Annotated in this window: 104 protein-coding genes and 1 pseudogene; 46 read left to right on the top strand and 59 right to left on the bottom strand. The window is 43.9% G+C overall.

Annotated elements, in window-relative coordinates; all coding sequences use genetic code 11:
• Positions 1–98 precede the first annotated feature (98 nt).
• The 3 genes from C7H79_RS02275 to C7H79_RS02265 all read right to left on the bottom strand — a co-directional run bounded on the left by C7H79_RS02275 (position 99) and on the right by C7H79_RS02265 (position 1,374).
• Positions 99–368 (bottom strand): DUF3106 domain-containing protein, encoded by a 270-nt coding sequence (locus tag C7H79_RS02275; protein WP_242447101.1) that lies wholly within the window; start codon positions 366–368, stop codon positions 99–101.
• Between the two features lie 74 nt (positions 369–442).
• Positions 443–811, bottom strand: coding sequence for a DUF3619 family protein (locus C7H79_RS02270; protein ID WP_172592325.1), 369 nt, complete (start codon positions 809–811; stop codon positions 443–445).
• Complete coding sequence (locus C7H79_RS02265; protein WP_106705687.1) at positions 808–1,374, bottom strand: RNA polymerase sigma factor; 567 nt, start codon at positions 1,372–1,374, stop codon at positions 808–810. The genes C7H79_RS02270 and C7H79_RS02265 overlap by 4 nt, the downstream gene beginning before the upstream one ends.
• Before the next feature lie 222 nt (positions 1,375–1,596).
• Here C7H79_RS02265 and C7H79_RS02260 point away from each other — a divergent pair, with 222 nt between their 5' ends.
• Entirely contained in the window at positions 1,597–1,773 is a 177-nt protein-coding gene (locus tag C7H79_RS02260) for a DNA gyrase inhibitor YacG (protein WP_106705669.1), read from the top strand.
• 11 nt (positions 1,774–1,784) lie between these two features.
• Positions 1,785–2,906 carry a diguanylate cyclase gene (locus tag C7H79_RS02255; protein ID WP_106705668.1) on the top strand — a complete coding sequence of 374 codons (1,122 nt, stop codon included), beginning with the start codon at positions 1,785–1,787 and terminating at the stop codon, positions 2,904–2,906.
• Positions 2,907–2,915: 9 nt separating this feature from the next.
• On the opposite strand, the gene C7H79_RS02250 is transcribed toward C7H79_RS02255, so the two are convergent.
• The 9 genes from C7H79_RS02250 to mutL form a co-directional block, all read right to left on the bottom strand.
• Positions 2,916–3,884 (bottom strand): Nudix family hydrolase, encoded by a 969-nt coding sequence (locus C7H79_RS02250; protein WP_106705667.1) that lies wholly within the window; start codon positions 3,882–3,884, stop codon positions 2,916–2,918.
• Entirely contained in the window at positions 3,881–4,762 is an 882-nt protein-coding gene (locus C7H79_RS02245) for an ATP-binding protein (protein ID WP_106705666.1), read from the bottom strand. Before C7H79_RS02245 ends, C7H79_RS02250 begins: the two co-directional genes overlap by 4 nt.
• An 18-nt stretch (positions 4,763–4,780) precedes the next feature.
• Positions 4,781–6,004 (bottom strand): bifunctional glutamate N-acetyltransferase/amino-acid acetyltransferase ArgJ, encoded by a 1,224-nt coding sequence (gene argJ, locus C7H79_RS02240; protein ID WP_106705665.1) that lies wholly within the window; start codon positions 6,002–6,004, stop codon positions 4,781–4,783.
• Between the two features lie 278 nt (positions 6,005–6,282).
• Positions 6,283–6,486 (bottom strand): cold-shock protein, encoded by a 204-nt coding sequence (locus C7H79_RS02230; protein WP_106705663.1) that lies wholly within the window; start codon positions 6,484–6,486, stop codon positions 6,283–6,285.
• A 685-nt stretch (positions 6,487–7,171) separates the two neighbouring features.
• Positions 7,172–7,537 carry a surface-adhesin E family protein gene (locus C7H79_RS02225; protein ID WP_242447100.1) on the bottom strand — a complete coding sequence of 122 codons (366 nt, stop codon included), beginning with the start codon at positions 7,535–7,537 and terminating at the stop codon, positions 7,172–7,174.
• A gap of 134 nt (positions 7,538–7,671) precedes the next feature.
• The gene (locus C7H79_RS02220) at positions 7,672–7,935 is read right to left on the bottom strand and encodes a hypothetical protein (protein ID WP_106705661.1); all 264 of its coding nucleotides are present in this window, start codon (positions 7,933–7,935) and stop codon (positions 7,672–7,674) included.
• A complete protein-coding gene (locus C7H79_RS02215) occupies positions 7,932–9,059 on the bottom strand; it encodes a hypothetical protein (protein ID WP_106705660.1) in 1,128 nt (375 codons plus the stop codon). Before C7H79_RS02215 ends, C7H79_RS02220 begins: the two co-directional genes overlap by 4 nt.
• A gap of 61 nt (positions 9,060–9,120) precedes the next feature.
• Complete coding sequence (locus C7H79_RS17810; RefSeq protein ID WP_172592323.1) at positions 9,121–9,261, bottom strand: hypothetical protein; 141 nt, start codon at positions 9,259–9,261, stop codon at positions 9,121–9,123.
• A gap of 456 nt (positions 9,262–9,717) precedes the next feature.
• Positions 9,718–11,502 carry a DNA mismatch repair endonuclease MutL gene (mutL, locus tag C7H79_RS02210; RefSeq protein WP_106705659.1) on the bottom strand — a complete coding sequence of 595 codons (1,785 nt, stop codon included), beginning with the start codon at positions 11,500–11,502 and terminating at the stop codon, positions 9,718–9,720.
• A gap of 514 nt (positions 11,503–12,016) precedes the next feature.
• Between mutL and C7H79_RS02205 the strand changes: the two genes are divergently transcribed.
• On the top strand, positions 12,017–12,208 hold the full coding sequence (locus tag C7H79_RS02205; protein WP_147383553.1) for a PEP-CTERM sorting domain-containing protein: 192 nt from the start codon (positions 12,017–12,019) through the stop codon (positions 12,206–12,208).
• A gap of 99 nt (positions 12,209–12,307) precedes the next feature.
• Here the strand turns inward: C7H79_RS02205 and C7H79_RS02200 are convergent, their stop codons facing one another.
• The 5 genes from C7H79_RS02200 to C7H79_RS02180 form a co-directional block, all read right to left on the bottom strand.
• Complete coding sequence (locus tag C7H79_RS02200; RefSeq protein ID WP_106705657.1) at positions 12,308–13,606, bottom strand: putative bifunctional diguanylate cyclase/phosphodiesterase; 1,299 nt, start codon at positions 13,604–13,606, stop codon at positions 12,308–12,310.
• A 30-nt stretch (positions 13,607–13,636) separates the two neighbouring features.
• Entirely contained in the window at positions 13,637–14,986 is a 1,350-nt protein-coding gene (locus tag C7H79_RS02195; RefSeq protein WP_197714575.1) for a cyclic di-GMP phosphodiesterase, read from the bottom strand.
• A gap of 141 nt (positions 14,987–15,127) precedes the next feature.
• On the bottom strand, positions 15,128–16,003 hold the full coding sequence (locus C7H79_RS02190) for a hypothetical protein (RefSeq protein WP_106705655.1): 876 nt from the start codon (positions 16,001–16,003) through the stop codon (positions 15,128–15,130).
• 10 nt (positions 16,004–16,013) lie between these two features.
• A complete protein-coding gene (locus C7H79_RS02185; protein WP_106705654.1) occupies positions 16,014–16,415 on the bottom strand; it encodes an ExbD/TolR family protein in 402 nt (133 codons plus the stop codon).
• Complete coding sequence (locus tag C7H79_RS02180) at positions 16,402–17,049, bottom strand: MotA/TolQ/ExbB proton channel family protein (protein WP_106705653.1); 648 nt, start codon at positions 17,047–17,049, stop codon at positions 16,402–16,404. Before C7H79_RS02180 ends, C7H79_RS02185 begins: the two co-directional genes overlap by 14 nt.
• Positions 17,050–17,402: 353 nt before the next feature.
• Here C7H79_RS02180 and C7H79_RS02175 point away from each other — a divergent pair, with 353 nt between their 5' ends.
• Positions 17,403–17,789 (top strand): surface-adhesin E family protein, encoded by a 387-nt coding sequence (locus C7H79_RS02175; protein WP_242447099.1) that lies wholly within the window; start codon positions 17,403–17,405, stop codon positions 17,787–17,789.
• A 174-nt stretch (positions 17,790–17,963) separates the two neighbouring features.
• Positions 17,964–18,314, top strand: coding sequence for a DUF488 domain-containing protein (locus tag C7H79_RS02170; RefSeq protein ID WP_106705651.1), 351 nt, complete (start codon positions 17,964–17,966; stop codon positions 18,312–18,314).
• Positions 18,315–18,428: 114 nt separating this feature from the next.
• Here the strand turns inward: C7H79_RS02170 and C7H79_RS02165 are convergent, their stop codons facing one another.
• The 9 genes from C7H79_RS02165 to C7H79_RS02125 all read right to left on the bottom strand — a co-directional run bounded on the left by C7H79_RS02165 (position 18,429) and on the right by C7H79_RS02125 (position 27,921).
• On the bottom strand, positions 18,429–18,965 hold the full coding sequence (locus C7H79_RS02165) for a YaeQ family protein (RefSeq protein WP_106705650.1): 537 nt from the start codon (positions 18,963–18,965) through the stop codon (positions 18,429–18,431).
• Between the two features lie 70 nt (positions 18,966–19,035).
• The gene (locus C7H79_RS02160) at positions 19,036–19,680 is read right to left on the bottom strand and encodes a DUF2959 domain-containing protein (protein ID WP_106705649.1); all 645 of its coding nucleotides are present in this window, start codon (positions 19,678–19,680) and stop codon (positions 19,036–19,038) included.
• A gap of 62 nt (positions 19,681–19,742) precedes the next feature.
• Positions 19,743–21,737 (bottom strand): diacylglycerol kinase family protein, encoded by a 1,995-nt coding sequence (locus tag C7H79_RS02155; RefSeq protein WP_106705648.1) that lies wholly within the window; start codon positions 21,735–21,737, stop codon positions 19,743–19,745.
• A 26-nt stretch (positions 21,738–21,763) separates the two neighbouring features.
• Positions 21,764–22,996, bottom strand: coding sequence for a CDP-alcohol phosphatidyltransferase family protein (locus C7H79_RS02150; protein ID WP_106705647.1), 1,233 nt, complete (start codon positions 22,994–22,996; stop codon positions 21,764–21,766).
• A gap of 259 nt (positions 22,997–23,255) precedes the next feature.
• Positions 23,256–24,314: an LPS export ABC transporter permease LptG gene (gene lptG, locus C7H79_RS02145; RefSeq protein ID WP_106705646.1), complete on the bottom strand. Its 1,059-nt coding sequence runs from the start codon at positions 24,312–24,314 to the stop codon at positions 23,256–23,258.
• Entirely contained in the window at positions 24,311–25,393 is a 1,083-nt protein-coding gene (lptF, locus tag C7H79_RS02140) for an LPS export ABC transporter permease LptF (RefSeq protein ID WP_106705645.1), read from the bottom strand. Before lptF ends, lptG begins: the two co-directional genes overlap by 4 nt.
• Entirely contained in the window at positions 25,390–26,202 is an 813-nt protein-coding gene (locus C7H79_RS02135; RefSeq protein ID WP_106705644.1) for a nucleotidyltransferase family protein, read from the bottom strand. The genes lptF and C7H79_RS02135 overlap by 4 nt, the downstream gene beginning before the upstream one ends.
• Positions 26,199–27,350, bottom strand: a complete 1,152-nt coding sequence (locus C7H79_RS02130) for an N-acetyltransferase (protein ID WP_106705643.1) — start codon at positions 27,348–27,350, stop codon at positions 26,199–26,201. The genes C7H79_RS02135 and C7H79_RS02130 overlap by 4 nt, the downstream gene beginning before the upstream one ends.
• A gap of 97 nt (positions 27,351–27,447) precedes the next feature.
• Positions 27,448–27,921, bottom strand: a complete 474-nt coding sequence (locus C7H79_RS02125) for a hypothetical protein (RefSeq protein WP_106705642.1) — start codon at positions 27,919–27,921, stop codon at positions 27,448–27,450.
• Positions 27,922–28,377: 456 nt separating this feature from the next.
• Here C7H79_RS02125 and C7H79_RS02120 point away from each other — a divergent pair, with 456 nt between their 5' ends.
• From C7H79_RS02120 to C7H79_RS19720, 5 genes are all read left to right on the top strand, one after another.
• Positions 28,378–28,632 (top strand): exodeoxyribonuclease VII small subunit, encoded by a 255-nt coding sequence (locus C7H79_RS02120; protein ID WP_106705641.1) that lies wholly within the window; start codon positions 28,378–28,380, stop codon positions 28,630–28,632.
• Positions 28,622–29,515 carry a polyprenyl synthetase family protein gene (locus C7H79_RS02115; protein ID WP_106705640.1) on the top strand — a complete coding sequence of 298 codons (894 nt, stop codon included), beginning with the start codon at positions 28,622–28,624 and terminating at the stop codon, positions 29,513–29,515. Before C7H79_RS02120 ends, C7H79_RS02115 begins: the two co-directional genes overlap by 11 nt.
• Before the next feature lie 40 nt (positions 29,516–29,555).
• The gene (dxs, locus tag C7H79_RS02110) at positions 29,556–31,400 is read left to right on the top strand and encodes a 1-deoxy-D-xylulose-5-phosphate synthase (protein WP_106705639.1); all 1,845 of its coding nucleotides are present in this window, start codon (positions 29,556–29,558) and stop codon (positions 31,398–31,400) included.
• A gap of 64 nt (positions 31,401–31,464) precedes the next feature.
• Positions 31,465–32,271 (top strand): GTP cyclohydrolase FolE2, encoded by an 807-nt coding sequence (gene folE2 / locus C7H79_RS02105; RefSeq protein ID WP_106705638.1) that lies wholly within the window; start codon positions 31,465–31,467, stop codon positions 32,269–32,271.
• A gap of 684 nt (positions 32,272–32,955) precedes the next feature.
• Entirely contained in the window at positions 32,956–33,090 is a 135-nt protein-coding gene (locus C7H79_RS19720) for a hypothetical protein (protein ID WP_508278631.1), read from the top strand.
• A gap of 50 nt (positions 33,091–33,140) precedes the next feature.
• On the opposite strand, the gene C7H79_RS02095 is transcribed toward C7H79_RS19720, so the two are convergent.
• The 4 genes from C7H79_RS02095 to C7H79_RS02080 form a co-directional block, all read right to left on the bottom strand.
• On the bottom strand, positions 33,141–34,175 hold the full coding sequence (locus tag C7H79_RS02095) for a methyltransferase (RefSeq protein WP_106705637.1): 1,035 nt from the start codon (positions 34,173–34,175) through the stop codon (positions 33,141–33,143).
• A 64-nt stretch (positions 34,176–34,239) separates the two neighbouring features.
• Entirely contained in the window at positions 34,240–34,743 is a 504-nt protein-coding gene (locus C7H79_RS02090) for an SRPBCC family protein (protein ID WP_106705636.1), read from the bottom strand.
• A 170-nt stretch (positions 34,744–34,913) separates the two neighbouring features.
• Complete coding sequence (murJ, locus tag C7H79_RS02085) at positions 34,914–36,452, bottom strand: murein biosynthesis integral membrane protein MurJ (protein ID WP_106705635.1); 1,539 nt, start codon at positions 36,450–36,452, stop codon at positions 34,914–34,916.
• A 107-nt stretch (positions 36,453–36,559) separates the two neighbouring features.
• Complete coding sequence (locus C7H79_RS02080) at positions 36,560–37,285, bottom strand: hypothetical protein (protein WP_106705634.1); 726 nt, start codon at positions 37,283–37,285, stop codon at positions 36,560–36,562.
• A gap of 165 nt (positions 37,286–37,450) precedes the next feature.
• On the opposite strand from C7H79_RS02080, the gene C7H79_RS02075 reads away from it, so the two are divergent.
• The 3 genes from C7H79_RS02075 to C7H79_RS02065 are packed head-to-tail and all read left to right on the top strand — an operon-like array spanning position 37,451 to position 39,407.
• A complete protein-coding gene (locus C7H79_RS02075; RefSeq protein ID WP_106705633.1) occupies positions 37,451–37,765 on the top strand; it encodes an HvfA family oxazolone/thioamide-modified RiPP metallophore in 315 nt (104 codons plus the stop codon).
• 27 nt (positions 37,766–37,792) lie between these two features.
• Positions 37,793–38,650, top strand: coding sequence for an HvfB family MNIO-type RiPP peptide maturase (locus C7H79_RS02070; protein ID WP_106705632.1), 858 nt, complete (start codon positions 37,793–37,795; stop codon positions 38,648–38,650).
• The gene (locus tag C7H79_RS02065; RefSeq protein WP_106705631.1) at positions 38,628–39,407 is read left to right on the top strand and encodes an HvfC family RiPP maturation protein; all 780 of its coding nucleotides are present in this window, start codon (positions 38,628–38,630) and stop codon (positions 39,405–39,407) included. Before C7H79_RS02070 ends, C7H79_RS02065 begins: the two co-directional genes overlap by 23 nt.
• Before the next feature lie 235 nt (positions 39,408–39,642).
• Here C7H79_RS02065 and C7H79_RS02060 read toward each other — a convergent pair whose 3' ends face one another.
• The 11 genes from C7H79_RS02060 to C7H79_RS02010 form a co-directional block, all read right to left on the bottom strand.
• Positions 39,643–40,245 carry a YfiR family protein gene (locus tag C7H79_RS02060; RefSeq protein WP_242447097.1) on the bottom strand — a complete coding sequence of 201 codons (603 nt, stop codon included), beginning with the start codon at positions 40,243–40,245 and terminating at the stop codon, positions 39,643–39,645.
• Entirely contained in the window at positions 40,233–42,329 is a 2,097-nt protein-coding gene (locus tag C7H79_RS02055; RefSeq protein WP_309477316.1) for a TonB-dependent receptor plug domain-containing protein, read from the bottom strand. Before C7H79_RS02055 ends, C7H79_RS02060 begins: the two co-directional genes overlap by 13 nt.
• Positions 42,330–43,038: 709 nt before the next feature.
• The gene (locus tag C7H79_RS02050; protein WP_106705630.1) at positions 43,039–44,985 is read right to left on the bottom strand and encodes a GGDEF domain-containing response regulator; all 1,947 of its coding nucleotides are present in this window, start codon (positions 44,983–44,985) and stop codon (positions 43,039–43,041) included.
• The gene (locus C7H79_RS02045; RefSeq protein WP_106705629.1) at positions 44,972–47,092 is read right to left on the bottom strand and encodes a two-component system response regulator; all 2,121 of its coding nucleotides are present in this window, start codon (positions 47,090–47,092) and stop codon (positions 44,972–44,974) included. The genes C7H79_RS02050 and C7H79_RS02045 overlap by 14 nt, the downstream gene beginning before the upstream one ends.
• Positions 47,089–49,842: a response regulator gene (locus tag C7H79_RS02040; RefSeq protein ID WP_106705628.1), complete on the bottom strand. Its 2,754-nt coding sequence runs from the start codon at positions 49,840–49,842 to the stop codon at positions 47,089–47,091. The genes C7H79_RS02045 and C7H79_RS02040 overlap by 4 nt, the downstream gene beginning before the upstream one ends.
• Positions 49,842–50,414, bottom strand: coding sequence for a YfiR family protein (locus tag C7H79_RS02035; protein ID WP_242447096.1), 573 nt, complete (start codon positions 50,412–50,414; stop codon positions 49,842–49,844). The genes C7H79_RS02040 and C7H79_RS02035 overlap by 1 nt, the downstream gene beginning before the upstream one ends.
• 76 nt (positions 50,415–50,490) lie before the next feature.
• A complete protein-coding gene (locus C7H79_RS02030) occupies positions 50,491–52,356 on the bottom strand; it encodes a TonB-dependent receptor plug domain-containing protein (protein WP_242447095.1) in 1,866 nt (621 codons plus the stop codon).
• 333 nt (positions 52,357–52,689) lie between these two features.
• On the bottom strand, positions 52,690–54,546 hold the full coding sequence (locus tag C7H79_RS02025; RefSeq protein WP_106705625.1) for an ABC transporter ATP-binding protein: 1,857 nt from the start codon (positions 54,544–54,546) through the stop codon (positions 52,690–52,692).
• Between the two features lie 8 nt (positions 54,547–54,554).
• Entirely contained in the window at positions 54,555–55,796 is a 1,242-nt protein-coding gene (locus C7H79_RS02020) for a TraB/GumN family protein (protein WP_172592322.1), read from the bottom strand.
• A gap of 276 nt (positions 55,797–56,072) precedes the next feature.
• Positions 56,073–57,449 carry a glycoside hydrolase 100 family protein gene (locus tag C7H79_RS02015; RefSeq protein WP_172592321.1) on the bottom strand — a complete coding sequence of 459 codons (1,377 nt, stop codon included), beginning with the start codon at positions 57,447–57,449 and terminating at the stop codon, positions 56,073–56,075.
• Between the two features lie 20 nt (positions 57,450–57,469).
• Complete coding sequence (locus tag C7H79_RS02010) at positions 57,470–57,736, bottom strand: hypothetical protein (protein ID WP_106705624.1); 267 nt, start codon at positions 57,734–57,736, stop codon at positions 57,470–57,472.
• A 229-nt stretch (positions 57,737–57,965) separates the two neighbouring features.
• Between C7H79_RS02010 and C7H79_RS02005 the strand changes: the two genes are divergently transcribed.
• Complete coding sequence (locus tag C7H79_RS02005; protein WP_106705623.1) at positions 57,966–58,409, top strand: hypothetical protein; 444 nt, start codon at positions 57,966–57,968, stop codon at positions 58,407–58,409.
• A 35-nt stretch (positions 58,410–58,444) separates the two neighbouring features.
• On the opposite strand, the gene C7H79_RS02000 is transcribed toward C7H79_RS02005, so the two are convergent.
• From C7H79_RS02000 to C7H79_RS01985, 4 genes are read right to left on the bottom strand one after another with little or no spacing between them, the layout of a single operon-like run.
• Positions 58,445–60,109 (bottom strand): hydrogenase maturation protein, encoded by a 1,665-nt coding sequence (locus tag C7H79_RS02000; RefSeq protein ID WP_242447094.1) that lies wholly within the window; start codon positions 60,107–60,109, stop codon positions 58,445–58,447.
• Between the two features lie 46 nt (positions 60,110–60,155).
• Complete coding sequence (gene hypE / locus C7H79_RS01995; protein ID WP_106705621.1) at positions 60,156–61,214, bottom strand: hydrogenase expression/formation protein HypE; 1,059 nt, start codon at positions 61,212–61,214, stop codon at positions 60,156–60,158.
• Positions 61,214–62,362, bottom strand: coding sequence for a hydrogenase formation protein HypD (gene hypD, locus C7H79_RS01990; RefSeq protein WP_106705620.1), 1,149 nt, complete (start codon positions 62,360–62,362; stop codon positions 61,214–61,216). Before hypD ends, hypE begins: the two co-directional genes overlap by 1 nt.
• A gap of 23 nt (positions 62,363–62,385) precedes the next feature.
• A complete protein-coding gene (locus C7H79_RS01985; RefSeq protein WP_106705619.1) occupies positions 62,386–62,616 on the bottom strand; it encodes a HypC/HybG/HupF family hydrogenase formation chaperone in 231 nt (76 codons plus the stop codon).
• Positions 62,617–62,691: 75 nt separating this feature from the next.
• On the opposite strand from C7H79_RS01985, the gene C7H79_RS01980 reads away from it, so the two are divergent.
• Both C7H79_RS01980 and C7H79_RS01975 read left to right on the top strand, forming a co-directional pair.
• Positions 62,692–63,267 (top strand): L,D-transpeptidase family protein, encoded by a 576-nt coding sequence (locus C7H79_RS01980; RefSeq protein ID WP_242447093.1) that lies wholly within the window; start codon positions 62,692–62,694, stop codon positions 63,265–63,267.
• 271 nt (positions 63,268–63,538) lie between these two features.
• Positions 63,539–63,829: an Lpp/OprI family alanine-zipper lipoprotein gene (locus C7H79_RS01975; RefSeq protein WP_106705618.1), complete on the top strand. Its 291-nt coding sequence runs from the start codon at positions 63,539–63,541 to the stop codon at positions 63,827–63,829.
• Positions 63,830–63,926: 97 nt separating this feature from the next.
• Here the strand turns inward: C7H79_RS01975 and C7H79_RS01970 are convergent, their stop codons facing one another.
• Complete coding sequence (locus C7H79_RS01970) at positions 63,927–64,913, bottom strand: L,D-transpeptidase family protein (protein WP_242447092.1); 987 nt, start codon at positions 64,911–64,913, stop codon at positions 63,927–63,929.
• A 666-nt stretch (positions 64,914–65,579) separates the two neighbouring features.
• Here C7H79_RS01970 and C7H79_RS01965 point away from each other — a divergent pair.
• The 3 genes from C7H79_RS01965 to C7H79_RS01955 all read left to right on the top strand — a co-directional run bounded on the left by C7H79_RS01965 (position 65,580) and on the right by C7H79_RS01955 (position 67,928).
• Positions 65,580–66,788, top strand: coding sequence for a porin (locus tag C7H79_RS01965; protein WP_106705616.1), 1,209 nt, complete (start codon positions 65,580–65,582; stop codon positions 66,786–66,788).
• 117 nt (positions 66,789–66,905) lie between these two features.
• Positions 66,906–67,346: a hypothetical protein gene (locus C7H79_RS01960; protein ID WP_106705615.1), complete on the top strand. Its 441-nt coding sequence runs from the start codon at positions 66,906–66,908 to the stop codon at positions 67,344–67,346.
• A gap of 87 nt (positions 67,347–67,433) precedes the next feature.
• Positions 67,434–67,928, top strand: coding sequence for a DUF2806 domain-containing protein (locus C7H79_RS01955; protein WP_106705614.1), 495 nt, complete (start codon positions 67,434–67,436; stop codon positions 67,926–67,928).
• Here C7H79_RS01955 and C7H79_RS01950 read toward each other — a convergent pair.
• Together C7H79_RS01950 and uvrA are read right to left on the bottom strand one after the other, a co-directional pair.
• On the bottom strand, positions 67,912–69,183 hold the full coding sequence (locus C7H79_RS01950) for a glycerate kinase type-2 family protein (protein ID WP_106705613.1): 1,272 nt from the start codon (positions 69,181–69,183) through the stop codon (positions 67,912–67,914). The genes C7H79_RS01955 and C7H79_RS01950 overlap by 17 nt on opposite strands.
• The gene (uvrA, locus tag C7H79_RS01945) at positions 69,180–71,999 is read right to left on the bottom strand and encodes an excinuclease ABC subunit UvrA (protein WP_106705612.1); all 2,820 of its coding nucleotides are present in this window, start codon (positions 71,997–71,999) and stop codon (positions 69,180–69,182) included. Before uvrA ends, C7H79_RS01950 begins: the two co-directional genes overlap by 4 nt.
• Positions 72,000–72,065: 66 nt before the next feature.
• On the opposite strand from uvrA, the gene C7H79_RS01940 reads away from it, so the two are divergent.
• A complete protein-coding gene (locus tag C7H79_RS01940) occupies positions 72,066–73,448 on the top strand; it encodes an MFS transporter (protein ID WP_242447091.1) in 1,383 nt (460 codons plus the stop codon).
• A complete protein-coding gene (gene ssb, locus C7H79_RS01935) occupies positions 73,449–73,901 on the top strand; it encodes a single-stranded DNA-binding protein (protein WP_106705611.1) in 453 nt (150 codons plus the stop codon). It abuts the gene before it with no gap.
• Between the two features lie 134 nt (positions 73,902–74,035).
• On the opposite strand, the gene C7H79_RS01930 is transcribed toward ssb, so the two are convergent.
• From C7H79_RS01930 to C7H79_RS01920, 3 genes are all read right to left on the bottom strand, one after another.
• Positions 74,036–74,242 (bottom strand): hypothetical protein, encoded by a 207-nt coding sequence (locus C7H79_RS01930; protein ID WP_106705610.1) that lies wholly within the window; start codon positions 74,240–74,242, stop codon positions 74,036–74,038.
• A gap of 398 nt (positions 74,243–74,640) precedes the next feature.
• Complete coding sequence (locus C7H79_RS19380; protein WP_119983656.1) at positions 74,641–74,784, bottom strand: FAD-dependent oxidoreductase; 144 nt, start codon at positions 74,782–74,784, stop codon at positions 74,641–74,643.
• Positions 74,785–75,321: 537 nt separating this feature from the next.
• Positions 75,322–75,546, bottom strand: coding sequence for a hypothetical protein (locus tag C7H79_RS01920; RefSeq protein WP_106705609.1), 225 nt, complete (start codon positions 75,544–75,546; stop codon positions 75,322–75,324).
• Between the two features lie 217 nt (positions 75,547–75,763).
• On the opposite strand from C7H79_RS01920, the gene C7H79_RS01915 reads away from it, so the two are divergent.
• From C7H79_RS01915 to C7H79_RS01895, 5 genes are all read left to right on the top strand, one after another.
• Entirely contained in the window at positions 75,764–76,276 is a 513-nt protein-coding gene (locus tag C7H79_RS01915) for a peptidoglycan-binding domain-containing protein (RefSeq protein ID WP_106705608.1), read from the top strand.
• Positions 76,277–76,649: 373 nt separating this feature from the next.
• Positions 76,650–77,768, top strand: a complete 1,119-nt coding sequence (gene hpnH / locus C7H79_RS01910; RefSeq protein ID WP_106705607.1) for an adenosyl-hopene transferase HpnH — start codon at positions 76,650–76,652, stop codon at positions 77,766–77,768.
• Positions 77,769–77,810: 42 nt separating this feature from the next.
• The gene (locus C7H79_RS01905) at positions 77,811–78,950 is read left to right on the top strand and encodes a glycosyltransferase (RefSeq protein WP_106705606.1); all 1,140 of its coding nucleotides are present in this window, start codon (positions 77,811–77,813) and stop codon (positions 78,948–78,950) included.
• Positions 78,928–79,563, top strand: coding sequence for an ABC transporter substrate-binding protein (locus C7H79_RS01900; RefSeq protein WP_242447090.1), 636 nt, complete (start codon positions 78,928–78,930; stop codon positions 79,561–79,563). The genes C7H79_RS01905 and C7H79_RS01900 overlap by 23 nt, the downstream gene beginning before the upstream one ends.
• A gap of 40 nt (positions 79,564–79,603) precedes the next feature.
• Positions 79,604–82,264 carry an MMPL family transporter gene (locus C7H79_RS01895; protein WP_106705605.1) on the top strand — a complete coding sequence of 887 codons (2,661 nt, stop codon included), beginning with the start codon at positions 79,604–79,606 and terminating at the stop codon, positions 82,262–82,264.
• Positions 82,265–82,268: 4 nt separating this feature from the next.
• On the opposite strand, the gene C7H79_RS01890 is transcribed toward C7H79_RS01895, so the two are convergent.
• From C7H79_RS01890 to purM, 4 genes are read right to left on the bottom strand one after another with little or no spacing between them, the layout of a single operon-like run.
• Positions 82,269–83,540 carry an RsmB/NOP family class I SAM-dependent RNA methyltransferase gene (locus tag C7H79_RS01890; protein ID WP_106705679.1) on the bottom strand — a complete coding sequence of 424 codons (1,272 nt, stop codon included), beginning with the start codon at positions 83,538–83,540 and terminating at the stop codon, positions 82,269–82,271.
• A gap of 37 nt (positions 83,541–83,577) precedes the next feature.
• Complete coding sequence (locus tag C7H79_RS01885) at positions 83,578–84,294, bottom strand: DUF3108 domain-containing protein (protein ID WP_106705604.1); 717 nt, start codon at positions 84,292–84,294, stop codon at positions 83,578–83,580.
• The gene (gene purN / locus C7H79_RS01880; RefSeq protein WP_106705603.1) at positions 84,291–84,929 is read right to left on the bottom strand and encodes a phosphoribosylglycinamide formyltransferase; all 639 of its coding nucleotides are present in this window, start codon (positions 84,927–84,929) and stop codon (positions 84,291–84,293) included. Before purN ends, C7H79_RS01885 begins: the two co-directional genes overlap by 4 nt.
• A 23-nt stretch (positions 84,930–84,952) precedes the next feature.
• Positions 84,953–86,011: a phosphoribosylformylglycinamidine cyclo-ligase gene (gene purM / locus C7H79_RS01875; RefSeq protein ID WP_106705602.1), complete on the bottom strand. Its 1,059-nt coding sequence runs from the start codon at positions 86,009–86,011 to the stop codon at positions 84,953–84,955.
• Positions 86,012–86,917: 906 nt separating this feature from the next.
• Between purM and C7H79_RS01870 the strand changes: the two genes are divergently transcribed.
• Positions 86,918–88,132 (top strand): succinylglutamate desuccinylase/aspartoacylase family protein, encoded by a 1,215-nt coding sequence (locus C7H79_RS01870; RefSeq protein ID WP_106705601.1) that lies wholly within the window; start codon positions 86,918–86,920, stop codon positions 88,130–88,132.
• Positions 88,133–88,493: 361 nt separating this feature from the next.
• A complete protein-coding gene (locus tag C7H79_RS01865) occupies positions 88,494–88,673 on the top strand; it encodes a hypothetical protein (RefSeq protein ID WP_106705600.1) in 180 nt (59 codons plus the stop codon).
• Here C7H79_RS01865 and C7H79_RS01860 read toward each other — a convergent pair.
• Entirely contained in the window at positions 88,659–89,579 is a 921-nt protein-coding gene (locus C7H79_RS01860) for a cation diffusion facilitator family transporter (RefSeq protein ID WP_106705678.1), read from the bottom strand. The two genes, C7H79_RS01865 and C7H79_RS01860, sit on opposite strands and share 15 nt — an antisense overlap.
• A 389-nt stretch (positions 89,580–89,968) precedes the next feature.
• Here C7H79_RS01860 and C7H79_RS01855 point away from each other — a divergent pair, with 389 nt between their 5' ends.
• The 4 genes from C7H79_RS01855 to C7H79_RS01840 are packed head-to-tail and all read left to right on the top strand — an operon-like array spanning position 89,969 to position 93,807.
• Positions 89,969–91,357: an aspartate aminotransferase family protein gene (locus C7H79_RS01855; protein ID WP_106705599.1), complete on the top strand. Its 1,389-nt coding sequence runs from the start codon at positions 89,969–89,971 to the stop codon at positions 91,355–91,357.
• 10 nt (positions 91,358–91,367) lie between these two features.
• Positions 91,368–92,432, top strand: coding sequence for an AI-2E family transporter (locus C7H79_RS01850; protein WP_106705598.1), 1,065 nt, complete (start codon positions 91,368–91,370; stop codon positions 92,430–92,432).
• 38 nt (positions 92,433–92,470) lie between these two features.
• A complete protein-coding gene (gene hda / locus C7H79_RS01845; RefSeq protein ID WP_106705597.1) occupies positions 92,471–93,148 on the top strand; it encodes a DnaA regulatory inactivator Hda in 678 nt (225 codons plus the stop codon).
• Entirely contained in the window at positions 93,145–93,807 is a 663-nt protein-coding gene (locus C7H79_RS01840; RefSeq protein ID WP_106705596.1) for a histidinol-phosphatase, read from the top strand. Before hda ends, C7H79_RS01840 begins: the two co-directional genes overlap by 4 nt.
• Positions 93,808–93,954: 147 nt before the next feature.
• Here the strand turns inward: C7H79_RS01840 and lysS are convergent, their stop codons facing one another.
• Positions 93,955–95,460: a lysine--tRNA ligase gene (gene lysS / locus C7H79_RS01835; RefSeq protein WP_106705595.1), complete on the bottom strand. Its 1,506-nt coding sequence runs from the start codon at positions 95,458–95,460 to the stop codon at positions 93,955–93,957.
• Positions 95,461–95,842: 382 nt separating this feature from the next.
• On the opposite strand from lysS, the gene C7H79_RS01830 reads away from it, so the two are divergent.
• The 8 genes from C7H79_RS01830 (at position 95,843) to C7H79_RS01795 (ending at position 108,631) form a co-directional block, all read left to right on the top strand.
• Positions 95,843–96,523, top strand: a complete 681-nt coding sequence (locus C7H79_RS01830) for a response regulator transcription factor (RefSeq protein WP_106705594.1) — start codon at positions 95,843–95,845, stop codon at positions 96,521–96,523.
• A 772-nt stretch (positions 96,524–97,295) separates the two neighbouring features.
• Positions 97,296–99,239: a multicopper oxidase family protein gene (locus tag C7H79_RS01825; RefSeq protein WP_106705592.1), complete on the top strand. Its 1,944-nt coding sequence runs from the start codon at positions 97,296–97,298 to the stop codon at positions 99,237–99,239.
• Positions 99,240–99,267: 28 nt separating this feature from the next.
• A complete protein-coding gene (locus C7H79_RS01820; RefSeq protein WP_106705677.1) occupies positions 99,268–99,987 on the top strand; it encodes an SCO family protein in 720 nt (239 codons plus the stop codon).
• Between the two features lie 94 nt (positions 99,988–100,081).
• Positions 100,082–102,580 (top strand): fibronectin type III domain-containing protein, encoded by a 2,499-nt coding sequence (locus tag C7H79_RS01815; RefSeq protein ID WP_106705593.1) that lies wholly within the window; start codon positions 100,082–100,084, stop codon positions 102,578–102,580.
• 635 nt (positions 102,581–103,215) lie between these two features.
• A complete protein-coding gene (locus tag C7H79_RS01810) occupies positions 103,216–105,159 on the top strand; it encodes a multicopper oxidase family protein (protein ID WP_106705592.1) in 1,944 nt (647 codons plus the stop codon).
• A gap of 28 nt (positions 105,160–105,187) precedes the next feature.
• Positions 105,188–105,859 carry an SCO family protein gene (locus tag C7H79_RS01805; protein ID WP_106705676.1) on the top strand — a complete coding sequence of 224 codons (672 nt, stop codon included), beginning with the start codon at positions 105,188–105,190 and terminating at the stop codon, positions 105,857–105,859.
• Between the two features lie 222 nt (positions 105,860–106,081).
• Complete coding sequence (locus C7H79_RS01800; RefSeq protein ID WP_106705591.1) at positions 106,082–107,809, top strand: hypothetical protein; 1,728 nt, start codon at positions 106,082–106,084, stop codon at positions 107,807–107,809.
• Between the two features lie 549 nt (positions 107,810–108,358).
• Positions 108,359–108,631, top strand: coding sequence for a PilZ domain-containing protein (locus C7H79_RS01795; protein ID WP_106705590.1), 273 nt, complete (start codon positions 108,359–108,361; stop codon positions 108,629–108,631).
• Between the two features lie 196 nt (positions 108,632–108,827).
• Here the strand turns inward: C7H79_RS01795 and C7H79_RS01790 are convergent, their stop codons facing one another.
• Positions 108,828–110,045: a sensor domain-containing diguanylate cyclase gene (locus tag C7H79_RS01790; RefSeq protein ID WP_106705589.1), complete on the bottom strand. Its 1,218-nt coding sequence runs from the start codon at positions 110,043–110,045 to the stop codon at positions 108,828–108,830.
• Between the two features lie 257 nt (positions 110,046–110,302).
• Between C7H79_RS01790 and C7H79_RS01785 the strand changes: the two genes are divergently transcribed.
• From C7H79_RS01785 to C7H79_RS01760, 6 genes are all read left to right on the top strand, one after another.
• On the top strand, positions 110,303–110,710 hold the full coding sequence (locus C7H79_RS01785) for a PTS sugar transporter subunit IIA (RefSeq protein ID WP_106705588.1): 408 nt from the start codon (positions 110,303–110,305) through the stop codon (positions 110,708–110,710).
• Positions 110,700–110,969 (top strand): HPr family phosphocarrier protein, encoded by a 270-nt coding sequence (locus tag C7H79_RS01780; protein ID WP_106705587.1) that lies wholly within the window; start codon positions 110,700–110,702, stop codon positions 110,967–110,969. The genes C7H79_RS01785 and C7H79_RS01780 overlap by 11 nt, the downstream gene beginning before the upstream one ends.
• Positions 110,966–112,693, top strand: a complete 1,728-nt coding sequence (ptsP, locus tag C7H79_RS01775) for a phosphoenolpyruvate--protein phosphotransferase (protein WP_106705586.1) — start codon at positions 110,966–110,968, stop codon at positions 112,691–112,693. Before C7H79_RS01780 ends, ptsP begins: the two co-directional genes overlap by 4 nt.
• Before the next feature lie 74 nt (positions 112,694–112,767).
• Complete coding sequence (metX, locus tag C7H79_RS01770) at positions 112,768–113,895, top strand: homoserine O-succinyltransferase MetX (RefSeq protein WP_106705585.1); 1,128 nt, start codon at positions 112,768–112,770, stop codon at positions 113,893–113,895.
• A 25-nt stretch (positions 113,896–113,920) separates the two neighbouring features.
• Positions 113,921–114,538 carry a methionine biosynthesis protein MetW gene (metW, locus tag C7H79_RS01765; protein ID WP_106705584.1) on the top strand — a complete coding sequence of 206 codons (618 nt, stop codon included), beginning with the start codon at positions 113,921–113,923 and terminating at the stop codon, positions 114,536–114,538.
• Between the two features lie 5 nt (positions 114,539–114,543).
• Positions 114,544–115,122, top strand: a complete 579-nt coding sequence (locus tag C7H79_RS01760) for a plasmid pRiA4b ORF-3 family protein (protein WP_106705583.1) — start codon at positions 114,544–114,546, stop codon at positions 115,120–115,122.
• 27 nt (positions 115,123–115,149) lie between these two features.
• On the opposite strand, the pseudogene C7H79_RS01755 reads toward C7H79_RS01760, so the two are convergent.
• Positions 115,150–115,343, bottom strand: a pseudogene (locus C7H79_RS01755) (ferritin-like domain-containing protein); the annotation flags it as partial.

The raw sequence follows: 115,343 nt of genomic DNA, 5'->3' as shown, positions 1-115,343 counted from the left end.
TGCTTTTTACGCTCACTACAAATAAAGATGAGCAAATTTTATGCAACAATACAAGCTACTAATGGCAAATTAATAGAACTTTTAGATTTTTCGGATAACTATTCGTTATTATACCAGCGCTGTTTGATTTCTTGCCTTTTCTGGGCTGGCAATTGTTCCATTTTTTTATATACTTCGCGCGCTTGTTGCCTCTGCTTTGAAGTCAATGCATGCCAGCTTCGCATTTGTGATTGTATGCGTTGCTGTTCATGCGTGGTCATTTTTGGGTAGCGTTTTGCAACACCCAGCCATTTTTTCTTTTTGGGAAGCTTCATGACATTCCACTCGTCTGCTAAAGGTCCAAGAATCTCCTGTTGTTGATTCGTCAAGCTTTTCCATTCAAGTCTATTGGATTCACCAAGGGCTTCGAAAGTGAAGAAAAAAAATAACACGCATATAGTAATTAGTCGATATCCAACCATTTTTCAAACTCATTATCAATGTAAGCATCAAGCGGCAAATCATCAGCTAGTATCAAGGTATCAATAGCTGCTTTATTTTCATGCTCAAAAAGCTGAGTGAGCGTGATATTCATCAGAATATATATTACAGTCAAAAGTAACAATAGCTTTCCAACAGTTAAATATCTACCGTGTTTGCCATAAGCTGAAATGTTGCGGCCTGAATTAATGAGCTTCACTGATGATTCGCACTGCTCCAAAGCAGCTTGACGAGCCAATTGCAGTCGATACAAAGTGCTTTGCTTGATAGTCTCGTCCGTACTCTGATCCAACAACTGGGCAATGCTTTTTCCAAATTTTTGTTCGTTCACAATTTCACTCCTTTTGCTTTGAGTATTGTAGCTAATGTATGAGTTGCCCGCGAGCAATGCGTTTTTACACTACCTTCCGAACAATTCATAATGACAGCTGTCTCTGCTAAACTCATTTCTTCCCAATAACGCAGTATGAACGCTTCACGTTGACGTAAAGGGAGAATTTCTATCGCTTCTTCAATTAGCTTAATCAACTGTACTTTCTCAAGTTGAGCATCAGGCTCGTTGGATACTTGCTTGATCGGTAAAGTTTCGAGAATGTCGAAGTCTTCATGATCCTTATTCTGATCATTAGAAGTAAACGATGAAAACAAAGAGGTCCACATTGATCGGATCTTTTGTCGGCGGTAGTAATCTCGAATTGTATTTTGCAATATGCGCTGAAATAAAAGCGGCAGCTCTTCGATGGGTTTAGATGCGTACTTTGCTGTAAGCTTCATCATAGAATCTTGGACGATGTCTAACGCTACATGCACATCCTGGACCGCAAACAAAGCTTGTTTATATGCGCGCCTCTCGATTTCAATCAAAAAATCTGAGAGTTCTTGTCGAGTAGCCAGGATTGTCAACCTTTAGATAAGAAATTAAGTGTAAGTTAGAAAAGTTTAATCTAAATTATGTAAAATTTTTGTAGAATATGCAGTTAAATATTACTTTGGCAGTTTTTGCCTTACAATCCAATGCCATAATAAAAATAGCTTAATTGAAAATAGTTTAAGTTTTCTTTGCCAAAACAAGGTGATTGTCTTATTGTCTGTGATAGGTATGGAGGATCTTCTTTGATGCAACAGTGCACTGTTGATTGCCCACAATGTGGATGTAAAGTTATTTGGGAAGTTACTAACCGTTTCCGGCCATTCTGTTCCGAGCGGTGTAAAACAGCGGATTTGTCGCAGTGGGCTCAAGAAACATATCGAATTCCAGAACCTATGATCAATCAGGAAGAAGAAAATAACTGAGCCTATAGAGAATGAATGATTCGGTTTATGATAAGAATCGTGAGCTGCAGCGTAAGCTGGATCATTTCATTAAGCAGGCCAGGGCCAATGAAAAAAAACAGGAGTTATACGAAACTTTTGGTTTTGAAATCATTGGCGCCAGCACTCCCAAAGAGTTACGCGATTTGTTGTTATTCCAAAGTATTGCACGTTTCCAGCTTCTAGACATGGTACTGTGTCTTGTGGACCATCACAAAGACGCCGATCGGTTATTTTTTGAACGTGATGAAGAAGCGCGTTTAAGCTTTGCAAATAAATTATTGATTCTAGATCCTATAAAAGATACTGAAATCATTCAATCTCTGGCTACCAATCCGACGCTGGGAACAGAAGCATTAAAGAAATATCGATGGATGCTCAAAGGGTTAAAATCCAGAGATCAAATTAAAAGTGCGGCTTTCTTACCGCTTCTCCGTAGTAATCAGGTAATTGGATCACTGATGTTATTAAGCCAGGATCCTCATCGTTACCAAAAGAACATTGGGACTTTTTTTCTGCGGAAACTATCCGCAATGACTGCCGTTGCAATAGAAAACTGCCTCAATCAGCAAAGAATCAAGGAGATCAGTTATCAAGATGTATTGACACAGGCCTACAATCGTCGTTATTTTGACTTGCGTTTCAAAGATGAGATTGCACGCTGTGTTCGTTGGGATGATGATTTGATTTGCATGTTTCTCGATGTCGACCATTTCAAAAAAATAAATGATAACCATGGTCATCAAACAGGTGATTTGGTACTAAGACACATGGTGAATCTAATCAAGGAACAGGTAAGATCTTGCGACATCGTAGCTCGTTATGGCGGCGAAGAGTTTGTTGTGGCGCTGCCTTCAACGACCTTGCAAGCCGCACATGAAATTGCTGAACGTCTGCGCAAGGCAATCTGCTCCTCAGCGATTATTCTTTATGACAGGCAGCTTAATATTTCGGTGTCCATTGGTATGGCCAGTCTGCGGAGCTTATTGATATCACCGCAACATGACGCTAATTTTATCTGTACAACTTTGCTGGATAGAGCGGATAAAGCTTTATATGAAGCTAAACAAGGTGGAAGAAATCAGGTGGCGGTTTATATTAATCCCATTCTATAGAAAATTTGATTATGCGATGCCGCGCATCGTGGCAATACCCTGTGCACCCATTTCCTGCGCGATGACCAGATCTCTCGAGCTCATCCCGCCCAAAGCATAAACCGGCAATGAATAGCCGCGAATCAACGAAGCAAACTTTCGCCAACCCAATGGCGGTAATCCCGGATGACTTAATGTAGATTGAACCGGCCCCAATACAACAAAATCAAGTCCCAATTGTTCGGCTGTATAGAGCTCTTCGGCATTATGACAGGATGCGCTACCTAAACCATACCCCAGATCAGTTTGGCGTGATATCGACATCAGTTGCGATGAAGTGAAATGTACACCATCAGCGCGTGTCTCGCGTGCCAGTTCTATGTCACTATTTATCAGGACTTTTGCTTGATAGGGTCGCGCAAACGCAAGTACCCTTTCCACAAACTCACGCAGCTTATCTCTCTCCATCTGCTTCTCGCGTATTTGCAGTAAACGCAAACCATTTTGCAAAGCGTGTTCAATTTGCTGTAATGCCAATTCGATCCCTATTTCGCTTGCATGAGTGATGGCATAAAGCGGTGGTAGCAACAGTGCCTGCAGAATCGGTCCATTCGCTGGCAAAATTGGAGAAACTTCAATCTGGTTCGGTATCTGCCAGCACACAGCTTGCATTTCCCTTGGCGTTAAATTACCTTCCCAATCCACCACGCGGAAAAAATGCAGTCGCACAGTGGCATGAGCATACGTGAAAACTCGAGATATCCAAGGATGAGCATAGCGAATATGAATGCCTAATTCCTCCCATAGCTCACGTTCCAGCGCGTACAATAATGATTCGCCAGTCTCAACTTTACCGCCGGGAAATTCCCAATAGCCCGAATAAAGCTTACCCTTGGGTCTCTGCGTCAGTAAAAACTGACCGTCCGGCTGTAGAATGACCGCAGCGACGACTTCAACGATGGGTGTTAATTCAATATTGGGAACTACTTCGTGACTCATAGACTCTGATTGCCGCCAACCAATTTTCTTCTGCCGGCCAAATCCCTTGCAAACTGCCAGGCCACACGCCCACTCCGCGAACCGCGCTCCAGTGCCCATTGCAAAGCCTCGGTACGTATCAGTGTGGTCATATTATCGATACCAAAATAAATCAACCAATAACGTACAATTTCCAGATACTGTTCTTGATCGAACGGATAAAAAGACACCCATAAGCCAAAGCGCTCCGACAATGAGATTTTCTCTTCGATTGCTTCACTCGGATGTACTTCTTCGCCGATATGCCGCGTATCAAGATTGTCACGCATAAACTCCGGTACCATATGGCGCCGATTCGATGTCGCATAGATCAGCACATTATCGGAAACTGTGGCAATCGAACCATCCAGCACCACTTTAAGTGCTTTATAACCCGGTTCGTCGGTTTCAAACGATAAATCATCGCAAAACAAAATAAAACGTTCCGGACGCTGATAAATCTTTTCCACGATATCATGCAAATCAATCAGATGATGTTTTTCCACCTCAATCAAACGCAACCCATCCTGTGCGTACTTAGTTAACAATGCCTTAATCAGCGACGATTTTCCCGTACCCCGCGCACCTGTGAGTAATACATTATTTGCTGAGAATCCTTGTACAAACTGTCGCGTATTCTTTTCAAGACGCTGTTTCTGGTCGTTAATCCCGCATAATGCATCAAGTGTAATCCGATGCGGATGAATCACCGGCTGAATAAATCCGCCATTCCCCTGCTTGCGCCAGCGGAAAGCCACCGCTGCCTGCCAATCCGGCTCTGGTTGGATCACAGGCAATAGTTGCTCCAATCGATCCAGCAGCTTGTTCGTTCGTTTATATAGCTTGTTCAGATTACTCATGATCGTTTCAACACACTATCAACTACGATAACTCGCATTAATCTTGACATAGTCGTATGAAAAATCACAGGTCCATACCGTCGTGGAAACCGAACCGCGATTTAGTATGACGCGGATGGTGATCTCAGATTGGTTCATCACGCGTTGACCATCTTCTTCGTGATAATTTGATGCCCGGCCGCCTTTATCCGCCACCATCACATCATCCAGATAGAGCTGAATGCCAGCGACCTCCAAATCATCGATTCCGGCATAACCAATTGCCGCTAAAATACGCCCTAAATTCGGATCAGACGCGAAAAATGCGGTTTTAACCAGTGGCGAATGCGCAATCGCGTAAGCTACTTTGGTGCACTCATCGAGGTTCTTGCCATCTTCAACTTTAACGGTAATGAATTTGGTTGCGCCTTCGCCGTCACGCACGATCATTTTCGCCAATTTCACAGCAACGGCAGTGATTGCGTCTTGTAATTGACAGAATTCCTCGGTGTCTGGATTAACAATTTCCTTGTGCCCCGCTTTTGCGGTCGCTATGACGATGAATGCATCGTTGGTCGAGGTATCGCCATCCACTGTAATGCGATTAAACGAATGATCCGCCGCATGCTGCACCAGTTTTTGCAGCATTGTCTGGCTGATTGCCGCATCGGTTGCGATATATCCGAGCATCGTCGCCATATTCGGACGGATCATGCCAGAGCCTTTGGCAATACCGGTCACCGTCACGGTTTTTCCTCCGATTTGCACCTGCTTTGATATCGCCTTTGGCACGATATCTGTCGTCATGATCGCGTGTGCCGCATCGAACCAATTATCCGACTTGCAGTTGGCCACTGCAGCAGGCAATCCTTGCACAATCCGATCCACCGGCAGCGGCTCCATAATTACCCCGGTTGAAAACGGCAACACCTGTTGCGGTGCAAAGTCCAATAACCTGGCTAATTCCGTGCACGTCTTCTGAGCATGAAAAATCCCCGTATCACCCGTTCCAGCATTGGCATTTCCGGTGTTGATCACCAACGCGCGAACCGCTTGCGCCAAATGCTGTTTCGCCACAAACACCGGTGCAGCACAAAATCGGTTCTGGGTAAAAATCCCCGCGACTTTCGTGCCTGCATCCAGTATTATCACCAGCAAATCCTTGCGGTTAGCTTTTTTGATGCCGGCTTGGGCAACACCAAGCGTTACGCCCGCAACGGGCAAAAGTTGTTCAGGAGTTAGTTGTGGAATATTGACGGGCATGATAGATACTCGATTCATTTAGCAAATGACGCTATGCTACCGTATCTTCAACTGGATTTCCCGGAAATTCTGAAACCGGTCTTGATGATTCTTACGATACTGCACTTTTTAAAAGTGCGACTTAGACTTAGAGAAAAACTGTTGAGCTTATTGATCAGAAAATCTGAAAATTCTGCAAAGCAAAACACTGTTTAAAGTTTATTATCACCTCAAGCAGTCAATTTATTAACAAAAAAACCCGGTAGTCCGGGTTTTTTTGTTAATGCTTTAATCTACATTTACTGCGGTACGATATTGGATGCCTGCTTACCTTTAGGGCCAGTTGTGATGTCGAAGGTAACACGCTGAGCTTCTCGTAGTGATTTATAACCACCGCTGGTGATTGCAGAGAAATGAGCAAATATATCTTCGCCACCGTCATCTGGGGTGATAAAACCAAAACCTTTAGAATCATTAAACCATTTCACTGTACCTGTTGCCATATCTATTTCCTTAATAATTAGTAATTTATGTTACAACTATGAGAACTCATAGTAGTCATCGAATATCAAGGAAAAAAGCTCAAGCAATAGCATCACATTTCACAACTTGAATCCAAAAGACCCGTATAAGATACACGGTTGCTGGTAAAGTTCAAGCCTTTATTATTTTGATTCCCATTGGGAACATGCAACCTTTACCACGTAAATTCATAATACCTTGATTATTTTTAATTAAAGTGGTTTGCGGCTTTGATTTGGATGGAAAAATATCGTTGCGGGGCAACAACAATTGGGGAAATATTTGCTTGGATTCGTTGTCTATTTAATTTTTAATACACTCAAAATTGCCGATAACAGTCGGATCATATGACTTTGTTTATTGCAGAATATATGCGATATCTCGACAGATTGGCGCATTTCGAACGCAATGTGATCTCGAAACCGCGCATGCAGGTGAAAAGACTTATCTTTTTTGTGCTTTACCGCGATTGCTGAGGTGAGAGTGGTGTTGCTGACGCATTGGAAATTCCGTACTGGATAACACAGTGTAGGGTGTGAAGTTCGGCCCATAAAAAAGAATTCAAACTTGCCAGTTATCTGTTCCGGAATATGAAAAAATTGCTGTCAGCAATCCACTCGCAGCATAAATTGCATGGATTCCATTTGACAACCTGCCGCACTGCAGTCAGTCCTTACAAGCCACCTTAAATTCCGCTTCATCAATGCTGTCTGGCTTTATTGGCACCCATTGTTGCGGTTGGGTGTAAGAACGAATCAGTTCGCCACCTTCCATGTTCCAGCTGAAAAACTTATAAGACAGTTTGCGCATTTGCTTTTGTTTGCAGTCATATTCGCGCCGGATTTGTGCCGACAGATATTCAACGCCGGAGGTTTTTTGTTTGGTCTGGTAATCAAACAAAGCCAACATCTTAGCCCGGTCGCCGAACTTGCTGATTGAAGCCAGATCAGCGTAGGCCGTAAAGCCACCTTTTAGATCGCTTTCGCCTACTTTGGTCCATTCCGCCATCGCGCTGGTACTGAGGAGGGTCATTGCTAATGCTATTAGTTTTATCATGTGCTATTTAATTTTGTTTGTTATCAAGATGATTGTATAAAGCGCAGTAGGCTTAATAATACCGCTTATTTAATAACAATCATAGCGATGCTTCAGTATTAATTGTAAGCTTAATCTTCTGCCGTGAGAGTGACATTTTTATTAACAATCGCCTGTGCGCGTTCAATCTTTACTGTGTCTTTTTTCAATCTTTCTTCCACTTTCTCATTGACTTGAACTGTATACTTGATACTGATACTGTGCTTCCCGACAGGAACGTTTCCAAGGAGATAGAATCCCTTTTCATCGGTAATCGAACGAATTTGCGGTGATTCGGATAACAATACTTCAACTTTCTGCGCCGGCCGCTCGAAGCTTTCATTTTTATCACTCAATGTAATGACTCCGGCAATGGCGCCATATTCCGGTCTGGAACCGGGGTGATTTTGTTGGTAATTGAGCGCACCATCAGCAGGATCGTTTCTGATGCGAATCCGGCGGTGAATGCTAAAGCGACCGCATTGGTGGTATTGCTAGGTTCGATCAGGTAATACGCAAGAATTGCCAGAAATGGTGCCGAGATGAATTGCACAATCTGAAAGATCAAGTGCTCGCGGAATTCGTATTGTGTGAGTTTGGATTGTCTTGCGGTTGCGCTATATTCCGCCCCCGCCTGTTTTTGCAGTTCTGGCAGTCGTCTGGTAAGGCTGATACTGCCTCCCATTAACGCAAGAATAACGAAATAGAGAGGAACCAGCAGACCTCCACTGACCTCACAAGTCATTCCATAGTTATCAATATTATTGCTCGAGCACTTTTGGACGTAACCGCCGATGTTGATAACCCATGCGCCTACCGGTGATTGATGATTGGCGATTGTGTCATTGTTTTGCTTATTTTCTAATGATTCACTAGAATCCGAAGATGCTAAATGGCTGGTAGATTCTTGAACATCAGCAGACTCCGATGCCGATTTGAAACAACTCAAGTTGCTTAATCTATTATCCAGAGAGCAACCCACAAAAACTGAAATCGGCCGGTGAATATTGGGCTTATCAAACGATGTGATGAAGGGATAAAATGTTATCAACAGTGACAGCAACATAAAACTGTAAGCGAAGATCATCCATTTATCTCGTTGCTGGGATCTTCTTTTTTCTAATTCCCGTTTCTGCTCCTGATTGAGTCCTTCCATTATGGGTGATTCGATTCGGTGAGAAAAAATCTGTACGAAAATAATGCATGTAAAAATAACTCCCGGTAATATCGGAATCGTCAATGAAGAATTGCCGAGACTGTCGCGTATCATTGCTGCGACGAAATAGATCAGATTGAAACTATAAGCAAGAATCCAAAACCAGTTGTTTTTAATCTGCGCTGGAATGCAGGCTATCAAGCGATCAAGAGAAGTGGATGCAGCAGATTGGGATTTTTTTTGTTCTCCAGTGTGTACGTTACCGGGTTGTTCAGGTTGAAGGATTGTATTCTGAGTGTAATCAGGCGTTTTATCCGTATTCATTGTATTCACCCCGAGTATTGAGAACTTGATAGTTGTTCAGTTGGTTATAGCTTAACGTTAATTAAGCTGCATCACAAACCTTGGTTGCATCATTTCCTGTTGTAGGAATATGAGTCATACAGTCTGAGGCGAGTGCGAGAAATTGGAGATTGTCATTCTGCTCTTGGATGGCGTACTCTAATTTTCTTTTTAATTCATCCATAAAAATAATGCGGACAATCAATCAAATCGTTGATGGTGGTGTTGTAAATTTGTAGATAGAGGGAGCTTTTGGCAAAATAAAAAATGCGTTGGAAGTATCTTTTGCGCCCAATTTCTTCAGGGTATAAACGGTTTCTCTCGATTCACTCAAGGCATTTGGACAGTGATGAGTCATATATTGGCCAGCGGTCAGGTTGGACGAAAGCTCAAGGAAATGATTTTTGTGGCAATCTAGTCTTTAAAAACAGGCTACTATTGTGAAGCTGCGCACCACGCATTTTGTTTGAACATTGACGTGTGCAAGGAACAACTTGAAAGCTTGATTAAACATTATCAAATTGAACCGGGTGACCCGTGGAAAAATCCGCAATTGATTTTGCGGTTAGATCGATCAAGGATTCTCATGCTTCCAGCAAGCAGGGTTTACCAAAACACTCTCGGATCGTTAGCTGTTTATTTACTTCCCGCGCATGAATAACTTGTCCAAATCAGCCAAACTGGTTTCAAACCAGGTGGGTCTGCCATGATTGCATTGATCGGCACGTTCGGTCATTTCCATTTCGCGTAGCAAAGCGTTCATTTCCTCAAGTGTCAGCTTGCGGTTGGCACGTATTGCTCCGTGGCAAGCCATAGTTGCCAGTATTTCATTACGTTTGGCGGTTAGAATCTGACTTGCGCCATACTCACGGATTTCACGCAGGATATTGCGAGCAAGCTGTGCAATATCGGCATGCTGCAGAGCAGTAGGGACTGCGCGCACTGCGATTGTAGTAGGTGAAAGCACTGCAATCTCAAATCCCAATTGATCCAGGATCGTCTGGTTTTCTTCGACCATAGCGACTTCCAGATGATCCGCATAAAAAGTGACCGGGATTAACAACGGTTGCATAGGCATTTCATGTTGATCAAGTGTTTGCTTGAGTTTTTCGTACATAATCCGTTCATGAGCGGCATGCATATCTATGACTACTAATCCTCTGGCGTTTTGCGCCAGAATATAGATGCCGTGCAGTTGTCCCAACGCAAAACCGAGCGGATGATTATCCTGACTATCATTCACCGTGCTGAGTTGATGGGGTCTTGCTGCGGGCGCGACAGGGTTTATGCTGGCCGGAGTCGTTGTGGTTGAACGTGCTTCCGTGCCAAACAAGGTGCCGTAAAAACTGGAAGGTTGCGATACCTTGCCAGCCTGAGTTTGGCCAATTTTCGGATAAGATCGCATGACTGAATCCGATTGTTCGGACTGTGTTGTTCTATGCGGTGAAGCCAGGGCTTTGTTGATCGCATGAAAAATAAACTGGTGCAGTGCGCGCGGTTCACGGAAACGAACTTCTGTTTTGGTCGGATGTACATTGACATCAACGCTTTCAGGATTGATGTCAAGGAACAAAACGAAAGCCGGATGCCGGTCCAGATGCAGAATATCCCGGTAGGCTTCGCGCAGCGCATGGGAAATCAGTTTGTCGTTGACGAAACGATTATTGACAAAGAAATATTGCCTGTCGCGCGATGAGCGTGCATAAGCCGGCAATGCAACCATGCCGTGCAAACGCATCTCGGCTGATTGTTCGTCAGTCCAAGTGGCGGCTTGCTGGAACTCTTCTCCTAACACCGATGCAATTCTTTGTGCTGAATTGGCTGCGCGTAAGTGCCGCCGTACTTTGCCATTATGCTGCAGAACGAATTCAATGCCGGATTGCGATAAGGCAATGCGCTTAAAGGCCTCGTCGCAGTGTGCAAATTCAGTGGCTTCCGACTTCAGAAATTTGCGTCTGGCGGGGATGTTGAAGTACAAATCATTGATATCCAGCGTAGTGCCTTGTGTCAATGACGAAGGCGTGGGCTGCGAGATTGATTTACCTTCTACCAGAATTTGCCAGGCATGACCTTGTTCCGCTTGACGACTGGTTAAGGTCAGCCGAGAAACTGCTGCAATACTGGCTAACGCTTCCCCGCGAAAGCCCAAGCTAGTGATTTGATACAAATCTTCCAACGTGCTGATTTTGCTGGTACTGTGGCGTGTCAAGGCTAATTGCAATTCGTCTTTGGCGATGCCAATGCCGTCATCTGCAACACGAATTTGTTTTACGCCGCCTTGTTGAAGCTGTACGTTGATTTTCCTGGCGCCAGCATCGATGCTGTTTTCCAGAATTTCCTTCAGCGCTGAAGCTGGGCGTTCAACCACTTCGCCAGCAGCGATCTGATTGATTAACAATTCTGGAAGCAGTTTAATCGTTGTCATATTCAGCGGGTGTTTTGAAAATTGTGATTATGTTGCGTAACTAAATACATTCATTGTACTTTGGCAGAGCCATTAACTGCATAAAATTTGGGAGGGGATGATGTTATCGATAGATCGATTAAATATCCATGTTGCGGATGCCGTGCATAATCACACTCCTGATTGTGCATAAAAATTATGTATCAATATGCTCTTACGCGTGGCGCACTTTCTCGCATAATATGCGCATGAATGAGCAGAGTTTAATGTGCGGCTGGAGAATCAGGCCACAAAAGGCGATATGGCTTTAGGATAGTTATGGTTGGTAAGCAACTGAACAGGCGATTGAGTTGCATATTTTGTAAGAGTGTTATTTTTGAGGCTTTAATCAAATAATTTAGAGATGACAATGATAATGCATTAAAAATGTCCTTTGTTCCAACCAATTTCATTGGCACGGACTCTGGAAATGGTGTCCGGGGTTATACGAACCCCGAAGATTTAGCATTGCTACAAGTTTTCAATGGCGTTTCTTTTGATTCCGCGATCTTCTCTTAACCGATTCTTTTTTAATCCGTTCGCGGGTGGTGGAGATGCTTTTACTGATTTAATAGAAATTGTGAATAATATTTCACTCGTTGCAGAACCTGGTATCTATACAATGTTGTTAGTTGACTTAGGTTTAATCGGATTCATGGCGCGACGCAGAAAAGATACAGTTGAGTGATTTAAATAGAGATTGAGTCTGTAACGGGAGCTTGGGCTCCCATTTTAATTCCTAATCCTTCTGAAAACCTGGTAATCCAAGCGCAACCAGAGATCTTGCTCATGCAGTTAGTTGCGATGTTGTCTGCAAGCGGTGAGTAGGGAATTGATCACTGACAGTATTGATGAGTTCCGGCAACGGCATGGCCTTGCCAATAAGATAACCTTGAATAATGTCACATCCCAAGACGCGCAGGCGTTCATAAGTTGCAACATCTTCCACTCCTTCGGCAACTACGGATAGATTCAGTCGATGAGCCAGACTGATCATGGAGTCCACGATCCGCTCATGTTTATGATGTTTTGTCATATGTTTGACAAATATCATGTCGATCTTAACTTCGTCAAGAGGTAAGTCCAGCATGCGTGCCATTGATGAATAACCGGTTCCAAAGTCATCCATGGCCAGTTTCAATCCCATATCCTTGAGCTGGCATAAGGTATTCAGCGTCCCTGCATGATTGTCCATCACAGCTGTTTCGGTCAACTCAATGGTAATATCTCCCGGCGGCACGTTCCATAGAGCTAGTCCTTGAGACACGATCTCAGTAAGTTCAGGGTCGCGCAGATCATCAGCAGAAAAATTGATCGAAACTCCAGCATTTAATCCTGCTCTGCGGTATTCGGAACATTCCCTTAATGCGGTATGAAAAACCCATAGCGTGAGTTTGGGCATGAGCGCGGTACCTTCAGCAACCCGGATTAATTTATCGGTTGGGATCATCCCATGAAGTGGATGGTGCCAACGTAGCAAAGCTTCCGTGGATTTAATCCTACCACTGGCAATATCGATCTGGGGTTGATAACCTAAGTATAGTCCGCCATTTTCGATGGCGTTGTCTAAATCTGACCAGAGATCGATTTGGAACAGCAGAGGGTCTTGCATTTCGGCGTAAAAGAGCTTGATCGGATTTTGTTCCAGTTTTGCTTGTCGTACAGCCGTACTTGCGTTACACATCAATTGATCCAACGTATGATCGCTTTCACTGTTTAGTGCCACACCTAGCCGCGGAGCCAGTATGATATTTTTCCTGTCAAGTACAAATGGAGGCGCCATGATTCGCAGGATTTTATGTGCGGCCAGCATGGCATGCGCATCGGTAAGCAAATCGACCAGTAAGCAGGCTATTTGATAACGTCCGGTGATGCCGACCAGATCACCTGGATTCAGAGCATCTCCCAACTGTTGGGCTATTTGCTGCAAAATATTATCCACAACGGTAAATCCAAGGACGCCATCCAATTCTGTCAGACGTTCAAAGTTGATGATCAGTACGGCGTTTCGACGGCCCAACTGGTTCTCATCATGCAACGTCTGCGCAGCTTGTTGTAGAAAGTGTTGATATGCGAAGGGGTTCATAGCTTTATGGTAATAATAGAGTTTGAGTATTTATAAATAATATTTTTTTGGATCAATTGCGTAAGCACCTTGGGGGAGATCATTGGCAATGGCGTATTCAACCCCCCCTGGATTCTTGCCAGCGGTTCTTAGATCTAAGGTTACAGGATGCTCATAGGGTCTCTTATGGGCGTCGCAGATGATCATGATCTGAGGAAGAGATCGTTGCGTGCGATTATGGGTGAGAACAATAGCAATTTCGCCAGTATTTAGTTCAACCAAGCTACCTACCGGAAACATACCGATGCACTGTGAGAATTGTTCCACCAGAATATAATTCAGGCCGTTTTGCGCATTATCCTTGAGCTCTTTAAGCGCGTGGAAAGGTTTCATGCCTGGTATGCGTGATTCTCCCCAGATAAGTTCTTCATAGCAGTCTACAATGGCGGCCATGCGTGCATAGGGATGCAATTGGTTGGCGTACAATCCAACAGGATAGCCGTTACCATTTTCACGCTCATGATGCTGGATAACAATCTTGATGACTCCTTCCGGCGCTTCATTTAGCTGAGTGACAATTTCTTCTCCATACGTGATGTGTTGTTTCATCAATTTACGTTCATTTGAAGTGAGCGACATATTTCTTTTGTTCTGGATTTCTTTGGGCAGGCGTTGTTTGCCGATATCCATCAGCAATCCCCCCAGACCCAAAATTGTCAGTTCCTTTTGGGGCAAGCCGAGATGTCGACCGAAGGCAAGCAAATGGACTGAAGTTTTAATGGCATTGTCGTAGAGCTCTTTCCCCGTAGTTTTAAGCTGCGCCAGCAGTAATGCCGCATCGGGATTACGGATAACGCTTTCACGTAACGAATCGACCACTTCGTGTGCCACCTGCATATCAATCCGGATATCGTTTTCGAGATTGAAATTGATATCTCTAAATAGCGTGGCAGCGATGTTATACGCTTTGGTGGCTGCCGGGATTTCTTGTTCCGCCGTGCAGATGTCAGCGTAGGTTTTGACGCGTTGTAGCCGCTTGTCTAGCGATTGAGTTTCTTGCAATGCTGGCGATTTACACCGATTTGAAATTGTGGAGGAGGCATGGCAAGAGATCTTTGGTTCATAGGATGCAGGTGACTTGCGCGGATTTGAAACAGCCAGAGAGGCATGTGAAGATGCGCTTGATAAGTATCGTTGCACAACGATTGGCTCGCTTCTGTCGACATCCACGTAAACGTGCTTGCAATAGCGCTGAAGCTCGTTGATATCATCCTTTGATTGGATCAGGATGCCTTGAATTAGATAAGGTGTTTCAAGCCAAGGACGATCGAGGTCACTGACGAACATGCCGGGCTGCAAGTCATTGACAGAAACCTCAATAGTGCTATCGTTTATCTTCACAGAAAAATTGGTCAAAATAATACAATAAGTTAGTCGATATTCGTAATCAAAATGCAGAGAAAAGAAACTATTCTCTGTGTTTAATAGTTACGACTTTTTTAAATTGTTTCTTGAGGTATTTTTGAAAAAATTGAGCAAGATTTAACGGGCGGGATTGATAAAAAATTCGCGCATTAAGAAATCTTCCAATCCTGCAGTATCTTTCTCGCGTGCAGATAGCACGACCACACGATGTAAACGATGTGATTCCCAGTTAAAATCTTCTTTGTAGTATTCCCGAATCAATTGGATCATGCGGCGAATAATGGCACGCTCAATATCGCCATCGGTTCCGGCTTCGACTTGAATCCGCTGTAACCGTGGATTGATTTGCCCAGTAGTCCAGGCGCGGAATGTAAATTCCGCTGTACGTGGACCAATGCGAAGAATCTGAAATATACCGCTGGTACCAGGATTTTGCAGATTGCGCCGGACATTGGCCATGCGTATTTCCTCCGCTGAAGGTTGTGCTGAGGTGCTGCTGGATGCAGAGCTTTCCTGGGAATCAAAGAGTCCTTCCGCGCGGCGGCGCGCTTTTGCCTGGTTAATATACTCAGACAGATCCGTGGGGGCATCCGCAGGAGGTTCTGGCGGTGCTTTGATTTTTGCGACTTCCTGCGCCGGGATTGGCGCTTTGGGTGTGCTCGGTTTCTCAGCTGCTTTAGGCTTGGCTGGCGGTCTTGATGGTGGTGGCTGGGCAGGTGCCGGTGGTAATTTAGGCGCAGTTTGTGCTTCAGCTACTTTAGGCTTTTCGGGTTGTGGAGCAGGTGCACTGGGTTGGGAGGCGGGTAGCGAATTATCAGCATCCTCGGATTCATTTAAGTCGATAAAGCTGGCGGCGATGGGGGGGGGCGTTTCAATTTCCACTTCTGGTAGCGACAGAAAAAATCCCAGTCCCCAGATGATCAGCACCCATACGAGTGTAGCCAATGGCATCGGCCACCAGAGGCGAATTTCTCTAGATCGGGAACTTGCCATTCTTAACGTGCTATTTATGTTTGACCGCAATCAAAAAATGCTGGGCTCCGGCGGACCGAGCGCGCAGCATGGCCTGTACGACGACACCTTGCGGTGCTTCGTTATCAGCAGATACGATCAATTTTTGCTTTGAGTCCGCGAGTAGCGGCTTGAGCGTATTTGCCAATGTGTCAAGCGTGACTGCGGTTTGATTGATATAGATTTTGCTGTCTTTGGTTAACGTCAAGGTGACCGGTTTTTCGGCGCTGAGTTTTTCTGTCTGTCCTTCGGGTAAATCGACCTGCAGTGAATCCAAATTTTGCATCGATAAAGAAGCCAGCATGAATGTTGCCAGCAAGAAGAACATCACATCGATCATCGGAATGATCTCTATTTTACCTTTCTTAATGATGCGGGATTTACGCAGTTTCATTGGAATTAACCTGTTGATCCCGACGGATATTGTCGATCAATCGCGTACCCAAACGTTCCATTTCATCCATCGTTAGTGATTGCAAGCGGGAAAAATAATTGAACCCAAATAATGCTATCAGTGCAATTGCCAGCCCCACTACGGTAGCAATCAGCGCTTCAGCAACCCCGCCGGTGACCGCTGCTGGATTAACCAACCCTTCGCTGCCGATCACCTGGAAAGCACGCATCATACCGATCACGGTTCCCACTAGCCCAAGCAGCGGTGCGGCTGTAACAATGGTTTCCAATGCCCATAATCGACGTGCCAGCGATTCCTCAATGATTTGTGCTTCATCGGCAGCACGAGATTCTGTCCACCAGGCTGGTTGGTGTCGATTGGAAATTACCACTTCAAAGAAACGCTTGTAGTAATGCCGGCTGTCCAGTCCAGAAAGTATTTTTTCCAGATCATTCCATTTGAAGCCATAGGTTTCCACCAGATTGAGCAAATCACTGGAAAGGCGAGCATAACGCCAATAGATAAACGCCTTTTCAAGCATAATTGCCATCGCAATGACACCCAGTAAAACCAGCGGTATGATTATAATGCCGCCAAGCTTTAACATGATCCAGGCTTGATTCAATTCTTCCATTATATTTAACTCCAGATAAGGCTATTCATAAAACTATCGCTGCTTGTATTCATTGGATGATTGTTTTAGCGCAAGAAATTACTGCAGCGTTTACACGATGCAAAATGTCATGACAAAATACAGACTCATCTCAATGCTCAGTAAATCTGCAACCGACGTATTATCGTATGATTTCTCAAAAATCTGCGGATAAAATGCCCGGTAGCACAGGGCGTATGGATGCTAAGAATAGTTGAAAACATCTGTAGTTGGAACTATTTAATGGCAAAATGACTTACATTTGTAGTTTTGTTGCAGAAAGGCTAATCCTGTCCGAATTACCTAATAGCCAGACATTCTGTAGAATGAAAACAATGATGAAAAAATACTTATCGATACTATTCCTGATGCTTGTTGTCATACCTGCGCAAGCCAAGTGGATTAAACTGGATATAAATACTAGGCAAGGTGAGATCCATCATTTTGATCCTGAAACGATGCAAAAAAACGGTCAATTCAGAAAAATCTGGATATTATCCAGCTACAATGAAAAGCAAAAAGGGGAGCATCATGCGGTTAAAACATTGTATGAGTTTGATTGCACCCATCACAAAGCTCGCTCTATCACAATGCTGTTGTATCCAGATAAAGAAGCCAAAGGTATGGTGATTGGCGCGCACCATGAAGAATCCCGGGATTGGTTTAGTTTTTCAGCTAATTCGATGTTTCGGCATATTACGGAAACGGTTTGTATCGATTGAGTCAGCTTATGTTTAGCTGATGAGGTTGTAAAGCAAGAGTCTTCTGTGTATGTTCGATACAAAAAGAAGTAACAATTTTTTTTTACATGTTTTTTATGTTCTAGTCAAAACAAATGCTAGTCCACCCAAATCAATTATTTTTCTGTTATCAATTAATTAGCTTAGCAAACGTTGATGACTATCTTACTTAAACGAGCGTACGAGCCGCCCGCGTCAAGTGACGGATTTCGAGTCCTTGTGGATCGGCTTTGGCCGAGAGGAGTATCCAAGCACCTGGCACATATTGATTTATGGCTCAAGGATATTGCGCCAAGCACACCGCTTCGCAAGTGGTTCGGTCATGACCCATTAAAATGGATCGAATTTAAGGATCGCTACTTCCTGGAACTTTATCATAACCCGGAGGTTGTTGACCGACTCGCTGAGCACGTGCGCCATGGCACCGTTACGCTGGTTTATGGCGCGAAGGATGAAGATCATAATAATGCTGTGGTAATCAAAGAGCATCTTGAGAAAATAAAATAAAATTTTCAGGTTGTATCACTGCAGCCAGCTTAGTTCAGATGCCGGAGGTTATAGAATATTTGTTTTCAAAGCCTGAGTCGCTAATAAAGTGTCAATATTTCTGCCTTATGTGCATCAGTTAATACTCAATAACACCCAATCTATCTCACACTCCCCCGATTTCGTCGCCACATATGCAGATTCCTCGGAAATTGTGACAGAGATGTCCATCGTTCGTTGTGTCAGTTTTGCCAGAGCTTGGATGTTGTCCCATTGAAACTGGAAAATGGCTGCAGTTAGTGAATTAAATTTTGCTTGTTCTTGTATCCACCAGACGTTCGATTTGGAGTTGAAACTATACACTTTGACAGTCTGGGCGAGCCGCGTTGCTTTCTTGATTCGATCTGGAGCAGGTTCACCGACATCGATCCATAATGCAATCCGACCATCCGGGGTGTGTGCCCATAAGTCAGGTTCTTCTGCGGTACTTAGTCCTTTGGTGAGTGACAGCGATTCCTGGGCATTAATGCAAAATGCGAGCATGCGCACCATCATTCGTTCAAGCGTTTCTGACGGATGCTGTGCAATGGTCAGGTTGAGTGTGTCGTAGTGATTGCGATTAAGATCGGTTAGTGCAATTTTGAATTTATAGATGGTTGGTTTTAAAGCCACTGGTGTTTCCTGATTTTTAGAAACCTCGGACTAGCATTTGATGAGCTATCCTGAGGTTTCTTGAGATGATTTATTTTTCCATTGTGTTGATAAACGCATTGGCCTCATTGATTGATTGTTCCATCGAAACAATGAGTGCGGATACATCGGATTTGATTGTACCCAGTTCATTCTTGAGAGAAGCAATTGCGCGCGCATTCAGGTTGTGCTTGAGGAACATGACTTGATCCTGGAAAACGCGCAGGATTGGCTCAATCTTGGCTTCGGCTTGTTTCATTGAGGCAATCAATTGGTGATAGTGTGCTTGTGTGGTGTCGAGTTTCTTCTGGCTGCTTTGTTTCATTGATATATTGCTGTATTGAGTGATTTCTTGTTTCCATTCGGTAAATAATGCTTCAGAAACGCTTTCAATATCGGCAATGCGACTGTTCACTTCCTCGGCTTTGCTCACGCTGTCTTCATAGGCATCATTCAGCTTGTTATAAGTGGCTTCGAGATCGCCACCTTGAAAGTTGGTGGCGGCGGTGAATTGTTCTAAGGCGGATTTGAATTGCTCTTTGGTTTCTTCTTGCGTGTCGCGCGCTTTCTCAACCCGATAGACCATGACGTCCCGTTTGGGAATGCCGACTTTTTCCAAGCCTTCGAGATACATCGTGGTGCAAGCAGCCAGCAGCAAGAGAACCGGAAGTAAGAATAAGCGACTTAAATGATTCATAAATATCTCCCTAAGAAAGTCCAGTTTGTGAGTATATACAGCGCAGCGGGTGATTAATCTTTCTAGCGTACCACGCCGCGTCTTAATAACTGCCATGCTACCTTTAAGCCCCACAGAATAGGATAACGGCGTAATTTTGGCGTGACTTCCACTCGCACGCCGGTATGCCGTTCGATTTTCCATGCGGCGTAATCTACGCTATTGCTGAATGTTAGTGTGGCTTTGGATAAGCGTAGGACAGACAGGATTCTTCCCTGCCAGCGACGTAAACGCCAACGCCATAACGCCCGTCGTTGCATTTCTGGCGTAGTCAGGCAGAGATATTTCCCATTCTCTTGTTTTTCCAATATTTCTTCCAGCATAGGATTCGCTACATCGGTCAGACGGGTAAATGCATCCAGATTGGTTCTGGCCAGATGGCGTGCGCGTGTCTCCCGTTCAGCACGTAATTCAGCAGCATAGGTGAGCATCAGGCAGCGAGTCCATATTTCTTCAACATTAATGATGCCAGCATCGATCGTTACGACACCTGATTTCAGGAAATTAATCACAGAGTGGGCTTGTGCTACATAGAGGTGTTCCCGTACGGCATCATCACGAAAATACAGCATTCTCGACGGCTGTGCGAAGCGTGCCCAGATATATGAGTGAAACCAGAATTGTGCACCCCGTTCAAAATCTTTGGTTGAAATGACTGCATATTTTGCGCGTAACGTGCGTTCTTGATACGGTACTTCGAGATAAAAAACATTGGGTGTCAGCCAGGCATTTAAATTGGCTAAATATCGTTCGGGATAAGCTTTGTGGTAGCTATTAACGATGACATACAGATCGACAATTCCTTCGTCCAGGCTGACAGCGGAATGCAGGCAGGATCCATAAAGCATCACGGCATCCAGTGATTCACCGAAGCGCATTCTGAGAGAATCTACCAAAGGTACGAGATCGGGGGATGTTTCCTTATTGCTTTCCCAAGCAACTTCGCTAAGCAAGCGAATGGGTAGTTGTTGGGTGGATAGTGGTATGGAAGAATTCATGGTAATGGCAGTGTCCTTGAGTACTAAAAACGTTACGGGGTTGGTTGCGGTAATTTGTAGGGGGTGTTGTATATTGGCAGATTGATACAATTCACCGTCCACAATGTATTCATCATTTATGTGCAGTGTCAAAGCAGGAGCGTTATGGCTATAGTAGCCGTCTTTTTCCTGTAGCACCTCACCCTTGCCAGAAAGAAGCGGCCACAGTGAACGCCACAAGTGCTTGCACTGTTGATCAACCCATGTTACGTGGAGGGGTTCTGGCTCCTTGCCCCAATATGGGCGGATGTTGAGTAACATGCAATCCAGTGTGCTGACGAGCGCAAATAAATAGGTGCCTTGATGAACTCGACCGTTAGCTTCTGTTATTGACATTTTGACCGGCATCCACTCCTTTTGATGACGGCCAAGTATCATACCGGTAATTATGCTGACAAGGGACCGCAGCATAATCAGGGAGGTAAAAATGCCACCGGTGATTCCGATTTGCTTTACCCGACTGCGCGAAAATTTGACGCCGCGTGCGACGAGTCCAACGGCAAAGAACATGCCATAAATCGGTTTTGTTCCCGTCTGTTCGATACATAGCACTGAACGTTGTGCTAGCTTGGGTGCGGTTGGCTTGAACAGATAGGCATGCAATTGTCGAATGATTCTAATCGGTTGACCGCGCATGCCTAGATCCAGCACCGTCATGTTGGTGGTTCCGCCAGGGACAATCAGGATGAGTGGCCATTGCTCGGTTTTCAGTGATGTGAATAAATGTCCGAGAATTGCATGGGTGGTGCCGTCTCCTGCAACGATGACCAGCAAGTCGATATTTGCCTGGATGAGCTGATCAATCGCGGTTCTAAAACTATGGGCATCACTCGCCTCGCGTATGAAAATGCCTGGGATTTCCTGTAATGCCTGCCGAATGACCGATTTGTGTTTACGCACTTGACCACCCATTGGGTTAAGCAGGCAACCGACCTTGGCAGTTCCGGCTGTTATGCGATCAATCCGCGATTGTAAAGTCATTAGTTGCTGTTGTGAGCGATTAAATTTTAAGATAATGGAAACGGTTTCCTGAGATCAATCGGAGGCCGCGTAAAAACTCTGACAGCTAGTATTTCTCGGTCACGTGCTGGGTCGATATCCTGCAACCAGGATTTCAGTGCTCCTTGTGCATGCTTGGTGCGCCAGGCCACTAACACTCGCCATGCGAGAAATGAAGTCGAAACCAAATGCCAGAACACAACCAAATACAATCCGATATCCGGACGATCAACCAACCAACCATAGCTAAGGAATAGTAAATTGGGGTTGCGCCGGGCTGTAATCAATCGGTTAAATGAATCCAATTTTTGCCAGATAAACATATCAAATGGCGCTAACCATAGCTGAAATGTGCCTTCGCACAATCGTCCGCCGACGTAACCTAGAAACATCAATCCCATGAGAATCTCCAGTCCAGGAATTGCCGTTTGCGTCTCGGCTAACCCCATTCCCCATGCCAGATACCATAACGGTGGGTGGACAATATCCAAACCATGATCCATGACGTCTCCGATACGACTTGAAGTGACTGTGACACGTGCCAGTTTTCCATCCACCGTATCAAGGAAAGTCATAAACCATCCCATCAGCAATCCAATGCCGAAGAATCCGGACCAGAATGCCAATCCAGTCAGAATGGCAAGCACGATGCTGAGATACGTAACATGATTGGGTTGCCAGCCTTGGTGCACGCAATAATGCGTAGCCCAGTATGCCGGTAATGGCCAGACCCATTTAGTAACAAGATCGGTAACACCTTTATATGATCCGGAAAATAGTTCCTTTTCCAGTAGTGAACGATTTTCCTCGCTGACGGGCAGAATGTATGGTGGGTCTTTCTTTTTCAGATTTTGTTGAAAATCTATTTTCAAATCTTTTAAGCTGATTCGCGGAAGGGTCAATAAAGCGAATTTATAATTCTGGCTTTTGTTATTGTTAAGATTTCGAAGTAACCGCGGTGCATAATTACCATCAGCACGTATCGCAGCAGGACAGCCCTCTTCATTGTATAAAGCAATTCTCTGATCCAATCGGAGCAAAGCTGCTAGCACGCGTGCATCAAATAAAAAATTGGCATTCAGGAATAATGCATTAGCACTCGCGGGTATTTTCTCGACATCATCGACAAGGGTAATATGTTCGTGTGTTTTCAGCATGCGTTGCAAACGTTCTTGCCCGGTTAATCCCCAAATGGTTATTTTGCTGTCACCGAAAATATGAATATAGGTTGAAGTGGACATATGTGATAAGCGTTTGGTCTTTTTATATAAATGATTGCCCGATCTTAGCAGAGCTTAAACTGGATAAAGCAAGGCTATACGATTTTAGATGTTTTATGACAACAATCATAGACTGTTGCATACTGAGAATCACCAATGAAATCCTGAAAAAGGGTACACATGAGTAAGTTATTGTGTGAAAGCGTGTTTGAGAGCTATATAAGTTTTATTTACTCCGGGTAGCTTGTGTTTTTTCTTTTTACGGCTTTTTTGTGAGCACCTATTGAGTTCGGTTTAACCATACATGAGCCAGAATGATCATAGTAAAACCGGGTACCAATGCGACCAATGCAGGATTTAATTGCAAAATCAAACCAGTATTTGCAATAATTTGATCGAGTAAATAAACCGCAATACCGATCAGCGAAGCCAAAACAAGTTTGTTGCTTAAACCACTGCGAATCGATCCAAAAACAAAAGGAATTGATAATAGCAGCATTGCGATGGTCATCAGTGCACTGCCGATTTTTCGCCATAACGCCAGTGCGAAAGAATCTGCATCCTGGCCGGTACTGCGCAGAAATTCAACATGTCGGAACAATTCAAGTGGCGACAGACTTTCTGGCGGTTTAGTCAGTGTGGCGATGTCATCGGGGCTGACAAAAGAAGACCAGCTTAAAGTGTTATGTCGAACCGCCAGGATTTGGTTATCTTTAAAAGTTCGGACAATAACATTGCTGAGTTCCCAGGTTTCACCATCAACAATTTCCGCGAATTGAGCCAGAACATGTGCGGCTAAAAAGTCTTCTTGATCCAGTTGCAAGATTTCAATATCGGCCGCTTTTGTATTGTGAATGATTCGACCGATGCGTAGAATATTGTTTTCATTGCGCGTCCAGATACCAAGATTCCCGCCGAGTTCAGCGCTTTGTTCCAGAGCAATAGCTCGATAGGTAATTGCTTTTTGTTGCAATTGCGGCGCAACAAATTGCTCTAAGATAGCAACGCCCAGTAAGAGTAAAATCCCGACACTTAAAGGTGCAATGCTGATGCGCCAGGGAGAAAGTCCGGCAACACGCATGGCAATCAATTCTGAATGTATCGCCAATTTTCCAAGTGCCGTGACAGTACCTATCAAAGCTACGAAAGGGGCAATTTGGATAAATCTGCGTGGCAACAGCATGGTGGTATATAGAAATGCATCGGAAACACGATAAGTGCCTCTTCCAACATCCTCTAATTGATCCAGCAAGTCAAAGAAACTGAAAAGCGGCAACAATACAGCGATTGCAATCAAGAAGCCGATAAATACTTGACGAGAGATATAGCGATAAATCATCTTTTCTGGCGCGAGAATTGTTTTTGTCTGGCAATGAGTGCATAAATGACGAGCCCAAGTAGCATGAGTAGCTCCAGCCACCAAACGCCAGGTATGCTACCAATAATCTCTTGTTCCACCCAGGTTCTTGCTAATCCGCTCAGATTATAGTAGGCGGCGAAAATCAAGGCGGCGATGAGATAGGTTCTTTCAGTTTTATCTTGCCGTGGAGCGGTCTGGGTAAAGGTTAAAGCAACCAAGGCCAGAAGTATGGTAGCTAGCGGACGTGAGATACGCCATTGTAACTCGGCTATATCCCGCGGCAGATCGGACTCCCACAGTGTTCTGGTCGTAGCTGCTTTGCGCCGGTAATTCATAACAAAATCATTATCGATAAAATAAATCATGTTTTTGAATTGAACCATATCATCAATGCTGGCTGAGCTAGTCAATCGATAAATGATGCCCTCTGATAGTTGAATATGCGGTCGATCATCTTTTGCTGTTGGTTGAACCTGTCGAGCTTGTTTGGCAATGAGGATTTCACTACTGTCAGGTTTCTGGATATAGTGAAAAATATTTTGCATTTGTTTGTCGGTTTCATCTTTATTACCCATATAAATCACTCGGCCACTTTTTTCGCTACCATAAAAACGTCCGGCCTGGAACCGATTAGTATTGAGCTCTGCCTCCGCCTGCGCGTCAAGAATATAGCTTACTCCATAAGCCCAAGGACGAACATACGATGACAACATGCCACTGACGATACCGACCGGTATTGCGACTGTCAGCACCATGAGTACGATGCGGCTGCCGCTGATACCCATGGAACGGATAACATTCAGTTCTTGATCTTTATTGAGTCTGCCTAAGCCAATGATGACCGAAATATAGAGAGCAATAGGAATCAACACTTCCAATGCGATCAGAGTTCTTAACAAAACCAGTTGAAGCAGGCCTGAGATTCCCAGTGTTTCTGTGACTGCTCCAGCTAAAAGTCTTGCGCTGCTAAAACTGGCGAATAATCCGATCAGAATGAGAATGACTACCGTGAAAGGCAGCATTATTTCCCGTGCAATATAGCGGTCGATTAATTTCATGTATCCGCTTTAAGTATCGATTCAGCCAGTACCAAATCTTCGATTTTATCCACGTCGATCCCTGCGCGAGGATCATCCAGCATAATCGCTTGTATGGTTACCCCTGATTTATCCGATAGAGCTGCTAAAGCTTGGTGCATAGTTAAAGATCCCAGCAAATAAGATAATACCGTTCTGAAGCCTAACACTTGCGCAATTAAACGCCATGGGCGTTTACGCAAATCTTCAGCTTTTCTCCAGAATTCAACCACTGAACGTCCCTGCGGTTTAAAACAAAAAAGGTTGCAGCCACAAAATCCACCGTCTCGTAAGCGAATGATGGTGCGCTTGGAGTTTGGGAATTCAGCTGCAATAATGCTTTGATTGATTGCGCCGGCTGTGGCATTGCTCTCAGTTGCTAGTGATCGTTGCAAAAAGTTCTGCACAATGCTGGGTGTGAGTAAAGCATGATCGGCAGTAGTTAATAATACCGGTGTATTACTTGGTATGTGACTGAGGCCGTTCTCAGCACTGCGGCTGGGAGAATCTAGGTTGGGTATCCAGCTTACTTGTCCCGAAGCGATACGCTGTCTTAATTCCGGGCAATGAACGTGTAGAGATTCTGGAGGACCGCATAAAATGATGGTGGAGATTTGATCGCAGGCCATCAACGTGTCCAGAACACGGATAATCATTGGAATGCCGGCGACAGGTGCAAAAGCTTTGCAAGCTGCGCCGGTATTTTGCGTGATAGGGTCTTTGTTCGTGCGGTCAGCGGCGAGAACCAGTGCGACAAATTGTTGTGATGCCGGATTCAGTCCATTACTCATAGTATTTTTTGATAGATACGATAGCGCTTATATTGTTCACTGCCAATATGGTCGAGAATGCTGCGCATTGCTATGTTATCTTCGAGTATCCATGACATCTCCACTTCCTGAATGCCGCGAGCGAGTCCAGCTTGCCGAGGTGCATCGATGACCAGGCAGGCTAAAGCCAACCCAATGGGTGTATTGTGAAACTGTTTGCGTACACCCATCAACGGTATACGACCTGTGCGTATTTCATGGTTTCTAATGCTTTTGATGAGCTTGAACCATCCGAATGGAAACAGGCTTCCGTTTAATCTCACTAAAATTTCGTTAAGATTGGGCAACCCCACCATAAATGCTGCAGGTCTGCCATCGAACTCCGCAATTTGGATAAATTCGTCCGGCAGTAGCAGTCGCAAACTACTACCCAACTCGGCAAATTCTTCTTGTGTAAATGGAATAAATCCCCAGTTTTCAGACCAAGCATCATTAAAGATATCACGCAGCACTTCCATTTCTTCATCAAATTTATTACGTTGTATTGTACGTATTGTAATTTGCGAGGAAAATCGGTTGATCAGCATCTGCATGACGCGTGGTATTTCAAAATCAACCTTGACTCGGTAGGCCAATAAATCTTTTGCTGGATGATATTCCTGCTCTGCCAGTAAACGACCATACCAGCGAGCAGAGTGTGGCATCATGATGACAGGCGGAGTATCAAATCCATCCACCAGTATGCCGCATTCCTGATTTATCGAAAGATTAAACGGACCGCTGATGCGGCGAATTTGCCGGGAAGCTAGCCATGCTTCCGCGTGAAGTATCAGCGCTGCGAACACTTCCGAATTGTCAATACATTCCATTAAGCCGAAGTGGCCACTGCCCTCACCGTAGCGCTGCTGATGCAATGAATCGATTTGTGCACTGATGCGTCCAACAGGTTGGTCGTCTTGAAATGCAACCCAGGCTTGCCATTCTCCATGTTTAAAAAAAGGATTGTAGCGGGAAAAGTGAAAGCGCCGTTCCAGACGTAATGGCGGCACCCACATCGGGTCATTAGCGTATATGTACCAAGGTACATCGATAAACTTGCCCATATCACGATACGTTATCACCGGTCGTACCGTCACTCTGGATTTGGCCGGCTTATCGTATTTAGTCATATCGCATGGATGTTTCTGTTTTAATTATAAAAAGGCAAATAAAGTACGAATCAATTTTCTGTTAGCTTGTATTAGCCCAGTATCCACCGAGAAATTTTTATATATGAGTATGTTTAAGTAAATTTGATAATAATTGATGAAATTCTATTTTTGGATCGAGTTCCGTGCTTACAGATTGTTTTGTCGTGGTTGAGCTTTGTTCAGCTGCGGCAATCTTTTCGTCAGTAAGATTGCGACAGAAATCACGAAACTTGTTCCAGTCCGTGTTGTAACTCAGCAAACGATCTTGTGGAATGAATACTCGTAGCACCTCAAAATTATGATACATTTCCGGCAAACGGGATGTGAGGTATTGGTTAATATTTTTTGGCCAGCATTTATGCACCGGGTACATATCGGCTAACTCTTTTTCAATGGTGTAACGGAAGTTATCGATGGCCAAAGCGCGGCGCTTACGGTTAATAATATCTACCATAATAGCAACCACCCCTAATAAGCCAAATAAAACAAATGGCCATAGTGGCACGGTTTCGAAGTAGCCAACAATTTGATTAATATTTTCGTCGTTCAATGTCGTCTCAATTTAAATGCATTTGAAAATACAGAATGAGCTTTAGTATTGAAAATCTCAGCCCTGGCGTTTTACTGAAAAAAACGGTCATGATTGTGAATCAATTGAATTCACATGGCGCATTGAATCTCTTCTGGAGCACAAACAATCAAGATTCTAGCGATAATGACCGAGTTCTGTATCTTGCCATAGTAAGATCTATGTATCAATATTGTCGGTAAGTACAGTAAAATTGGAAACTAAGTAAGATAACTCGAAGTGATTTTTCAAAAGCACTCAGGCTGTTTGTGTGTGGAGTTTTGCGGCGGATTGTCATTCAATTTTTGGAATGTGGAGGTCTCTCTCACTAAATTTGCATTGACCTAATATTGCTTATTGCGTTATTTTTATCTGTTTTTTTGTAATAAAGCTATCTATTATTTATATCAGTATCTTATTATCTGACTAAAGTTTTTTATGAACAAATCTTCTAAGCGAGGTGCTACAACTCAACCCGAGAGTTATGAGGCAGCATCCGCAGAACTTGAGAAAATAGTGTCAACCATGGAAGCAGGGCAAATGTCATTGGAAGCATCGCTCGCAGCCTATCAGCGCGGCGCAGAGTTATTGCAATATTGTCAGGATAAATTGCAAGGCGCTCAGCAGCAGGTGCGCGTACTAGAGGCCGGGATGTTAAAAAACTTTACTCGATCTGATAACAATGAGTCTTGATTTCCAAAGTTGGGCGAGTAGTTGTCAGACTCGTATCGAAACATTTCTGGAAGCGAGGTTACCGGCGGTTGATTGTGTTCCTGAGCGATTGCATAAAGCAATGCGCTATTCTGTGCTGGGTGGTGGAAAGCGCGTGCGTCCATTATTGTCATTTGCGGCGGGCGAGCTTGCCGGTGCCGATTCTGAGCGTATAACGATTGTTGCGGCTGCAGTGGAGCTGATTCACGCCTATTCTTTGGTGCATGATGATTTACCCTGCATGGATGACGATATTCTACGGCGGGGGAAACCTACCTGCCATATCGAATATGATGAAGCCACTGCGTTGCTGACGGGAGATAGTCTGCAGACGCTTGCATTTGAATTGCTGGCGGAGAGACCTTTGGCGGATGCGCCTGAGGCGCAACTGGAAATGATCGCACAGTTGGCATTGGCATCGGGTTCTCGTGGTATGGCAGGAGGACAGGCGTTTGATCTGGATAGTGTCGGTAAGATGCTTAGTTTGCCAGAGCTGGAGTTTATGCATATCCATAAAACGGGTGCATTGATTCGCGCTGCCGTGATGCTGGGAGCACGCTGCAGCAGTTGTTTGAGTAATGAACAATTGGCTAAGTTGGATCATTTTGCTAAATGTGTCGGCTTGGCATTCCAAGTAGTTGATGATCTGCTGGATACTGAGGCAACAACGGCGACATTGGGCAAAACGGCTGGAAAAGATGCTGAGCATAATAAACCAACGTATGTCAGTATTCTGGGTATCAGTCAGGCGCGTGAATTGGCTGCAAAACTGCAGCATGATGCTCATCAAGCTTTGGATGGTTTTAATGAAGCTGCGTTAAGGTTGCGTCAGGTAACTGATTTTATAATTAAACGTAAATTCTAATTCTAAGAATTTTTTTACATCTTTTATTTTTAGGCATTGAATGTATCCATTGTTAGATACCATTAACTTACCCTTCCAATTACGAGAGTTGGATCAAAAGAAGTTGCCACAGTTTGCAAAGGAATTACGAAGCTTCTTGATTGATTCAGTCGCAAAAACCGGTGGACATTTATCTTCCAATTTAGGCACGGTTGAATTAACCATTGCCTTGCATTACGTGTTTAATACACCTCACGATCAATTGGTTTGGGATGTAGGGCATCAGACTTATGCGCACAAAATTTTGACAGGTCGTCGTAATGGCATGAATAAATTACGCATGCAAGATGGTTTGGCTGGATTCCCACGCCGAGATGAAAGTGAATATGATGCATTTGGTACTGCGCACTCGAGTACTTCAATCAGCGCAGCGTTGGGGATGGCGGTTGCTGCGCAATTGAACCGGAGTGATCGCAGAGCTATCGCGATTATCGGCGATGGCGCCATGAGTGCGGGCATGGCATTTGAGGCATTGAATAACGCTGGCGTGATGGATGCTAATTTGCTGGTTATTCTGAATGACAATGACATGTCGATATCCCGTCCAGTTGGTGCTCTCAATAACTATCTGGCCAAGCTGATGTCAGGCCGATTTTATGCTACAGCGCGACGTGCAGGTGAGAAGGTGTTAGGTGTTGTTCCCACCGTCTTGGAATTGGCTAAACGTGCTGAAGAACACGTCAAAGGAATGGTAACGCCAAGTACTTTATTTGAAGAATTCGGGTTTAATTATATTGGTCCGATTGATGGTCATGATTTGGATGTGTTGATTACTACCTTGAATAATATCAAGCAGTTGGATGGTCCGCAGTTCCTGCATGTAGTAACTCGTAAAGGTGCGGGCTACAAGGTAGCGGAAGAAGATCCAATTTTGTATCACGGTGTGGGTAAGTTTGATCCGAAAAAGGGAATTATTTCTAAATCTAATGGGAAACCGACCTATACACAAATTTTTGGCGATTGGTTATGTGATATGGCGGCGCAGGATTCCCGTTTGATTGGCGTGACGCCAGCGATGCGCGAAGGCTCAGGATTGGTTCGGTTTTCTCAAGAATATCCTGAGCGTTATTTTGACGTTGGTATAGCCGAGCAACATGCTGTCACATTCGCGGCGGGTGCAGCGTGCGACGGTTTAAAGCCAGTTGTCGCGATTTATTCAACCTTTTTGCAGCGCGCTTATGATCAATTGATTCATGATGTGGCCATTCAGAGTTTACCTGTGGTATTTGCCATCGATCGGGCCGGTTTGGTCGGGGCAGATGGGCCAACACATGCGGGTAGTTTTGATTTAACTTATTTGCGCTGCATTCCAAATATGACCGTAATGGCACCTGCCGATGAAAATGAATGCAGGCAAATGTTGTATACTGCTTTTAAATTGGATACGCCAACCGCAGTTCGTTATCCTAGGGGAACCGGACCGGGAATCCAGGTTCAAAAAAACATGCAGGCACTACCTATTGGACGGGGGGAAATTCGACGTCAAGGAGAAAAAGTTGCATTGCTGGCTTTTGGCAGCATGTTGACGCCATGCTTAGGAGCAGGAGATGAGTTGAATGCTACAGTGGTTAATATGCGTTTTATCAAGCCGTTGGATGATGAGCTTGTTGCATTGCTAGTTGCCAGTCATGATTTGCTGGTTACTGTGGAAGAAAATACCGTGATGGGGGGGGCTGGCAGTGCTGTAATAGAATCGCTAAACAGCCAGAGAATACAAGTCAGAGTGTTGCAGCTTGGATTGCCGGATATTTTTATTGAACAGGGCGATCATGCACAGATGCTTGCGGACTGCGGATTGAACAGCAGTGGTATTATCAAATCAGTACGAGCAGCATTGTCTGAATAATGATTAATAATCTCAATTGCTTGATTTGCTGTTAGCAAGAACGCTTAGTCGTACAGGAGAGAATATGAATAAACAGATAGATATGCCGATTGCTGATGTGCAAAGCTCACTGGATACCCGGCGTATTGCAATAGATCGGGTAGGGATTAAGGCGATTCGCCATCCCGTTGTTGTAGCTGATAAAGATGATGGCGTACAGCATACTGTGGCGGTTTTTAATATGTATGTCAATTTGCCACATAATTTTAAGGGCACGCACATGTCTCGCTTTGTTGAAATCCTCAATAGCCATGAGCGTGAAATCTCTGTAGAGTCATTTCAAGCCATCTTGCAGGAAATGATTGCGAGACTGGAGACGGATTCAGGTCATATTGAGATGACTTTTCCTTATTTCATCAATAAGTCAGCACCTGTTTCGCAAGTAAAAAGCTTGTTGGATTACGAAGTGACATTCATTGGTGAGATTAAAAATAATGAATATCTCTTTACCATGAAAGTCATAGTTCCGGTTACCAGTTTATGTCCCTGCTCGAAAAAAATATCTAATTACGGTGCGCATAATCAGCGTTCGCATGTGACTATTTCCGTACGCACCAACAGTTTTGTTTGGATCGAAGATATCATCCAAATTGCTGAGAAAAATGCCTCATGTGAACTGTACGGTCTGCTGAAACGCCCTGATGAAAAGTATGTAACTGAGAGAGCATACGATAATCCCAAGTTTGTTGAGGATATTGTAAGAGATATTGCGGAAGTGCTGAATCATGATGCGCGGATTGATGCCTATATTGTGGAATCCGAGAATTTTGAATCTATTCATAACCATTCCGCGTATGCGCTGATTGAAAAAGATAAGAAGCAAAGCAAGTAATTATTATCGCGGTGGTTAGCATTGCATCTATTCGGGAGAATAAGGTGGACTGTTATTGTGCGTTTGTCGTTTTGTTTGTTAGCTGATATTTTTCGATTGATGTCATTAATTTCCTAGCGCTATCAAATTTCTTGACTTAGCTTTTGTAAAGGAGATTAGTCTGATGCCAGACAAGATCATCCAAGAGCGTACCGCCGGTGCCATTATGGGTTCTTTTTTCGGAGATGCGTTAGCGCTAGGTCCTCACTGGTATTACGATCTTGCCGAACTTCGGTGTGATTACGGGGAGTGATCACCACTTATACTGATCCCAAACCTGGACGCTATCATAGCGGCCGTAAGGCTGGTCAGCTTTCCCAGGCGGGCATTATTTTTACATTCATGCTCCGTTCTTTGGTTGAACATGGCGAATATAATGAAGAGGATTTCTGCCGTCGCATTGATGGAGAGCTCTTTCCCTTCCTTGAAATACGTCTTATATGTGACTGAGGCTGTGGCGGATGCGGAGATTTCCATAGGGCCGGCCTGGAAGGTTTCCATTGTTTACGATATGCCTTGCGCCATTTATCACCAACTTCCTGCAGTTTATTATCTTGCAGCTCGATTCCAGGACGATTTTGAGTCTGCTGTGCTGTCAGCGGTGGCGAACAGAATCAGGCGCGTACTATTCTTACTGGTGCTCTTGTGGGTGCTCAGGTCGGTCTTTCGGGTATTCCGCAACGATTCCTTGATAAACTCGAAGATGTCAACATGCTCATGAGTTTTGCTAAGAATCTCGTTGCTCAGATAAACAACTCCGTTAATGCCGTAGATGATTAAACCATTTTAATAACCGAATGACATGAGAGATTGAGTGAAATCGGCGCAATCTAAGGCTTGCGCCCCGTTACTATACTATAGTATCCAAAAGCTCGATGGACTTCAACTTCCTTAAATCCAATTTCCGTTAACATCGTAGTCAATTCCTGGCCGGAATATTGTCTTCCTTCGGTCCAGCCCATCATCATCATACTAAATGCTGCCGGGGCAAAAGGGCCTGCTTTTTGATCATCATAGAGCATTTCATGGATTACGATTCGTCCACCGGTTTCAAGACTATTGAAACTCTTTGCTGTTAGAAAATGGCATTTTTCTGGAGGCCAATCGTGATAAATGTTTGAGAAAAAGTGCAAATCAGCTGAAGGCCAATGATCACTCCAAATGTTGGTTTCTTGTGTCTTGATACGTTCCTGTAAGCCATACTGATTAATATTTTCTTGAGCAATCTCGCATACCTGAGAAAAATCCAGAAAGATTACTTTCAAGTTGGGTAACTTTAATGCCGCGCCAATAGAATGAGCCGCAGAACCTCCTGCAATGTCAAGCATCAGACGGTGTTGAGAAAAATCAAGAACTTTGGGCCAAACAAAGGCTGACGATATGCTGATACTATGCATGCCGCGAGTGAAGCGGCGAAGCAATTCTATCTGCTCTTCATGAGTCTTGAAAATATCACCACCTCCATAAGCCTGCGGAGAATCTGTAAGAACTGCTTTCTCCAAACTTGCAAAGGAGGAAACCTGATAATTGTCAATCATCAGATCCCAGAAAAAACCGAAATAATTGGGACTCGTCTCTAGCAGGTATTCCTCTGATACTGCGGTCAGAAAATAGCGCCCTTCCTGTAAAGATAAGAAACCCAAAGCAGTAGCGGCCGTCAAAATTGCTTCTGCCGGACGTTGCTTGATATTCAGCGCGTTACAAATATCGGTTACGGTACGCGGACTCTCCGCCAGTAAAGGGAATATTTTTAGTCGATGTGCTAGCAGTAATGCAGGATAACCATAAACTGCAAAGACTACATCCCATAATGGACGATCATCAACTCGGGGTATCTGGTTGTTGGAACAAGCATTTTGTATCATCAATCCTCCTTTTATTCGTTAGATGCTTTGGATTGCCATACTGCATGATTCAGAATAACTCTAATTAAGAGCCTTGCTTGGATTTCTCCGCTTCGAGCAAGCGCTTGATATTTTGTACCGTGCGTTCCGCGCCATCTCTAATCGCAGCGCGAACCAATCCTTCAAAAGGCCGCATAATTGGCAGAATTTCAAGCAGTTCAAAAGTGAATGTCAGTTTGGTAGAGTGCTCAGGATTGATGGCTTGTAATTCATAGGTGCAGCGGAATGGTTCAGATACCCCGAGAAGTGTCAGGCGCACACCGGGTTCGTATGAGGATATCTTGAATCTGGATTCTGTGCGGCGTCCTTGATCAATACGTACTTGTCGACCTTCCGTGCCTAACTGTATCGGACCAGGGGTCATTTTCTCAAGCTCTTTAACTTCCGGAGACCATCGAGGATAATTCTCAAAAAGACCATCCGCAAGATACTGGAAAATTGCTGTGGCAGAACATTCCACCAAGGTCTGGGCTCTGCCCACGACTGGTTCGGTAGAGCCCAAATTGAGCATGGAACCTAAATTAAACATATCACTTGCCCTTACTGACTGGTAAAGATTCATTCAAGCTACTGATCAACAATTTGCTTATACGTTAAACAAATAAGGCATCGATTTCAAGCACAATATCAGTTTGACGATAAATAGATGGATTTTGTTTTCAGTTGGGTTCGCATGATTTCATGAAGAAAGTGATGCAACTATTCGATTTGTTGTTTGGTAAAGTCTTTTATGCGGAAGCCCAATAACCATAAAGTGGCAAAATAACTTGATGCGCCCATGATTATTATCCAGCTTAACCGGCCGACACGGATCATTGTGGAATCAATTAACCAGGAAGCATCACTACCGGCGGTAAACCATAAAACAACCCCCATACTCGTTAAGGCTATCAGTATTTTTACAAAGAAAATTAGCCATCCAGGTTGTGGTTGATAAATTCTGTGGCTGCGTAACTTATAATATAACAGTCCGGCATTGATGCAAGCGCCTAGTCCGATAGACAATGCGAGTCCGGCATGTTTGAATGGAATGATAAACGTTAAATTCATAAGTTGTGTGGCAATAAGCGTGATGATAGCGATTTTTACCGGTGTTCTGATGTTCTGTCGGGCATAAAATCCCGGTGCGAGGACCTTGACCAGGATTAAGCCGAGTAATCCAATGCTGTAAGCAATTAATGCTTCACGCGTCATCCATACATCGTGCTCTGTAAAAGCACCATGATAAAAAAGTGTTGTGATTAGGGGAGTTGCTAATAATGCTAGCGCCAGCGATGCGGGTAAAGTCAGTAACATCGTCATTCTGAGACCCCAATCCAGCAATCGGGAATACTCTTCAGTACTGTTATTATTGTAATGGCGTGCTAAGGACGGTAGAAGTATGGTGCCTAATGCGACGCCAAGTAGGCCTGCCGGGAATTCCATTAAGCGATCTGCATAGTAGAGCCAGGATACGCTGCCAGTAATCAATAGTGAAGCAAATATCGTGTTGATCAGTAAACTGATTTGGCTGACCGATACACCAAAAATTGCTGGGCCCATAAGTTTGATTACACGCCAGGCACCTGTATCTCGATTTCGGAAATGAATGCGCGGCAATAATTTGAGACGCAGTAGGAAGGGTATCTGAAATATGAGTTGTAGTACGCCACCGATAAAAACCGCCCAGGCTAGTGCAAGAATCGGTGGGTCCATAAGGGGGGTGAGCCATAATGCACATCCGATAAATGATAAATTTAATAACGCAGGTGTGACCGCAGGTACATTAAACCTGCCATAGGTATTGAGTATGCCACCTGCTAACGCGACCAGGGAAATGAATAAAATGTAAGGAAATGTGATCTGAAGTAGTTCAACAGTCAGATTAAACTTGTACGGATCAGTAGAAAAACCTGGGGCGCTGACATAAATAATAAGGGGTGCTGCCAAGATCCCTATAAGCGTGACAACAAACAACGTGATGCTCAAAAGCATGGTGATGTGATCAATCAACTCGCGAGTTTCTTCGGGTGTTCGAGTATTTTTATATTCTGCAAGAATGGGAACGAATGCTTGGGAAAAGGCGCCTTCGGCAAATAATCGCCGTAATAGGTTGGGAATCCGGAAGGCGACAAAAAAAGCATCCGTTGCCATTCCAGCCCCAAAAATGCGAGCAATCATGATATCGCGAACAAATCCAAGTATGCGCGATACTAAAGTCATGCTGCTGACCGCGGCGAGAGCTTTAAGTAGATTCAATGTGTTATTTAGTTCTTGTTCTGGCGATGGGAAGGAGATTGAACAGCGACATTAAATTTGTATCATCTAGACTCTATTAGCCAGTATGTTTGCTAACAAGTGAATATTTATTTAAAAAGACTGCTTAATTTTTTTAATAGGCCTGGTTCGGACCAATTCCATTGCAAGCAGTATTCCACGCCTAATTTCGGGTTTTTAACGGTCGTTTCAATTTTTGTGCTCCCAGTTACAACCGGAGGCAATAATGCTTCTTCTTTACCATCATGCTTACAGAAAAAACGAGCAGTAGAAATTGCGCGGCCTTCAGGCAGTTGTACTGTCATATGCAGATGTTGCGTGTCATCGTCAATGACATGCGACAATGTGCCCTGGTTTTGTGTAAAAGCGTCTTGATATTCATAGGTCAGCATCAAATCGGAGCCATCAATTAATTTCAATTCAGGAGGAATTCTCATGCAAACATGATAGTTTCCGTTTTCTTTTCGTTGATCATCCGGTTGTTCATTGTTGATTTTGAAATTACTGATACTGCCAATGGCGCGGATATTTTTAAACCAGTATTCTGAATTATCGACATGACATGCAGTTGTCATCTGAGTTTGTGTCATAGTCGCTTTATTGCCGCCGTCATCATGAATAGTTAATATTTTTCTTAAATCTGATATGGTAAAAGCAGATTTGTTCTGTCTGAATTGATCAAGAATCAGCAGTGCTGCGCAAATCGCAAAAATTAATCCCACAACGAAAAATGGAGTAAACAGTGCCACCAGTGCACCAAAGGCAATGATCAATACATTGATGTAAAAAATCAGCTGATTGGGTTTGTTAAACATTCAAAGCTCCTTAGATTATCAAGCATTTTTTATAGTATTTTTTGAAGCGCTGAGTTTAACAGAGAGCTGCAAGCAAAAAAAGCAACAAAGAATTCAGCAATTGCCTAGCAATTTACGGTTATTATTGTGGTCCAATCTTATTCATCTTTTTATGGAGAGAAAATAATGTCGAAGAAAATTACTAAACCTGTTTCAATTGCTTTAGGCACAGCATTAGTTACCAGCTTAGCTACAACCAGCTTGACTGCTGAGACGCTCACCAATCCGTTTGCAATGAGCGAGCTTTCCAGTGGTTATATGCTGGCATATGGAGACAGTGCAAAGAAAGCTGGCCAAGAAGGAAAGGCTGACAGCAAGAGTGAAATGAAAAAGGATATGGAAGGCAAGTGTGGCGAAGGTAAATGTGGCAGCAAGAAAGAAATGAAGCAAGATATGGAAGGTAAAGACGACGGTAAGAAAGCTGAGCAAGAAAGTAAATAATGTTGTGAAAAGTAATCTATTAATTCCATGAGCAGAACTCTTTATCCTGTTTATGGCGTAGGTCTTGGTCTGCGGCGAACAATGATAGATTCGCTAGCAGATCAAACTGCGCAGCAGGTGAATTTTTGGGAGATTGCGCCAGAAAATTGGATTGGTGTCGGCGGACGCTATGGGAAAAGGTTACGTGAACTGACTGAGAAATTTCCTTTTATATGCCATGGATTGTCACTTTCGATCGGTGGGCCATCGCCATTAGATCAGGCTTTTCTGCATCGTTTGAAACGATTTTTTAACGAGCATCGCATTTGCTATTACAGCGAACATCTTAGTTATTGTAGTGATGACGGGCATCTGTACGATTTAATGCCAATACCTTTTACTGAGGAAGCAGTGCATTACGTGGCGAACCGCATTCGCTATGTGCAAGCCATCTTAGAGCGGCGTATCGCAGTTGAAAATGTTTCCTACTATGCAGCACCCGGTAAACAAATGGAAGAAGTTGATTTCTTGAAGGCTGTGCTGCAGGAGGCGGATTGCGACCTATTGCTCGATGTGAATAATATTTATGTCAATAGTATTAATCATCGCTATGATGCCGACACATTTCTTCGGTCGTTACCCGCCGAGCGCATTCGCTACATTCATGTGGCCGGTCATTATCAGGAAGCAGATGATCTGATTGTCGATACGCATGGCTCGGATGTCATAGATCCCGTTTGGCGGTTACTCGAGAAAGTCTATCAGTATTTTGGTGTTATACCAACATTACTGGAGCGTGATTTTAATTTACCCCCGCTGGTAGAATTGCTGCAGGAAGTGGATATTATTCATTCGTTACAGTCCAAATATTTGGGGCAACCCAGTGACTACCTACAACACGGCTGATCACTCCGATTTTGTCCGGCAACTATACGCTTTTGCGGCGCATATCCGTGATCCAAAAAAAAATCCGTGCCCTGAAGCCTTGGAAGAACGGCGCATGAAAATTTATCGTGAACTATTCTATAACAACGTAGAGAGTTTTATCTCCAGCAGTTTTCCGGTATTACGTCAAATCATGATGCATGAACGCTGGCACGGAATGATTCGGGATTATTTCGCCAATCACTTGTCGCATACTCCATTGTTTCCGGAAATACCGCGTGAGTTTCTAAAATATTTGGACCATGAGCGCATAGCCCAACCAGATGATCCGCCATTTATTCTGGAACTGGCCCATTATGAGTGGGTCGAATTGGCGCTTTCTATATCAGATGAGAAAGTAGAGATAGCAACAATTAATCCGAAAGGCGACTTGCTTGATGGTATTCCGGTGATTTCCCCGTTTGCCTGGTCATTGAGCTATCGTTTTCCGGTACACAAAATCAGTCCGGATTTTCAGCCAAGAGCGCCCGAAGCTACGCAAACAAATTTAATCGTTTATCGAGATGCCGATTTTGCAGTGCATTTTATTGAAATTAATGCAGTGACCGCACGGTTATTGCAGTTGATTAGTAGCAATGATCACAAATCTGCACGGACGTTGCTGCAGCAGATATCAGTTGAGCTGAACCATGTGCAAGCCGATGTCGTTGTGCGCGGCGGAATGGAAATATTGAGTGATCTGCGGAAGCGTCAGGTGATTTTAGGGGTCCGAGTCTAACAGAATTGTTGAAAAGCTATCCTGGGAGCTACTTTTAACTATTTACTTTGCAAAATGGCTGCTCTGTTTGACCCAGGGATCTCCAGTCAATTTGATATTAAGCCAACTATAGGGGCAAATGTACTATTTCGTTGAAACTTAAAAATAATGAGAAATAATTCTTCATCTAATATGTTGAATTTAAGGCTGGATTTAGCTGACAAAAAGGAAGTATTCTATGAATGGAAGAGAGTATCTATTGATACACTTTGGCAGCTAGCTGGAGTAGTTTGGAGCTGAAATCCAATCCGGATTTTCGTGCAATCGCTAAATTAATTTCGAACACAATTTTCTGATTCATCAAGCTCATATTAATTGCAATACCCTTTGATGCAGCATTTGGAGTGTCTGCCAGTGTCAATATAGGTTCGTTGGGTAAGCTGTTCAAAATACTTGCTAAGTTGTTACTGACAGATTTAGAGAAAAAAATGGCCTGACACTGTTTTAATTGATCAGGATCACTGATACGCACGACATTGATATGCCGCTTATCAATAGATCTATTTTGTAACTTATCGATTTCATTGCCGAAGTGGTCTTCTCCAAAAACACAGAGAAGGATAACTTGATTCGTATTATCGGGCCAATGTGTGAATGCAATAAAGTTGTAGATAAAAGCTGCTTTGACTTGATATTCCAAAGGACTGTCGGCTTTCGCGACTGAGTGAGAAATAGACAGAGAAAAGCCTAACCATAAAGCTGCAATCGTGTAGCAGACACATCGATTGACGAATGTGGCTGGAAGCTTGATGAGTAGATTAAAGAATTGTATTTCCACGTTTATAGCTAAAAGCGCCATTGCGCTCCTGCGTATATCCCACGTGGAATAAGCACGGGCACTATAGGGATAAAGTCAGACACGGATTCTCTATGGTTTTGACTAAAGAGATTCTGACCGACGACGAATAGTTCAATATTTCTTGTTGGCCTGTATATCAGCTTTGCATCCATCGTAACGTAGCTGGGGATATTGTAAAACGAGATAGCACTGGTATAACGTAACCAAAGATTGAGTTGCAAATTTTCAGATAGATCGTAATTTGAGCGCACTGACAATTGATGTTGCGGGTTGGCCTTTTCTGAACCTCCTGTGGTTGGGTTAGTGTTTTTAAAAAAATTATTAGAAGAAAAGTCTATGTTGAGAAAACTGTAGTTACCTTGCAGGCGCCAGTTATCTCTTGGTTTCCAATCAATCGATGTTTCATAGCCATAAGTCAACGCAGATCCCAGATTATTAATCATAACAGGCTGTAAGAATTGTATTGGAAATCCTGTTCTGAGTGATAATGCGCCAAAGGTTAGGTCTCGTAACTGACTGTAGTCATTGATAAATGCTGTCATATCGATGGAGGCTTGTGGAGAGAATTGATGTCGGTATCCCAGTTCATATGCGATCAGTTTTTCTGAATTGAAGTGTTTATTGCCATTTAATGTCGCTGCGATAGGAAACGGCAAGTTAGTTAAGGTTAAACCAGTAGCCGATAGAGATGGTGTTATATCAATCTTGCCATCGACTTCACCACGTGAAGGTGTTCGCACTGCACGAGATATTGCCAACCAGATTGAGTTTTCAGTATCAGGAGTCCACATTAACCTTGCATTAGGTTGTATTTCCATTCCGGTGAAATCGTTATGTTCGAATCTGCTGCCTATTGTGAACAGCAAGCGATCCGGTATTAGCGTAATGTCATCTCGGATGAAAGTGCTGGCCAAATGATTGGTGCGCTCATGAGGCGAAAATGCCACTAAATTGGTATCGAAGAGTTTGTTGTGATACAACCGGTAATTGGCTCCCCAAGTCAGATAATGCCGATCAAATAGTGGAAAACGGTACTGCAGGTCGACGTCAAAGCTTTCGGCATCAAATTTGCCTACTGGCTGTAAGATGGCCAGATTGCGATCGTAATAAACCTGCAGCATAAATGATGAATGCTCAGAAATATCTCGGTCCCAGCGAAAGCGAATATTTCCACCCTCAGAATGTCCACGCATCTGACCCGTCGAGTTGGTCGATAGGCTAAGGGCGTTTTTATCGAGAGTACTTCCATTGAAATTGGAGAAATAATCACCTTGCAAAGTAAATTGATCGATGCCACGAGTATGGTCAAAGCGGAATCCTCCTCTGGCCGAGTGCCAGTGATCATTAGCATTTTCCCCGGATAACGATTGGGTTTGGCCTCTGGTAAACCCTTTGGCGTAGACACGGAAAGGTGTGTCTTCATTAATCATTCCGCCGTAGCGTGCGCCCACAAAACCATGTTCAAAACTTCCTCCGCCAGCAGTGAAGAGTGTGCCCAGAGTATCGGCGGCTTTTTTTGTGATAATGTTGATAACGCCATTGACTGCATTGGATCCCCAAGAGGTTGTGGCAGGACCACGGATCACTTCGATACGTTCGATGTCTTCCATGAGCGTATCTTGTTGTTCCCAAATCACACCGGAGAAGATCGGAGAATAAACGCTACGTCCGTCCATCAATACTTGCAATTTGTTAGCATAGAGACCATTAAAACCACGGATACTGATCGCCCATTTGTCGGTTCCGACGCGTTCCACTTGCACTCCAGGTGCCATCCTTAAAGCATCGGGAATACTTGTTGCGCCAGAACGGCGTATATCATCCTGGGTAATTACAAAAATAGCGGATGCCACTTGGGAAAGTTTCTGCGGCGTTCTGGAAACTGTAGTGACCTTAACATTCATTAGTTCATCGATACTCAGGTTCAAGAATCGATTATCAACAGAATGACTTCCTGCGATCGTGAATTTTGCAAAACATCCAAGAACGACGAGAGTTGAAAATTTCAGAACCAGGCTCTTTGACGGATTTCGATTCATCAAATGAGTCGACTGCAGTTGATTGGGTTCGCGCGATATTCTCATATGAGTACTTTCAGCTAAATCTACTATCTTGAGAGGAGAGAATATTCTTACACGTTATATATTTGACCTAGAATTAGAAATGACTGGTAAAAAGCCTATATTTCTAGGAGCTGCATGAATCTCTACAAAGAATTAAAGCGCCTTGCAAAACTGATATTCGCATCTGTAGAGAAGTAAATGAAATCTTGTCATGCCACTCTCCCCATATATTCATAAGTTCTGATGCCGAGTGCGGTCAAGACATTGGTTTAAGAGCATTGTGTCCGAGTAAATTTCTGGCTAATGTTGTTTGTTTGTAGAGCAACAAAAGCATGTTGTGGCGGATATTTGTATTTTGTCACATTGACTGAATGGGCCCGTCTGATCATGTAAGGGTTTTCTGTGATGGCTTGCTATATGAGAGTTGCAGTGAAATTCTGGGTTTTGCCTGGAGAAGTGGTCGCACACAACACTCGGAAAGCGTCAATCAGTGCTCTCAAAATTAGCAAAACAGCACGAAAGTGAGAAGCCTGATAACTTCAGAGCTTACTATATTGTTAAATTGGATATTGATACCGCAAACCGTTCATTCTGTAGGAATGCTAGATTTGTTTTTATGAGTATGATTTATGGATTTTTTATACCAGTAATTTTTACTAAATAAATTAACCCGTAAGAGCTTTAAAATCTCGATTGCAATTGTTTCGGATATTCTTGTCAAAGTCGAGAGTCACTGCGCTTTGTCAGGTGGGCTATTGCTTTCCGAGGGCGCAGCTATAAGTCTATTTTTTAGTGATAGATAGACTCGATTTCTGCCTGCATTCTTCGCTGCATACAGTGCCTTATCGGCCGCATTGATGAGATGCTCTTCGTTTTTCATACTGGCTTCCTTTAAGGCAACGCCAATACTTATCGTGATTTGAACATGAATCTCGCTAATTTTGATTTGTTGCTGGCTTATTTGATGGCGAAGTCTTTCTGCAAAAAATATGAACGACTTTAAATCGGTATTTCCTAACTGACATACGATAAGAAACTCTTCTCCCCCCATGCGGCAGAAAGTATCACCTTTGCGTGCTGTTTTGCGAATAATCGAAGATACTTCTTTAAGCACTTTATCGCCAATTGAGTGCCCATAGTTGTCATTGATTGTTTTAAAATGATCAATGTCAATGAGCATGACTGCCATCAATTGTCCGGATCGGTTAGCGACACTCCATGTTTCCGATAATGAATCCATACCGGAGCGCCGGTTGGGTAATTCTGTCAGCATATCGGTTAAAGCAAAGTATTCTAATTTGCGATTGGTAACCGCTAATTCCGCAGCAAAGCGCTTGAGTTGCTCGCGGTCCTGTTCCCACGATTCCTGTAACTGCCGGTAGTGCCAGGCTGCTCTTAATCTGGCTCGGAAAGCCCGGATATTGATGGGCTTGGTCACATAATCATCGACACCCGCATTAAATGCCTTAATAACTTCATCTTCATCTTCGACACTGGTGAGCATGATGACGTATAAGTTCTGTCCCCATTCAGTTGCCCGTAATGACTTGGTTAATTCAAGACCATTCATGATCGGCATCATCCAGTCAGTGATGACAATGTGCGGTAATACTTCCATAGCCAGTGCTAATGCTTGTTGACCATCGTTGGCGGTAAATACGGTGTGACCCAAAATATTGGTGAGTATTTCTTTGGAGAGAATGAGATTGGTTGGATCGTCTTCAACTAAGAGAATACGTACTGAGGCCGCGTTGGTTGCATTTTCCGGCCGTGGTGCAGCTGGGCTCAACAGTTTATGAAAAGACGGAAGTTGATCCTTAGTTGTTATTTTGAGTATTTTTGCCCATGTATGCCATTCCTGCATGATTCGGTCGATAAAGTTGCTAAATGTTTCGGTATCCAGACCGATTTTTCCACCCAGTAATAAGAGTCCTGCAATGCGCTGATTGCGTTCGGATTCTTTAGTTAATGCAAAATCAGCAATCTGTTTTGCCAAATACAGTAGATGTAAAATTTGATAAGGACGAGAACCTTCAAAGAATCCAGATTCGTCGGGCGTTTCATGATAGTAAATCGACTCCACAAAAATGGTTGGGAAGCCAAAATTAATTAACATTGCAGCAGTTAATTCATTATGGTCCGTTTGAAGATACTGCTGTTCCAACTGGCTTAAAGGGATGTCTGGTGATTGTTTCTGTATGAGTTCGGAATATTGGTCGGGGTAGATTGAGGCGAGTGCCAGACAACCTATGCGCATCATTAATCCGCAGGAAAATAAATCATCGGGCGAAGAAACTCGGGTTGTTTTACTCAATTCTTGCATGGCAATTGCCATCAACAGCGAATGAGACCAGAATTCCTGATAGTCAAAACTTTTGTTTGGGCCTTTCGAATATTGATCAATGAGAGAAAAGCCCATGGCCAATTGTTTGACGGAATTTAGACCGACACGTGAAATGGCTTCTGCTATGGATGAGATCGAGCGTGTGGTTTGTTTGGTTGCGTTGGCACGCTGAATCACACGGCCTGAGAGTGCGGGATCGGTCTGGATGAGTTTGGCAATTTCGTTGATGGATACATCTTCCTGACGGCAAGCTTCCAGTAGTGCCAATGCCACGCCTTTAGGACTGGGCAGTAATGTACTGATTTTTAGTTGGTTAATGTCAGCTATTTTCATGATCGATTGCGTTGGGGCTGGATGCTTGAATTGACCACTTCTGATTGAGGAGACAATGAATTTTTTCTGCGCTGATTGGTTTGCTAAAGTAGTAACCTTGCAGAGCATTACAACCAAAATATTTCAAGACCTGAGCTTGCCTCAATGTTTCTATGCCTTCGGCCGTTACAGAAAAACCGAGATTCATCGATAACGAAATCATCGCCCGGACGATCGCAAGATTGTCTTTATTATCTAATAAATCACGAACGAAGCTTTGGTCTACCTTAATATAATTTATGGGTAAGCGCCTTAAGTAATTCATCGAAGAATAACCAGTGCCGAAATCATCTAGGGCAATTTTAATCTGATGATTCCGTAGCGTATGCAGCGTAGTCAAAGTATTTTCATTATGCTCCATCAAGGCGCCTTCAGTAATTTCCAGAACCAGTTGGTTGGGAGGAAAGCCTGTTTCGGTGAGAATGCCGAGTACTTTGTTTACCAGTTCAGAATCCTTGATTTGCATAGGGGAGAGATTGACAGCGACATCCAGACATTGACCATTGTTATGCCATTGAACAGCTTCAGCACATGCAGTGCGCAATACCCACTCTCCGATTGGAATGATTAAACCATTTTCTTCTGCTAGCGGGATGAAATCAAGTGGAGAAATAATTCCTTGTTCAGGGTGTTGCCAGCGTATCAATGCTTCTACTGATTGGAAGTTTCCTTCTGTAATATCCAACTGTGGCTGGTAAACAAGATAAAATTCATTTTGCTGTAATGCATTGCGTAGATCGTTTTCCAGGTGCATGCGCTTTTCTGCCTGAAGCGTCAAATCAGCATTGTAGAATTGACAATTATCCCGGCCTTCATTTTTGGCATAGTACATTGCTGTATCTGCATGCTTCAACAAAGTCTCGGCATTGTCACCATCATTGGGGTAAAGAGCAATGCCAATACTTGTAGTGAGCACGACATCACGGCTTTCCAGGTGAAAAGGACGACGCATGGTTTTACGAATTCGATGCGCTAAAATAAGCGCATCTTCCGCACGCGATAGATTAGGAATAATAACGGTAAATTCATCCCCTCCGAGACGGGCGAGGTTAATCTCTGAATGATTTTTATGGGTACGAGATACGAAATCAGAGTGGCGTGTGCTGTTATGCAAGCGATCGGCAGCGCACTTAAGTATAGTATCTCCAGCATTATGTCCCATCGTATCGTTAATGCTTTTGAAACCATCCAGGTCCAAAAACAGGATTGCCAATTTGTTATCGGCATAATGGGCACGTTTAATTTCACTCTTTAAACGTTCCATAAATGATTGACGATTCGGCAGTCCGGTCAGATTGTCAAAATACGCGAGATGGAAAATTTTACTTTCGGAGTCTTTGCGGTCAGTGATATCGCGAACCAGGCAAAGCGTTTCCTCAGAATCAATCACAGCAATACGGTTTTCATAGTATCTGGATTTATCATTACTCGGTTTGAGCGGGTACTCGAAAAGCTCGACTGTACCGTTACGGCGAGCTTGTCCTGCGGCATCCAAATATAAGCTGGCTATATCTTCAGGCAAGCTTAGCTTCAATGGATCTGCCGAATCTTGAATCAGCCAGGACGCAGTATCTGCATGACTGCAAATATCCATGATGATGCCTCGATCATTAATTATGAACATTGTGTCGGGAATGGCACTTAAAATTGCTGCGCTTCGCGCATTAGCAACTTTAAGTGCAAGCAGGTTCAAGTAAGCGCGCTTTAAATACAATAAGCGATAACTAAGCAGATTCCAGTTGATCGGTTTAGCGATGAAATCTGTTGCGCCAACTTCAAAGGCACGATTAATAGATTGGACATCATCCATTCCAGTGACCATGATAATGGGTAGTTCGTTGCCAATTTTTTTTCTTATGTAAGAGCAGACCGAATAACCATCCATGTCGGGCATTTCGACATCAAGCATAATCATATTAGCGGGTGTTTCTTCAAACAAACGAATGGCTTCTGTGCCATTGCAAGCCAGCATAACCTCAAAACCGGCATTCTCAAGTGCAGCTTGCGCGAGGATTCTAACCGTTGCATCGTCATCGGCCAGCAAAATTTTAAAATTCTTTGTTGTCACGTTGGAGTAAGTATTTTTCTTATCTCGGTGATAACGTTTTGATAATGCGCATGCATAATTTCTTGTAATGCTTTTGCACGAGTTAGTTCGCCGGCATGTCCATCAATTTCCAATTGCTTGAAAATAGCGGATAAGCTTTCAGCGCCTATATTTCCAGTGCTGGATTTCAAAGCATGTGCCGCTTGTCGCAGACTTTCAGAGTCATTGTTCAGAATTGCCTGTTCAAGCTGCTGTAGGCCGTTATCAGCAGATTCGAGAAAGGCCTGTAGGATCTTTTGCAGCAGGCTGCTGCCTCCCGTAGGATCAAGTTCTCGAATCTCGTTAAGTCTAGCCGGGTTGAGCGCAGGTGTAATGTTGTTCGCCGACTTTATTGCAACAGGTTCTGATTCTTCAGTATTCATAGGATTGTCTTTTTCTTTGGGAAACCATTGCAGGATTTTTTGCTGTAATTGATTGAGCGAATAAGGTTTAGATAAGAAATCATCCATTCCCGCGTTTAAACACAGAGTTCGATCGTTTTCGGTAGCATTGGCTGTCAGTGCAATGATTGGAGTTTTGCAGGGCTGCTGCCGAATCTGTGTGGTTGCTTCAAAACCATCCATCACCGGCATTTGACAATCCATTAAAATAATATCGTAGTGATTGTTACGGATCAAATCAACAGCTTGCTTGCCATCTTGTGCGATAGTAGTATCCAGACCCAATCGACTTAACATCGCTTTAGCTACTTCTTGATTGACTGGGTTATCCTCAGCCAGTAAAACTGAGCCGTGAAAGGAATGGGTCAGAGTGGGAGTTGGATTTTGTTTGGGTGTAACAGGTTTATTAAGATTGCGTCCCATAACATCCAAGATAATATCAATTAATTCTTTCTGACGGATTGGCTTGTTGACGTAGCGTAAAATCCCGACATTTTCTCTTTCTAGCTGAGTGGCATCGCTATGGGTTGAGGTCAACATCATCAGGCGGGTTTTACTCAAAACAGGATCGGCCTGAATTTTCCTGGCCAGCTGTAACCCATTCATTCTGGGCATATGCATGTCCAGAATGGCTAGATGGTATGGTTCGTTGCGATCAAGAGCTTCTGTCATGGCAGTTAGAGCTTGTTCGGGACCGTCGGTGCATACCGCATGAATTTGCCAGTTTTGTAGCTGGAGTTTAAGAATCTCCCGGTTAGTCTGATTGTCATCCACAACCAATACATTGATGCCGACTAAACTAGATATTTTGGGCTGGCATGCGCGTTCCAGTGTGGATCTTTCCAGTTGTAGATTAATCCAGAATCTGGAGCCTTGATCCGGCTTGCTTTCTACATAAATGTTTCCTCCCATCAGATCCAGTAATCTTTTGCAAATCGTGAGTCCAAGCCCGGTCCCTCCGAATTGCCGTGTAGTGGAGCCATCCGCCTGAGAAAAGTGCTGAAAAATCTTTTTATGATATTCCGGAGGAATGCCAATGCCGGTATCTTCAACACAAATATCGATATTCACTAAGGGATCGGTTAGTTCATTCAACTGAGTGCGAATCACAACCTCTCCCTGGGAGGTGAATTTAATCGCATTATTGATCAGATTCGCGACGATTTGTCGTAGTCTGAACGAATCTCCCCGTACTGCAAAAGGCATATTGGGAGGTATAAATTGTGCAGCTAATTCCAAACCTTTTTTGTCAGCAGGTTGTGCAAACATTGTCAGCGTATCTTCAATCAGCTGAACTAGATCAAAATCAAGGCTCTCTAGTTCCATATGATCCGATTCAATTTTTGAGAAATCAAGAATGTCATTGATAATTCCTAATAGATGCTGGCCTGAGCTTTGCACTGTTTCTGCAAATCGGTGTTGACTCTGATCCAGTCGGCTGCCTAGCAGTAATTCAGTCATTCCTAAAATTCCATTCATCGGAGTGCGGATTTCGTGACTCATGGTCGCCAAAAATTCACTCTTGGCTTTGCTAGCAGCTTCAGCCGATTCCTTCGCAAGCATTAATTCTGCCGTTCTTTTTGTAACTTCCTCTTCAAGATGATCCAAGTGATTTGCAAGCCTTGCATCACGTATTTGAATCATTTCCAGCATATTATTGAATCCTTTGGATAGTGTATTCAATTCAACAATAGTGCTGGATTCGGTTCGTGTTGTGTAATCCGCCTGATTGGTAACATGATCGATGATAGTCGAAAGATTATTGAGCGGGTCCAGTACGGATCGGTTCAATCGGTGCAGCAACAGATTGGCGATCAGTAAGGCAAGCGCGGCTGCTGTGATGGTAATGATAATGTGCCAGAATATTTGCCAGTAAAGTGGCGCCAAAGCAACTTCCAAGTACAGACCGCCCAAAAGCTGATTATTGAAGCGGATGGGTTGGGTAATTGTTAAGAACTGTAGATTTGTTTTAAAATTCTCTTCCAGCGATGGTAAAGTTTGAGGAAGCAGTTTACTGGTGAGAGAATATTCAACAAATTGTGTTTTTTCCTCACTGTAAATGGCTGCAGCTTGAATTTCCCGGGTATTCTTCAGAGAATGCAATAGCGTTTGAGCTGTACTTGTATCCTGAAACATTAGAGTAGCTACTGCATTCTCAGCCAATAACTTAGCGGTTGATTTGCTGGTTTCTGATAATGAATAGAAACTGATGAAGAAACTGCTGCAAATGACAAGTGATGCAACCAGCAGCATGGCAGTGCTCTGTGTAGCAAAACTGATTTGTTGCAATTTTGTACGCAAAGTGACGGCTTTCGGTAATGAATTCCTCATTATTGATAGACCTCACTGGCAAAACGTAGTAATTGGGAGCTGAGTTTTAAACCGCTCTTCTTTGCTCTAGCGATATTGGCTTCAAATGTAATTTTTCCCTCTTTCACTGTCATGTTAAGCACAGTGCCTTTCTGGGCAGCGCCTGGGGTGTCAGAAACGGTAAGGATTGACTTTCCATTCAATAGATTAATGATGTCATCGAGATTGCCGATGGCCGATTGGGTGATGAAGATCATTTGGCAATTGATGAGATCATCGATATTTCTCGTATGTCTGATTATTATTTCGAGATGGTTAACTTTCTTCTGCTGTAAGTGTTGTAAATGCTCTCTGAATGGATCTTCATCATAAATACATAAATTCAAATTATGATCAGGCCAATCAGGCCATTCAGTATAGGCAGCAAAATTGTATAAAAAAGCTACTTTCATCCGGTATTCCGTTGGTTGTTCTGCGTATGTCAATGGTGAATAACTTAATATCAAGAACCAGGATAACGGCATCAGTGTAAGAGAAATTAAGCCTGATTCTTTCTTGATCAGATACTTGCTGTATAGAGTTACATATTCCATTTTTAAGAATATCCAAATCTCTCTGTATGAGCATTGGATTAACTGTACCTCCAGCTTTTTAGAAAGCAATGCCATATCAGAAGTGATAATCCAATCTGAGACGCACAGTGCGGCCTGGCTGCAAAAAAGCGTTTTGCCAGTTGGTATCAGCGGCCGGGTGCAGATAGTTTTCATTAAACAGGTTATAGAAACTGAGCGATGCTTCTAATCCTTTTATGCGAGGGACATCGGTCACTAAATTAAGGTTGGAAAGCACATAGCTGTCAGTATTAGAGCCGTCAAGCGTTTTACGTTTGCTATAGTATTGCAACTCATAGCCGGCTCGCAGACCAGCGATCAACGGTATCGGGGTCGAGATATTGATTTTGCCCAGATGATAGGGCGAGTTAGGAAGGTGCGAATCTTGTTGTTCGGCGCTCTGGAAACCATAACTACCGCGAAAACGTGCTCCCCAATACCAGGTTTTATCGAGCGAGAACTCAGCCCCTCTGGCTAAAACTTTTTTCGACGTGGATTGATATTGTGAGAATCCGCTAAACGGATCGATTCCTAACGTAATCAGATTGTACATATCCCAAGCATATACGGTAGCACGCAGATTCAAGTCGGACAGCGGGCGATAATCAGTGACCAATTCGGCCGTATCAATGGATTCACTGTGTAAACCCGGATTAGCCACCTGAGATACGCCATCGTGGTAATCACGCTCAAACGAGTTCGGTGAGCGATGAGCACGGCCGTACAGAGCTTTAAGAGTGGTTTTTGGGGTTGCCTGCCAAATTATTGCTCCTCTTGGACTTAGCCGGCTACCAATCCAATCGTTGTGATCGTAACGTAATCCTGCAGTAACCGATAAGCTATCAGTAATGCTCCATTCATCTTGAGCATATACACCGACTCGTACAACTGAGCTCTTAATTGCGACATTCTCGTCTGGGTTATCAAAATTCTGAAAAGCTTGCTTGATATGGGTGTTATTTTGATATTCGACACCGAGCATTAGCTTGTGATTGGTGATCGCAGTCGACAGAAGACGCAGCTCTAGCCCATGCCAGTCGCTAGGGCCAGTAGTTAAAGTTTTCTCACCACCGTAAAAAAGAGGATTTTCATAGCGATATTGACCGAGAAACAATCGTCCGAGTACATTTAGAGTGTCATTGGAAAAATTGTTGTTGTACTGAATTTGGGTATTGAGACGGCGATCGCGCTGAAATTGGCCGGCTACCAGCGGATCTGAAAAAGATATGCCTGTGGGATCTTCTTTGCGTCGATTGCCATAAATAAAATCAAATGAAATCGGGCCATGCGAAGCACGTGCAAACATTTGTTTGACGTTTTCTCCATCCAGACGATGTGCCACTCCAGAAATTCCAGTATCACCAAATTCGAAGAAGTGGTCTGCTCCCCGAGATTGCAAACCGGAAAATGAGATTAACGCATCTGTGCCATTGTCGAATTGCTTGCCTAAAGTGACGCGTTCCTGAGGCATGATTTCAGCTGTTTGATATGAAGTTGAAATTTCTGCACCTTTGATATCAGCACCTTTTCGAGTGATGATATTAACTACTCCAAGCATGGCATTCTGACCGTAAACAGCGCTGCCCGGTCCGGGTATAAATTCAATTCGTTCGATCAGGTCAATATCGAGGGGAAAGTCACGTCCCGTGGGCCCCTGATCATAGGTCGCATCATTGATGCGGTTGCCATTGATTGTTACTAGTACGCGAGTATTGAAATCTCCGGGTAGGCCAAGACCGCGTGTGCCCAGATATTCATATTGATAATCATATGTGGTATGAATGCCGGGAAGGCTGGCCAGTGCTTCGCCTAACGTGCGCCAGCCATAGATTCTAATATCCTTACGAGTAATGACGCTGACAGCGGCGGCGACTTGCTGTTGTTTTTGCTCATACTTTGAAGCGCCTACGATATTGATATTCATCAACTGTTCCAGGCTCAATTGCTCTAAGTTTGCTGTAGCAAAGACCGGAAGTATTTGTATGGAAGACAGCCCGAATAGCAATCCCGCTTTTGCAAAACAATGGAGGATAAGCGAGTGGAGTTTTTGTGGAATGGGCACGATGAGTAGCTTGGTTTAAAAATGCTATATTTAAGCATGCCAAGCGACTTCTCAAAATTCGAGAAACAGGAGTTATATTGCCTTAAATCATTAAAGGATACGGATAGTGTCTGTTTTGCTTAAAATAACCAAGATTCATATAAAATAACATTATTACAGTGTGTTATATGGATTGTGTTTTATATATCGAGTTAACTAAGACGGATTATTTTCCAGTAACCCAAGAAATCCACCTGATTGATGATTCCATAATTGTGCATAAAGCTGGTTATTGGCAATAAGTTTGGCATGACTGCCTTGCTCAACGATGCGGCCTTTATCAAATACAATAAGCCGGTCCATGGCGGCGATCGTTGAGAGTCGGTGCGCGATGGCGATCACCGTTTTCCCTTCCATAAGCTGATAGAGGCTTTGCTGGATACTGGCTTCGACTTCAGAATCCAAAGCCGAAGTAGCTTCGTCGAGTACTAGGATGGGTGCATTTTTTAACAGCACGCGAGCAATGGCAATGCGTTGTCGCTGACCACCCGATAGCGTGACACCACGCTCACCGACATGAGCGTCATAGCCTGTGCGATTCTTGATATCTCTCAGCGATTGAATAAATTCGTGCGCCTGGGCTTTTTTGGCGGCTGCAATCATCTGATCCTCGGTCGCATCCGGTTTTCCAAACAGGATGTTGTCGCGCACCGATCGGTGCAGCAACGAGGTATCCTGCGTCACCATGGCAATATTAGCACGCAGGCTATCCTGCGTTACCGTGCGAATATCCTGTTTGTCGATGGTGATGCTGCCTTGCTGGATATCGTAGAATCGTAATAGCAGATTGACGAAAGTCGATTTGCCAGAACCTGATCGACCTACAATGCCTACTTTCTCACCAGCTGCAATATGCAGGTTCAGATCATCAAAAATGTTGAGATATTCGCGATGTTCCGAGTGGTAGGAAAAGGAGACATGATTGAACTGAATGGTTCCTTGATGTACTTGTAATTCGCGGGCATCCGGTGCATCGGTGACAAGTTGTGACTTGGAAATCGTATTGATGCCATCTTGTACTGTACCCATGTTCTCAAACAGCGTATTAACTTCCCACATGATCCAATGTGACATGCCAGTCAGCCGGATAGCAAGACTCATGACGATTGCTATGGCACCCGGTCCGATGTCGCCTTGTAGCCAGATCATGAGGCCCAATGCACCCGTTGCGAATACCATCATCATATTGATGATCCAGACACAAAAATTCAGGCCAGTAGATAAACGCATTTGTGGGTGCACGGTTGCCATGAATTCTTCCATTCCTGCCTGAGCGTATGCCGATTCACGTTGACTGCGTGAGAACAGTTTCAAGGTCAGGATGTTGGTGTAACTGTCAACAATTCGACCTGTCATGAGTGCGCGTGCGTCGGCTTGTAAGGTTGATATGCGTTTTAAACGTGGGACAAAATATGACAGGATGGCAATATATAAAGCAAGCCAGACCAGCAAGGGTAAGCATAAAATTGGATCTGCATTGATGACCAGGAATAAGGTGGTGGTCAAGTAAACCGATACAAACAGCATGACATCAATCAGTTTGAGTACTGTTTCCCGGACGGATATTGCAGTTTGCATGACTTTGGTCGCGATACGGCCACTGAATTCGTGCTGAAAGAATGCATAGCTCTGGTTAAGCAGATAGCGGTGTGACATCCAGCGTACACGCATGGGAAAGTTGCCCATCAGGGTTTGGTGGATAACTAATGAGTGCATTAATACTAGTAACGGTATTATTATCAGAATAAAAATTGACATGCCCAGTAAAGTTAGCCATTCTTCTTCTAGAAAGCGCTCGGTTTTCCTTTCCGCCAGCCAGTCGACCATTTGTCCAAGAACGCTGTAGAGCATGGCTTCACTGACTGCGAGGCAGGTAGTCAGTATCGCCAGTAACATAAGATAAAGTTCGATCCCCTGCGTGTAGTGGCGGCAAAACTGATATAACCCCTTGGGTGGTTCAATGGGGTGTTCGGGAGGATAAGGGTTGATCAGGCGTTCAAAGAAGCCGAGCATAACCGTCTTTAGCTTGAGCTAAGCTGCTCGAAAATTCTGAATCCAGCGACATACGTGCCAATCGCGGAACCCAATGTTGATAAGATAAAAATCAGCAAGATGCGAGTTACTCGATTGCCCCACCAGCCTTTCAATGTGGTCGTGTCAGTTCTGAGCCGGTTAAAATCACCTACTTCTGGTTTGCGCAAATAGGTTTCAACGGCAGCCACTACCATACCTGCGCCAATGGTTGGATTGAGTGAGGTTAGCGGAGCTGCTAGAAAAGCGGTCAGAATCGAGAGCGGATGCGCAAAAGCTATCGCGGCACCCAGTGCCGAAAGGCCGCCATTGATCACGATCCAGCTAACAACCATAGCTGTGCCCAGCTCAGGACTGCGCGTAAAACCAATAACAAATCCAGTGAGAATGAGCGCAACAATCAGCCATGGGATAAATTTAAGCCATGGCGAGGAAGGAGGAATAGCATCCAATTGCATAATTCGTTCATTCGGATGAGTGATGCTTTGTGTTTCAAGTTGCTGCGCCATGCCACTTAAGTGGCCGGCGCCAATTACCGCCAGAATATGCCGATAGTTGTTTTCTTTGCTTTCTTTGAGAAGACGCGCGGACATGTATTCATCTCGCTCACTGATGAGGGGACGAAATAAATCTTTTTCATTCTCGGCGAACTGTGAAAAGGAGCTTTCCAAAACATCACCTTCTTTGAGCTTTTCAATTTCCTCGGCGCTGAATTTTTCTTTGCTGATCACACTGCCTATCAAACCGGCAAAAAGATTCATGCGTTTCCACCAGGGAACATTATGATAAATCCGCTTCAGAGTTGTGCCGATTTCTCGATCTATCAATAAAACCGGTAACTTTGCAGCCTGTGCATCTTTGATGGCGACACGCATTTCAGCCCCTGGCTCAATACCGAACTGTTCTGCCATGCGTTGCTGGAAAGCGCCTAGTGCGAGACTGGCAGCCACCATGCTGGCTTGACCTTTTTTGATTACTTGGAAAAGATCCATTTTAGCCATAGCATCAGGGTTGACGATAACTTTATGTCGACTTGGGCACAATTCAACCGCTACTGCATCATATTTTCCTGTGGCAATTAATTCCTGTACCTTATCCGCGCTTGCTTTCGAGACATGCGCAGTTCCCAGCAATGTGATGCTGCAGTTATTCAGTTTGACAGTTTTGATCGGCTCGACGTGAATGCTAGATATGCCGAATGTTTCAACAGTTTGTTCTTCAATATTGACCATGGGTTATTGGATAAAATAAATCATAAAGGAAATGGCTGATGATACCAGTATTGCATAACTGTAGTTATCAAGACGATAGCCAGAGTAAATAAAATTAGGTGAGGATGTATGGCTGAGCATAAGCGTTGTAGATATAGCCGGTTTTAGTACTCATTGTTGCCAGTTATAGCGCGCCTGTACTGCTTGAACTAATAGTTGGTATGGTATTTCAAACAAAACTATCGCTGAAAACTCTCTGAGCGCTGGATTCATCGCTTGTTTTTATGTTTTTGTTTGTCAGTCGCAAGCCCTAACAGTGGTCTGAGATTCAAATTTAAGAAGATCCAGGTGTTCTGGTTGTTCAAGTATTTGATAAGCTGCCAGAAATCCAGCTATTGACCAAGTCTGGAAGCGGCGGGCTTCCTTTCCAACCAACTGACCATAGTGCCCATCAAAGTATTCGGGCCAATGTTCGCTGGCAAGTCTTTTGGCGGCGGAATTCAGTGCACGTATGGCTAATGCTGGGTGGCCGGATTTTTGCGCAGCTGCCGCTAACAACCAGAGTAAGGAAGGCCAATTACCACCATTGTGGTATGACCAGGCAGAATTTTTCGGATCGGCTCCTGTTACGATTTCCCAATCATAACCTTCCAATGCGGGATAGCAGATTTTAACAGGCATCTGACCAATCAGGTCATGCCAGCGTTGCTCGATCAATGTCATGATTTTGTGTGACTGATCCTGTGTTGCCAGTGACGAAACGATTGCCAACAGGTTGCCTTGAGCAAAATAGCGGAAGTCCATGCGGCCTGGGTCAACGTTACCGGCAAAATAGCCTCCTTCTGCGGGTAGCCAGTCTATCAGCGCTGGTTTGATCGTGCTTGGCTGGATATTGAAAGTATTCAAGATCTGGCTACCATATCCATCAACTTTGTAACGATAAATCATGTTGAGCCTGTCAAAATCAAGCCAGTAATAATGATGCAGGTGATCACATAGATGCGTTAACCGTTCTGTAATTGAACGATGGTAGTAATCGTCTGCGACGAGAAGTTCTCGGGCAGCGGATAAAGCGGCAAAGAGTAAAGACTGAAGATCAAAAGGGTAGCCATAAACACCCATGCGGCGATCGATCATGTAAGCGCCATCAGAGACAAGTAATGTCGGGCGCATGTCAAAGCGTGATTCCAGAAAAAGCTCTAAAGTCAATGTTATGGCCTGCTGAAATGCAGGCTGTTTAACAAGCGTAGTATCTCCGCTGGCGCGAACGTATGCGCGCAGGATTATCAACCACCAAAGTCCTGAATCTACTGGCGACACGCGTGCAATTGATTTTTCGCCAAAATCAGCTTCAAGTTGTGGAATACCATCTGATTTGACAATCTTGAAACTGGCGGGCATCAAGCCTTTGCCAGCCATGAAACAATTCATATATTTTACTTTTCCCTGCGGTTCGACCATGATAGTCAGGAAGTTACGTACTATCTTGGTTTCCCCGTGCATCAAAAAGGCCAATGCGGAAACCGCGAAATCCCTCACGAAGCATTGATCATAATTAAGAGTATCGCTAGCCGGGTCGCGCGCCGCTATGGTTCCAACGGGTTGACCTTTATACTCAATGACTGAATTATTTAGTTCGCACCATGCGTTTTCGATCAGTTTTATATCAATCATGTTTATTGGTTTTCCATTTTCTAGTCACCCAAAGGTGATTTTTCTGCGTTACTAATGAAGCCAGCATCTGTTCCATCCTGTCCTAAGCTTTCGCTTCTGACTATACACACATCAAAAAGGGCGGCGTCTTTCGATTGCAGCGACAACATTGGCAGTTCCGAAACGCGAAATATCGCACGATGGTTTTTATTGGCGCAGATAATCCGTAACAATTCAAACCACGATACTTCTGTCCATGCTTGCTTAGCGATCCCAATCGAAGCTGGAAACTGTTTCGACAATAACATTCGCGGCTGATATTTGCGTTGACAAAACGCTATCGCGGTATGAATGGCTCATAAGCCGATATAAACAACGCCATCATTCCGGACACCGCGCGCAGCCATGCCTGTTGTTCAATTGACTGGCGAGCCGGTATATTTTTTGCCTGCAGATATCGGTGTACAATTCATAAAAGTAAATGTTATTGTAATAGTTATTTGCTAGCATAATAAATTCGAGAGGAAAGTAACTGTTATGAAAAAGCTTTTTGCTAATGTATTTTTTACTGTAGCTATAATGCTGTTTGGTTGTGCCTCTTCATCAGAAAAACATCATGCGCCTTATGTATCACCCGCACAATTCCAAACTTATAGTTGCAATGAATTATTGGTTGAGATTGAGCGAATTCAAACCAGAGTCAGTCAGTTAACAGGTAAATCAAATGATAGCGCTCCGACCAAAGATAAATGGATGCTGGGTGCGGATTTATCGCTTTCCTGGGAAGCATTATTTGCGCTGGCGGAAACTAAAGAACAAGAAACTGAATATGCGCAACTTAAAAGTGAATATGATGCGATACAGCAATGGGCAAGTATTAAGCAGTGCCTGAGTGTGATTCCTCCTGCTGAAAGACCTCCTGAGTTTGATCCGGATCTAGTGGATAAATTTATATTAAACCCTGTCGCCAGTCAAAGATAGTTGTGCTGAGGCAGTAAGTTACTGAATGGATTTTTTTAAAGGCGGCGATGCTGCGCAAGATAGCGTGGTGTCCAGGCGTGCGGAATTTTGTACACGAAATGATAACGGGCAACATGATAGCTGGGGTCAAAACCATAGAAATTGAGTTGCATATGCTCAAGCTCATGATTACGGTAGCTTTCTAACGGTTTCTGTTGTTCGTCCGATTGGCGCCGCTGTATTTTTTGCTGTATGAGCGAAGGAAAATTTTGGCTGGCTGCGAGTGTCTCTGCAATATTCATTATTTTTTTTCTGAAATCTTCCAGATTTAAAGTAAAGCTGCCATCAATCAATCCGATATGGCTGGCTTCCAAGGATCCGACAGGAAGTCTGTTATGTATCAATGACTTTGCATTGGATGCGTTGACTCTTCTGGGTAACAAATAGGTCCAGTACTCCGAACCATAAAGATTGCCCATGCTTTTATAATGTGGATTCAGGATGATACTTGCGCGAGCAAAAATATAGTCAGCAGCCAGTGATAAAAAAACTCCACCGGCACCGGCATTGCCTTGTAGTGCTGCAATTATGAGCTGTCGATTGCTAGTGATGATGGCTTGTACCAAATTGTTCATAGCATTGATATTGCGCCAGGATTCATCGGCAGGGCTGGAGGCATTTTCGATATGATTAAGATGAATGCCGTTACTCCAGTAATCAGATCCACCCATCAGCACGATAACACGAACATTGCGTTTAGTCGCTGCCAAGTATGCATCTCGCAGGCGCTCACATTGTGAAGTGTCCATGGCGCCGTTATAGAATGCAAAATGCAGGTAACCGACCTCATTTTTCTGCTCAAACCAGATATCTCGATAAGTTTCATGCAGCTTTAGTGCAAGTGGATCGGAGGGTATTTCCGGCACATTATCAAGGTGGCTTTTCAAGGCGCTGGTGGCAGACAACTTAACCGTTTGTTCAACCTCATTTTTATGTTTTAAATGACCAATCCACACTGCACCATCGATAGTGGCGCGACAAATCGCATTATTACGCTTAGCTATTATGGTTCCAGGCTCTCCGATCATATTTTCTTCATTGCAGGCATCAAACAAATAATAAGATTCACCAAACAGTTTATCAAGTACTCCGGGAAATCCGTCGGCAGCATGAATTTTTCTTATAACAGTGGATGTCGCGTCCCGTTGCCAGTCGATGCTGCGATCAATTTGCCGCATCGAGGCATTTAAGCGCCCGCGCACTTCAGAATGTGAATAATCCAGTGGAACAGGTCGATATGAGCCTGATAGAAAACGTTTTACTGCTGTCAGAACCGCGATGGTTGCCGCTTCAACGACTTCATGCCTGTATACGCTGCTTTTTCTGGCAAAGCGCATCGGAAAGACTTCTGTCGCCCAGATATCGCCGGCATCCATTTCAGCGTTGGCTTGTAATACCGTCACTCCCCATTCTGACCGGCCTTGCATGATTGCCCAATCAAGTGCGGATGGGCCGCGATCTCCGACAACTCCTGGATGCACTATAAAACAGGTAAGTTTGCGCCAAATGGTTTCAGGAATGGCGCGTTTAAGAAAGGGTGCAATAATCAGATCAGGCTGAAACAGATCGACAGCCTCGCAGGTGACAGCATCGTTGATATCAAATTCAATCGACAGATCGTGTCCGAGTTGTGCTAATTCAACAAATAAACGTTGTGTCAAACAGTTAAAGCTGTGTGTTAGAAACAGGATTTTCAATTTTAAAGGCTTAACAGATGCGTGGTAATTGCTCGCCATTTAACCAGTCAACAACGCGTTTGCCACCAAAACGGGTTTGCATTTGCACAAAGCAATGCGTATCTTCGATAACTTCGCCAATTATGGCGGCATTATTGCCAAGTGGATGAGCTTGCATCGCGTTCAGCAAATTCTCGGCATCCTCTGCGGCGCAGATTGCAATGAGTTTTCCTTCATTGGCGATATACAATGGATCAAAACCGAGAAATTCGCAGGCAGCCTGAACTTGCTCAAGAATAGGCAATTTATTTTCGTATAGCATCATTCCTACTGATGATTGCTGCGCGATTTCGTTCAGTGCTGAAGCCACTCCGCCGCGCGTGGGGTCACGCAGAACATGGATGTTTGATGTCGTACTAATCATCTTGGCTACCAGATCATGCAAAGGGGCGGTATCGGATTCAATGTTGGTTTGAAAAGACAAATTTTCGCGCCAAGCCATGATGGCAATTCCGTGATCTCCCAAAGTTCCGGATACTAAAATTTTGTCACCAGGTCGTGCATTTTCGCAGGAGATATATATACCCTCCGGCACCATGCCGATTCCGGTTGTGGTAATGAACACACCATCGCCGCTGTTCTTTTCCACTACCTTGGTATCGCCGGTAACAATGGGTACTCTAGCTGCTTTTGTTGCTTGCGCCATGGAATCGACAATGCGCTTCAAATCAGCTAGCGGAAACCCTTCTTCCAGAATAAAACTGGCAGCCAGATAGCAAGGTTTGGCGCCGGACATGACGATGTCATTGATAGTGCCATGAATCGATAAGCTGCCAATATCTCCGCCAGGAAAAAATAAAGGCGTTACGACATGGCTATCTGTAGACATTACCATGCGTCCACCAAAAACTGGAAAGCAGGCTTGATCATTCATTAATCTTAAGAATTCGTTATCGAACGCGGCGACAAACATCTGTTGAATCAATTGTGCCATTGAGCGTCCGCCGTTACCATGAACCATCTCGACACACCCGTGTTTCAGGTCGAGAGTACGCTTGTAACCAGGTTTTACTTTTCCGTTATTGGGCATTAATTATCCTGTGTTACAGAATGATTTTTTTCTCGAAAACGACCATAACTGTAATGAGCAGCGCAAGCACCCTCCGAGGATACCATGCAGGAACCGATCGGATTCTCGGGGGTGCAGACTGTACCAAAAATCTTACAATCCTGTGGCCGTTTGACACCGCGTAAAATGGCACCGCACTCGCAAGCTTTGTTATCGGCGATCGATAGCGCAGGAATTTGAAAACGACATTCAGCATCAAAATCAGCATAGTTTGCTTTGATTCTTAGCGCGCTATATGGTACTAATCCCAGTCCACGCCATTCGAATATCCGCCGCAATTCAAACACTTCGGCTACGATCGATTGTGCTTTGATATTTCCTGTCGGTAAAACCGCGCGAGTAAACTCATTTTCAACCTCTGCGCGACCTGAATTGATTTGTCGTATGAGCATTAGTATGGCTTGCATTACATCGAGTGGTTCAAAGCCTGCAATAACAACGGGTTTCTGGAATTCTTCGGCAAAATATTCGTAAGGTTGACTACCAATTACAACGGAAACATGTGCCGGTCCGATAAAGCCATCCAACGACACCACACCAAACTCACGGATTTCAGGTGACTGCAAAATATGTGAGATCGCTGAAGGTGTCAGGACGTGATTGCAAAATACCGTGAAGTTATTCAGGCCAAGCTCTTGAGCCTGTTTGATAGCAATAGCTGTGGGCGGTGTGGTAGTTTCAAATCCAATCGCAAAAAATACTACTTGATGTTGTGGATTCTCTTGTGCAATTTTTATTGCATCAGTACTGGAGTATATGATACGTACATCTGCACCCCGTGCTTTTGCTTTTTGTAAATTCATGCCGTTTGCAGCAGGTATGCGCAACATATCTCCGTAGCTGCATAATATCAGCTCGGCTGTCTGAGCTAATTGAATTGCATTTTCCACGCGCCCTATAGGTAAAACGCACACTGGGCAGCCCGGACCATGAATCATATGCACATTGTCTGGCAATAAATCGACTAGGCCGAAACGTGAAATGGCGTGTGTATGACCGCCACAAAATTCCATAAAATGGTAATGACGTCGAGGATCTGCTTCAGCTGCGATACTGGTAGCGATGTTGTGTGCTAAGGCACCTTCTCGAAATTCGCTGATGTACTTCATGCCGGATTGTTCGCTTTATCAAATTAGAGATTTCGGTTGAGGGAGGACATTTCAGCAAACATTGCCAGAGTCAGTTCTGCCTCTTTCTGATCCAGTTTTTGTAGTGCAAAACCTGCATGTAAGATAACATAATCTCCGGGAATAACATCTTCCACGAGTGCTAGCGAAATTTCTTTGCGTATGCCGCTTATATTCACGAACGCATGATTATTCGCTGTTAATTGCTCAACGCAAGCAGGAATAGCGAGACACATAGACACTTAATGTGAGTTTCTAGAAGCTGAAATTATGACATAATTAATCATCTAAACTAACTGATAGACTTGAAAGTGATTCGGCTAAAAACTTTTAAATATTATTTTGAAATTTTGATAATTGGATTGCTTGGCTTTTCAGTTATGCAAAATACTGTTCGAGCTGATAATGGAGTATGGATTGATGTGGATACGACTGAGCAGACATTGTCAGTGATGCAAGGTAATATTGTTCAAGCAGTTTTTGAAAATGTCGCCATTGGTCGTTATGGTACTACTTGGTCCAAGGTGACAAAAGATGACAAAACACCTTTGGGTAGGTTCAAAGTCGGCTGGGTTAATGAAAAAAGCCGCTATTATCGTTTTTTTGGTCTGAATTATCCCAATTTTGATACGGCAAAACGCGCACTGGAAGAAAACAGGATTGATGAAGAAACTTGGTTGTCAATCGTGGAAGCAAAAAGTAGAGGCAGAACACCCCCTCAAAATACGCCGCTTGGTGGATATATCGGAATACATGGTATTGGGAGAGGTGATCAAGAAATTCATCATAAATACAACTGGACGAATGGTTGTGTTGCACTGACAAATGAACAAATAGACCTGCTTGGTAAATGGATTAAACCTGGTATGTGGGTGAACATCCGTTAGCAGTAACGCTCAAAACCCATATGGCTTACATGATTTTGTTGTTAATTACTTGAATTTAAGTCTATTGGTAAATGTGCAATTTTATTATGTACTTAATGTATCACTTGTTATGCTTGTAGCTAAACTGCTGAGAAGTTTGTCATAAAATCCATTTATTTTGCGAAAGAAATCGGATAAGATTCCAACGCGTTGCTGGTATTTAGTATCAGTGGCTGGTAAAGTTGAAAATGTTTGTGCGTATTGAAAAGAATAAACAACTGAGGAGATCGGAATGAAAGGAAAAATTCAGCATCCAGTACGTATGTTAACGCTGGCAGTAGCGGCAGGTGCTTTTATTGGATTGACGGGTTGCGCGACGACTGGTCAATTAGAAGAATTGCAAAATAAGCATAATGCTGATGTTGCTTCAGCAAAGGCTGATGCAGCTGCAGCTAAACAAGCTGCGGATGCTGCCAATGCAAAAGCAAATGATGCGTTACGTGTTGCAGACGAAGCAAACAGACGTTCAATGGATACAGAATCAAAAATAGATCGTATGTTTAAGAAGGCTATGCATAAATAGGCGATCAATAGTATTTATGCAAAAAACCCCTCTTCAGAGGGGTTTTTTATGTGCCTGTAATTATTGAGTTGTTACTTTATACAGTTGGCGTAAAATATCAATGACTGAAGTTTTGTGTATGAAGTTGAGTTTGAGAGCGTGAAATTAAAACGGGTATACCACTTTTTTCAATAATTGCTCTTTTTAGGATTTTCTGATCAATTTTAAAATCTATCGAAATATTTCTTTTGCTACTTTCTAATAAGAGAAATTCATTAATTGCATTGATTACTATTTGTTGGTAGTTGGTATATTTTGATTCATCTTCTTCTAGTGCTGGATGAAGTTCAATGAAAAGCGAATCTAATAACCACCCAAGTTTAATGGGTTGATTGACCACTTGTACTTGTGTGCCAACCGGAACTTTGTCAAATAGTGCTTCAATATCCTCCGGATACATGCGAACACATCCAGCAGAAACGCGCATTCCCACGCCAAATGGCTTGATAGTGCCATGTATTAGATAACTGCCACTACCTATACTTAATCGCATAGCATGTCGTCCCAGTGGATTGGTTGGGCCTGGCGGTACTATACTAGGGTAGGGCTGCTCACCATTTGCAATTCTGTCCATTTGAATAGATTTTGGGGGTATCCAGGTAGGGTCTTTCTTTTTTTCAATTATTCTAGAAATACCCAGAGGCGTTACCCAATCCATTCTGCCTATTCCAACGGGGTGGGTAATGACAGTTGGTTTTTCCCCTTTTTTAGGTTCGGGAAAATAATAAATTCTCATTTCTGGCAAATTTAAAACTAAGCCCTTGCGCTCGGCCTGAGGAATAATGTAGCGGCTAGGTAGGATAACAGTGGCATTATCTTCAGGTAGCCAGCGATCAACATTAGGATTGGCCAACAAAATCTCTATTTGACCAATATCGTATTGTCGAGCTATATCGAGCAATGTTTCTGAACTGCTTGCATGCATGGTTCTTATTTGACCGAAAATATCAATGTCGGGTGGCGGAAGAGTCCATGTTTCAGCTCGAACAATGGTGATCGTAAAAAGAAAGGTTATGGCAGGGAAAAATAGATGAATTTTGTTCATGATCATGTCATAACAACATCATTAGAGTTAGTGTGGAAACTGAAATAATAACCGAAACTTTCTTTTTAGTAATATGAATAACGTGCATAATTAGATGACATTTGTGAAATTTGGCAAAAAATGCAAATATTCAAGCTGTTCTCCTAATTGCCGATATTATTTGATTTGATATGCAATATGAAGTTTCTAGCTTAACTATGTTTTTTGAAGGGTAATTTTGGCGTTCCGCGAACAAATTTATCGGAAATTTACAGATTCAAACTGAAAGTTTTGAGCTTTTCAGCTTGAATTGCAAATATTCTTTGCAATTTGTTTCGCATCATAGGTGTGAGATCCGCATTAAGTGATGTGTGGCGTGTAAGTGTATATTTTATATGTTATAATTAAATCTAATGCTATAGTGAAAAGATGGAATTAAGAGAGAAAAGAATATTCAGGATAATATTATAGTCAGAAAAACAACAGGAGTGTTGTTTGAGTGCAACAAGATGGTGGTTAAATTTCTAAAATATACTCGTTTTTCTTGCAGAATACTGATGTGTTCGGCACAATCAAATCAAACCCTCCGAGTCGGGGGGTCCGGACAAGCGGGGTGCATTCCACTGGAGTGTAGTAGGGCAAAAAAGGACGGCCCCAATCGTTTTAACATTAAAGGAGAACTTCCGTATGAAGAAGAAACTTATATCGCTGGCAGTAGCTGGCGCACTTGCAACCCCGATGGTTGTGTTCGCACAAGGAACGAATGTAACACTTTTCGGTAGTGTGCAAGCTGAGTACGCTACAGTCAACAAAGATGGTCAAAGTAGTCAAGCCCTCATCGGTGATGATACAGGTCGTTCAAGGATGGGGATGCATGTCACTGAAAATTTGGGCGGTGGCTTGAAAGCAAAAGCGCATGTTGAATATGGTTTTAGTACCGGTAGTGGTGCATTAGGTATTGCACGGGAACGTTGGGTAGCGTTAGCGAACGATAGTTGGGGTGAGGTGAAGTTCGGTCGTGTGCAATCACCCTTTAAAGATTTTGCCGGCGGTATGACGATTGATCCTTTTGCATACACGACTCTCCAGGCTTCTGGTAGTGGTGGTACCATGACCGCTTCAGCCAATGGCTTGGGTTCTGGTGCGCAAAGTTTTGTAAACAGTGCTGTTCGTTATGATTCACCAAAAGTTGAAGGTTTTAGCTTTTCAGGTTTGTTAATGCCTGGTGACGCGAACCGACTAGATCCGGCAAATGTTATTTCTCCATCAAGTACTTTCCAAGGAAGCCAGTCCAATTCAGGTGGTGAAGATGGTGAATGGGACTTCCAGGTTGCAGGGAAATATGAAGCGCAAGTTGCTGGTCATAATCTAGGTGTATTTGGTGGCTACTCTCGCGATAATGTTAGTACGCGGCAAAGAACTGGTAATGTAGGTTATCCAGCGGTAAACAAAAATGAACACGTTTGGCGTGGTGGCGCAATGTGGAGCTTTCAAAACTTTAAGCTAAGCGGCCAGTATGAAAGGATTACCAATGCAATTGGTGCTGCTTCTTGTTCCAATGCAGCTGCCTTAGGTAATCCAGCAACAGGTGCGCCAGATACGCGTGGACAATGTAACTCAGCAATGAATTTGGGTGGCGATGGTGATATTTGGTTTGCAGGTGGTCAGTATGACTGGGGCAATACCAGCATTATCGCTCAAGGTGGTATGGCACGCGCCGACGCAACAGGCCTTCAAGCAAAGCGTGATGTAGATAGCTTTACTGTTGGTATGATCCACAATCTCAGCAGACGGTCGAGCTTGTTTGGGGGTTATCAGCGCGCAATGGTTGATGATAAGAATGCTATATTCAAAGATAGCAACACCTATTCGGTAGGTATGCGCCATAACTTCTAAACCAAGTTAAACTTGTAAAAAAGGCACCGATGGTGCCTTTTTTATTGTCAGAAAGAAATATAATCAATCTTTATTATTTACTAAATATCGATTGATGGTTATAGGAGATTTTCAAGTATGAGTATGAAAAAATGGACTGATGAAGAACTTATTTCTACACGCGATAATCTTGAATCCTGGAACAAACGAAGCAATAATTCCGGTTCAAAAATGTGGCTATTTACGGCCATTTTAGGAGCATTTGCGGTTTCAACGGGAGTTGTATTTATCTTTTTCGATGGTATCGACGTATTGAGTATCCTGTTAATAATTATGGGTACCATTACTTGTATTTCTTGGTATAAAAGTGAAAAGCAACGCAAAGATAATATTGCATTTCTAGGTGAAATTAATAGAGAAATTAAATCTCGAAAAATCAAAGTGGAACCAAAATCAAAGTATAAAACAAATGATCAAGCAAATGAAGTTGAGCGCGCAGAATCAACCGAGATGAATATTACAAAATCAGCAACAGAAGCAATGAATTCAGAGAAGATTAAAGAAAAATCGGATAAATAGATTATTATTGAGAATCATTATGTTAATTTTAAATTAAGTCGATTATTCATTTGTGAAAGAGACCCTGAAAACAAAAAATCGTTACTGATGGATAATGCAAATGTACCATCGAACTTAACTCAGAAAGATAAATATATTTTTTCGGTGTTATGTCAATTTTCATGGATTCAAGGTGAACCATTGCCACTTATTTTTGACTTTGAAGATGAGGTTTACTCAAGGCAAGGAATCACTTTGCCGACATTAAGGCATCTTGAGAATGTTGGCTTAATTGCATTCGAAAGTGGAGGATTTGTGAAAAAAGGCTTGGGTAAACATACGCGACTCTTCTATTGTGGAAAGCCAACGAAAATAGGTTTCCAAAACGCTGAGAATAACTTCTTGGATTTGGGGCATGTGTTATTAACTGCGCGTGGCAAGGAGTTAGCCTTAACTGTTCCAGTAATCAGAAATCAGCAGTTTTATGAATATGTCATACGCCGATGGTTTGAGCAAGGATTGGTATTGTCATCTATACAAATTGGCCGTAATCGCAAATCAAATTTCGTTGACAGCGTATGTGCAATTAAAGAGCCAGAATAGCACGATAATCATTAACATTCGTATATGTGGGACCGGTAATAACCAGATCGTTTAATTGCTGGAAGAATGTATAGGCATCGTTATTGGATAGAAATGATACGGGGTCCAAGCCAAGCTTATTTGCGCGCATTAGAGAGTCCGGTGAGATGAGCGCTCCAGCATTATTTTCAGTGCCATCCAATCCATCTGTATCGCATGCCAATGCATAAACTTTTTCAAGAGCGGAGAGCTCGATTAATAGTGACAATAAGAACTCAGAGTTGCGACCTCCTCGACCACTGCCTTTCAGGGTTACAGTAGTTTCTCCACCCGATAATAGAGCCAACGGCGGCTTCAGCGTTTGCGGATATCGCTTTATTTCTCTGATTAAGGCGGCATAACTTTTGGCAATCTCTCGGGATTCTCCAGTTACCGTATCGCCAAGTATTAAAGTATTTATCCCGTGCTTTTGGTAATAATATGCTGCTGCGGATAGGGATTGATGCGCATTTGCAATGATTCTGTTTTCGACCTGATTGAAGATGGGAGAACCGGGCTTGGGAGTCTCAGAGATAACACGTTTTTTGCCCGCCAATAGTATTTGTCGCACAGTTTTCGGTACATCCAAATGATAACGATCCAGTACATCGAGCGCATCGGAAAATGTGGATGGGTCGGGAGAACAAGGACCGGATGCGATATGAGTTGCTTCATCCCCAGTAACATCGGAAATAATTAAAGCCAGTATCGGAGCTTTGCAAGCGGCAGCAAGCCTCCCACCCTGGATTGCTGATAAATGTTTGCGGACAATATTAATTTCCTGAATACTTGCTCCGCATCGCAACAACTGTTGGGTGGCTGCCTGGAGGTCATGCAGTGAAATGCCTTCGATTGGCAAAGATAACAGACTGGATCCGCCGCCGCTGAACAAACAAAGTAATAAATCCTCGGATCTTAAAGTTTGAACTGTTGCGAGAATTTCTTGCGCCGCTTGTTTACCTTTCTCATCCGGGATTGGGTGCCCGGCTTCAACGACTTTGATTTTATGCGTGGGTAATGTGTGTCCATATCGAGTGATAACCAGGCCATCGAGTTGAGCGACCGCAGGCCAAGTATTCTCAACCACCGACGCCATTGCGGCAGATGCTTTGCCAGCGCCAACAACAAATGTGCGACCCAGAGGCGGAGGAGGAAGATGCGATGACACGATATGAGTGGGATCAGCTGCTTTAACAGCTACTGCAAAGCTTTCCAGCAAATAGCTGCGCGGGTTCATTTTGCCAGCATGGATTGCAGATAATGACCGGTAAAACTATTCTTGTTGGTTGCTATTGCTTCTGGCGTGCCTTCTGCAATAATACATCCGCCACCATCTCCACCTTCCGGGCCTAAGTCAATAATCCAGTCGGCTGTTTTAATGACATCCAGATTATGTTCAATGACAACCACAGTATTACCGTGATCGCGCAGTCTATGTAATACTTTCAGCAGCAGATCAATATCCTGGAAATGCAGGCCAGTTGTGGGTTCATCCAGAATATATAAAGTTCGACCGGTGTCGCGTTTGGAAAGCTCCAGTGATAACTTTACCCGTTGTGCTTCACCTCCGGATAGTGTAGTGGCGGATTGTCCCAAGGTGATATAGCCGAGGCCAACGTCCAATAATGTATGTAACTTGCGCGCAACCACTGGCACTGCATTGAAAAACTCAAAGGCATTTTCCACAGTCATTTGAAGGATTTCAGTGATATTTTTTCCTTTATACTGAATCTCCAGGGTTTCACGGTTATACCGATGGCCGTGGCATACATCGCAGGTAACATAGATATCTGGAAGAAAGTGCATTTCCACTTTAATTACGCCATCACCCTGACAGGCTTCGCACCGCCCGCCTTTGACATTGAAGGAAAACCGGCCTGGCGCATAGCCACGTTCGCGTGCCTGAGGCACGCCAGCAAATAATTCACGGATCGGAGTGAACAATCCGGTATAAGTTGCAGGATTAGAACGAGGCGTACGTCCAATGGGGCTTTGATCCATATTGATAACCTTATCAAAAAAAGCCAGACCTTCAATATGCTGATAGGGCGCCGGTTCGGCATTGCTGCCATAAAGATGACGAGCTACCGCTCGGTGTAATGTTTCATTAATGAGTGTGGATTTGCCGGATCCAGAAACTCCGGTAACGCAAACAAAGAGACCTAAAGGTAGAGTCAGCGTGACATTTTTAAGATTATTTCCAGTTGCCCCATCAATTCGAAGTATTCGTTCATCATTTGGAGAATGACGCTTTTCCGGTATCCTGATTGATAATTTACCAGATAAAAATTTGCCCGTAAGAGATTCATTATTTTCCTGGATAGATTGCGGTGTGCCTTGAGCGACAATGAATCCGCCGTGTTCGCCGGCACCCGGCCCCATATCCACAACATAGTCTGCAATCTGTATGGCATCCTGATCATGCTCAACCACGATGACACTATTGCCTAGATCACGTAGTTTTTTAAGTGTATCGAGCAGACGACCATTGTCACGTTGATGCAAACCAATGGAAGGTTCATCTAATACGTACATCACGCCCGTTAAGCCGGAGCCAATTTGACTGGCCAAGCGGATACGCTGAGATTCCCCACCTGATAACGTTTCTGCGGAGCGATCCAAAGATAGATAATCTAGTCCGACGTTGTTAAGAAATTGTAAACGATTGGAAATCTCCTTGATGATACGCTCCGCAATCGCTTGCTTGTGACCCGAAAGTTCGACGTGATCAAAAAATTGCTTGGTCTTTTTGAGTGGGAAAGCACTGATCTGATAAATCGCCTGTCCTGCAACATGCACATGACGCGCCGCCTGACACAGCCGCGTACCTTGGCAGTCCGGGCAGGTTTGTGCATTGAGATACTTAGCCAGTTCTTCTCGCACGGTTTGTGATTCAGTTTCTTTATAACGACGGGTCAGGTTGGGAATGATTCCTTCAAAAGGATGGGTTTCCTGTTGTTTGCGACCGCTTTCAGTCAGATAGGAGAAATGTATTTTCTCTTTGCCGGAGCCATGCAGGATAATGTTGCGAATAGCCTCGTTCAGTTTCTCAAATGGAGTTTCCAGATCAAAATGATAATGTGCAGCAAGACTTGTTAATAGTTGAAAATAAAATTGATTACGCCGATCCCAGTTTTTTACTGCACCAGCAGCCAGTGACAGATGAGGGAAAGCTACAACTCGTACAGGATCAAAGAAAGTGATCTGTCCCAAGCCGTCACATTTATGGCAGGCACCTAATGGATTGTTGAATGAGAATAATCTGGGCTCCATTTCAGACAACGAATAACTGCACACAGGACAACTGAATTTAGCAGAAAACAGATGTTCATGGCAGCTATCCATCTCTACCGCCAAAGCACGCCCGTCGGAATGGCGTAACGCCACTTCGAATGATTCAGCAAGTCGCTGTTTGGCATCCGGAGAAACCTTCAAGCGATCGATCACTACTTCAATGGTATGTTTCTTAGTTTTCTGTAACTTTGGCAAAGCATCGATTTCATAAACTTCGCCGTCAATTCGTAAACGAATAAAGCCTTGTGCGCGCAGTTCATCAAATAACTCAACCTGTTCACCTTTGCGCTCCACGATTAATGGAGACAGAATCATCAAGCGTGTGTCAAGCGGTAGCTGCAATACATGATCCACCATTTGCGAAACACTTTGCGCGGTCAAAACTATATTGTGTTCAGGGCAGAAAGGATCACCCACGCGTGCGAATAACAAACGCAAATAATCATGAATTTCTGTGACCGTCCCAACTGTCGAACGTGGATTATGCGAGGTAGCCTTTTGTTCGATGGCGATCGCGGGAGAAAGCCCTTCAATCAAATCGACATCCGGCTTTTCCATCAACTGAAGGAACTGCCTTGCATATGCAGATAGGGATTCCACATATCGACGTTGACCTTCCGCGTAAAGCGTATCAAATGCAAGCGATGATTTGCCTGATCCTGATAGACCGGTAATAACAACAAGCTTGTTACGTGGTAGATCAAGATGGATGTTTTTCAGATTGTGGGTGCGCGCGCCGCGTATTTTTATGGATTCCATGAACTATCTATGTATGAGTCAACCTGCTAATATACCCAACTTTTTAAGAATATAACAACCTGATTCATGTCTGCATCATCATCTGAAAAAATGTCACCGGACGAATTGCGCGCAACCATTGGTTTGGCGGGTGTATATGGCTTGCGTATGTTTGGACTGTTTATCATATTGCCGGTATTTGCTTTTTATGCCGAGGACTTGCCTGGCGGAGACAATTATACGTTGGTCGGAATTGCACTGGGAGCGTATGGTTTAACGCAAGCTATATTACAAATTCCTTTTGGCTGGTTATCTGATCGTATTGGACGCAAGCCTGTAATATATTTAGGGTTAATTTTATTTGCTATTGGTAGCCTGATCGCAGCTAGTGCAATTGATATATATTGGGTAATAGTGGGTCGAATCATTCAGGGTTCCGGCGCAATCTCGGCCGCTATAATGGCTCTTGCAGCGGATCTTACACGAGAAGAACATCGTACCAAAGCGATGGCAACGATCGGAATGACCATCGGCACAGTTTTTGCCATTTCCCTGATTGCCGCTCCGGTTCTCAATCAATGGATAGGTGTGCCGGGAATTTTTGCCATGACCGGCATACTGGCGTTACTCGCAATGATTGTAGTAAATAAAATTATTCCTGATCCACGTATCAGCCGGTTTCATTCCGATACTGAAGTTTCATCTGCAAGCTTCGCAAGTGTGTTGCAGAATACACAATTATTGCGTTTGAATTACGGTATTTTTGCGTTACATGCTACATTGATGGCGCTCTGGCTGGTTGTGCCGCTTACTTTGCGGCAGGCAGGAATGGCGGCGAGTGATCATTGGCAGATTTATTTGCCTGTTTTATTACTGTCTATTGTTTTCATTATTCCGGCGATTATTTACTCCGAGAAGAAAGCCAAGTTAAAGCATGTATTTGTTGCAGCTATTGCTTTTTTACTGATAGGACAGTTTTTATTGGCCATTACGTATAATTCGATATGGGGTACAGCCTTAGCGTTATTGGTTTTCTTTGCCGCATTTAACTTATTGGAAGCTAGCCTGCCTTCCCTGATTTCCAAGATTGCGCCCGTAGGTGCGAAGGGAACGGCGATCGGGATATACAGTAGTACTCAATTTCTGGGTGCTTTTGCCGGTGCTGCGGCGGGTGGATATTTATTTGGTACGCATGGAAGCTACGCGTTATATATGTTCTGCGGATCACTACTGATAGTGTGGCTGGCAATGGCAGCAACGATGAAAGCACCTGCTGCTGTGCGTTCCAGGATGTATCCTGTGGTTGAAATGGATATTGATCAGTCACGTGAATTATCGCGTCAACTCGCAGCTATACCCGGTGTCTATGAAGCATTAGTATTAGTTAATGAAAGAGTAGCCTATCTGAAAGTAGACATGAAAGGCTTCGATGAAGAAAAGGTGAATCAATTGCTTGGGGAGAAAACATAAATGGCTTCAGTCAATAAAGTTATACTCATTGGTAATTTGGGTAAAGATCCGGAAACTCGTTACATGTCAAATGGAGATGCAGTGACCAATATTACACTGGCCACCACTGATACTTGGAAAGACAAGAATGGCGAGAAGCAGGAAAAAACTGAATGGCATCGTGTAACTTTTTATCGCAAGCTCGCCGAGATAGCTGGAGAGTACTTAAAAAAAGGCCGTTCCGTTTATATCGAAGGAAGGTTGGAAACCAGAAAATGGACGGATAAGAGTGGTGTAGAGCGTTATACGACTGATATTATCGCTAGCGATATGAAGATGTTAGGAAATCGATCAGGAAGTGGTAGTTTTGAATCAACTTCTGATCAAGAAGAAGGCAGTTCGATTCCTAGTCGATCTACTTCAGCCAAGGGTTCCAGCGGATTTGATGATATGGATGATGATATTCCGTTTTAACTGAATGATTGCATATGTTTAACCGCTTCGGTTTTAATTCTACACGTCGAAGTGTCGAGTTGATTAAAAGCCGGCAATTTAAAGTACGTGCATAATCGCTCGTTATTTGCAATGTGGAGCACTGTTTGAATATGTCAGCGTTCATCAGGTAAGCGGAATACTTCATTACGAAGTTCAGTAGAAGTCAGTTCGGTTTGACGGCGGAGGGGCAATGAGAATTCGATACTTGCGATACTACCACCAATTTCCTTGGCCATATTTCTAAATTCAAGTGCCAGCATATATTTTGGAACAATAAATGTCTGCTTAAATCCAGATTTAAAATGAACAAGAATTTTCATGACTTTTTCCAGGTAAATTTTATTTATTAAAGGGTTATGCGGTAAATTAACTGCGATTATGCTGCTTCAACGACTTAAAAAAAATAAACTTTAGCTTATGATTCTTCTATGATCATATTGATCTGGAATAGCAATTATTAGATGTAATCTGTATCTGTACATTTAGCGTATCATTATTTCAGATTGAAGCTTGCTATGAAGCTGCTATCGATATGGTTTTTCCAAAGTCAAACCCAGTATCCATGTGCAAAAAAAGCACTTCGAAAAGCAACTGCATGGCGCTCTTCTGTGGTTAATAAGCTCAAGAAGTATCGTTGTGGTTTATATGAATGAAGATGACCATGCCCTACTAATTGCGCCGAAATATTTTTGACTAGAAATGGTCCTTGACGGACGACCTAAACACCTGCTTTGGATAAGGGTGTCGGTTTAAATGCAGCGCAATCGCCCGCAGAAAAAATATCTGGGTGTGAAATGCTGCGAAGATATTCATCGACCTTTATAAAGCCATAGCTATCACATGCAAATCCGCTTTTTCTCAGTCAAGGCTGCGCGTCTGCATGAATAACCCAAGCGAGAAAATCATAGTCATGCCGCGTTTGGTCATCAAGTATTAACTGATCCTTAGCTGCCGAAATTACATGTTTTCGCTGAATAAGCTTAACCCCGCGCGTTTTTAATAGCCGAAGAAAAATCACGCACTTTCTTGTTGTGCGAGTTAAGAATACATGAATTAACGCAAATCAAGGTGAAATCGGCACGGATGGAAGTCATATTAACCAATCTATAGCGCAAAGCCAGCAATATCCCCATTCCAGCGGCACCACCAACAACAATACGTTGAAGCTGATTCGATTGTTGCTTCGCTGTAAGCTATTGTTGTCAATGTTGATGAAATTGTTTGGCCGATTTCACCGGGAAGCCGAAACTATTTGCGCCAGGGATACTTTGAAGCGCAAGTCGCGACCCAACATTTATCGACAAAACTTCATAGTGTAATCAAAGCTTATCTTGGCATTCAATTTGTTTTTCTGATGTGTCAATACGTGCGACCTCGGAATGGATGAGCTGTATCCAGTTCATTGGCAGAGCATCCGCAAACCGATATGGCAATCCTCAAATGCGTAATGTCCGGCAATGAGTCCAGGCAACATACCAGAGTAGGATGTCATCTCATCGCTACTGATAAGTGTTACTCGAGCATCGGTGAGTGGGTTCATCGCGAGTCGCTTAATTGCAATGATATGGCTATGACCACCACCGATCAGAAGTAACTCATTATTTTTTTGGGTTAAGCCTATCATTATTAACTTTTTTATATTGCGTTATGATCAGAAAAATGTGATAGTTCTCATCGCAACATTATAAGTTAATACAAAATACGATAAGCAGAATTGCAAATATGTTGCTTGGCTTCGAAGGGGAGTCTGGTATTGTTTTGAAATTGAAAGAATATTTCATTCCTCTTGAATACCTAGAAGTGGCTTGGTGGTTTGTTTAATATTTTTTTGGAGATTAGCAATGAATTTTTTTAAAACGAGTACATTAACGTCTTGTCTTGTTCTTTTTTTGTCTGCTGTGCTGTTAATCGGGTGTAAACCGATATTCGAAAAAAAACCTTTATCAGCTAAGGGTGATCAGGAAGCGGCTGCAGCAGCACCTGCAGAACCAGCACCTGCAGCACCAGCACCAGCACCAGCACCTATAGAGCCTGCCAAAATTGAAGATGTACAAAGTTTGCAAAGCTTGGATTCATCAGCAGCGGATGAAGTCGATACTATAATTACAGACATAGAGGTGAGCGTAGCGCCGGAGCCTGTTGTTGATGACGGCGACGAGGTCGTGAAACCGGATACAGCGATGATGCGTGATATTCAGCAGGCACTTGTGAATGCTGGATTTAACCCCGGTCCAGTAGATGGAAAGAGCGGTAATAAGACTGTAGCAGCGATAGAAGCATTCCAGAAAGAAAACGGTATTGCGTCTGGAAAGATAAACAAACGAACATTGCGTGCATTAGGCGTTGAGTTTTAAGTAGCAGCAACATTTTACTATTTTGTAAACACCAGGATCTTATAGTTCCTGGTGTTTTTTGTTGGCAGGTGTATATCAAAAGATAATCAATGGGTTGAAAAATATTTGCTATTGTAAGGGGTCATGTTCTATAGTTAAGAAACTGACTTGCATGGTACTTTCAGATTAAAATAAGCATATATAACCATTGAAGTTGAAAGATTCGCGTGTGCTGAAGAACTTTATCAGAAATTTCAAATTTTCTAGGCGGCAGTTCAGATAGTTTCCCGCGCTCTGTTAAGAATATGATGGGCGGACTGATTGTCAGTTTTGTTTCATACTTAATTGTAAATCAGATTGATTAATGTTTTTGAAGTACTTTTGGAGGTTATTCATGGGTGTCCCCTTACGTCAACAGATTGCAGTAGGTACGTACTTAATCAAGCAGAAACTAAAAGGAGTAAAGAAATATCCCTTAGTGCTGATGTTGGAACCATTATTCCGCTGTAATCTGGCTTGTGCTGGCTGCGGAAAAATCGCGCATCCCGAAGATGTGCTTGATCAACGCCTTTCCTATGAAGAGTGCATGCAAGCTGTAGATGAGTGCGGCGCTCCAATGGTATCAATCCCAGGTGGTGAGCCGCTGCTTCATAAGGAGATGCCGCAAATTGTGGCGGGTATTATCAAACGAAAGAAATATGTTTATTTATGCACTAATGCATTATTATTAAAAAAGCGAATTGATGACTACACGCCCTCGCCGTATTTGACTTTTTCAATTCATCTGGATGGCATGCAAGAACGACATGATGCTTCAGTTTGTCAGGATGGTGTTTTTGATCGTGCAGTTGAGGCAATTAAACTGGCTCTAGAAAAAGGTTTCAGAGTGACGGTAAACTGTACTTTGTTTCAAGGTGAAACGCCGGAGGATGTGGCTGAATTTCTGGATTATGCTATGGAACTAGGTGTCGAAGCCGCAACGATTGCTCCCGGATTCAGTTACGAAAAAGCACCGCAGCAGGATGTTTTTATTAAAAGCCAGGATACAAAAATATTATTTCGCGGTATTTTCGAATTAGGTAAAAAACTAAAGCGCAAGTGGCGGCTTAATCACTCAGCATTATATTTGGATTATCTTGCTGGGAATCAGGATTATGAATGTACTCCTTGGGGTAATCCGACGCGCAATGTATTTGGTTGGCAGAAGCCTTGTTATTTGCTGTCAGATGAAGGTTACGCAAAAACCTTTAAGGAACTTCTTGAAGATACTCCCTGGGAAAAATATGGTACGGCTAATAATCCTAAATGTGCGCAATGCATGGCGCACTGTGGATATGAGGCAACCGCTGTAGAAGATACCCTGCAGCATCCATGGAAGGCGATAATAGCATCACTAAAAGGACCTAGAACATCAGGCCCCATGGTAGCTGAACCAACACCAAAATGGACATCAGGAGAAAACAAAACGCCTAAAAAGCTTTCCGATATATCGGTTACACTCGTTAATAAATAGAGATTATGCTAATCCACATTTGAAAGTTCATTGTAAGCAAGAATGTTAGTGGAGTTAGTAAATTATCTGTCTGTTTTTGGCGCTTTGTGCTGGTGGCTGTTGGTGTTATTTCCATGGCGTCCATGGAGTACTCACGAGAAAATTGAAACTCAAGTACACGAGAAAGTGATTCTCGAAGAGATGCTGAGTGATATCACTGTGCTAATTCCGGCGCGCAATGAAGGTCCTTATATCGGACATACACTGCGTGGAGTTAGAGCGCAAAGTGAGAATGTGCATATTATTGTTATCGATGACCAGTCCGTTGATGATACTGCGGAACAGGCTAGGAAATGTGGTGCACAAGTGCTATTGGGTACTGCACCGCCAGCAGGTTGGAGCGGAAAATTGTGGGCGCTCGAACAAGGGTTGCGAGAAGTTAAAACGCAGTACACGTTGTTGCTGGATGCGGATATTGAACTGGCTCCTGGAATTGTGTCTGAGTTACAGCGAAAAGCGTGTAATGAGAACCTGGCGCTGGTATCACTTATGGCTGAGCCGCCTATGGATAATTTTATCGAACGCCTGCTGATGCCAGCATTTATTTTATTTTTCAAATTGCTATATCCATTTAGGCTAGCGAATAAAACGGAATCACGTGTTGCCGCCGCCGCAGGTGGATGTATTTTGGTAAAAACGCAAGCATTGCGTACCACAGGTGCGTTTGCCAATTTGCATAATGCATTGATTGATGATTGTACTTTAGCCGCACATATTAAACGTTCCGGTTTACGTACTTTTATTGGACTTAGCCGCGCGGCGCGTAGTCATCGCGGCTATCAGAAACTGAAACCAATTTGGGAAATGGTCGCGCGTACTGCATTTACTCAATTAAGGTATTCGCTCGTTTTGCTTATTATCTGTACATTGATCATGATTTCCATGTTTTGGATGGCTCCCTTTGCTTTTATGTTGTCGACTACTTTGGAAGTTTATATTGTGAGCATTTTGACATGGGCTGCTATGTTTTTTATTTATTTGCCCACTTTATTTTATTATCAGCGTTCCCCGCTTTGGGCGGGTGCCCTGCCAGTCATCGGTATTTTGTACCTTGCCATGACTTGGACATCTGCACTGCGGTATTGGCGAGGAGAACGCGCTTTGTGGAAAGATCGTCGTTATGAAAGTAAAACAAACACCTAAACTGATACGATGGTTACTGATCTTAGTAATGCTGCTAGCAATTCCTGCTGCACAGAGTTCACCCAATTCAGAAACAGACAGTCCGGAACAAGCGATACTATATCTGCAATCATCGCTACTCGAGGTCATGCGTGAAAGCGATCAATTGGATTACGATGAGCGCTTCAAATACTTGCAGCCTGTCATTAATAAGACCCATGATATTGATTTAATTATAAAAACAATATTGGGCGCAACCTATTGGTCACAGTTGGATAGTGCTCAGCAAGAATTAATGATTGAAACTTTCCGTCAGTTGAGTATAGCAACTTATACAGGGCGTTTTGTCCAGTATGAGGGTGAACAATTTCAGATTATTGAACAGCGTAGCCTGCCGCGAGAGCAGGTATTGGTGCGTAGTCTATTAACCAAATCCGATGGCGGTACGGTAAATTTCGATTATGTGTTGCATCAAGTAGAAGGGAATTGGCGTATCATTAACATTTTGTTTGATGGCGTGAGTGATCTGGCAATAAAACGTGGTGAATATCGTGCCATTCTGCAACGGGATGGTTTCCAGGCACTGATCGATATGCTTAAGGACAAAATTGCGCAGACGCGACAGAATTCGTAATGAGTTCTACCCTTTATTTTCAATAGGGCTATAAAAAAACGTGTCTAACTCATTGAATTTTAGTTATCGTTTTTTTGCTCGTTGGGCTGATATATCCTATCACTATGCTATCTGGATCATCCTGTTCATTCTCGTAACGGTAACACTGGGTTCGCTCTATGTGGTTAATAATCTTGGTGTTCATACGGATACGACTGACATGCTTTCCGAGGATGTTCCTTTTCGCGCAAATCATATCCGTTATCGACAGTCATTTCCTCAATATGAAGATACACTGTTGTTGGTATTAGATGCTCCGACACCTGAGCAGGCGCATTTGGCAGCAAAACGCTTTACCCGTTATTTGCAAAATGATGTTACGCAATTTCCTAATACTTATTATTTAACGGGGGAGCCCTTCTTTGAGCAGAATGGGTTGTTTTATAAAGATCTAAACGAATTAAGTCGAATTACCGATTATTTGGCTGCGGCACAACCGCTAGTTGCACGCTTGGCTGAAAATCCCACTCTAGTTACATTTTCTTCAGTTTTGAGAGATGCGGTCGAAGAATTGCGCAAGGGGCGTCAATTAGAATTAGAGCCTGTATTCAACGGAGTCAGCGCAACATTAGACGCACGGCTTGTTGATAAATCTCGTGCATTATCTTGGCAGGCACTATTAGGTGGTGAAGCGCAGAAGGATACCTACCAGGAGTTGATTATAGTTCAGCCCAAGCTCGATTATTCCCAGATATTTGCTGCTGAGAGGCCTATTGAAGCAATTCGCGCATCGGCGCAAGGTATGGGATTTACACCCGATGCAATTGAAAAGTTGCGCATCACAGGAGAGGTTGCGCTGGCTCATGACGAACTCAATAGTGCAATGCACGGTGCTCAAGATGCCGGATTATTGGCACTCGTATTGGTTGTTGTGGTGCTGTTGATTGCATTCCGCTCCGCAGGTGCAATATTTACAATCATAGTTAGCTTGTTGCTCGGATTATTATTGACAGCTGCTTTTGCGACCGTTGCCGTCGGACATTTAAACCTGATCTCGATTGCATTTGCAGTATTGTATATAGGCCTGGGTGTTGATTTTGCAGTTCATTTCCTACTCAGACTTGAGGAGATCAGAAAGCCTGAGCAGACTGTTTCAGAAGCAGTATATAAAACGGGCGGCGATATGGGGCCGTCGTTGCTCATCTGTGCACTGACCACTGCGATCGGTTTCTATGCCTTCATGCCAACGACCTATCGAGGTGTTGCAGAGCTGGGTTTAATATCGGGAACGGGCATGTTAATAAGTTTTCTGATCACGGTGACGATGATACCCGCTTTGCAAAGGTTTTTTCCGATTCGAATCAAAATAATATCGCTCTCTCAACCAATTAATAAAATTCTGGATTTACCAAGGCGTTCGAGAAAACTTGTGTACAGCGTAACCATCATCGCTATTCTGGCCTCCATCTTGGCGTTGCCGCATATCAAGTTCGATTACAATTTGCTGAATTTGAATAACCCTCACGCAGAATCAGTTCAAACCTTCCAGGAATTGTTGGAGGATGCAGAAGATTCACCTTGGCATATCAACATATTGGTCAATGATTCTCGGGAAATAGAGCAAATGGCACGGCAGCTAAAAGATTTGCCCGAAGTTAAAAGGGTTATCAGTATTTTGGATTTGGTGCCAGAGGAGCAGGAAGAAAAAAGCCTTTTGATCGAAGAAATGGCAATGATTCTAGGACCTATTTCTTTTTCTCCTACGGCATTCCTGATTTCGAATCAATATACAGTTGCGGAGCAACGAATGGCGCTGGATCAATTGAGAACCACATTAAGTCAGTTCATTGCTGAGCAGCCAGAACATGCGAACGCAGCTTCAGCCCGTGCCTTGCAAGCTTCTCTTACTGATTTGTTAGCGAAGTTAGACAAGCCATTGCTGGAAAATGGGGAAACGAGAGAACAGTTACTGCTTGAGGTCAATAATGATTTGCTAAGCTTATTGCCGGGCGCTATCAAACGATTGCAGTTGGCCTTGGCAGCACAGCCATTTGCGCAATCGGCATTGCCGACATCGGTAACTGAGCTTTGGCAGGGTAATGATGGTGTGTATCGTATTGCAGTTTATCCATCAGAAAATATAAATGACAATGATGCTTTGCGTAGGTTTGTTCGCGCTGTACAACAAATTACGCCAAACGCAACTGGAGTTCCCGTAATCAGCCTGGAAGCGGGAGAAGCCGTTGTAGATGCATTCATTCATGCGTTCTCGCTTGCATTGATTGGTGTCATACTGACGATCTGGATTATGCTTCGAAGCGCTACATCCACCTTACTAGTATTGATTCCGTTATTACTCGCGGCATTATTCACTGGAGCCAGTGCAGTAGTGCTGGGCCTGCCTTTTAATTTTGCCAATATTATTGCGCTACCGTTATTGTTGGGAATTGGTATCGATAGTAGCTTGCATATGGTATACAGGAGTCGGAACACTGGTGCGGGTTATGAAAACCTGCTGCATACCAGCACGGCTCGTGCTATTTTCTATAGCGCGCTCACTACCCTGGCAGGGTTTGGCAGTCTTATATTTTCTATTCATCAGGGTACATCCAGTATGGGGCAACTGTTAACTATTGGATTGCTGTTGACTTTAGTTTGTGTGCTGGTTATTTTGCCTATCTTATTGGAATCTGAAAGTGACAAGAAAGAGATCGCTGCCTGAACCTTTATTCTGCCTTAACCACATCTTTTCGTGTTAAAGTCGCAGCGAAAAAACCATCCGTTTGATGTAGCTGAGGTGATAGTTGTAAAAATTCGCCTGTATCTAGAGATATCTTTTGTTGAGACAACAACTCAGCGCAATTTAGCAGGCTAAATTGTGGGTTCGCAGCCAAGAATTCGTTAACGACAGCCTGGTTTTCTTCCGGTAAAAAGCTGCATGTTGCATACACCAAACGTCCACCTGGCTTTAATAAATTGGCTGCCGCCGCCAAAATAGCAGCCTGTTTAGCTTTGAGTTCATTAATGCTTTGTGAGGATTGGCGCCATTTTAAATCTGGATTGCGACGTAATGTACCGAGCCCACTGCAAGGGGCATCTACTAATACACGATCAATTTTTCCAGCTAATCGCTTGACCTTTATATCATTTTCATTTGTGATTCGTTGTATATGTATATTAGACAGTCCTGAGCGTTTGAAGCGTGGCTTCAAGTTGTTCAATCTTTTTTCTGAGACATCGAAAGCATAAATGCGCCCTTTTGAATTCATTAAAGCGCCCAGCAGCAGCGATTTACCGCCTGCACCCGCGCAGAAATCGACAACCATTTCACCACGCTTGGGTGCTAGCAAATATCCAAGTAATTGACTTCCTTCATCTTGTACTTCTATTTTCCCCGATAAAAAAAGTGTATGTCGATTGATCGCAGGTTTACCTGCAACTCTGATGCCGCAATGAGAGTAAGGTGTTGCTTGGGCGTCGATTCCTTCTTGTTTGAGCGTTTCCAGCACTTCGTCGCGTTTGGCGAGGATCGTATTAACACGGAGATCAAGCGGTGCGGATTTTTGTAACGAGATCCCCAAATCAAGAATATCCGTATCCGACATGAAACATTGTAATTTCTCTACTAACCATGCAGGGAATTCAGCCTGAATCGCCAGTGGAAACATATCCGGCTTGATAGCCTTGATTTCTGCCAGCCACTTAGCTTCCGTCTCGCTGATCATGGATGTCAATTCGCGTAAATTCATTCCTTGAAGCTTAACCAGATACGCTAGTGTTAATGCACGCGGCGTTTCAATCTTTGCCAAACTCTCAAGAAAAAAACGGTGACGTAAAATGCCGAAAACTGCTTCGGCGATGAATGCACGGTCCTGTGCTCCCAACATAGGATGATCCTGGAAGAAGCGGCGCATGGCTGCATCAGCTGGGTATTCCAGAGGAAGGATGGTACGTATGGCAACAATAACTGCGTCCAATAGAGAAGGATTAAAATGCATTGATTTCCTGATGCGTAATTGCGGCTGAAAGTTCGAATCATTCATCAGCTTTGTAGCTGATGTTAATTCCGGTTACTATTTTCTCGATTTCACGGCCATTCTCTTCTACCGAAACAATGCGAACAGGCAGCATATGATTATTTTGCGCAAGCCATATCTTTCTTTTAAGCTTGGAGCTTTTATCCTCTTGTCGGGTCAAGACAACTGTTTTCATCTTTCCAATCGGAGTATTGAGTGTTTCTTCAGTGATGGTGTAGCTTGATAATACCAAGCTATTCCCGTTTGGTAAGTAACATTCAATGTTGTGCTCAGGTAAGGGGGCAAACATAAAATTGTAGGATAAACTTAAGCGATCCAAAGTGCCTTCGGGTAATTTCTCATGCAGTTGCTGTTTCTTATGCTTTAATGTGATAGTGTGGTTTTTCCAATCAAAAGCAGCCAGACTAGGTTCTTTTTTACCTCGTTTTTCATAAGCGCGAGCAGGTCGCAGCCCTCTCTGGGTAATTATCCCTTCGCTATGTCGCACGATTCTGTTGGGTTCTAATAGCTTGAAAATACCAGTGGCTTGCGCTTCGCTATGAATACTATAACTATGACCGTCATCCGTATGCTTGATTTCCATTACCTCATTAATTTCTCCTTCACCGATATCTGTTGTCACGGCGTAATTGATTTCTATGCGAGAGGGCATGTCCGCAGCAGAGACAGAAAAGCTAAATAGGCATAACAGCAAAATCGAAAATAAAAATTTCATTCGGATAGTCCGGGCGAATAAAGCGTAAGTTCACATATACGGGAATCCAGCACTTCAACGTGATTTTCATTCATTATGATACGATCTTCCATAAACCAGCATACAGCTTGAGGGTAAATGCGGTGTTCCTGTTGCAAGACCCGTGTGGCTAATGTTTCTTCGGTATCACCGGGTAATACGGGAATGGCTGCTTGAATTATAATGGGGCCAAGATCCAGTTTCGGTGTGACAAAATGCACCGTGCAGCCGTGAATTTTAATGCCTTCCTGCAATGCTCGTGCATGTGTTCCTAGACCAGGAAATGCAGGTAATAATGAAGGATGAATATTCATTAATCGGTTTTGATAACGTTGCACAAAGCGATCGCTCAGTATACGCATGAAACCGGCCAGTGCAATTAGTTTTGGCTGATGTGCATCAATCCTCTCTGCCAACGCGGTATCAAATGTTTGACGGTTCGGGAACGCGTGATGATCGAGAACTATCGTTTCAACACCATATTTCCTGGCAATTTCTAACCCTCTTGCATTGGGATTATTGCTGATAACGATGACTCGATCAATTTGTGATCTGGCCTCTAGCAGCGCCAGCATATTACTGCCATTGCCGGAAATCAGGATAACTAGTGATTCCATAGTGTGATTGGGGAATTGCCTGATTAAACGATAATGGTTGCTGGCAGATTGGACGTGCGCTGGCTGATCTCACCTATTTGCCACACTGTCTCGCCTTCGGTGCGCAGGCTATTGATAGCGTGCTCAGCATCATCGGGCGCTACTACAATCACCATGCCGATTCCACAATTAAATACGCGTGCCATTTCGAGATCAGTAACATTGCCAAGTTGCTGCAGCCATGGGAATAACGGCGGCATTTCCCATGAGTTTTTGTGTAATACGGCCATGACTTGATCCGGCAGAATACGCGGTACATTTTCAACCAACCCGCCGCCAGTAATGTGTGCCAATCCCTTAACAGAAAATTGCTGAATCAGCTTCAATATTGGTTTTACATAAATATGCGTAGGCGTCATGATGATCTCAGCGATTGTTTTACCATCCAGATCGCTTGATAGGTCAATGCGATTTTTCTCAATAATCTTGCGAATCAACGAATATCCATTGGAATGCGCGCCACTGGAAGCCAGACCAAGCACAATATCGCCGGCCTGGATGGCGACACCACTAATGATTCGATCTTTCTCAACGATACCGACAGCAAATCCAGCCAAATCGTACTCATTATTTGGATACATACCGGGCATTTCCGCTGTTTCGCCACCGATTAACGAACAGCCCGCTAGTTCACAGCCTTTGGCAATTCCGCTAACAACCGCAGTAGCTGTTTCCACATTCAATTTACCGCAAGCAAAATAATCGAGGAAAAATAACGGTTCGGCACCTTGCACCAGAATGTCGTTTACGCTCATCGCGACCAAATCAATGCCTATCGTGTCATGTTGCTCTAGCTGAAAAGCCAGTTTAAGTTTGGTACCTACGCCGTCCGTACCAGAAACAAGAACAGGGTTTCGATATTTCTTGGAAATTTCAAATAAAGCCCCAAAGCCGCCAATTCCGGTGATTACCTCAGGTCGTAATGTACGCTTTGCGAATGGCTTGATATTTGCAACCAGTCGATCGCCTGCATCGATATCTACACCAGCGTCACGATAGGATAATTGTTTTGCATCAGGTTGATCAGAGTTGGAAGAAATCAAGTTAAATTCTCGTGTAGTTACTGAAGAAAAGTTGCATAAAAAAGTAATTTTAACGCAAATGAATCATGTGCATGAGATGGATGCAAGAATTCATCCGGGTATTGGCTTAGACACTGCCTGCTATGACGGAAATCAGGTCGGTAAGCGGGGTTGATTATTATTTACTTCTTTTGAATTTACAATGGGCTGATTGATGGTTGGAAACGGCAATTTATCGAACATAAGGCTAGTGGTTGTCCATAAGTAGAAGTGTTTGCAATAATAAGGAATAAGCACGATTCATTGATAGCGTGCCATTGGATAACTGACGCCAGAATGTGATTTATAATATAAATATAGAAAGTTTAATCATTCAGCGTTTGGAATTCAAGACGGTATCTGATTCCTTTTATTTGATCGATCTTTCTTCTCCGTCCGACTCGCAGTTGCATGACCACACCAATGCGTCTGAAGCATATATCTTCGTCATAGAGTCTGGTATTGTTCTGAAAAGTAGCTCAATGGCCTGATGGGTGCCTATTTTAGCCTTTTCAGTATGTTTTTTAGCGACTGATCAAAAATCCGACTCCGTAAAGTATCTAAACAGAGTTTTGGGTGTATGGATCAATAGAGTAGCATTACTCTAGTCTCCGATGTAACTTTGGCGTTAATGACGCTTTTGCCGCAGGGGCCAATGATATCGTATAAACTCCAATAATAACATAGTCTTGCATTTTATGCTTGCTTCAATTCAATCCTCGTGTTGTATTTATATTACACAATAAATTGTAATGTAAATTAACTGCTGTTTTAATTATTAAATACTAATTAATTACAATATACTGTACTTGAATTGAATATCTAATTGCTTAAAAAATAGATCGTTACTATTCGATGCGAATAGTTTATTTATTATGGGATTGCGCAATGTTAAAAAGAGTCGTCGGCCTAATCCTTCTATTGATTACAATCAATGGGTTCTCACAGCAAACATTTAAGCTTAATAGTGTCAACAATGAAGCTATTATTGACTCTGATTTCTTAATCGACTCTTCTGTAGCAAAAATCAGGAAACTAACCAACACTTTCGAATCTGAATTCATAGGACCGCTACAAACTTCATTTGTGTTATTGGATACTGCTGTACCGCCAACAACTGCAATGCGATTATCGTGGCAGCCTAATCAAGCTTCGGACGGCCTTTCCACGCCAACTCCAATTTTTGTCGTCAACGGTGCTCAGGCAGGGCCTGTGCTCTGTTTAACCGCTGCTATTCATGGAGACGAATTAAATGGTATTGAGATTGTAAGGCGCGTACTTTATGGCACTAATCCTGAAAAATTATCCGGAACTATCATTGGTGTACCTATTGTCAATCTGCAAGGTTTCCAACGCTCTTCCCGTTATCTGACTGATCGGAGGGACCTTAACCGCTTTTTCCCGGGGAATCCTCAAGGCAGTTCCGCAGCGCGGATTGCCTATTCATTTTTTAAAGAAATCATCAGTCATTGTAACTTTCTCGTTGATTTACACACGGGCTCAGCAAATCGTACCAATCTACCGCAAGTTAGAGCTAATCTGCTTAAACCGGACGTGGCTGAATTTGCTCAAGCTTTTGGTATATCTGTGATTCTTCATAGTGAAGGTTCTGCAGGAATGTTGCGTAATGCTGCAGTCGATATCGGAATTCCTTCTGTAACTTTAGAAGCAGGAAAATCCATGACATTGCAAGAACAAGCAATTCAATACGGCGTTAAAAGTATTCAAACCCTATTGGATAGGATGAATATGCTGGAAACTACTCATCCATTAGATACGCCGGACTCAATTTACTATCATTCATCGTGGGTGCGCGTAAATCATGGCGGCATTCTGCTTGGCAATGTCAATTTGGGAGATAAGATTACCAAAAACGATATCCTGGGTATAGTAACAGACCCTATTACAAATATACGCAGTGAAATAATTTCACCTTATAACGGTCGAATTATTGGTATGGCGGTTGACCAAGTAGTTATGCCAGGTTTTGCAGGTTTTCATATTGGTATCCAGGAATCAGAAGAAAGATCCGTCAGAATTAATAGGAATCTGGATCAGAAATTGATAGTTCAGCATTTATCTACAGTTCCAGACTCAGAATAAATCCAGATTCAAGCTGCCACAGCAAAAAGCGGTGTTTATATAAATGCGGTTAAAGTAGTGCCGACAAGAAATTTCCATAGAGGAGAAACAAGTTCAGAAGTTCATAAATATGATTTCCTGCCGCAACAATAACCCATAAAAGCAGCCAGCTAAGATATCCTCGTACCATTGCGTAAGAATATTATTTAAGCGAATAATTTTGTTTAATCTATTTCATTATTTTTTCTTCGTTACATGAGGATAAACAACAATACCTTCAAGTCACTCATAAGCCATCAAGACCATACTTGTATTTTACATCCAAGGCCCAATTAGAAGTACATAATAATCAACTGCCTAACCCCAGCGTGGTAATAATTTCATGGCTTTAGCGAAAAACCGGATTGATAATGAAGCGTTGTATAAAGCAGAAGCATTCTGGATGCAAGCTAACAACAATTTTGATGTACCAAATATCACTTCTTTGATTGAGTTTATATTCTCTTTACGCAGAATCTCACCCTCACTTAATCATGACGTTGATATCTTAAACCGCCTCTGATGGTGCTTGTTTACAGGGATGAGATACATTTCCACACTCAAACTGGATAGTAGTGTGCTGAATTCCAAACTGCTCACGCAATTCATTATTGATTTTAACCAAAAGCAAATCATCAATGACTGCATCTGGTTTGATCAGATGCACAGATAGCGCAATTTCCGTCGTACTCATTGCCCAGATATGTAGATCGTGGACTGCTTCAATCCCCGGAAGACTGGTGAAATAAGTCTCAACTTTGTCGGGTTGAATATTTGCAGGCACAGCATCAAGCGCAAGATTTAGTGATTCACGAAGTAAACTCCATGTGCCAATACCGATAATTATGGCAATCACAAGGCTCACGGCGGGATCCAGCCACAACCAATCTGTAAATTTTATGACAATCGCCGCCAAGACCACTCCAAATGAAACTGCAGCGTCAGCCACCATGTGTAAATATGCGCCACGAATATTTATATCCTGCTTTTGGCCGGACATGAACAGCCATGCTGTAACACCATTGATTACGATGCCCGCTGAGGCTACCCAAATGACTGAGTCACTTGCCACTGGTTCGGGATGGCCAAATCTGAGGATAGCTTCCCAAGCGATAGCGCCCGCAGCAATAAGCAATATCAGTGCATTAATCAATGCAGCCAAAATCGAAGTGCGGCGCAGACCATAAGTATGACGCTGTGTAGTTGGCTGGAGTGCCAGGACACTTGCACCCCACGCGAGTAATAAGCTCAAAACATCGCTGAGGTTATGACCCGCATCCGCTAGCAGTGCAAGAGAATTTGAAAATAGGCCAAAAATAATTTCGATTGCGACGAAACTTACATTGAGCACAATCCCGATTGCGAATATGCGTCCAAAGTTTTTTGGAGCGTGGTTATGATTATGATCGTTAGAGTGGTTATGCGCCATGTATTGATTCTCGTCCAACATGTGAAATTCTTAAATTAGCGGCCTAGCTATTATGTTTAAATAGCAGACCTATAAAATAATATAACAATCTACTTTTTTCTACTGCTAAGATTTTGTTTGGGTAAATAGTTAGACTTCATGTTCTACATCTCGATTTTAAATAGAAACATGTAAAATTTAGCCATCTTGTTGGGACGTATACATAACCATGAAACATAAACTATCATGATGTGTTTTTAGCAGCAGAGAGTGGCGCAGGGTGGTATGATCTACGCTAATTTTTGTTGTAGTAATACCGCCGCTGGGCGGTATTCGTTTTTTTCTTTCCGGGAACCCGTAGATTCAAACTTCCAGTTTTTCTGGCGGTTTTTTTAATGCAGAGGTCATTCATGTCTTTCAGTATAGCCAATCTGTTATCACAACATCGTACCGATAAATTCGATTTGCACGATCGGTATTTGAATGCTCAGTTGGTCCGGGTTTTGAAAACGATTGGTTATGATCGGAATTATGAACGTGCGGCGGGTCAATATCTGTATGACGAACAAGGTAACGAGTATCTCGATTTGTTGAGCGGTTTTGGCGTATATGCGTTTGGACGCAACCATCCAACCATTGTCAATGCATTAAAAGAGGTATTGACACTCGAGATGCCCGATTTGGTGCAAATGGATGTGTCGATTTTGAGTGGTTTGTTGGCCAAAGAGATTTTAGCCACGACGCCCGATAATCTTGAGCGGGTGTTCTTTTGTAATTCGGGTACGGAGGCGGTTGAAGGGGCGATAAAATTTGCGCGTTACGTTACCAAGCGCAATCGGATTGTTTGTTGTGATCATGCCTATCATGGGTTGACGATGGGAGCCTTGTCGCTGAACGGCGAGCAGATTTTTAAGGATGGTTTCGGTCCGCTGCTGCAGGATTGCGGCTCGATTCCCTTTAATAATCTTGAGGCTTTGGAAAAAGCGCTAAGTAACCATGATGTAGCCGCTTTTATTGTCGAGCCGATTCAGGGTAAGGGAGTAAACATCCCAGATGATAACTATCTGCCGGAGATCGAGCGCTTATGTAAAAAATACGGTACATTATTTGTTGCCGATGAAATTCAAACCGGTCTTGGGCGTACCGGTAAATTCTGGGCCATTGAACATTGGGGTGTGAAGCCCGATATGATATGCATGGCTAAGGCGTTATCCGGCGGTTTTGTGCCTGTCGGCGCGGTGGCCATGACGCAGGAAATCATGGATAGCGTATTTAACCGCATGGATCGGGCGGTCGTCCACGGTTCAACATTTTCCAAGAATAACATGGCGATGGCGGCTGGTCTGGCAAGCCTGGAGGTGATCAAAACTGAAAAGCTGGTGGAAAACAGCGCGAAAATTGGTAATGATCTGATCGGAAGACTCAATACGTTGACTGGTCAATATGAGTTTCTGAAAGGAGCCCGTGGCAAAGGTTCGATGATTGCAATTGAGTTCAAATCACCCAATAGTTTTTCGTTGAAAGCTGCCTGGATGATGTTGGAAGCTGCCAATAAGGGATTGTTTTGTCAGATGGTTACGATTCCGCTGTTCAAGGAACACAGAATTCTGACGCAGGTAGCGGGGCATGGTATGAATGTGATCAAACTTCTGCCGCCTCTTACCCTGACTCAAAAAGATTGTGACCATATCATCAGCGCATTGACCAAAACCATCGCGGATACGCATCAAGTGCCTGGCTCTATTTGGGAACTTGGCAAAAATCTGGCCAGTCATGCGCTAAAAGCAAAAGCTGGTTAAACTGTCTCCTATGGGCACTGAACATTCCGGAAGCTTGCATTATCTCTGGTGGTTGATATTGGCGTGCGTAACAGGCGGACTGATTTTTCTGCTCAGCCCGATCCTGACTCCTTTTTTATTGGCTGCAGTGATTGCTTATATCTGTAATCCGATGATGAGGCGCATGGCTGGCCGGAGAATACCAAGAACAGTGGGTGCGGTGTTGGTTATGTTGCTGTTGCTTGGAGTATTTGCCGCCTTGATTCTGGTTATGGTGCCTTTGTTTGAGAAAGAGGCGGGTCGGCTGCTGGATAAAATGCCGGTCTATTTGGATATGCTGAAAAACCATGTGATTCCATGGCTGGAATCAAGACTGGATATCAGCCTGCAACCGGATATGAACGTAGTAAGGGAAGCCGTTTCAGAACATTGGAAAAGTGCTGGGGGTGTGGCCGCAAAAGTGCTGCCTTCTTTGACCAGCGGTGGAATGGCAATTGTTGAGTTTCTGGTCAATCTGTTATTGGTGCCGGTAGTGTTGTTTTACCTGTTGCGTGATTGGGATATGTTGATCAAGCTTGTCGATGAAATGATTCCGCGTTATTGGCATGATCAGATTTCTCAGTTAACGCGCGAGACTGATCAGATTCTTGCAGAATTTCTGCGTGGGCAATTGTCTGTGATCATAATAATGAGTATTTGTTATATCACTGGACTTTGGCTGGTAGGGTTGGAATTTGCGTTACCCATTGGCATGGTGGCGGGTATTCTAGTATTTGTGCCTTATCTGGGCATGATCGTAGGTTTAACACTGGCTACTTTTGCCGCCGTGATGCAATTCCAGGACTGGGGCGGTGTAATTCCCGTATGGATTGTGTTTGGTATCGGTCAAATGCTTGAGGGCATGCTGATTACTCCCTGGCTGGTGGGGGACCGGATTGGGCTGCATCCGGTGATTGTTATTTTTGCATTATTGGCATTTGGCCAATTATTCGGTTTCTTCGGCATCTTGCTGGCGCTGCCGGTCAGCGCGGTAATGCTGGTGTGGCTGCGTCATCTACGTCAGCGCTATTTGGGAAGTGAGCTCTATAATTCGTAATGATTTGTTTATCGAGCTATGACGACTAGGTAATTATCATGCAACAGCTGTTGTTAGACATTAATCCTCTGCCGTTACCTACACTGGAAAATTTTCTGCCAGGGCGCAATGCAGAATTGATGTACATGCTGGCAAATATTCTGTCAGGGAAAGAAAAAGAACGCTTCATTTATTTGTGGGGTCATCCTGGCTGTGGCAAGAGTCATTTGTTGCAGGCAGTCGTTAGGGCGAGTACACAAAAAAACGTAGAAGCGATATATAGTTGCGCTAAGAATCATTGCCGGATATCCGTCGACAGCGCTGTAGATTGTTTTGCGATTGACGATATTGATTATCTGGGCGTCCCTGAACAGGCTGAATTATTTAGTCTGTATAATCAGTTGCGCGATGAGGGCCATGCATTGCTGCTGGTAAGCGGATCCATTGCGCCGGCATATCTGAATATGCGACAGGATCTGGTTACCCGCTTGGGCTGGGGGTTAGTGTATCAGGTGCATGAATTAACGGAAGAAGAAAAAATACAGGCGATGCAGGCACATGCTGCTGATTGTGGTTTTACGTTGTCTCAGGAAATTTGTCTTTATTTATTACAGCACAGTCAACGCGATTTGCCGTCGTTGATGATGACACTGAATGCGTTGGACCGTTATTCTCTGGTTCATCAGCGTCCCATAACCATACCTTTGTTACGAGAATTATTACAGGTGGATTCATGAACTTAGCATTATTTGATCTGGATAACACGTTAATCGCAGGCGATAGTGATTTTCAGTGGGCACAATTTCTGATAGAAAAGAAAGCATTGGATCGTGAGTTGCACGAAGCCAAGAACATTGAATTTTATGAGCAATATAAAGCGGGAACGCTGGATATACACGAATTTCTGGATTTTCAGTTAAAACCCCTGGCACGGCACTCACGTGCTCAACTGGAGGTTTGGCGCAGTGAATTCATGTGCAAGAAAATTATGCCGTTAATTGCGCCAGGCACGCGGCAGTTAATCGAAAGGCATATGCTGGATAATGATTTGTGCATCATCATTACTGCAACTAATAGTTTTGTCACGGCCCCAATTGCCCAGGCGCTCGGCATCAGTCATTTGATTGCGACTGAGCCGGAAGAGAAAGATGGTGAGTTTACCGGCCGGGTTTCTGGAATACCATCATTCAGAGAAGGAAAAGTCGAGCGGCTGGAGGAGTGGCTGGATGTACATAATCTCACCTGGCTATCGTTTCTCCGAAGCTGGTTTTACAGTGATTCTCTCAATGATTTGCCCTTGCTTTGCAAAGTGACGCATCCGGTTGCTGTAGATCCGGATCCCACTCTGAAGAGGCACGCAGAAAGCAATGACTGGCCGATAATTAGTTTGCGTTAACAGATAGCCGACTGTTGTTAGACTATCTGCATTGCTGCCGCGGTGTTAAAGGCAGACTCAAGATGCGCTTTATTATGCATAAACTATGCTTCTTTTACCTGTCTTTGCCTTGCATCAGTTGCTTTTGAAACGTTTTTCAGTGACCTGTTAATCTTCCTGCCTTAATTGCGGAAACAAAATGACATCGCGAATACTCGGACTGTCGGTTAACAACATGACCAGGCGATCGATGCCAATACCCTCACCAGCAGTGGGCGGCAAGCCAAATTCCAGCGCACGGATATAGTCTGCATCATAATGCATCGCTTCACTATCGCCAGCATCCTTGGCTTTGGCCTGCTCCAGGAAACGTGCTGCCTGATCTTCCGGATCGTTCAATTCGGAGAATCCATTGGCGATTTCTCGTCCGGCGATATACAGCTCAAAACGGTCGGTGATTTCAGGGTTGCTGTCGTTGCGGCGCGCTAAAGGGGATACTTCCGCGGGGTAATCGACGATAAAGGTGGGTTCAAATAACAGATGTTCGGTGGTTTCATCGAATAACGTTAGTTGCAAGCCGCCGATACCATCTTTAGGATTGAAGTGAATATTCAATGTCTGCAATCTATTAATCAGAAAGTCACGGTCATTTAATTGTGCGGCAGTATAATCCGGATAAAATTTCTGAATGGCCTGGGGGATGGTCAAGCGCATGTAGGGCTTGGATAAATCCATTGCTTTGCCTTGGTAGGAAATTCGCGTGGTACCCAGTACTCGCTTGGCTACGTGCGCCAGCATTTGCTCGGTGAAATCCATCAGATAAGTAAAATCCTGGTAGGCTTCATAGAATTCCAGCATGGTAAATTCAGGATTATGTCGCGTAGAAATGCCTTCGTTGCGAAAATTTCTATTAATTTCAAAAACTTTTTCCATTCCACCCACAACCAGACGTTTTAGATATAGCTCGGGAGCGATGCGCAAAAACAGCGCCATATCCAATGCGTTATGATGTGTGGAAAACGGTCTTGCCGATGCTCCTCCAGGAATTGGGTGCATCATCGGTGTTTCAACCTCCAGATAATCGTGTTCAACAAAGAACTCACGAATTGCCTGGATTACTTTGGAACGGATAGCAAATACTTTGCGTGTTTCTTCGTTAGTAATCAAATCAAGGTAACGTTGACGATATTTTTGTTCCTGGTCGGCCAGGCCATGAAATTTTTCCGGTAGTGGACGCAAGGATTTTGTTAGTAATTGTAAATCAGTGACCCGAATTGAGAGTTCACCCGTTTTGGTTTTGAACAAAGCGCCTTGTGCACCCAGAATATCACCCAGATCGTAATGCTTGAATGCTGCGTGCACAGGTTCTCCGGTGTGATCATTCGAGATATACAACTGAATGCGCCCGCTCATATCCTGTATGGTTGCAAAACTGGCTTTACCCATGACGCGTTTTAGCACCATGCGGCCTGCTATTTTTACAATCGCTGGCTGTTCTTCTAGTTGTTCTTTAGAGAACTCATTAAATTGTTTAAATAATTCTGAAGTTAAGTGATCGCGTCTGAATGTATTAGGAAAAGCATTGTTGGTCTGGCGTATTTCAGTCAGTTTGGCACGGCGCTCTGCGATAATTTGATTTTCATCCCGGATGACCGGTGGATTTTCTTGGATCATATTAAGTTGTTGTATGGAAGATACATTTAAAAGCAGTTATTTATTTGATGGGATTACTTGCCAAAATTATTTCTGGTTTAATTATTTTGCAACTGAGGTGGTTAACTTTTTAAGTTTACTATCGGTCCGTATTATATACATTCTGTTTTGAGGTGTGCTCAGATGTGTGATTTATCATAAGATATTATTATTGTATGACCTAAACTTATTAAAACTCATGTCGTATGTAAGCATGCAATATTAACTGATAAATAACATGTTTTATAATTTTTGTAGATTTGTTGTATGAATCTTCACAAAACCTTATGCAAGAATTCACATAAATTTAACACCCTGTAAGTAATAATGGTTATTCTAGTTTTACGTTTATTTATAGGCATCAATGTTTACTGAATCGATTTCAAACATATTGTCTACTGATCGTATTAAAGTTCTTCTGATCGACCCGCATCCGATTGTTTTATTCGGATTAAGTGCGATGCTCGAGGACAGTGAGGACTTTGAAGTTGTGGAAAGGTTTGATTCAGCGGATCGTGTTAGGGAAGTATTGAAGCTACAGAAGAAACCTGATTTGGTACTGATGGATCCTCATGTGCCTGGAGTTGACGGTCTTAATCAGGTAAAACAGGTAAAAACTCTGCTTGGAAATGAGATCAAAATAGTCATATATACTGCTGCAGTCAATCAGGCAGAGACCTGTGATCTGATCAGAATGGGCATAAAAGGTATTTTGCTCAAGGAAATGTCAATTTTACAAATCCCGCAATGTCTAAAAAAAGTACACGTTGGTGGAGAATGGTTGGATCGCCGTTCCATGAGGATGGCGTTCGAACAGATTTTGCAACGAGAATCAGCGCATCAAGTTGTTTCTACACACTTATCCAGTCGTGAAATGTGTCTGGCTGCTTTAATTGCAAAAGGTTATAGCAGTAAATCGGCCGCGCGGGAATTACAGATTACCGAAGGCTCGGTGCGGGTTTATCTCAATCGTATTTATTCTAAATTACATATTTCCAGTCGCCTGCAGTTGGCGCTTCTCTATAAGGAAAACGGACTGAATTAATAACTCAATCCGCATCGCCAGCATAGTAATTGTAAAGCACTCCTAAATTCTCAATAATCATTTCAACTGAAAATAGTGAGATCTACTTTTTTCGGTTGAATGATTTGCAAAAACTCATTCCGAGTAATCAACAAATTCTGTCCAGCCAGTCAACTCAATAAATTCGTCTGCCTGTTTCCGAGATGGTGCTGATGACATGTTGCAATTTGGCAAATGACTGCTGTTGTTTTGCAAGACATTTTTTGAGAGTAAGTAAATTCCTATACATTATTCTTACGCAAACAGGTGGCTAGAGAATGCCCCGGTCTGCACAATTTTTAATCAATTTTGTTAACATCTGATAACGGGTTAAATTAACATCCTGTAGCTATCTTCGCATTAAATTAATCCCTATTCTCCATTGCGCATACATGGCCATATTACAAAAATGACGTTTGTGGGTGCTGTAAAAACGAACGTCATGACTAGTAATCAGTTTTTGAGCAAATGCCGATCAATAAAGAGCTTAAGTATCCACAGAGATACGCTGTGTTATTGCATGGGACATCAAAGTCAATCAACTCTTTTTGATCCGGTTACGAGCGAGAACAAAGCCTGCACTGGGAATCTTGCCAGCGCATAGCTTGCAGAATCTTGAATTGCAGTTGAGTGGTTGACTGTAAGTCACAACTAACCGGCGGCTAAAAATTTGTTGGCATAGATCTTTTAGAAGGACGATGCCAAAAGTTATGAGGGCTGAAATTCTATAACAGAATTAAGGAGGGGAATAATTATGAGTAAGAAAATTATAAATTCGACCTATTCCGGCAAGCAAGAGAAAGCAGTTGCCAGATACATGCAGGAGGTCCGGGATATTGTCGCAGCCAAGCTTAGTCGTAGAGATTTACTTAAACTGGGATTGACTGCGAGCGCGGGGGGGCTAGTGTCGGTAAGCGGCACTGCGTTTTTTCCAAATCTGGCGGTTGCGGGTGCTTCAAATATTCACATTAGTCCACCTTGCAACAAACCGTGGACTGATTTGTTGCCAATTCCAAAAACCTGTGTGCCGGCTGCGGGCGATGTTTTTTCGGGGCCGCCAGAGGATCACTACGGATGCAAGGAGAAAGACAATCGCTGGCACCCGGGGATGAATGACTATTACGACTTTAAAGAAGGTCGTACAGAATCCCATCAGCGCTGGGATGAATTGGGCGGCAGTGCAGCTATCACGGCCAGGTATGAGTTGATGGCCAAGGAAATCGACTGGAATTTTTATTCCGACGTCGAGTATCCCGGTTTTAACTCCAAAGTATGGACCTATGTTGACTTAAACAGCGATGCGATCGGCGTGCTGCGCATTAAAGCGCAATATCAGAAACCCATAATCATGCGGATGTACAACGGATTGCCCAAGAATGGCAACGATAACCAGGGATTTGGGATCAATCAGATTACGCCGCATCTACATAATGCGCACAATCCCCATACTTCGGATGGTGGGCCGATGCGCTTTTACGATAGTGGAACCTGGTGGGATCACTGGTACCCCAATATTCGTGCCGGCTTTGCCAGCACGCATAAAAATGGAACAACCTACAATGGGAACTGGTGTCCCGGAGACTGGCAGGAAACGCAGAGTACGTTCTGGTTTCATGATCATCGTTTCGATTTCACTGCGCCGAATGTTTACAAGGGTTTGGCATCTTTTTATACGCTGTTTAGTGATGATATCAAGCTCGATACGGATGATGAAACCACCGGGTTACGCTTGCCCAGCGGTGAATATGATATCCCGATGCTGATTACCGACAAATCATTCGACAGTACCGGGCAAATGTTCTGGGATCCGTTCATGACCGAAGGTTTTCTGGGCGATCAACAAACGGTTAATTTTAAGATCAAACCCAAGCTTTACGTGAAGCGACGCAAATATCGCATCCGTTTTCTAAATGCCGGACCGTCACGATTCATAGAAGTGTCGCTTAGTAATAACAGCAATTTTACCCGCATTGCCAACTGTGGCAATTTGTTGCCGAAAGCGCAAATCGTACCCAGCATTCGTTTGGGCGTAGCCGAGCGTGGCGATGTGATCGTGGACTTTAGTCAATATGCACCGGGTACGGAATTTTATCTTGAGAATCGTCTGGAACAGATCAGTGGGCAGGGGACGACGGGCAAACGCCTGGCATCCAGTGACAAAACCAGGTTACTGAAATTCATCGTCAGTGATGAAGCTGTGATGGATGAAAGTGCAGACATGTCAACACTGCAAACGCAGACTATGGTGCCGATGCCGGTAACGGCTAAAAATCCGGCCGTCAAAAAACGCAGCTTCAGCTTTAGCAGTCTCAACGGTGCCTGGGTGGTTAATGACAAGCTGTTTGATCCGGGCGTTATCAGCGCATATCCGGTGGATGGAACTTCCGAGCTATGGACACTAAAATCCGGCGGTGGTTGGTCTCATCCCATTCATATTCATTTCGAGGAATTCCAGCTTGTGAGTCGAAACGGTAAAGCGAGCAATCTGGATATCGAAGATAAATCGCGCAAGGATGTGGTGCGTATCGGCCAGGCTGCAGTTGGCACTGCCGGCTCAGGTGAAGTGCAGTTGTACATGCAGTTTAGAGACTGGCATGGCGATTATCCGATGCATTGTCACAATGTGGTGCACGAAGATCACGCGATGATGGTGCTGTGGAAAGTCGTTCCACCGAATGATCCCAATGCCGGTAAGTAATCCAGCCATGACACAGGAGAATATTGCCATGAACAAGAGAGAATTTATCAAAAATGTGGCTGGTGCCACTGCTGGACTGGCTGCTTTAGGTTTTGGCGCTGCATCAATGGCGGCCAGTACGCAGCTAAATAACACTACTGTGAGACCGCAGAATGCTGTCGAACAACGGCGTCGGGATCGCTTTCCGAACGTGCCATTGCTTACGCATGAAGGTAAAGAAGTCCGTTTCTACGATGATCTGATCAAGGATAAAGCGGTATTCATCAACTTCATGTACGCCCGTTGCGGGAATATCTGTCCCGGCATGACGGTGAATTTGAAACGGCTGGAAAATGAATTTGGCGGCAGAGTCGGGCGTGACATTTTTATGTATTCAATCACGCTGGAACCGGAGCACGATACTGTGCCTATGTTGAAAGCGTATGCAGAGAATTTTGATGCTGGCCCGGGCTGGAAATTTCTGACCGGAACCAAGGATGATATCGAGTTGTTACGCAGAAAGTTGGGTTTCGTAAACTCGGATCCCGTGCTGGATCAGGATAAAACCGAGCACATTGGTACCCTCAAGTACGGCATCGAGCCATTAGAGCGATGGGGAGCTTGTCCGGCATTGGCTAACCCGAAAGCCATCGCCCAATACTTTTACTGGATGGAGCCGAATGGAACGAGACCGGTGCATGGGTTTGCGTACCCTCAGGCTGAGAAAGTAAGTCAGCAGCAAAGAGAGCGTGTGAAACATACGATGTAATAATTTATAAAAAATAAATGAGTTCATTGGGTAACAGTACTTTTTACAGTTGTTTGTTTTTGTTATTCGATTTGCTTAAAAATGGAGGTGTATTGTGAGTACGTTAAAAAATGAAATTTTGAGTTTTGGGGGTGTCCGTCGTGGTATCACCTTTGGTTGGAGCAAATGGTTTGCGCCAGCATTGATATGTCTGGGGCTAGGCATCGGATCAGTCCATGCAGCTACGGTAACCACATTGGTGCCCAGTGGCATGACGGTACCTTTAAATGGTTTTATTGCCGAGGGGTCTTTAATTAATCCAGGTAATGGTTTGAAGTATCGACATCTGTGGATTCCAGATCATTTAAATGGCTTGTGTCGTGTAGATCCGCATCTGGATAGTCCAACAGGTACTGTTTATAGTTTGAATTTAAATACCTGTGCGGCATTACCCTCCGGGTCGACAGTTTATGATCCGCAATTGCAATTTATTTACATCGCGGATGAAGTGGCGAATAAAGCCAATCAAGGATTGGTGCGTAGATCGTTCAATCCAAATGGTGATGGCGGACATGGTTTGATTGGAACGACTGCTACAACATTAGGAGGGGGAGGAAGTTGCGGTATTGCTGGTAATCGTCCAACTTCGCTAGCGCTAGGACCGGATGGCAACTTGTACCTGACTTTCTTCAAAAGTGGCAATATTATGAGAGTCAAGGGTCCCAATAGCGCTTCTGTTCCTTGCGGCAACTTTGCCTCTGTGGCCACTTCCGGTCGCCGGAATTTCGCTTTGGCGTGGGTAGGCCATAATTTGTATGGTTTAGGGGACGCCAGCCCATGGAGAATTATCAATGCGGATCAATGTGCTACACCCACTAATCCAAGTTCATGTGGCTCAGAGGATGTGTTTACCGATGCGGCGCTAATCCCTGGTGGTATTAGTAGCAACCAACTCGGAAAATCATCGGCCGGGAATGTGCTGTATATTGCGGATATCAACGCAATTACCAAAATCGATGATCCAAACGGTGCTGCGGTGGTGACGACTAACTGGGCGACCGGGATGTCAAATCCAAGCAGTGTAACGTTTGATACTCGTGGTCCCGCTGTTAATAACCCGGATATTTACGTGGCTGATGATCCTACAGGCGGTAACGGTCAACTTCAAGGGCGGGTATTTAAAGTGAGTGCTAACGCTGATCCATTCCCTCCTTTGGCACCGACTGCGGTTCATGCAGATCCGACCGGAAATGGTGCTATTGTGAGCTGGGCGCCAGGAAGTTCCGGAAGCACACCGACGATAAGCTATACGGTTAATATTTTTGATAGTACGGGTCTAACTCAGGTACTGCCGCCACAAACGACAGCCCTAGCAAGCCCGGCTCCAACGTCGTTAGCGGTAGCTGGCTTGATCAATGGCAACACGTATACTTTCACAGTTGCCGCAAATAGCGCAGCAGGTTCGAGTGCACCATCGGCTCTGAGTAATGCAGTAACGCCGCAGGCGCCGATTGCACCTAGTGCTCCTCAGAATTTGAGTGTTATTACGGGTGGCAACATTGCAGCGGTCTCATGGGCTGCACCGTCATCAAATGGTGGAAGTCCGATCATTTCTTATTCGCTCCGGTATCATGCGAGTGGTATTGGGTCACCAATTTTTATTGACAATATACCTGGAAATTTGACAGCAACACTTGTTGGCGGATTACTTCCTACTACTGAGTATGAGTTTTCAGTTATCGCTATTAACGTAGCGGGAGAGAGCGATCCGTCTAATATCTTCTTGGCAACAACCGCAACGGGGCCTGCTCCTAAACTAGATGTGGCATTATCAATGACTGCTACTGATGTACTGTCAGGAGCAGATTCTGTTATTACCATGCTGGTGACCAACACCGGTGGCGTGAGTGTTCCTCAGGTTCGTTTGGATGCTGTATTACCGTCGACGGGTTTTGATAGAGCAACAATACCTACCACGACTACACTTGGAGTATGTTTGCCGGAAGATCCTTTAACCCATACGTTGATATGTAATCTGGGGCAAATGAATCCGGGACAATCTGCAACAGTCACGATTACTTTGAAAAATGTGACTGCGCAGATTACAACCAATGCGACTGTAAGGGATTTTCAAGTTGAAGTGGGTGGCGTCACAGAATTGGTGGATGAAAATCCGGTGGATAACATTGGATCGGTTACGACACATATTTTGCCTCCTCCACCAGAACCGCAACCTGTGACAGACTTGCAAATCAATTCCGGTTCTGCAAGTAATGCAACATTGAACAATGTGTTGACCTACTCCTTCGGTATAAAAAATGGTAACGCAGTTGCCAATGACGTAGTCTTTACGTTGCCGTTACCAAGTCAATTTTCGTTTAGTGGTGCTTCGGTCAATGGCACTCCTTGCAGTACCGCTATGGTAAGTGGAGTCTTAACGGTAAATTGCAATATTGGCCAGCTTGCTGCCGGGGCGCAAAGATCCATCAGTGTTGCAGTCATACCAACATTGAGGGGAACCTTTGCAGTAACAGGTTTTGCAAATTTTGCTGGTTTTAATTCCGACCCTAAGCCGTCTAATAATACGCGGACAATATCAGTGACTGTGAAGTAATTAGCAGCTAGAGTTGCTGCGTCATCTAACCACTGGAATGAAGTATGTTCCAGTGGTTTTTTTATTTCTGCGGATTTGATTTTCAGCCGTTTTCGGCGGGATGTTTTTTGGGGTCGGTGATAATTGATCCTGTCCGCTGAAGAAAAGTATTAGGCTGCTACCGCGACTATTTTTTGATATTTGTGTTGGTGTTATTAACATCTGATAACGGGTTAAATTAACATCCTGTAGCTATCTTAGCATCAAATTAATCCCTATTCTCCATTACGCATACATGGCCATATTACAAAAATGACGTTTGTGGGTGCTGTAAAAACGAACGTCATGACTAGTAATCAGTCTTTGGACAAATGCGATCAATAAAGAGCTTAAGTATCCACAGAGATACGCTGTGTTATTGCATGGGACATCAAAGTCAATCAACTCTTTTTGATCCGGTTACGAGCGAGAACAAAGCCTGCACTGGGAATCTTGCCAGCGCATAGCTTGCAGAATCTTGAATTGCAGTTGAGTGGTTGACTGTAAGTCACAACTAACCGGCGGCTAAAAATTTGTTGGCATAGATCTTTTAGAAGGACGATGCCAAAAGTTATGAGGGCTGAAATTCTATAACAGAATTAAGGAGGGGAATAATTATGAGTAAGAAAATTATAAATTCGACCTATTCCGGCAAGCAAGAGAAAGCAGTTGCCAGATACATGCAGGAGGTCCGGGATATTGTCGCAGCCAAGCTTAGTCGTAGAGATTTACTTAAACTGGGATTGACTGCGAGCGCGGGGGGGCTAGTGTCGGTAAGCGGCACTGCGTTTTTTCCAAATCTGGCGGTTGCGGGTGCTTCAAATATTCACATTAGTCCACCTTGCAACAAACCGTGGACTGATTTGTTGCCAATTCCAAAAACCTGTGTGCCGGCTGCGGGCGATGTTTTTTCGGGGCCGCCAGAGGATCACTACGGATGCAAGGAGAAAGACAATCGCTGGCACCCGGGGATGAATGACTATTACGACTTTAAAGAAGGTCGTACAGAATCCCATCAGCGCTGGGATGAATTGGGCGGCAGTGCAGCTATCACGGCCAGGTATGAGTTGATGGCCAAGGAAATCGACTGGAATTTTTATTCCGACGTCGAGTATCCCGGTTTTAACTCCAAAGTATGGACCTATGTTGACTTAAACAGCGATGCGATCGGCGTGCTGCGCATTAAAGCGCAATATCAGAAACCCATAATCATGCGGATGTACAACGGATTGCCCAAGAATGGCAACGATAACCAGGGATTTGGGATCAATCAGATTACGCCGCATCTACATAATGCGCACAATCCCCATACTTCGGATGGTGGGCCGATGCGCTTTTACGATAGTGGAACCTGGTGGGATCACTGGTACCCCAATATTCGTGCCGGCTTTGCCAGCACGCATAAAAATGGAACAACCTACAATGGGAACTGGTGTCCCGGAGACTGGCAGGAAACGCAGAGTACGTTCTGGTTTCATGATCATCGTTTCGATTTCACTGCGCCGAATGTTTACAAGGGTTTGGCATCTTTTTATACGCTGTTTAGTGATGATATCAAGCTCGATACGGATGATGAAACCACCGGGTTACGCTTGCCCAGCGGTGAATATGATATCCCGATGCTGATTACCGACAAATCATTCGACAGTACCGGGCAAATGTTCTGGGATCCGTTCATGACCGAAGGTTTTCTGGGCGATCAACAAACGGTTAATTTTAAGATCAAACCCAAGCTTTACGTGAAGCGACGCAAATATCGCATCCGTTTTCTAAATGCCGGACCGTCACGATTCATAGAAGTGTCGCTTAGTAATAACAGCAATTTTACCCGCATTGCCAACTGTGGCAATTTGTTGCCGAAAGCGCAAATCGTACCCAGCATTCGTTTGGGCGTAGCCGAGCGTGGCGATGTGATCGTGGACTTTAGTCAATATGCACCGGGTACGGAATTTTATCTTGAGAATCGTCTGGAACAGATCAGTGGGCAGGGGACGACGGGCAAACGCCTGGCATCCAGTGACAAAACCAGGTTACTGAAATTCATCGTCAGTGATGAAGCTGTGATGGATGAAAGTGCAGACATGTCAACACTGCAAACGCAGACTATGGTGCCGATGCCGGTAACGGCTAAAAATCCGGCCGTCAAAAAACGCAGCTTCAGCTTTAGCAGTCTCAACGGTGCCTGGGTGGTTAATGACAAGCTGTTTGATCCGGGCGTTATCAGCGCATATCCGGTGGATGGAACTTCCGAGCTATGGACACTAAAATCCGGCGGTGGTTGGTCTCATCCCATTCATATTCATTTCGAGGAATTCCAGCTTGTGAGTCGAAACGGTAAAGCGAGCAATCTGGATATCGAAGATAAATCGCGCAAGGATGTGGTGCGTATCGGCCAGGCTGCAGTTGGCACTGCCGGCTCAGGTGAAGTGCAGTTGTACATGCAGTTTAGAGACTGGCATGGCGATTATCCGATGCATTGTCACAATGTGGTGCACGAAGATCACGCGATGATGGTGCTGTGGAAAGTCGTTCCACCGAATGATCCCAATGCCGGTAAGTAATCCAGCCATGACACAGGAGAATATTGCCATGAACAAGAGAGAATTTATCAAAAATGTGGCTGGTGCCACTGCTGGACTGGCTGCTTTAGGTTTTGGCGCTGCATCAATGGCGGCCAGTACGCAGCTAAATAACACTACTGTGAGACCGCAGAATGCTGTCGAACAACGGCGTCGGGATCGCTTTCCGAACGTGCCATTGCTTACGCATGAAGGTAAAGAAGTCCGTTTCTACGATGATCTGATCAAGGATAAAGCGGTATTCATCAACTTCATGTACGCCCGTTGCGGGAATATCTGTCCCGGCATGACGGTGAATTTGAAACGGCTGGAAAATGAATTTGGCGGCAGAGTCGGGCGTGACATTTTTATGTATTCAATCACGCTGGAACCGGAGCACGATACTGTGCCTATGTTGAAAGCGTATGCAGAGAATTTTGATGCTGGCCCGGGCTGGAAATTTCTGACCGGAACCAAGGATGATATCGAGTTGTTACGCAGAAAGTTGGGTTTCGTAAACTCGGATCCCGTGCTGGATCAGGATAAAACCGAGCACATTGGTACCCTCAAGTACGGCATCGAGCCATTAGAGCGATGGGGAGCTTGTCCGGCATTGGCTAACCCGAAAGCCATCGCCCAATACTTTTACTGGATGGAGCCGAATGGAGCAAGGCCTGTTCATCGGGTGGCAGCAGTAGGGTAGGAGCAGTAAGGCTATTAATGAATCGGTTTGATGAAGTTTATAACTATTGAATTAAATTTATAGCAATAGAATTGTTATATGAGTAATGCTTTAGGGTGTGGTGACTTCAAACTTCATTGGATCGGATCAATCGTAGTTGTTATTTATGGCTTGAGATAAGAGTGATTAATAGCTTTCTGTTACGTGCGTACTTAAATTTTTACCAACGAGTTAGGAGAAATCATGAATACAAATATTTTTCGTCGGCAATACCAAGGGACCGACTATAAAACCCGCATAAAATGGGGCTTATTAATTATTGGCTTGCTGGGCTGCGCGCAAATGTCAGGGGTGTACGCTAAAGGAGGTACCGCTAAGCCCCCTAGAGGTGCGATTGCACCTTTCGTCGTTCCAACGCTGCCAACCCCTACGCCTACCGGAGGAACCTGGGCGGGGATTCATGGGTTTGATGTTACTGGATTTATTACCGATGCCAGTGATTTTACTATCACTGTCAATAGCACCAGGATCAAGATTCCTGATAACATGATCGTACAGATGCCCGCTAACACCCTAAGCTGGGATGATGTTCATGCGGTTGGTTATTATGATGCTGTTAATAATATTACTTATCCATCTTTGTTGGATCATAGGTTCGAGGCCCATGTTGTGGGTAATATTGTCAACGGTGAATATATCGCCGGATTGATTTATATTTCTCAGAGTTCGGCTGCAGTGGGTTCTGGCTTCATTTCAGAAATCGACTACAGTGACGGCTCGATCTACGTCAGTGCCGCGCAAGGTGTGAACGAGAAAGTGCGGCTCAGGATCAATGACCCGTTTGGCCGCTTCGGACGAGTTCATAGTCCTGATCCTCGCTTTAGCGTCGACGATGCCAACCCCACCATCCATAGTGGCACCGGTTACCCGATGTGCGTTCCGCGCACCGACCCAGTAGTGGAGGATGATGCATTATGTCCACAGAAGAACCGGCCGAAGGTCTTGAATGGCTGTCGTAATTTCAGTCAGGCGGGTATTCCGTTGCCCGTCAGCGGTGAGTTGAGTCCACCAATCGCAGGCCAGGAGTACTGTAGTCAGTTTGTGATGAAAGCGGTTCCCGGTACGCCTTCTAATGCAATTTATATTCAAACTACTGGCAACCAGGCGGGACCAAACGATCCGGATGCAAGGCAGCAGGCTCCTTTCCAGGTCGGGGATTTTATTTCTTATTCCGGAACTTATGTTGAAAACGCTGAAGGCGTGGGTTATTTCTCGGTGCATACGATAGAAGCCAATGTCGGTATCTTCACCCAGGCTGGTACCCAACCGGCCTATCTGGCGATTGGTGAATTCGGTGTTGGCACCGCTGATCCTACTGCCACCGCAGTCAATGGTGCGGCTCAGGAGACCCAGGATCGTATCTTTCTGGAAGCAGCCACTACTGATGTTCGAACACCGGTGGATATTTTTATGGTTGAAGTCAATCCTACTACGGGTGCTCCAAGTTATCGCTGGGTAACGCCATACGAGATGACCGGCGAGTGCAATCCAGCAACCACGCTTGCTGCGACCTGCCTGGAGACTTCCGGCGGCATCACCACCCAGTATACTGGGCCACAAAACCAACGCGCGAGGATTCGCGCCGCCAAGGCGATTGCTGGCATGTTAAGTGCGCCCACTCGCAATATGGTTGTGATGCAACGTACGACCTGCCCTTTGATAGGAACACCTTTGGGTGGCGATCCTCCACGAACCTATAACCAGGCTGCATTTGATACTTGCGTAAATGCAATACCACTTGTTGCTAACGGTTTGAAAGCTGGGTTTTATGCAGCACCAGTTTTCGAGTTTATCTTTGGGGAGAATGCCAAAGCGGGTGATCCGATCATTCCAAATGACCTCTGGCACCTACCGTTCATAGTATATGGTGAGGGTCCTGATGTCGGCCCGTTGAGTCCGACACCTTGGTAAAGCATTTGCCGAGTCGCAATTTGATAATGAGTCATGACTTTGAAAAAAGTAATTGATTAATAGCATCTCAATCATTGTTTAAAAAAACCGGCTTCGTAAAGACGCCGGTTTTTTTATAATGGAACTTGAGCCAGGAAACATTTTTCAACGGCCTGCTAATGATACTGCATGTTAGCAGTTTGGATACGCCAAACCTTGCTGAATTGAATTCTGATCAGAAGCAACTCAATAACCAGGTGGACAGCATCATTTGTGGCTAGCAGAACACAATCGTCAGCTTTAAGATTTTTGCACCACCGGAATGAAGCAGTTCCGGTGGTTTTTTCTTGATGAGGGAATTAAAGCAATTTTATACTTCTTAAATAAATAATTAAATATCTTCATATACTTGAGCCAAGAATGTTAACATTTGTTAATGCCGGAAAATAACTAATGTTAATTGTAAAAGCTATCACTTATTAACTATTCATTTGCAGCTGTTTTCGCTACGATAAGTATGAATAAATTCTTTATTTTTGGTCGAATGTTTTTGAATCGATATCAAATAAAATGGCAATTTTGTACGAAAAACGAACCAGTGCGCGTTTTATGATGCGATGCCTCGTCAATCCTGATGCGGAACGCGGCTGGTCGACAGACATCAGTGCTACGGGAGTCTATTTCGTGGCTCAACAAAGCATGCGCAAGAATGAAGTTGTTAACCTGACGATCAAGCTTAATAAGGAATATGTTGTGCAATGCGAGGGCATGGTGATCAGGACAGATAAACAAATCCAGGGGTATGGGATTGCGGTTCAATTTACCAAGATGATGTTTGGTTAATAGGGTCGGGTGGCAACTTATCGGATGGTGTCAGCTAACAAGCCGTTGAAAAACTATCTGTGTTGCTGCTACGGTGTTAAAAACAGGCTCAAAATGCTCATGATTAAACATACGCTACGCTTTTTCGCCTGTTTTTGCCTTTATCAACTGCTTCGAAAATATTTCTCAACCGCCTGCTCAGTGACTTTTCTGCCGATCACTGCAGGTTTGCCAGCTCAACCCGATTTCTACCTTTATGTTTGGCCTGATAAAGTGCCTCATCCGCTTTTTTCAATAGCAACTGCTCATCCAGCGTTTCTGCTTCTGTACCAATCGCGACACCCAAACTGATGGTAACGGAGACGAATGTTTCCTTGGTGTGAATTTCTTTACCAGCGACAGCATTACGAAATCTTTCCGCAACTCTTAACGCGCCATCCTGATTATAGGGCGAAATGATTGCCAGAAACTCTTCGCCGCCATAGCGTCCAATGTATTCATGGGAACGGGCCGATTGACTCAATCGATTGGCAATTTCACATAATACCGCATCGCCTGCAAGGTGACCGTAGGTATCATTGATGATTTTGAAGTGATCGATGTCGATCATGATGATTGAAATGCCATATCCTCCTCGTTTGGCACGCTGGATTTGTCTGTGCAGAATGTCAAATATGGCAGGGCGGTTGAGTAGCCCGGTCAGTGCATCGTGTGTGACACGTTGTTCGAGAGATTTTTTCTGCGCCTTGAGTTGCTTGTTCAACTTCACCCCTCGGTACAATTGGTTTTTCTCAATTAGAACAGATAGCTGACTGGCGATTTGTAATGCTAGATCCTGATGTAAATGTAACCCCTGGTAAACATTTTTCATGCGACTGGAAAAGAAAATAAATCCGATTGGTTTGCTGTCGGCAAGCAAGGGACAAATGAGGCAGGAACGGATGCCTTCGCTAAAAATAGCTTGCGTAAGACGAGATCTTGAATATTTTTGCAAGTGTACGTTTAAATCATCGATAATCAGCATGTCACCGGGGTTTATAATTGCCAGTAAGCTGCTGTCAGTGGTGGGGATTGTCAGTCCGGTGTTTAGTATCAATGGATCATATTTGGCGCGTGACCAATGTAGTTTAAGTTTGCTCCCTTCATTTTCGAGCAATGCCAGGCTAATCCGGTCGTAAGGCAGGTGATCCTGGAAAGATTCATAAATATGGTTCAGAACATCGATTAAGTGGAGATTGTGGTTGCATTCGACCATAATCCTGTAGAGAGATTGATTTCTTTCCAATTGTTTCTGGAGATAGTTGGATAATTTTTCCAGCGATTTCCCAAGCTGACCAATCTCATCATCACCGGTTGGGATATCGAATGCGAAATTGCCCTGAGACATCGCTTCAGTTGCTCTGAGTAAGGCCCGGATTTGATCATTCTTTTTCATGTCTGCGCGCAATCCATTAAAATGATAATGTACTTTAAATCCTTACATTTAGGGACGTATTTTATTAATCACCTCACTCCTCTTTGAGTAATTGTCAGATCATTAATTCACAAGAATCAATTTGTCTGCTACGGCTCAAGGAGGGGGTATGCCCTTGCAGAGAAAAATTTTTAAAATAATGCTTGGCAGCATCAGGTATTTAAATACGGTCAATGCTAAAATCTTTAACCGAATTTTAAGGTTAGTGTATAAATAAGATGATAGGGATTTTAGTGCTCACTCATGAAGATTTGGGAGATCATTTGATTCGTTGTGCGAGTCACGTGGTAGGTATGATGCCGCGACGGTTGTCGCATTTGGGCGTTTTTACCCAGGATGACCCTGAGGACGTATTAATCAGAGCGCGAGAATTGTTGGAACAACTCGATAGCGGGGATGGTGTGCTGATATTGAGCGATATGTTGGGAGCGACACCCTGCAATATTGCCAGCCGATTGGTACGACCCGATAAAGTGGAGTGTCTTGTCGGTGTCAACTTGCCGATGCTGGTGCGTGTGCTGACTTATCGGTATGAACCGCTATCCGATGTCATCAAGAAAGGATTAAGTGGTGGTCAGGCAGGCGTGATACAAATTAATGCGAAAGAATCTAATCATGCAAACTAAGGAAATAGAAATTCTCAACAAACTGGGTTTACACGCGCGCGCATCAGCAAAACTGACCAAACTGGCCAGTCAGTTTAATTGCGAAGTCTGGGCGACACGTGATAGTCGTCGCGTCAATGCGAAGAGTATTATGGGCGTGATGACGTTGGCGGCCAATAAGGGTTCGCGGATTCAGCTCGAAACCACGGGCGATGATGAAGTTGAAGCGATAACTGCACTGGTCGCATTGGTCGAAGATTATTTTGGTGAGGGTGAATGAGCTTTATTCTTCATGGCATAGGCGTATCGGAAGGCATTGCAATTGGTCACGCGCATCTGGCTGATCCTGCAGCTTTGGAGGTAGTGCACTATTTGATTCCAAAAAATCAGGTGGAGAAGGAAATTGCGCGGCTGAATAGTGCTTTTGCTGTAGTGCGAAAAGAATTCGGGGCATTGCAACAATCTGTTGCCGACGGTCATGCGCGAGCAGAGTTCAGTGCATTTCTGGATTTGCATTTGATGATTCTGGATGATCCGGTACTGTCAGAAGCGACTCGCAGCATGATTGCACAGACATATTGCAATGCCGAATGGGCTTTAAAGCAACAGATGCAGGAGTTGTTGACTCAGTTTGAAGCCATTGAGGATGCCTATTTGCGAGAACGTAAGGCCGATGTGAAGCAGGTGGTTGAACGTGTACTCAAAGCGATGCTGGGGCACCCTGGCTTGCTACCGGTTGCGACCAAGATGAGTGGCGACAGTATTCTGGTCGCGCACGACTTAAGTCCTGCCGATGTGATGCAATACAAACAAAATCAATTCACCGCTTTCCTGACCGACTTGGGCAGCCAGACATCGCATACTGCGATTGTTGCACGCAGTCTCAATATTCCTTCAGTCGTGGCATTGCATCACGCACATCAATTGATTCTGGAAAACGACTGGCTGATTGTCGATGGGACCCACGGCATCATAATTGTAAACCCGGATAAATATGTTCTGGATGAATATCGCCTGCGGCAAAGCCAGTTCGAACTGGAAAGGAAGAAATTACAACGTCTTAAAAGCGTTGCTGCGGTGACATTGGATGGCACACCGATTGATTTATACGCAAACATTGAGTTGCCGGAAGATATTGCGCAAGTCAAGGAAAGTGGCGCTGCCGGCATCGGGTTGTTTCGCAGTGAATTTTTATTTCTGAATCGCGATGATTTGCCGGGTGAGGAAGAGCAATTTGAAGCGTACCGCACGGTGGCGGTGAAAATGCATAAGCTGCCAGTCACCATACGCACATTCGATTTAGGCGCGGACAAGAGTCTCAAAGGGAGTGAACAAGTTGCGACTAATCCGGCATTGGGTTTGCGCGCGATTAGATTCAGCCTGACAGAGCCCAAGATGTTTCACAAGCAATTGCGTGCTATTTTGCGTGCTTCCAGGTACGGCGAGGTGCGTATTCTGGTGCCGATGTTGTCCAATGTAATGGAAATCGATCAAACATTGCATTACATTGAGTATGCCAAACAGACTTTACGCGATGACAAAATTCAGTTTAATGAGCATATTAAAATCGGCGGTATGATAGAAATACCGGCGGCCGCGTTGTGTCTCGAATCTTTTATGCGCAAGCTGGATTTCTTATCGATCGGCACTAACGATTTAATTCAGTATACTTTAGCGGTTGACCGGATTGACGATGCTGTGGCGCATTTGTACGATCCTTTTCATCCTGCGATACTCTGGCTGGTTTCGCACATTATCCAGAGCGCCAATCGTGCCAAAGTGCCGGTATCTATCTGTGGCGAGATGGCGGGTGACAAACAGTTCACACGCTTGTTGTTAGGGATAGGATTGCAGCAGTTTTCCATGTATCCGTCGCAGTTGCTGACAGTAAAAAACCAGATTCTGAAAAGCCACTTGCCTGATATTATTCCATTAGCGCAAAAAATCATCAGGACGTACCAACCCGAAAAGATGGCTGCGTTGCTGGCTAAATTGAATGACTAGTATGCGCTGATTTATTGACGATATAATGACTGACGAAAAATTCGGTTGTTGCTTGGAATTCTCCTTTTATACAAATGCAAGATTCAAAATCAGTGGGTGTGGTTATCCCCCAATACGTACAGATTGATAAGCCATTGCAGCTGAAAAGCGGGCTGTCGCTGGATAGCTATCATTTGGTGTATGAAACCTACGGACAACTGAACGCTGCAAGATCCAATGCTGTTTTGATTTGTCATGCACTTTCCGGCACTCATCATGTGGCTGGTGTTTATGCGGATAATGAGAAGAGCGTCGGTTGGTGGGATAATATGGTCGGCCCGGGCAAGCCGATCGATACCAATCGGCTTTTTGTCATTGGCGTGAATAATCTGGGTGGTTGCCACGGCTCTACGGGGCCGGCCAGCATTGATCCCCGCACTGGCAAGCATTATGGCGCGAGCTTTCCAGTGGTGACGGTGGAAGATTGGGTCGAGACGCAAGCACAATTGGCTGAACATTTAGGGATTAAGCAGTTTGCCGCAGTGGTGGGCGGTAGTCTGGGCGGTATGCAAGCGATGCAATGGACACTGGATTATCCTGAAAAAGTTCGTCATGCGCTGGTGATCGCGGCCGCTCCCAAATTGACCGCACAAAATATTGCATTTAATGATGTTGCCCGCCAGGCGATCATGACCGACCAGGAATTTTACGGTGGTAATTTTTATGCCTATGATACCCTGCCGCGACGTGGCTTGCGGCTGGCGCGCATGCTGGGACATATCACTTATCTTTCCGACGATTCGATGGCGGCGAAATTCGGTCGCAGTTTACGCAACGGTGAACTTTCTTTCGGTTTTGATGTGGAGTTCGAAATCGAGTCGTATCTGCGTTACCAAGGCGACAAATTTGCTGATTTATTCGATGCCAATAGCTATTTACTGATGACTAAAGCACTGGATTATTTTGATCCAGCTGGATCTTATGATGGCGACCTGAGCTCGGCATTCCGGGTAGCCAAAGCAAATTTCCTGGTGATATCGTTTACCTCGGATTGGCGTTTTTCACCCGAGCGTTCCCGGGAAATTGTCAAAGCCCTATTAAAAAATAAGCTTAATGTAAGTTATGCGGAAATTACTTCCAGTCATGGCCATGATTCGTTTTTGATGACAACGCCTTGTTATCATCAACTGGTGCGGGCGTATATGGACAATATTTCTATTTAGATAAAAATGAACCTGATCATTATTTATGACTGATACCATAGCACCATCAACCATTGCATTACGCCCGGATTTTGCCGCCATTGCGGAATGGATTAATCCTGGCGCGAAAATACTCGATTTGGGTTGCGGTGATGGCTCGTTATTACGCTATTTACGCGATACGCGTAACGTCTTTGGTTACGGTGTGGAAATCGATGATGATAACCTTCTCAGTTGCTTTCGCAATGGTATTAATGTAATTCATAATGATCTGGAAGCGGGATTGTCCAGCTTCGCATCGGATTCGTTCGATTATGTCATTCTGTCGCAGACCTTGCAGGCTGTGCGGAACACCGAGGGTATCATTCAGGAAATGCTGCGGGTCGGCAAGGAAGGAATTATTTCCTTCCCCAATTTTGGCCACTGGAAAAACCGCATGCAAGTAGTTTCCGGACGTATGCCTGTGTCAGAAACATTACCGTATAATTGGTACGATACGCCCAATATTCATCTTTGTACGCTGGGTGATTTTGAAGTACTGTGCCAGCAATGCAACGCACGAATTTTGGAGCGCAGTGTGATGAATAAACATTATCGCCCAGTAAATTTCCTGCCAAACTTAAGAGGAATGCTGGCGTTTTATCGTTTTGAAAGTAGAGACTAATAGTGATGGCAACACGTTTAACAGCAAAATCTTTACGCTCCATTTATCAGCTTAAAGTAACCCTGAAAGGCATGCGTCCGCCGATATGGCGCAGGATTTTAGTCGCTAGTACGACTAAGCTGGATGATATTCATCTCATTTTGCAAATCGTGATGGGCTGGACCAATTCCCACCTGCACGAGTTTTTTCAAGGGCAGGATCGTTACGCTGAGCCGGATGAAGAGTTTCCTTCAGATGCTAAAGATGAGGCGCGATATCGTTTAGATCAAATATTGAAGAAAGAAAAGGAAAAGCTGACCTACATTTATGATTTTGGTGATGGTTGGGAACACGAAGTAGTTTTGGAAAAAATTCTGCCATTTGAAACCAGTGCTGCTTTACCCGTTTGTCTGAAAGGTAGCCGTGCTTGTCCGCCGGAAGATATTGGGGGAATTGGGGGATATATGATGTTTTTGGAGGCGATCTCTGATGCGGCACATCCGGAGCATGAAGCTATGCTGGAATGGATTGCTGGAGATATTGAAGGCCCATTTGATCCCGAAGCATTTGACCTTGCCGAAGTCAATCAACTGCTGCAAAGTTAATCCGCAACCGTTGCCTTATGCATGAATTCATGAGCCCGGCTTTTTGAAGTGAGCAACGGGTATTTTCATGTGTTCCAGCGCATTGAGTTCTGTTGCAGAAAACCCTGCTTTCAGTCTTGTTTCATGGTCAAAAGGGCCGCACATCTGCCCGGTAAAGTATTGGTTGATTAGTTCCAGAAACAATTGCTCAGAATCCAATCCGCGTTGTAGGCATAAAAAAT

It is taken from the genome of Nitrosomonas supralitoralis, assembly GCF_003011925.2.
Lineage (GTDB): Bacteria > Pseudomonadota > Gammaproteobacteria > Burkholderiales > Nitrosomonadaceae > Nitrosomonas > Nitrosomonas supralitoralis.
Note: the sequence above shows the minus strand (reverse complement) of the source record. Positions and strands in the feature narration are given on the sequence as shown.

Excerpts from the sequence above, each read along its gene's own strand:
- C7H79_RS02260 (WP_106705669.1), top strand. The coding sequence starts at position 1,597 with ATGCAACAGTGCACTGTTGATTGCCCACAATGTGGATGTAAAGTTATT.
- C7H79_RS02255 (WP_106705668.1), top strand. The coding sequence starts at position 1,785 with ATGAATGATTCGGTTTATGATAAGAATCGTGAGCTGCAGCGTAAGCTG.
- C7H79_RS02250 (WP_106705667.1), bottom strand. The coding sequence starts at position 3,884 with ATGAGTCACGAAGTAGTTCCCAATATTGAATTAACACCCATCGTTGAA.
- C7H79_RS02245 (WP_106705666.1), bottom strand. The coding sequence starts at position 4,762 with ATGAGTAATCTGAACAAGCTATATAAACGAACGAACAAGCTGCTGGAT.
- argJ (WP_106705665.1), bottom strand. The coding sequence starts at position 6,004 with ATGCCCGTCAATATTCCACAACTAACTCCTGAACAACTTTTGCCCGTT.
- C7H79_RS02230 (WP_106705663.1), bottom strand. The coding sequence starts at position 6,486 with ATGGCAACAGGTACAGTGAAATGGTTTAATGATTCTAAAGGTTTTGGT.
- C7H79_RS02225 (WP_242447100.1), bottom strand. The coding sequence starts at position 7,537 with ATGACCCTCCTCAGTACCAGCGCGATGGCGGAATGGACCAAAGTAGGC.
- C7H79_RS02215 (WP_106705660.1), bottom strand. The coding sequence starts at position 9,059 with ATGAATACGGATAAAACGCCTGATTACACTCAGAATACAATCCTTCAA.
- C7H79_RS17810 (WP_172592323.1), bottom strand. The coding sequence starts at position 9,261 with ATGGATGAATTAAAAAGAAAATTAGAGTACGCCATCCAAGAGCAGAAT.
- mutL (WP_106705659.1), bottom strand. The coding sequence starts at position 11,502 with ATGACAACGATTAAACTGCTTCCAGAATTGTTAATCAATCAGATCGCT.
- C7H79_RS02200 (WP_106705657.1), bottom strand. The coding sequence starts at position 13,606 with ATGAACCCCTTCGCATATCAACACTTTCTACAACAAGCTGCGCAGACG.
- C7H79_RS02190 (WP_106705655.1), bottom strand. The coding sequence starts at position 16,003 with ATGGCAAGTTCCCGATCTAGAGAAATTCGCCTCTGGTGGCCGATGCCA.
- C7H79_RS02185 (WP_106705654.1), bottom strand. The coding sequence starts at position 16,415 with ATGAAACTGCGTAAATCCCGCATCATTAAGAAAGGTAAAATAGAGATC.
- C7H79_RS02180 (WP_106705653.1), bottom strand. The coding sequence starts at position 17,049 with ATGGAAGAATTGAATCAAGCCTGGATCATGTTAAAGCTTGGCGGCATT.
- C7H79_RS02175 (WP_242447099.1), top strand. The coding sequence starts at position 17,403 with ATGATGAAAAAATACTTATCGATACTATTCCTGATGCTTGTTGTCATA.
- C7H79_RS02170 (WP_106705651.1), top strand. The coding sequence starts at position 17,964 with ATGACTATCTTACTTAAACGAGCGTACGAGCCGCCCGCGTCAAGTGAC.
- C7H79_RS02160 (WP_106705649.1), bottom strand. The coding sequence starts at position 19,680 with ATGAATCATTTAAGTCGCTTATTCTTACTTCCGGTTCTCTTGCTGCTG.
- C7H79_RS02155 (WP_106705648.1), bottom strand. The coding sequence starts at position 21,737 with ATGACTTTACAATCGCGGATTGATCGCATAACAGCCGGAACTGCCAAG.
- C7H79_RS02150 (WP_106705647.1), bottom strand. The coding sequence starts at position 22,996 with ATGTCCACTTCAACCTATATTCATATTTTCGGTGACAGCAAAATAACC.
- lptG (WP_106705646.1), bottom strand. The coding sequence starts at position 24,314 with ATGATTTATCGCTATATCTCTCGTCAAGTATTTATCGGCTTCTTGATT.
- lptF (WP_106705645.1), bottom strand. The coding sequence starts at position 25,393 with ATGAAATTAATCGACCGCTATATTGCACGGGAAATAATGCTGCCTTTC.
- C7H79_RS02135 (WP_106705644.1), bottom strand. The coding sequence starts at position 26,202 with ATGAGTAATGGACTGAATCCGGCATCACAACAATTTGTCGCACTGGTT.
- C7H79_RS02130 (WP_106705643.1), bottom strand. The coding sequence starts at position 27,350 with ATGACTAAATACGATAAGCCGGCCAAATCCAGAGTGACGGTACGACCG.
- C7H79_RS02120 (WP_106705641.1), top strand. The coding sequence starts at position 28,378 with ATGAACAAATCTTCTAAGCGAGGTGCTACAACTCAACCCGAGAGTTAT.
- C7H79_RS02115 (WP_106705640.1), top strand. The coding sequence starts at position 28,622 with ATGAGTCTTGATTTCCAAAGTTGGGCGAGTAGTTGTCAGACTCGTATC.
- dxs (WP_106705639.1), top strand. The coding sequence starts at position 29,556 with ATGTATCCATTGTTAGATACCATTAACTTACCCTTCCAATTACGAGAG.
- folE2 (WP_106705638.1), top strand. The coding sequence starts at position 31,465 with ATGAATAAACAGATAGATATGCCGATTGCTGATGTGCAAAGCTCACTG.
- C7H79_RS02095 (WP_106705637.1), bottom strand. The coding sequence starts at position 34,175 with ATGATACAAAATGCTTGTTCCAACAACCAGATACCCCGAGTTGATGAT.
- C7H79_RS02090 (WP_106705636.1), bottom strand. The coding sequence starts at position 34,743 with ATGTTTAATTTAGGTTCCATGCTCAATTTGGGCTCTACCGAACCAGTC.
- C7H79_RS02080 (WP_106705634.1), bottom strand. The coding sequence starts at position 37,285 with ATGTTTAACAAACCCAATCAGCTGATTTTTTACATCAATGTATTGATC.
- C7H79_RS02075 (WP_106705633.1), top strand. The coding sequence starts at position 37,451 with ATGTCGAAGAAAATTACTAAACCTGTTTCAATTGCTTTAGGCACAGCA.
- C7H79_RS02070 (WP_106705632.1), top strand. The coding sequence starts at position 37,793 with ATGAGCAGAACTCTTTATCCTGTTTATGGCGTAGGTCTTGGTCTGCGG.
- C7H79_RS02060 (WP_242447097.1), bottom strand. The coding sequence starts at position 40,245 with ATGGCGCTTTTAGCTATAAACGTGGAAATACAATTCTTTAATCTACTC.
- C7H79_RS02055 (WP_309477316.1), bottom strand. The coding sequence starts at position 42,329 with ATGAGAATATCGCGCGAACCCAATCAACTGCAGTCGACTCATTTGATG.
- C7H79_RS02050 (WP_106705630.1), bottom strand. The coding sequence starts at position 44,985 with ATGAAAATAGCTGACATTAACCAACTAAAAATCAGTACATTACTGCCC.
- C7H79_RS02040 (WP_106705628.1), bottom strand. The coding sequence starts at position 49,842 with ATGAGGAATTCATTACCGAAAGCCGTCACTTTGCGTACAAAATTGCAA.
- C7H79_RS02035 (WP_242447096.1), bottom strand. The coding sequence starts at position 50,414 with ATGGAATATGTAACTCTATACAGCAAGTATCTGATCAAGAAAGAATCA.
- C7H79_RS02030 (WP_242447095.1), bottom strand. The coding sequence starts at position 52,356 with ATGAATATCAATATCGTAGGCGCTTCAAAGTATGAGCAAAAACAACAG.
- C7H79_RS02025 (WP_106705625.1), bottom strand. The coding sequence starts at position 54,546 with ATGCTCGGCTTCTTTGAACGCCTGATCAACCCTTATCCTCCCGAACAC.
- C7H79_RS02020 (WP_172592322.1), bottom strand. The coding sequence starts at position 55,796 with ATGGTCAATATTGAAGAACAAACTGTTGAAACATTCGGCATATCTAGC.
- C7H79_RS02015 (WP_172592321.1), bottom strand. The coding sequence starts at position 57,449 with ATGATTGATATAAAACTGATCGAAAACGCATGGTGCGAACTAAATAAT.
- C7H79_RS02010 (WP_106705624.1), bottom strand. The coding sequence starts at position 57,736 with ATGTTATTGTCGAAACAGTTTCCAGCTTCGATTGGGATCGCTAAGCAA.
- C7H79_RS02005 (WP_106705623.1), top strand. The coding sequence starts at position 57,966 with ATGAAAAAGCTTTTTGCTAATGTATTTTTTACTGTAGCTATAATGCTG.
- hypE (WP_106705621.1), bottom strand. The coding sequence starts at position 61,214 with ATGCCCAATAACGGAAAAGTAAAACCTGGTTACAAGCGTACTCTCGAC.
- hypD (WP_106705620.1), bottom strand. The coding sequence starts at position 62,362 with ATGAAGTACATCAGCGAATTTCGAGAAGGTGCCTTAGCACACAACATC.
- C7H79_RS01985 (WP_106705619.1), bottom strand. The coding sequence starts at position 62,616 with ATGTGTCTCGCTATTCCTGCTTGCGTTGAGCAATTAACAGCGAATAAT.
- C7H79_RS01975 (WP_106705618.1), top strand. The coding sequence starts at position 63,539 with ATGAAAGGAAAAATTCAGCATCCAGTACGTATGTTAACGCTGGCAGTA.
- C7H79_RS01970 (WP_242447092.1), bottom strand. The coding sequence starts at position 64,913 with ATGAACAAAATTCATCTATTTTTCCCTGCCATAACCTTTCTTTTTACG.
- C7H79_RS01965 (WP_106705616.1), top strand. The coding sequence starts at position 65,580 with ATGAAGAAGAAACTTATATCGCTGGCAGTAGCTGGCGCACTTGCAACC.
- C7H79_RS01960 (WP_106705615.1), top strand. The coding sequence starts at position 66,906 with ATGAGTATGAAAAAATGGACTGATGAAGAACTTATTTCTACACGCGAT.
- C7H79_RS01955 (WP_106705614.1), top strand. The coding sequence starts at position 67,434 with ATGGATAATGCAAATGTACCATCGAACTTAACTCAGAAAGATAAATAT.
- C7H79_RS01950 (WP_106705613.1), bottom strand. The coding sequence starts at position 69,183 with ATGAACCCGCGCAGCTATTTGCTGGAAAGCTTTGCAGTAGCTGTTAAA.
- uvrA (WP_106705612.1), bottom strand. The coding sequence starts at position 71,999 with ATGGAATCCATAAAAATACGCGGCGCGCGCACCCACAATCTGAAAAAC.
- C7H79_RS01940 (WP_242447091.1), top strand. The coding sequence starts at position 72,066 with ATGTCTGCATCATCATCTGAAAAAATGTCACCGGACGAATTGCGCGCA.
- ssb (WP_106705611.1), top strand. The coding sequence starts at position 73,449 with ATGGCTTCAGTCAATAAAGTTATACTCATTGGTAATTTGGGTAAAGAT.
- C7H79_RS01930 (WP_106705610.1), bottom strand. The coding sequence starts at position 74,242 with ATGAAAATTCTTGTTCATTTTAAATCTGGATTTAAGCAGACATTTATT.
- C7H79_RS01920 (WP_106705609.1), bottom strand. The coding sequence starts at position 75,546 with ATGATAGGCTTAACCCAAAAAAATAATGAGTTACTTCTGATCGGTGGT.
- C7H79_RS01915 (WP_106705608.1), top strand. The coding sequence starts at position 75,764 with ATGAATTTTTTTAAAACGAGTACATTAACGTCTTGTCTTGTTCTTTTT.
- hpnH (WP_106705607.1), top strand. The coding sequence starts at position 76,650 with ATGGGTGTCCCCTTACGTCAACAGATTGCAGTAGGTACGTACTTAATC.
- C7H79_RS01905 (WP_106705606.1), top strand. The coding sequence starts at position 77,811 with ATGTTAGTGGAGTTAGTAAATTATCTGTCTGTTTTTGGCGCTTTGTGC.
- C7H79_RS01900 (WP_242447090.1), top strand. The coding sequence starts at position 78,928 with ATGAAAGTAAAACAAACACCTAAACTGATACGATGGTTACTGATCTTA.
- C7H79_RS01890 (WP_106705679.1), bottom strand. The coding sequence starts at position 83,540 with ATGCATTTTAATCCTTCTCTATTGGACGCAGTTATTGTTGCCATACGT.
- C7H79_RS01885 (WP_106705604.1), bottom strand. The coding sequence starts at position 84,294 with ATGAAATTTTTATTTTCGATTTTGCTGTTATGCCTATTTAGCTTTTCT.
- purN (WP_106705603.1), bottom strand. The coding sequence starts at position 84,929 with ATGGAATCACTAGTTATCCTGATTTCCGGCAATGGCAGTAATATGCTG.
- C7H79_RS01870 (WP_106705601.1), top strand. The coding sequence starts at position 86,918 with ATGTTAAAAAGAGTCGTCGGCCTAATCCTTCTATTGATTACAATCAAT.
- C7H79_RS01865 (WP_106705600.1), top strand. The coding sequence starts at position 88,494 with ATGGCTTTAGCGAAAAACCGGATTGATAATGAAGCGTTGTATAAAGCA.
- C7H79_RS01860 (WP_106705678.1), bottom strand. The coding sequence starts at position 89,579 with ATGGCGCATAACCACTCTAACGATCATAATCATAACCACGCTCCAAAA.
- C7H79_RS01855 (WP_106705599.1), top strand. The coding sequence starts at position 89,969 with ATGTCTTTCAGTATAGCCAATCTGTTATCACAACATCGTACCGATAAA.
- C7H79_RS01850 (WP_106705598.1), top strand. The coding sequence starts at position 91,368 with ATGGGCACTGAACATTCCGGAAGCTTGCATTATCTCTGGTGGTTGATA.
- hda (WP_106705597.1), top strand. The coding sequence starts at position 92,471 with ATGCAACAGCTGTTGTTAGACATTAATCCTCTGCCGTTACCTACACTG.
- C7H79_RS01840 (WP_106705596.1), top strand. The coding sequence starts at position 93,145 with ATGAACTTAGCATTATTTGATCTGGATAACACGTTAATCGCAGGCGAT.
- lysS (WP_106705595.1), bottom strand. The coding sequence starts at position 95,460 with ATGATCCAAGAAAATCCACCGGTCATCCGGGATGAAAATCAAATTATC.
- C7H79_RS01830 (WP_106705594.1), top strand. The coding sequence starts at position 95,843 with ATGTTTACTGAATCGATTTCAAACATATTGTCTACTGATCGTATTAAA.
- C7H79_RS01825 (WP_106705592.1), top strand. The coding sequence starts at position 97,296 with ATGAGTAAGAAAATTATAAATTCGACCTATTCCGGCAAGCAAGAGAAA.
- C7H79_RS01820 (WP_106705677.1), top strand. The coding sequence starts at position 99,268 with ATGAACAAGAGAGAATTTATCAAAAATGTGGCTGGTGCCACTGCTGGA.
- C7H79_RS01810 (WP_106705592.1), top strand. The coding sequence starts at position 103,216 with ATGAGTAAGAAAATTATAAATTCGACCTATTCCGGCAAGCAAGAGAAA.
- C7H79_RS01805 (WP_106705676.1), top strand. The coding sequence starts at position 105,188 with ATGAACAAGAGAGAATTTATCAAAAATGTGGCTGGTGCCACTGCTGGA.
- C7H79_RS01800 (WP_106705591.1), top strand. The coding sequence starts at position 106,082 with ATGAATACAAATATTTTTCGTCGGCAATACCAAGGGACCGACTATAAA.
- C7H79_RS01795 (WP_106705590.1), top strand. The coding sequence starts at position 108,359 with ATGGCAATTTTGTACGAAAAACGAACCAGTGCGCGTTTTATGATGCGA.
- C7H79_RS01790 (WP_106705589.1), bottom strand. The coding sequence starts at position 110,045 with ATGAAAAAGAATGATCAAATCCGGGCCTTACTCAGAGCAACTGAAGCG.
- C7H79_RS01785 (WP_106705588.1), top strand. The coding sequence starts at position 110,303 with ATGATAGGGATTTTAGTGCTCACTCATGAAGATTTGGGAGATCATTTG.
- C7H79_RS01780 (WP_106705587.1), top strand. The coding sequence starts at position 110,700 with ATGCAAACTAAGGAAATAGAAATTCTCAACAAACTGGGTTTACACGCG.
- ptsP (WP_106705586.1), top strand. The coding sequence starts at position 110,966 with ATGAGCTTTATTCTTCATGGCATAGGCGTATCGGAAGGCATTGCAATT.
- metX (WP_106705585.1), top strand. The coding sequence starts at position 112,768 with ATGCAAGATTCAAAATCAGTGGGTGTGGTTATCCCCCAATACGTACAG.
- metW (WP_106705584.1), top strand. The coding sequence starts at position 113,921 with ATGACTGATACCATAGCACCATCAACCATTGCATTACGCCCGGATTTT.
- C7H79_RS01760 (WP_106705583.1), top strand. The coding sequence starts at position 114,544 with ATGGCAACACGTTTAACAGCAAAATCTTTACGCTCCATTTATCAGCTT.